Source organism: Mesorhizobium sp. WSM4307 (assembly GCF_007003945.1).
Lineage (GTDB): Bacteria > Pseudomonadota > Alphaproteobacteria > Rhizobiales > Rhizobiaceae > Mesorhizobium.
Genome location: NZ_VFTB01000005.1, coordinates 57672 through 172346, shown reverse-complemented (window position 1 = coordinate 172346; position 114675 = coordinate 57672). Strand labels below are relative to the sequence as shown.

The 114675-nt window shown below is 63.6% G+C and carries 104 protein-coding genes, 1 tRNA gene and 3 pseudogenes (2 of these 108 running past the window's edge); 50 read left to right on the top strand and 58 right to left on the bottom strand.

Translation table 11 applies throughout. The features are described 5' to 3' along the window. Both FJV83_RS13535 and FJV83_RS13530 read left to right on the top strand, forming a co-directional pair. Window positions 1–206, top strand: the 3' portion of a protein-coding gene (locus FJV83_RS13535) for a lipopolysaccharide biosynthesis protein (RefSeq protein WP_095771653.1). Its footprint begins 1291 nt before the window's first position; the window shows 206 of its 1497 coding nt (coding positions 1292–1497); its start codon lies off the left edge, out of view; it ends in the stop codon at window positions 204–206. Between the two features lie 53 nt (window positions 207–259). After that, complete coding sequence (locus FJV83_RS13530; protein ID WP_095771652.1) at window positions 260–1282, top strand: phosphoribosyltransferase family protein; 1023 nt, start codon at window positions 260–262, stop codon at window positions 1280–1282. A gap of 23 nt (window positions 1283–1305) precedes the next feature. On the opposite strand, the gene FJV83_RS13525 is transcribed toward FJV83_RS13530, so the two are convergent. The 8 genes from FJV83_RS13525 to FJV83_RS13490 all read right to left on the bottom strand — a co-directional run bounded on the left by FJV83_RS13525 (window position 1306) and on the right by FJV83_RS13490 (window position 9706). Then, complete coding sequence (locus tag FJV83_RS13525) at window positions 1306–2385, bottom strand: glycosyltransferase (protein WP_142886141.1); 1080 nt, start codon at window positions 2383–2385, stop codon at window positions 1306–1308. 38 nt (window positions 2386–2423) lie between these two features. Continuing rightward, window positions 2424–2873 carry a hypothetical protein gene (locus tag FJV83_RS13520; RefSeq protein ID WP_095771650.1) on the bottom strand — a complete coding sequence of 150 codons (450 nt, stop codon included), beginning with the start codon at window positions 2871–2873 and terminating at the stop codon, window positions 2424–2426. A gap of 13 nt (window positions 2874–2886) precedes the next feature. Continuing rightward, entirely contained in the window at window positions 2887–4329 is a 1443-nt protein-coding gene (locus FJV83_RS13515) for a GMC family oxidoreductase (protein WP_095771943.1), read from the bottom strand. Window positions 4330–4393: 64 nt separating this feature from the next. Further along, window positions 4394–5725 carry a UDP-glucose/GDP-mannose dehydrogenase family protein gene (locus tag FJV83_RS13510; protein WP_095771649.1) on the bottom strand — a complete coding sequence of 444 codons (1332 nt, stop codon included), beginning with the start codon at window positions 5723–5725 and terminating at the stop codon, window positions 4394–4396. Window positions 5726–5774: 49 nt separating this feature from the next. Further along, the gene (locus FJV83_RS13505) at window positions 5775–6656 is read right to left on the bottom strand and encodes a family 16 glycosylhydrolase (RefSeq protein WP_095787158.1); all 882 of its coding nucleotides are present in this window, start codon (window positions 6654–6656) and stop codon (window positions 5775–5777) included. 156 nt (window positions 6657–6812) lie between these two features. After that, entirely contained in the window at window positions 6813–7214 is a 402-nt protein-coding gene (locus FJV83_RS13500; RefSeq protein ID WP_142876220.1) for a hypothetical protein, read from the bottom strand. A 280-nt stretch (window positions 7215–7494) separates the two neighbouring features. Further along, window positions 7495–8517, bottom strand: coding sequence for a glycosyltransferase (locus FJV83_RS13495; RefSeq protein WP_142876219.1), 1023 nt, complete (start codon window positions 8515–8517; stop codon window positions 7495–7497). 64 nt (window positions 8518–8581) lie between these two features. Beyond that, entirely contained in the window at window positions 8582–9706 is a 1125-nt protein-coding gene (locus FJV83_RS13490) for a nucleotidyltransferase family protein (protein WP_095792016.1), read from the bottom strand. Between the two features lie 517 nt (window positions 9707–10223). On the opposite strand from FJV83_RS13490, the gene FJV83_RS13485 reads away from it, so the two are divergent. From FJV83_RS13485 to FJV83_RS13460, 6 genes are all read left to right on the top strand, one after another. Further along, the gene (locus FJV83_RS13485; protein ID WP_010913078.1) at window positions 10224–10376 is read left to right on the top strand and encodes a lasso peptide; all 153 of its coding nucleotides are present in this window, start codon (window positions 10224–10226) and stop codon (window positions 10374–10376) included. 137 nt (window positions 10377–10513) lie between these two features. Further along, window positions 10514–10813 (top strand): PqqD family protein, encoded by a 300-nt coding sequence (locus FJV83_RS13480; protein WP_095792017.1) that lies wholly within the window; start codon window positions 10514–10516, stop codon window positions 10811–10813. 43 nt (window positions 10814–10856) lie between these two features. Further along, the gene (locus FJV83_RS13475; protein WP_246691856.1) at window positions 10857–11312 is read left to right on the top strand and encodes a lasso peptide biosynthesis B2 protein; all 456 of its coding nucleotides are present in this window, start codon (window positions 10857–10859) and stop codon (window positions 11310–11312) included. Further along, on the top strand, window positions 11309–13294 hold the full coding sequence (locus tag FJV83_RS13470; RefSeq protein ID WP_246688937.1) for a lasso peptide isopeptide bond-forming cyclase: 1986 nt from the start codon (window positions 11309–11311) through the stop codon (window positions 13292–13294). Before FJV83_RS13475 ends, FJV83_RS13470 begins: the two co-directional genes overlap by 4 nt. Further along, entirely contained in the window at window positions 13291–14319 is a 1029-nt protein-coding gene (locus tag FJV83_RS13465; RefSeq protein WP_142886139.1) for a serine kinase, read from the top strand. Before FJV83_RS13470 ends, FJV83_RS13465 begins: the two co-directional genes overlap by 4 nt. Window positions 14320–14327: 8 nt before the next feature. Continuing rightward, a complete protein-coding gene (locus FJV83_RS13460) occupies window positions 14328–16172 on the top strand; it encodes an ABC transporter ATP-binding protein (RefSeq protein WP_142876216.1) in 1845 nt (614 codons plus the stop codon). Window positions 16173–16195: 23 nt separating this feature from the next. Here FJV83_RS13460 and FJV83_RS13455 read toward each other — a convergent pair whose 3' ends face one another. Continuing rightward, entirely contained in the window at window positions 16196–16471 is a 276-nt protein-coding gene (locus tag FJV83_RS13455) for an exopolysaccharide production repressor exox (protein ID WP_095771639.1), read from the bottom strand. Window positions 16472–17071: 600 nt separating this feature from the next. Here FJV83_RS13455 and FJV83_RS13450 point away from each other — a divergent pair. Both FJV83_RS13450 and FJV83_RS13445 read left to right on the top strand, forming a co-directional pair. Further along, window positions 17072–17749, top strand: a complete 678-nt coding sequence (locus FJV83_RS13450) for a sugar transferase (RefSeq protein WP_095771942.1) — start codon at window positions 17072–17074, stop codon at window positions 17747–17749. Window positions 17750–17833: 84 nt separating this feature from the next. Then, a complete protein-coding gene (locus FJV83_RS13445; protein ID WP_185973397.1) occupies window positions 17834–19093 on the top strand; it encodes a polysaccharide biosynthesis/export family protein in 1260 nt (419 codons plus the stop codon). Window positions 19094–19387: 294 nt separating this feature from the next. Here the strand turns inward: FJV83_RS13445 and FJV83_RS13440 are convergent, their stop codons facing one another. Together FJV83_RS13440 and FJV83_RS37695 are read right to left on the bottom strand one after the other, a co-directional pair. Further along, complete coding sequence (locus FJV83_RS13440) at window positions 19388–20704, bottom strand: O-antigen ligase (RefSeq protein ID WP_142886137.1); 1317 nt, start codon at window positions 20702–20704, stop codon at window positions 19388–19390. Window positions 20705–21037: 333 nt separating this feature from the next. After that, window positions 21038–21124 (bottom strand): annotated as a pseudogene (locus FJV83_RS37695) (3-oxoacyl-ACP reductase); the annotation flags it as partial. A gap of 34 nt (window positions 21125–21158) precedes the next feature. Between FJV83_RS37695 and FJV83_RS13430 the strand changes: the two are divergent. The 6 genes and pseudogenes from FJV83_RS13430 to FJV83_RS13405 form a co-directional block, all read left to right on the top strand. After that, a pseudogene (locus tag FJV83_RS13430) lies at window positions 21159–21350 on the top strand (helix-turn-helix transcriptional regulator); the annotation flags it as partial. 102 nt (window positions 21351–21452) lie between these two features. Next, window positions 21453–22202: an SDR family NAD(P)-dependent oxidoreductase gene (locus FJV83_RS13425; RefSeq protein ID WP_142886136.1), complete on the top strand. Its 750-nt coding sequence runs from the start codon at window positions 21453–21455 to the stop codon at window positions 22200–22202. 227 nt (window positions 22203–22429) lie between these two features. Next, complete coding sequence (locus tag FJV83_RS13420; RefSeq protein WP_142886135.1) at window positions 22430–23779, top strand: glucoamylase family protein; 1350 nt, start codon at window positions 22430–22432, stop codon at window positions 23777–23779. Beyond that, window positions 23769–25298, top strand: coding sequence for a mercuric reductase (locus FJV83_RS13415; protein ID WP_095792025.1), 1530 nt, complete (start codon window positions 23769–23771; stop codon window positions 25296–25298). The genes FJV83_RS13420 and FJV83_RS13415 overlap by 11 nt, the downstream gene beginning before the upstream one ends. 170 nt (window positions 25299–25468) lie before the next feature. Then, a complete protein-coding gene (locus FJV83_RS13410) occupies window positions 25469–26692 on the top strand; it encodes a glycosyltransferase family 4 protein (protein WP_142886134.1) in 1224 nt (407 codons plus the stop codon). Beyond that, window positions 26689–28263, top strand: coding sequence for a glycosyltransferase (locus FJV83_RS13405; protein ID WP_142886133.1), 1575 nt, complete (start codon window positions 26689–26691; stop codon window positions 28261–28263). The genes FJV83_RS13410 and FJV83_RS13405 overlap by 4 nt, the downstream gene beginning before the upstream one ends. On the opposite strand, the gene FJV83_RS13400 is transcribed toward FJV83_RS13405, so the two are convergent. The 3 genes from FJV83_RS13400 to FJV83_RS13390 all read right to left on the bottom strand — a co-directional run bounded on the left by FJV83_RS13400 (window position 28246) and on the right by FJV83_RS13390 (window position 31372). Continuing rightward, window positions 28246–29238: a hypothetical protein gene (locus FJV83_RS13400; RefSeq protein ID WP_095789496.1), complete on the bottom strand. Its 993-nt coding sequence runs from the start codon at window positions 29236–29238 to the stop codon at window positions 28246–28248. The two genes, FJV83_RS13405 and FJV83_RS13400, sit on opposite strands and share 18 nt — an antisense overlap. 64 nt (window positions 29239–29302) lie before the next feature. Next, window positions 29303–29878, bottom strand: coding sequence for a DUF1349 domain-containing protein (locus tag FJV83_RS13395; protein ID WP_095771632.1), 576 nt, complete (start codon window positions 29876–29878; stop codon window positions 29303–29305). 54 nt (window positions 29879–29932) lie between these two features. Beyond that, complete coding sequence (locus FJV83_RS13390) at window positions 29933–31372, bottom strand: aldehyde dehydrogenase family protein (RefSeq protein WP_142876209.1); 1440 nt, start codon at window positions 31370–31372, stop codon at window positions 29933–29935. Window positions 31373–31612: 240 nt separating this feature from the next. On the opposite strand from FJV83_RS13390, the gene FJV83_RS13385 reads away from it, so the two are divergent. Together FJV83_RS13385 and FJV83_RS13380 are read left to right on the top strand one after the other, a co-directional pair. Continuing rightward, complete coding sequence (locus FJV83_RS13385) at window positions 31613–32272, top strand: TetR/AcrR family transcriptional regulator (protein ID WP_179296377.1); 660 nt, start codon at window positions 31613–31615, stop codon at window positions 32270–32272. Between the two features lie 149 nt (window positions 32273–32421). Further along, on the top strand, window positions 32422–33096 hold the full coding sequence (locus tag FJV83_RS13380) for a helix-turn-helix domain-containing protein (RefSeq protein WP_142876267.1): 675 nt from the start codon (window positions 32422–32424) through the stop codon (window positions 33094–33096). A 36-nt stretch (window positions 33097–33132) separates the two neighbouring features. Here FJV83_RS13380 and FJV83_RS13375 read toward each other — a convergent pair whose 3' ends face one another. From FJV83_RS13375 to ssuD, 12 genes are all read right to left on the bottom strand, one after another. Further along, entirely contained in the window at window positions 33133–34344 is a 1212-nt protein-coding gene (locus tag FJV83_RS13375) for an epoxide hydrolase family protein (RefSeq protein ID WP_142886132.1), read from the bottom strand. A gap of 216 nt (window positions 34345–34560) precedes the next feature. Then, entirely contained in the window at window positions 34561–35046 is a 486-nt protein-coding gene (locus FJV83_RS13370) for a hypothetical protein (protein WP_095792031.1), read from the bottom strand. Window positions 35047–35162: 116 nt separating this feature from the next. Continuing rightward, on the bottom strand, window positions 35163–35723 hold the full coding sequence (gene msuE / locus FJV83_RS13365; protein WP_095789469.1) for an FMN reductase: 561 nt from the start codon (window positions 35721–35723) through the stop codon (window positions 35163–35165). Window positions 35724–35785: 62 nt separating this feature from the next. After that, window positions 35786–37033: an SfnB family sulfur acquisition oxidoreductase gene (locus FJV83_RS13360; protein ID WP_095771625.1), complete on the bottom strand. Its 1248-nt coding sequence runs from the start codon at window positions 37031–37033 to the stop codon at window positions 35786–35788. A gap of 24 nt (window positions 37034–37057) precedes the next feature. After that, window positions 37058–37849, bottom strand: a complete 792-nt coding sequence (locus FJV83_RS13355; RefSeq protein WP_142886131.1) for an ABC transporter ATP-binding protein — start codon at window positions 37847–37849, stop codon at window positions 37058–37060. A 78-nt stretch (window positions 37850–37927) separates the two neighbouring features. After that, on the bottom strand, window positions 37928–39265 hold the full coding sequence (locus tag FJV83_RS13350) for an ABC transporter substrate-binding protein (protein WP_142886130.1): 1338 nt from the start codon (window positions 39263–39265) through the stop codon (window positions 37928–37930). 85 nt (window positions 39266–39350) lie between these two features. Continuing rightward, window positions 39351–40394: a branched-chain amino acid ABC transporter permease gene (locus FJV83_RS13345; protein ID WP_142886129.1), complete on the bottom strand. Its 1044-nt coding sequence runs from the start codon at window positions 40392–40394 to the stop codon at window positions 39351–39353. A gap of 3 nt (window positions 40395–40397) precedes the next feature. Then, a complete protein-coding gene (locus FJV83_RS13340; protein WP_142886128.1) occupies window positions 40398–41297 on the bottom strand; it encodes a branched-chain amino acid ABC transporter permease in 900 nt (299 codons plus the stop codon). Continuing rightward, window positions 41294–42220, bottom strand: a complete 927-nt coding sequence (locus FJV83_RS13335) for an ABC transporter ATP-binding protein (RefSeq protein WP_142886127.1) — start codon at window positions 42218–42220, stop codon at window positions 41294–41296. The genes FJV83_RS13340 and FJV83_RS13335 overlap by 4 nt, the downstream gene beginning before the upstream one ends. Window positions 42221–42342: 122 nt before the next feature. After that, the gene (sfnG, locus tag FJV83_RS13330) at window positions 42343–43446 is read right to left on the bottom strand and encodes a dimethylsulfone monooxygenase SfnG (protein ID WP_142886126.1); all 1104 of its coding nucleotides are present in this window, start codon (window positions 43444–43446) and stop codon (window positions 42343–42345) included. Between the two features lie 165 nt (window positions 43447–43611). Further along, complete coding sequence (locus tag FJV83_RS13325; RefSeq protein WP_142886125.1) at window positions 43612–45072, bottom strand: FAD/NAD(P)-binding protein; 1461 nt, start codon at window positions 45070–45072, stop codon at window positions 43612–43614. Beyond that, a complete protein-coding gene (gene ssuD, locus FJV83_RS13320; RefSeq protein ID WP_142886124.1) occupies window positions 45069–46241 on the bottom strand; it encodes an FMNH2-dependent alkanesulfonate monooxygenase in 1173 nt (390 codons plus the stop codon). The genes FJV83_RS13325 and ssuD overlap by 4 nt, the downstream gene beginning before the upstream one ends. A gap of 487 nt (window positions 46242–46728) precedes the next feature. Here ssuD and FJV83_RS13315 point away from each other — a divergent pair, with 487 nt between their 5' ends. Further along, entirely contained in the window at window positions 46729–46980 is a 252-nt protein-coding gene (locus FJV83_RS13315; RefSeq protein WP_185973396.1) for a hypothetical protein, read from the top strand. Window positions 46981–47371: 391 nt separating this feature from the next. Here FJV83_RS13315 and FJV83_RS13310 read toward each other — a convergent pair. Together FJV83_RS13310 and FJV83_RS13305 are read right to left on the bottom strand one after the other, a co-directional pair. Further along, window positions 47372–47447: transfer RNA gene (locus tag FJV83_RS13310), tRNA-Ala, on the bottom strand. A gap of 171 nt (window positions 47448–47618) precedes the next feature. Next, window positions 47619–48005, bottom strand: coding sequence for a TIGR02300 family protein (locus FJV83_RS13305; RefSeq protein WP_095771615.1), 387 nt, complete (start codon window positions 48003–48005; stop codon window positions 47619–47621). Between the two features lie 206 nt (window positions 48006–48211). Here FJV83_RS13305 and aroA point away from each other — a divergent pair, with 206 nt between their 5' ends. The 4 genes from aroA (at window position 48212) to FJV83_RS13285 (ending at window position 54215) form a co-directional block, all read left to right on the top strand. Then, window positions 48212–49570: a 3-phosphoshikimate 1-carboxyvinyltransferase gene (gene aroA / locus FJV83_RS13300; RefSeq protein WP_142886122.1), complete on the top strand. Its 1359-nt coding sequence runs from the start codon at window positions 48212–48214 to the stop codon at window positions 49568–49570. An 88-nt stretch (window positions 49571–49658) separates the two neighbouring features. Further along, window positions 49659–50309, top strand: a complete 651-nt coding sequence (gene cmk, locus FJV83_RS13295) for a (d)CMP kinase (protein ID WP_095789458.1) — start codon at window positions 49659–49661, stop codon at window positions 50307–50309. Window positions 50310–50519: 210 nt separating this feature from the next. After that, window positions 50520–52217: a 30S ribosomal protein S1 gene (gene rpsA / locus FJV83_RS13290; protein ID WP_095789457.1), complete on the top strand. Its 1698-nt coding sequence runs from the start codon at window positions 50520–50522 to the stop codon at window positions 52215–52217. A 132-nt stretch (window positions 52218–52349) separates the two neighbouring features. Then, the gene (locus tag FJV83_RS13285; RefSeq protein ID WP_142886121.1) at window positions 52350–54215 is read left to right on the top strand and encodes a hypothetical protein; all 1866 of its coding nucleotides are present in this window, start codon (window positions 52350–52352) and stop codon (window positions 54213–54215) included. On the opposite strand, the gene FJV83_RS13280 is transcribed toward FJV83_RS13285, so the two are convergent. The 4 genes from FJV83_RS13280 to FJV83_RS13265 all read right to left on the bottom strand — a co-directional run bounded on the left by FJV83_RS13280 (window position 54200) and on the right by FJV83_RS13265 (window position 58241). Beyond that, window positions 54200–54907, bottom strand: a complete 708-nt coding sequence (locus FJV83_RS13280) for an SDR family NAD(P)-dependent oxidoreductase (protein WP_142886120.1) — start codon at window positions 54905–54907, stop codon at window positions 54200–54202. The genes FJV83_RS13285 and FJV83_RS13280 overlap by 16 nt on opposite strands. Window positions 54908–55147: 240 nt before the next feature. Continuing rightward, a complete protein-coding gene (locus FJV83_RS13275) occupies window positions 55148–56728 on the bottom strand; it encodes a 5-guanidino-2-oxopentanoate decarboxylase (protein WP_142886119.1) in 1581 nt (526 codons plus the stop codon). Next, on the bottom strand, window positions 56725–57372 hold the full coding sequence (locus FJV83_RS13270; protein ID WP_185973395.1) for a TetR family transcriptional regulator C-terminal domain-containing protein: 648 nt from the start codon (window positions 57370–57372) through the stop codon (window positions 56725–56727). Before FJV83_RS13270 ends, FJV83_RS13275 begins: the two co-directional genes overlap by 4 nt. Then, window positions 57369–58241, bottom strand: a complete 873-nt coding sequence (locus FJV83_RS13265) for a dimethylarginine dimethylaminohydrolase family protein (RefSeq protein ID WP_140888399.1) — start codon at window positions 58239–58241, stop codon at window positions 57369–57371. The genes FJV83_RS13270 and FJV83_RS13265 overlap by 4 nt, the downstream gene beginning before the upstream one ends. Before the next feature lie 214 nt (window positions 58242–58455). On the opposite strand from FJV83_RS13265, the gene FJV83_RS13260 reads away from it, so the two are divergent. From FJV83_RS13260 to FJV83_RS13225, 7 genes are all read left to right on the top strand, one after another. Beyond that, on the top strand, window positions 58456–59271 hold the full coding sequence (locus FJV83_RS13260; RefSeq protein WP_095789454.1) for an ABC transporter ATP-binding protein: 816 nt from the start codon (window positions 58456–58458) through the stop codon (window positions 59269–59271). Between the two features lie 54 nt (window positions 59272–59325). Next, window positions 59326–60123, top strand: coding sequence for a transporter substrate-binding domain-containing protein (locus FJV83_RS13255; RefSeq protein WP_019862782.1), 798 nt, complete (start codon window positions 59326–59328; stop codon window positions 60121–60123). 205 nt (window positions 60124–60328) lie between these two features. Further along, the gene (locus FJV83_RS13250; protein WP_019862781.1) at window positions 60329–60994 is read left to right on the top strand and encodes an ABC transporter permease; all 666 of its coding nucleotides are present in this window, start codon (window positions 60329–60331) and stop codon (window positions 60992–60994) included. Further along, window positions 60994–61803, top strand: coding sequence for an ABC transporter permease (locus FJV83_RS13245; protein WP_142886117.1), 810 nt, complete (start codon window positions 60994–60996; stop codon window positions 61801–61803). The genes FJV83_RS13250 and FJV83_RS13245 overlap by 1 nt, the downstream gene beginning before the upstream one ends. Before the next feature lie 91 nt (window positions 61804–61894). Continuing rightward, window positions 61895–62896 carry an Ldh family oxidoreductase gene (locus FJV83_RS13240; protein ID WP_095771605.1) on the top strand — a complete coding sequence of 334 codons (1002 nt, stop codon included), beginning with the start codon at window positions 61895–61897 and terminating at the stop codon, window positions 62894–62896. Window positions 62897–63135: 239 nt separating this feature from the next. Beyond that, on the top strand, window positions 63136–63417 hold the full coding sequence (locus FJV83_RS13235; RefSeq protein WP_095771604.1) for a hypothetical protein: 282 nt from the start codon (window positions 63136–63138) through the stop codon (window positions 63415–63417). A 353-nt stretch (window positions 63418–63770) separates the two neighbouring features. After that, complete coding sequence (locus FJV83_RS13225) at window positions 63771–64748, top strand: complex I NDUFA9 subunit family protein (RefSeq protein ID WP_095771937.1); 978 nt, start codon at window positions 63771–63773, stop codon at window positions 64746–64748. 27 nt (window positions 64749–64775) lie between these two features. Here FJV83_RS13225 and FJV83_RS13220 read toward each other — a convergent pair whose 3' ends face one another. Further along, the gene (locus tag FJV83_RS13220) at window positions 64776–66143 is read right to left on the bottom strand and encodes a cytochrome P450 (RefSeq protein WP_142876192.1); all 1368 of its coding nucleotides are present in this window, start codon (window positions 66141–66143) and stop codon (window positions 64776–64778) included. A 200-nt stretch (window positions 66144–66343) separates the two neighbouring features. Between FJV83_RS13220 and FJV83_RS13215 the strand changes: the two genes are divergently transcribed. From FJV83_RS13215 to gyrB, 3 genes are all read left to right on the top strand, one after another. Further along, window positions 66344–66913 carry an NADPH-dependent FMN reductase gene (locus FJV83_RS13215; protein WP_095789493.1) on the top strand — a complete coding sequence of 190 codons (570 nt, stop codon included), beginning with the start codon at window positions 66344–66346 and terminating at the stop codon, window positions 66911–66913. Window positions 66914–67003: 90 nt separating this feature from the next. Continuing rightward, window positions 67004–69634 carry a caspase family protein gene (locus FJV83_RS13210; protein ID WP_246691855.1) on the top strand — a complete coding sequence of 877 codons (2631 nt, stop codon included), beginning with the start codon at window positions 67004–67006 and terminating at the stop codon, window positions 69632–69634. Window positions 69635–69779: 145 nt separating this feature from the next. Then, a complete protein-coding gene (gene gyrB / locus FJV83_RS13205) occupies window positions 69780–72251 on the top strand; it encodes a DNA topoisomerase (ATP-hydrolyzing) subunit B (RefSeq protein ID WP_142886116.1) in 2472 nt (823 codons plus the stop codon). A 57-nt stretch (window positions 72252–72308) separates the two neighbouring features. Here gyrB and FJV83_RS13200 read toward each other — a convergent pair whose 3' ends face one another. Next, window positions 72309–72641 (bottom strand): hypothetical protein, encoded by a 333-nt coding sequence (locus FJV83_RS13200; protein ID WP_142886115.1) that lies wholly within the window; start codon window positions 72639–72641, stop codon window positions 72309–72311. Window positions 72642–72749: 108 nt separating this feature from the next. On the opposite strand from FJV83_RS13200, the gene FJV83_RS13195 reads away from it, so the two are divergent. Continuing rightward, the gene (locus tag FJV83_RS13195; protein WP_095792048.1) at window positions 72750–73667 is read left to right on the top strand and encodes a hypothetical protein; all 918 of its coding nucleotides are present in this window, start codon (window positions 72750–72752) and stop codon (window positions 73665–73667) included. A gap of 92 nt (window positions 73668–73759) precedes the next feature. On the opposite strand, the gene FJV83_RS13190 is transcribed toward FJV83_RS13195, so the two are convergent. The 7 genes from FJV83_RS13190 to FJV83_RS13160 all read right to left on the bottom strand — a co-directional run bounded on the left by FJV83_RS13190 (window position 73760) and on the right by FJV83_RS13160 (window position 80902). After that, entirely contained in the window at window positions 73760–75157 is a 1398-nt protein-coding gene (locus tag FJV83_RS13190) for an NAD(P)(+) transhydrogenase (Re/Si-specific) subunit beta (protein ID WP_095771600.1), read from the bottom strand. 6 nt (window positions 75158–75163) lie between these two features. After that, window positions 75164–75592, bottom strand: a complete 429-nt coding sequence (locus FJV83_RS13185; RefSeq protein ID WP_027023845.1) for a proton-translocating transhydrogenase family protein — start codon at window positions 75590–75592, stop codon at window positions 75164–75166. After that, window positions 75589–76893 (bottom strand): Re/Si-specific NAD(P)(+) transhydrogenase subunit alpha, encoded by a 1305-nt coding sequence (locus FJV83_RS13180; RefSeq protein ID WP_142886114.1) that lies wholly within the window; start codon window positions 76891–76893, stop codon window positions 75589–75591. The genes FJV83_RS13185 and FJV83_RS13180 overlap by 4 nt, the downstream gene beginning before the upstream one ends. A gap of 87 nt (window positions 76894–76980) precedes the next feature. Next, window positions 76981–77205: an aa3-type cytochrome c oxidase subunit IV gene (locus FJV83_RS13175; RefSeq protein ID WP_095771597.1), complete on the bottom strand. Its 225-nt coding sequence runs from the start codon at window positions 77203–77205 to the stop codon at window positions 76981–76983. Between the two features lie 163 nt (window positions 77206–77368). After that, complete coding sequence (locus FJV83_RS13170) at window positions 77369–77518, bottom strand: DUF3096 domain-containing protein (protein WP_015314280.1); 150 nt, start codon at window positions 77516–77518, stop codon at window positions 77369–77371. A 143-nt stretch (window positions 77519–77661) separates the two neighbouring features. Continuing rightward, entirely contained in the window at window positions 77662–78477 is an 816-nt protein-coding gene (locus FJV83_RS13165; protein WP_246691854.1) for a hypothetical protein, read from the bottom strand. Between the two features lie 340 nt (window positions 78478–78817). Continuing rightward, window positions 78818–80902 (bottom strand): EAL domain-containing protein, encoded by a 2085-nt coding sequence (locus tag FJV83_RS13160; protein WP_246691853.1) that lies wholly within the window; start codon window positions 80900–80902, stop codon window positions 78818–78820. Between FJV83_RS13160 and FJV83_RS36955 the strand changes: the two genes are divergently transcribed. Further along, entirely contained in the window at window positions 80882–81178 is a 297-nt protein-coding gene (locus FJV83_RS36955; RefSeq protein ID WP_245318064.1) for a DUF604 domain-containing protein, read from the top strand. The two genes, FJV83_RS13160 and FJV83_RS36955, sit on opposite strands and share 21 nt — an antisense overlap. A 91-nt stretch (window positions 81179–81269) precedes the next feature. Here FJV83_RS36955 and FJV83_RS13155 read toward each other — a convergent pair whose 3' ends face one another. The 3 genes from FJV83_RS13155 to FJV83_RS13145 all read right to left on the bottom strand — a co-directional run bounded on the left by FJV83_RS13155 (window position 81270) and on the right by FJV83_RS13145 (window position 86106). Then, window positions 81270–84749 (bottom strand): indolepyruvate ferredoxin oxidoreductase family protein, encoded by a 3480-nt coding sequence (locus FJV83_RS13155; RefSeq protein WP_142886112.1) that lies wholly within the window; start codon window positions 84747–84749, stop codon window positions 81270–81272. Window positions 84750–84968: 219 nt separating this feature from the next. Next, window positions 84969–85502 carry a hypothetical protein gene (locus FJV83_RS13150; RefSeq protein ID WP_095771593.1) on the bottom strand — a complete coding sequence of 178 codons (534 nt, stop codon included), beginning with the start codon at window positions 85500–85502 and terminating at the stop codon, window positions 84969–84971. Next, window positions 85495–86106, bottom strand: coding sequence for a CGNR zinc finger domain-containing protein (locus FJV83_RS13145; protein WP_095771592.1), 612 nt, complete (start codon window positions 86104–86106; stop codon window positions 85495–85497). The genes FJV83_RS13150 and FJV83_RS13145 overlap by 8 nt, the downstream gene beginning before the upstream one ends. A 143-nt stretch (window positions 86107–86249) precedes the next feature. Here FJV83_RS13145 and FJV83_RS13140 point away from each other — a divergent pair, with 143 nt between their 5' ends. The 4 genes from FJV83_RS13140 (at window position 86250) to FJV83_RS13125 (ending at window position 90813) form a co-directional block, all read left to right on the top strand. Continuing rightward, window positions 86250–87155 carry a branched-chain amino acid ABC transporter permease gene (locus tag FJV83_RS13140; RefSeq protein WP_095771934.1) on the top strand — a complete coding sequence of 302 codons (906 nt, stop codon included), beginning with the start codon at window positions 86250–86252 and terminating at the stop codon, window positions 87153–87155. A gap of 184 nt (window positions 87156–87339) precedes the next feature. Continuing rightward, window positions 87340–87924, top strand: coding sequence for a TRAP transporter small permease subunit (locus FJV83_RS13135; RefSeq protein WP_095771591.1), 585 nt, complete (start codon window positions 87340–87342; stop codon window positions 87922–87924). Further along, window positions 87921–89771, top strand: coding sequence for a TRAP transporter large permease subunit (locus tag FJV83_RS13130; RefSeq protein WP_095792052.1), 1851 nt, complete (start codon window positions 87921–87923; stop codon window positions 89769–89771). Before FJV83_RS13135 ends, FJV83_RS13130 begins: the two co-directional genes overlap by 4 nt. A gap of 13 nt (window positions 89772–89784) precedes the next feature. Continuing rightward, complete coding sequence (locus FJV83_RS13125) at window positions 89785–90813, top strand: zinc-dependent alcohol dehydrogenase family protein (RefSeq protein WP_095792053.1); 1029 nt, start codon at window positions 89785–89787, stop codon at window positions 90811–90813. A 185-nt stretch (window positions 90814–90998) separates the two neighbouring features. Here FJV83_RS13125 and FJV83_RS13120 read toward each other — a convergent pair whose 3' ends face one another. Further along, window positions 90999–92108 (bottom strand): TRAP transporter substrate-binding protein, encoded by a 1110-nt coding sequence (locus tag FJV83_RS13120; RefSeq protein ID WP_142886111.1) that lies wholly within the window; start codon window positions 92106–92108, stop codon window positions 90999–91001. Window positions 92109–92354: 246 nt separating this feature from the next. On the opposite strand from FJV83_RS13120, the gene FJV83_RS13115 reads away from it, so the two are divergent. Continuing rightward, the gene (locus FJV83_RS13115; protein WP_246691852.1) at window positions 92355–93146 is read left to right on the top strand and encodes a gamma-glutamyl-gamma-aminobutyrate hydrolase family protein; all 792 of its coding nucleotides are present in this window, start codon (window positions 92355–92357) and stop codon (window positions 93144–93146) included. On the opposite strand, the gene FJV83_RS13110 is transcribed toward FJV83_RS13115, so the two are convergent. From FJV83_RS13110 to FJV83_RS13090, 5 genes are all read right to left on the bottom strand, one after another. Then, the gene (locus FJV83_RS13110) at window positions 93147–93545 is read right to left on the bottom strand and encodes a hypothetical protein (RefSeq protein WP_142886110.1); all 399 of its coding nucleotides are present in this window, start codon (window positions 93543–93545) and stop codon (window positions 93147–93149) included. A gap of 119 nt (window positions 93546–93664) precedes the next feature. Then, on the bottom strand, window positions 93665–94249 hold the full coding sequence (locus tag FJV83_RS13105; RefSeq protein WP_142886109.1) for a hypothetical protein: 585 nt from the start codon (window positions 94247–94249) through the stop codon (window positions 93665–93667). Between the two features lie 13 nt (window positions 94250–94262). Further along, window positions 94263–95246 carry a 2-hydroxyacid dehydrogenase gene (locus FJV83_RS13100; RefSeq protein ID WP_095771586.1) on the bottom strand — a complete coding sequence of 328 codons (984 nt, stop codon included), beginning with the start codon at window positions 95244–95246 and terminating at the stop codon, window positions 94263–94265. Continuing rightward, a complete protein-coding gene (locus FJV83_RS13095) occupies window positions 95243–96265 on the bottom strand; it encodes a LacI family DNA-binding transcriptional regulator (protein ID WP_095771585.1) in 1023 nt (340 codons plus the stop codon). Before FJV83_RS13095 ends, FJV83_RS13100 begins: the two co-directional genes overlap by 4 nt. Before the next feature lie 78 nt (window positions 96266–96343). Beyond that, window positions 96344–97285, bottom strand: coding sequence for a DMT family transporter (locus FJV83_RS13090; RefSeq protein ID WP_095771932.1), 942 nt, complete (start codon window positions 97283–97285; stop codon window positions 96344–96346). Window positions 97286–97596: 311 nt separating this feature from the next. Here FJV83_RS13090 and FJV83_RS13080 point away from each other — a divergent pair, with 311 nt between their 5' ends. Further along, on the top strand, window positions 97597–98937 hold the full coding sequence (locus tag FJV83_RS13080) for a multidrug effflux MFS transporter (protein WP_142886108.1): 1341 nt from the start codon (window positions 97597–97599) through the stop codon (window positions 98935–98937). Between the two features lie 6 nt (window positions 98938–98943). Here the strand turns inward: FJV83_RS13080 and FJV83_RS13075 are convergent, their stop codons facing one another. Continuing rightward, the gene (locus FJV83_RS13075) at window positions 98944–99351 is read right to left on the bottom strand and encodes a DUF2000 family protein (protein ID WP_095771583.1); all 408 of its coding nucleotides are present in this window, start codon (window positions 99349–99351) and stop codon (window positions 98944–98946) included. 50 nt (window positions 99352–99401) lie between these two features. Here FJV83_RS13075 and FJV83_RS13070 point away from each other — a divergent pair, with 50 nt between their 5' ends. After that, window positions 99402–100274: an AraC family transcriptional regulator gene (locus FJV83_RS13070; protein WP_142886107.1), complete on the top strand. Its 873-nt coding sequence runs from the start codon at window positions 99402–99404 to the stop codon at window positions 100272–100274. Here the strand turns inward: FJV83_RS13070 and FJV83_RS13065 are convergent, their stop codons facing one another. Then, on the bottom strand, window positions 100275–100745 hold the full coding sequence (locus FJV83_RS13065; RefSeq protein WP_095771931.1) for a MarR family winged helix-turn-helix transcriptional regulator: 471 nt from the start codon (window positions 100743–100745) through the stop codon (window positions 100275–100277). A gap of 401 nt (window positions 100746–101146) precedes the next feature. Between FJV83_RS13065 and FJV83_RS13060 the strand changes: the two genes are divergently transcribed. The 3 genes and pseudogenes from FJV83_RS13060 (at window position 101147) to FJV83_RS13045 (ending at window position 104546) form a co-directional block, all read left to right on the top strand. Next, complete coding sequence (locus FJV83_RS13060) at window positions 101147–102211, top strand: GTP-binding protein (protein ID WP_142886106.1); 1065 nt, start codon at window positions 101147–101149, stop codon at window positions 102209–102211. A gap of 1037 nt (window positions 102212–103248) precedes the next feature. Next, window positions 103249–103465: pseudogene (locus FJV83_RS13050) on the top strand (GNAT family N-acetyltransferase); the annotation flags it as partial. Window positions 103466–103571: 106 nt separating this feature from the next. Further along, window positions 103572–104546 (top strand): WD40 repeat domain-containing protein, encoded by a 975-nt coding sequence (locus FJV83_RS13045; protein WP_142886105.1) that lies wholly within the window; start codon window positions 103572–103574, stop codon window positions 104544–104546. Window positions 104547–104548: 2 nt separating this feature from the next. Here FJV83_RS13045 and FJV83_RS13040 read toward each other — a convergent pair whose 3' ends face one another. Continuing rightward, on the bottom strand, window positions 104549–105004 hold the full coding sequence (locus FJV83_RS13040) for a hypothetical protein (protein WP_095792176.1): 456 nt from the start codon (window positions 105002–105004) through the stop codon (window positions 104549–104551). Window positions 105005–105068: 64 nt separating this feature from the next. Between FJV83_RS13040 and FJV83_RS13035 the strand changes: the two genes are divergently transcribed. Further along, window positions 105069–105500, top strand: a complete 432-nt coding sequence (locus FJV83_RS13035) for a MarR family transcriptional regulator (RefSeq protein WP_142886104.1) — start codon at window positions 105069–105071, stop codon at window positions 105498–105500. 18 nt (window positions 105501–105518) lie between these two features. Here the strand turns inward: FJV83_RS13035 and FJV83_RS13030 are convergent, their stop codons facing one another. After that, on the bottom strand, window positions 105519–105971 hold the full coding sequence (locus FJV83_RS13030) for a hypothetical protein (protein ID WP_142886103.1): 453 nt from the start codon (window positions 105969–105971) through the stop codon (window positions 105519–105521). 168 nt (window positions 105972–106139) lie between these two features. Between FJV83_RS13030 and FJV83_RS13025 the strand changes: the two genes are divergently transcribed. The 3 genes from FJV83_RS13025 to FJV83_RS13015 are packed head-to-tail and all read left to right on the top strand — an operon-like array spanning window position 106140 to window position 109670. Next, entirely contained in the window at window positions 106140–107519 is a 1380-nt protein-coding gene (locus FJV83_RS13025) for an aspartate aminotransferase family protein (protein WP_095789436.1), read from the top strand. An 11-nt stretch (window positions 107520–107530) separates the two neighbouring features. After that, window positions 107531–108931: a glutamine synthetase family protein gene (locus tag FJV83_RS13020; RefSeq protein WP_095771576.1), complete on the top strand. Its 1401-nt coding sequence runs from the start codon at window positions 107531–107533 to the stop codon at window positions 108929–108931. A 58-nt stretch (window positions 108932–108989) separates the two neighbouring features. Next, window positions 108990–109670, top strand: a complete 681-nt coding sequence (locus FJV83_RS13015; protein WP_095789488.1) for a UdgX family uracil-DNA binding protein — start codon at window positions 108990–108992, stop codon at window positions 109668–109670. Between the two features lie 9 nt (window positions 109671–109679). Here the strand turns inward: FJV83_RS13015 and FJV83_RS13010 are convergent, their stop codons facing one another. From FJV83_RS13010 to FJV83_RS12995, 4 genes are all read right to left on the bottom strand, one after another. Continuing rightward, window positions 109680–110945, bottom strand: a complete 1266-nt coding sequence (locus FJV83_RS13010) for a glycerate kinase (RefSeq protein WP_142886102.1) — start codon at window positions 110943–110945, stop codon at window positions 109680–109682. Further along, window positions 110942–111445 carry a heme-degrading domain-containing protein gene (locus tag FJV83_RS13005; protein WP_142876168.1) on the bottom strand — a complete coding sequence of 168 codons (504 nt, stop codon included), beginning with the start codon at window positions 111443–111445 and terminating at the stop codon, window positions 110942–110944. Before FJV83_RS13005 ends, FJV83_RS13010 begins: the two co-directional genes overlap by 4 nt. A gap of 228 nt (window positions 111446–111673) precedes the next feature. Next, window positions 111674–112987 carry a guanine deaminase gene (gene guaD / locus FJV83_RS13000; RefSeq protein ID WP_142886101.1) on the bottom strand — a complete coding sequence of 438 codons (1314 nt, stop codon included), beginning with the start codon at window positions 112985–112987 and terminating at the stop codon, window positions 111674–111676. Window position 112988: 1 nt separating this feature from the next. Continuing rightward, window positions 112989–114206 carry a urate hydroxylase PuuD gene (locus FJV83_RS12995; RefSeq protein ID WP_142886100.1) on the bottom strand — a complete coding sequence of 406 codons (1218 nt, stop codon included), beginning with the start codon at window positions 114204–114206 and terminating at the stop codon, window positions 112989–112991. A gap of 132 nt (window positions 114207–114338) precedes the next feature. Here FJV83_RS12995 and FJV83_RS12990 point away from each other — a divergent pair, with 132 nt between their 5' ends. Continuing rightward, window positions 114339–114675 carry the beginning of a LysR family transcriptional regulator gene (locus tag FJV83_RS12990; RefSeq protein ID WP_142886099.1) on the top strand. It continues 584 nt past the right edge of the window, so the window shows 337 of its 921 coding nt (coding positions 1–337); the start codon lies at window positions 114339–114341; its stop codon lies beyond the right edge, outside the window.

Genomic DNA, 114675 nt, shown 5'->3' with positions numbered 1-114675 from the left:
CGCATCTGGCACTGGCGGCGGTCTGGCTGATCAAGCCGATGCTGCCGCAGCAGCATGTCGTCGCCCTGGCCAGCGGCGCCATGCTTGCCTACCTCATCACCATTGTCGTCGCGCTGGCCTTCGCATCCGGCCGCGAGGCCTTGCGCGAGGCCCTGAAGATGCTGCCGGCACGACAGCCGGCGGCAACGCCGCGCGAGGCGCAATAATTTCGGCGCCTTTGCCAGCTACCCAATATCCACACGAACATCAGGTCTGATGCATGCACTACCGATCGATCTCCGACATGAACGACACGATTGTCGGCAACCTTCACCGGCTGCCGCGCGACATCGACCTGGTGGTCGGCGTGCCCAGAAGCGGCGTGCTGGCGGCGACGCTGGTCAGCCTTGCGGCGAACATTCCGATGACCGATCTGGATTCCTTCCTGGACGGCCGGGTCTATACGTCCGGCATCACCAAGCGGCGCGCCGCGCTCGACCGCAAGGTCTCGGACATGCGCAAGGTGCTGGTGATCGACGACAGCATCGCCGGCGGCAACGCCATGCGCGATGCCCGTGCCCGTATCGAGGCTGCCGGCATAGAGGGTGATTTCATCTATGCCGCGGTATTCGGCCTGGAGCCGAAGCATCGGGAAACCGACGTCGTCTTCGAAGTCGTGCCGCATCCGCGCATGTTCCAGTGGAATTTCATGCATCACAAATTCCTGGCGCAATGCTGCGTCGACATTGACGGCGTATTGTGCCTCGATCCGACCGAAGCGGAAAACGACGATGGTCCGGCCTATGAGAAATTCCTCAGCGAAGCGCGGCCGCTTCATGCCCCGACCCACCGGATCGGCTGGCTGGTCACCAGCCGGCTGGAGAAATACCGTGCGCTGACCGAGGCGTGGCTGGCCAAGAATGGGATCGTGTACGACCAACTGATCATGCTCGACCTGCCGAGCAAGGCGGAGCGCCAGCGGCTCGGCGCGCATGGCAGTTTCAAGGCTGATTTCTACCGCAAATCCAACGCTATCCTGTTCATCGAAAGCGAGCATGCGCAGGCGCTGAAGATCACGGAGCTGTCGGGCAAGCCGGTGCTGTGCGTCGAAACCCATATGGTGAGCTTCCCCGATGCGCTGTCGCTGCCGGCGCTCGGCCAAGCCGCGCGCAATCTGCCGGCAAGGCTGCGGCAGATCAACTCGCAGCAAGGCCGTAAGGGCGCCGCCAAGGCCCTGGCCCGTGCCCTGCTCGGCGCCCGCGGCTACGAGACGCTGAAAAGCCGGGTCAAGCGCCCGGCCTGATCGGCTGGCTTTCTGAGCGCCGGCTACGCCGCCTGGCGCGCCCGCTGCTGAACCGCCCTGTCCAGGATAGAGAAGAAGGTGACGAACTGGCGGTCCGGATCGAGCTCCGGACGCGCCGCGAAGCCGCGCGCCAGGTTTGAAACCCGTTCATATTCCTTGTTATCGTTCCACAGCTGCCTGACAGCCGCGACCCAGTCGATGAGCGGAGCATCGTAGTCGAGTACCGTGCCGCCGGGGCCGATGGCTTCGGGCAGGCCACCACGCCGCGAACCGACGACCGGGATGCCGCTGCAATGGGCCTCGGACGCGACTCGGCCCCAGGCCTCCTCCCATTTCGAGGGCGCAAGCAGGATCCTGGTGCGGCCATAGACCGTCTTCATGTCGTTGGTGCGGCTCTCCAGCGTGACGTTGCCGAGCGGCGCGATCGTCTCCTCGATGCGCGCGCGGTGGTCGTCGTCCAGCTTCCAGCTTTCGACGAACAGGAACGGGATTTCCGGGCAGGCGCCGGCGATGCGGACCGCCAGTTCGAAGCCCTTTTCCTCATAGGGGTTGATCAGCGTGACGAACTGGCCCGTGGTCGGCGTGCTGTACTGCGTCGGGTTGATGGTCGGCGGGATCACTGTCGCCTCGATGCCGAATTCCCGCTTGTAGGTGCGCGCGGTGAACTCCGAATTGGCGATGTAGAGCGCGGAACCCAGTTCGCGCAAATCGCCGCCCAACTCGTGGAACTCGACATTTCTGAGATAGACGACCAGCGGCACGCCCTCGGCCTTCAGCGCTTTGCCGAGGGGCACCGATTTGTGGCACTGAACCACCGCCACGTCCGGCCTCAGTTTCTTGACGGCAAAACCGGCTGCTTGCCAGGGAAACCACGCCCGGATCACCGGGTAGCCGGGAAAACTGTCGACGACCGCAGGCTGGCGCAACAGCTTCATCTTGGCACGCGCCTTCAGGCCGAAGACGCCGTCGCCGAAGAGGGCGGCAAGCACCGCGGCCTCATGTCCGTGCTCGATCAGCTGTTCGGCCAGATGATGCGTGCTCGACTGAACGCCGCCGCTGAACTCCGGCGGGTAGCCGTTGCCGCCTGCAAAAAGAACTTTCATGGTCGTGGCTCCTGTCTTTTCGCCGTGTCGAAAGCGCCTCACGCGCTCTTTGGCGGGTCAAGCGTCGCGAACGGATTGGTACATGAGTGCCATCCGGTGAACCGGATCGGATCGTCAGGCGAACTGCGCCAGGCGTAGTCCGTCAGCATATGGAATTCGGCGATGACCCAGCGGTCGAAATGTACCAGATCTTCCCGCTTTTCATGGGGCAGCAGACGGCGGACGGCGCCCAGTTTGAGCTCCTCGGCCAGAGTGACTGCGTCGCTCAATTTCTCGCTCGGAAAGATCCAGGGATTGCGGTTGCGGAACTCCAGCACGAACTGCTGCAGGTGCTCGATGCGCATATTCAGCCTGCCGAGATATTTTTCGAGCGTGACGCGAACCAGATCCTCGTCCGAAAACGAGGAGACGGCGGCGTAGGCAACGCCCGTCGAGGCAACGCCACCCGCCAGGATGGCCAGTGCGGAACGCCGTGTGACTTCGATCATCGGGCCGCTCCTCTCACGCGATCCGGCTCGCCGCCCGCAGGGACAAAGCCGCCGCGGTCAGGCTTGGGTTGGCGCAGGAGCAGCTCGGATAGGTGCTGGTTCCGACGACAACCAGGTTTCTCAACCGGTGATGGATCATGTTGCTGTCGATCACCGAATCAGCCGGGCCGGTACCCATCCTCAGCGTACCCTGGACATGCGATTCCGTTGGCCGGATGCCGCGGTCGAAGAGCCGCTCGACCGGCAGCGGGGCAAGCAGCGCCGGCAATTTGTCCAGCGCCCGGGCCATGCCCTTGACCGCATAGTCCGACGGTGCCTTGAAGGAGACGAAGGCATTGTCGTCCTTGTCGAGGGTGACGAAATTCTCGTGATCGAGCAGGTTTTCGGTGACCACGACCAGCGGCAGCGTCTGGCGCAACCGCCCCTGCTCGGCGCGCATCCCGTGCTGCCAGCGGTTTTCGAAATAGACCAGTGCCGCCGCATGCTCGGACCGGTGCGGACCGTCATAGAGGCCAAAATTCAGGCCGGTGGTGATGGTGCTGCCGTCGAAATTGTCGACGCCGTCGAGATAGACCTCGAAATTCCAGCCATAGGATTCATGCAGGCCGCGCCCGACGAATTCGTCTCCCAGGCCGGAGCGCAGCATGATCGCCGCGCTCTGGATGGCGTTGGCGCCGAGAATGAAAAGGTCGCCGCTGACCTGATACTCCTTGCCGTCATGAACGAAGGTGACCGAACGGACCGCGCCGCCGACCTGATCGAGCCTGCGCACTTCCGCACCGAGGCAGACCGAAACGTCGGGATGCTCGAAGACATGCATCAGGCCATTGTTGGCGGTGAATTTCGCGTCGACCGGGCACAGCCAGCAGCGCAGATTGGCACAGCACGAGGTGCGCTGCGCGGTCGGGACCCGGGCGCGAGCGGTCGGCATGACGAAATGCTGGCCGGGCTGGGCCACCTTCATCATCTTGTCCGGCGTCGACATGCGATGCGGCGGCTGCGGAAACGGTTTCGAGCGCGGCAGCATCGCCGCCATGTCGGGATCGCCGGAGATCGACATGATCTCTTCGGCATCGCAGTAGAATGGCTCGACGTCGTCATAGCTGATCGGCCAGTCATTGCCGACGCCATAGGTGCTTTTCAGCCTGAAGTCATTGGGATGGAACCTCGGCGTCTGGGCGAACCAGCAGTTGGTCCCGCCACCCAGTCCGATCGTGTAATTCCACGGCTTGTCGGAGTTGGTCTTGTATGTCGACTCGTCGTCGATGTCGGTGTTGGCGTTCTGGGCGAGCTGCCATTCATGCGTGTTGTGCCGACCCCATTCCAGGATCAGGATGCGCGCCTTACGCCGCATGGCGAATTCGTGCAGGAAGAAGGTCGAACCGAAACCGGAACCGATCGCGATGAGATCGAAATGATCCTTGGTGATTTGCTCTGGCTTTACGTCCAGCACCATCAGCCGCAACTCCTTTCCGCGCCGGGCGCGTATGCCAAATTCCGCTTGCTTCCCGCGGTCGCTCTCATGCCGCCATTCTGCCGATCGAGTGATATTCGATGCCGTGGCGCGCCACGACCTTGGGGTCATAGAGATTGCGGCCGTCGAAGATGACCGGCGTGGTCAGCGCGTCCTTCAACGCGTCGAAGGACGGGGCGCGAAAGCTCTTCCATTCGGTGGCGATGAGCAGCGCATCGGCGCCGCGCAAGGCCGCTTCCTTGGTGCCGCACAGCAGCAGGTCGTCGCGCAGGCCGTAAATGGCCTGGCATTCCTGCATCGCCTCCGGATCATAAGCCTGTACGGTCGCGCCGGCCTTCCACAGCGCTTCCATCAGGACGCGCGCCGGTGCCTCGCGCATGTCGTCGGTGTTGGGCTTGAAGGCCAGGCCCCACAGCGCAAAGGTCTTGCCCTTGAGACTGCCCTTGAAATAGCGGTTCACCTTGTCGAACAGCACGGATTTCTGGTCATTGTTGCGCTCCTCGACGGCGCGCAGCAGCTTGGCGTCGAACTTGACGCCCTCGGCGGTCTTGATCAGGGCGCGGACGTCCTTGGGAAAGCACGAGCCGCCATAGCCGAGACCCGGATAGATGAAGTGGTAGCCGATGCGCGGATCGCTGCCGATGCCCTTGCGTACCTCCTCGATGTCGGCGCCGAGCTGCTCGGCCAGATTGGCCATCTCGTTCATGAAGCTGATCTTGGTGGCCAGCATGCAGTTGGCGGCGTATTTCGTGAATTCGGCGCTGCGCACGTCCATCACGATCATCTTTTCGTGGTTGCGGTTGAAGGGCGCGTAAAGCTCACGCATCACCACCTCGGTCTCCTCGCTCGAGGTGCCGACGATGATACGGTCGGGCTTCATGCAATCGGCGACGGCCGAGCCTTCCTTGAGGAATTCGGGATTGGAGGCGACGTCGAAGGCAAGATCCTCACGCCCTCTCTTCTTCAGCGTCTCGGCGATCCTGGCTTTCACCTTTTCGCAGGTACCGACCGGCACGGTCGACTTGCCGACGACGATCTTGGCGCTATCCATCTCGCGGCCGATGGTCTCGGCGACCGCCAGCACGTATTTGAGGTCGGCCGAGCCGTCCTCGCCGGGCGGCGTGCCGACCGCGATCATCTGGATTTCACCGTGCCGGACGGCGGCGGCGGCATCGGTGGTGAATTTGATGCGGCCGGCGGCATGATTCTCCCTGACGATGCTTTCGAGGCCTGGCTCGAAGATCGGGACGAAGCCCTGGTTGAGGCGCTCCACCTTGCTTTCGTCGATGTCGACGCAAACCACCTGGTGGCCAACCTCGGCAAGCACCGCCGCCTGCACGAGGCCGACATAGCCAATTCCAAACACCGTCAAGTTCATTCGGTTTCATTCCCATCCATGGCGGCGACCCGTTCTCGGTCCGGCCGGTTCAATTCGTCTTTCCCAACTCTTTTACGCTGCATACGAGCGATTCCGGAAACTGGCATGGCTCGCCGAGCGCGGTGAAGGCAACGCGTTCGACCTGCAGCGAAAGCTTGCGGCCCGGATCAGCGAAGGCGCCCATCCAACCCTTCATGGTGTCGCTGCCCCAAAGGCTGAAGAAGATCTTCTGCGCGTGGCTGGGCAGCTTCGCCGGGTCGGTGATGGTGTTCACCAGCTGGCCGTTGACGTACCAGCGCAAACTGTCCTTCTCCCAGACGAAGGCGTAGTCGTTGAAGGCCTTGTCGGTGCCGCCCGGCACCTCGACCAGCTTCTCGTTCTTGCCTTTACCGTCGATATAGGCGTTGACCTGCACCTTGGAGGTGTCCTTGGTCAGGATCTCGAAGTCGATCTCGTCCCAGGGCTGCTTGTCCGACGGGCCGATATAGGTGAAGAAGGCCGCGTTGAGGCCGGAACCGGTGTCGGTCTTCAGCCGCGCCTCATAGGTGCCATAACCAAAGCGCTGCTTGGTCTGGATCTCGCCGCAGGCGAACTCGCGATCCTTCAGCTTCTGTTTTCCGAAGCCGAGCGACAGCACACCGTCTGAAAGCTCGACCAGCCCCTTCGACCAGGTGCAATTCTGGTGGCTGCCGTTGCTCCAGCCGTCGGAGACATACCAGCGAGACTTGTCGAAGCTCTTGAAATCATCGACGAAAGAGGGAGCGGACTGGATATCCTGCGCATGGGATGGAGCCGCAAAGAGGCTGCCGAGAGCAGCCAGCAGCAATCCGCCGATCAAGCCCAACCGCCGCAGGTCGCCTTGCCGGATCTCATGCGCGACGGAGGTTGCGGCAATTGCTGTCGTGGACGTGGTTTTCGGATCTAAATTCATACCAAACTCACCTTTGTGCTGTGCGTCCCCAACCCAAAGTCGACGTTTGAACCGCTTCCAAACGGGCCAACCTTGGCCTCCTTTTCGAGCCCCCAGAAATCCCTCTCCTGTCCTGCATCATAGCTTTGAAGCTTGCATCATGCCTTTGAAGTAGTCTCACGCCCGGCTCGCGCCCGCGGGCCTGGCGAAATCCGCCGTGGCGGCCGAATTGGACTCCCCACCCGCGTCGAAGACCATATCGAGCGAATGACGCAGTTCCTTCATCAAACCGTGCTGGCGCGACAGTGCCGCGATGCGGCGCTCGCAATTCAGGATCGATTGCGTCAGCGCGCTGACTTCGGATGAGCGCTTCTCGGAAGCGGAGCCGTTTTCAATGGCTTCGACGAGAAAGGCCGCGTTGGTCGCCGTCTTGCGGTAGCGGCTCTCCAGACCGGTTTTCTCGGCTGCGATCTCGGCGGAGATCTGCTCGAACAGTTTCGCCAGCCGGTCGAGGCGGGCGATGTCGGCCTGCCGGTCGCGGGCAGGATCCCTTGATCTGAAGCCAAATATCGAGGCCATGGGCTTAAATTCCTGTCATCGCCGGCTTACTGCCGACCACTGGCCGATCCCCGCAAGCAGGGCTGAAAAGCTCGTACCGCATCGTCCAACTCCTTTGACGGGAGAGACGTCGGACCAATCCGATCGGGGGCCAGTTCGGTTGGTCGTTCGATTTGCTGCACCGCAACATAGACTGCCATCGTCGGAGCCGTGAGGCAACCACCCAATTCGTAAACTCTTAAATCCACTGGAAATGGTTTGCACAATGCGAATGCTGTTTGAGGGGTGACGCGGGCGCCCCTTACCGCTCCTTGCCCGCACTGGTCCCGGCCATCAGGAAACGCAACGGCGGCACGCGCTTTTGCCTGGACACAAGGCCAACGCGCCGAAACAGCGCCTCCAGCTTGTCGGACGCCACGCCCTGGACGATGGGGACCAGGTTGGATTGACTTGCAAAGGCGTAGGCCGCGGCCGAAGCCAGCCCGCGCTCGGCCTTCACGTCGAGGAAATTGCGCAGCCGGTATTTGTCGCGCACATGCCGCTCGTGCCGCCGCAGCACCGCCTTGGAGCCTTCCGGCAGGCTGTCTATCGCCAACAGCGCCAGATCGGCGTCGGCCAGCCGCTTCAGATCCTGCGTCTTGTGGCGGCCGCTGAGCGAATCAGCGCGTACGATGGCGCCGTAGCCGCAGGAACGGATGACCTTGAACCGCGCGCCGTGGGCGACCGCACGGGCGTAGAGTTCGTAGTCCTCGCCCAGCCGCAGGCTTTCGTCGTAGCGCAATCGGTGCCGATCGAGGAAGGCGCGGCTGATCACCGGCTTCAAGAAGCCCAGCTCGCCTCTTTGCACGCGGCGCCTGGAGATGTTGCCTTCGACGAAGCGCGCGAAGTCGAGGAATTCCGGATCGGCGGCAAAATCCGGAGCGACGATCTTGGTCGCGTCATCAGTCGCATCATCCCTGATGAGCATGATGTTGTCGGCCGCGAAATCCCAGTCGGCGGCGGCAAACAGATTGCGGAACCGGCCCCCGAGGAAGAAGTCGTCGGCATCCAGAATGCTGATGAACGGCGCTTTCGAACCGGCGATCGCGGCATTGCGCGCGAAGGAGGGGCCACGATTGACCTCAAGGCGCATGACCTTGAGCCGGCCGCTACCGTCGTCGGCGGCGCGGGCGACCTCGGCCGTATTGTCGGTAGAGCCGTCGTCGACGACAACGACCTCCGCCACCTCGGGCTCGCGCAATGCGGACGCGATGGCGACCGCGATCGTGCGTGCCGCGTTTTTGGCCGCGATGATCACGCAGACCTCTGATTTCGTCATCGACATGGGTTAGCCTCTTGCACAGGTTCCGATTTGCCCTCGCCCTGTACGTATTGCAACACCACCGCCATCACGGGCTGGCCGGCCGCTCGAAGATGCGGCGACTGATATCCGCCGACGCTGCCCAGCCAGCCTCGGCCAGGTAGCGGACGGGAGCCCTGCCGCACAATTCCCACAACACCGTTCGCCGCTGCGGCCACCGCAAGGATGACAGCCATGGCGCGATGACCATGTTGAGCAGGTCCTCGTTGCCGATGCGCGACAAGACCGGCTTGGCCCGCTCCGACAGAAGCGTGCCGGTGGCGCCCAGCAGCACATCGGCGGCGCGCAGGCCGAGCAGCAACGTGTCGTCCAGCCCCTGGCTCACCGCTGCATCCAGCACACGCTGCTGATCGGCCTCGCCAAGACGGTTGGCGCTGGCCCTGATATCGCAGACATAGCCGGCGCAGGGTTCGCGGTTGAACAGTGCCTTGGCGACGCTGATGCAGGACAGCATCAACGTGTCGGCGGCCGACGTGAACGGCACTTCGGTGCCGGTGATCTCGACCAGCCGCTTGCGCCGCAGGAAACCGTCGGCATCGCGCGGACTGGGCGAGCCGGGCTGCTGGAGGCGGTAATGAAGGTCGACCGTGGACGGCCCGTTGCCACGGATCATGTGCTGCTCGCCAAGGAAGCGGACCCACCAGACGGAGCGTGACTTGCCTGAGACCTCATAGCCGATCGAGCGCAGTGCGTTGCGTGCTTTCGCGAATCCGGACGGGGAAACCAGGATGTCGACATCGCCCGAAGGCTTCATGAAATGGTCGTCATAGAGCAGATGCTGCTGGAACGGACCTTTGAGAAAGACGAAATCGATCTGCCTGTCGCGCAGCGCTCGATGGATCGCCATCGAATCCATGAGACAGGCGGCGTTCATCGACACCGTCCGCCGGCGATAGGTGTCGAGCCATTGGAAAAGTACGGCGGGCCTTTCGGTGGCCGGGGCGCGCGACAGTGCTTTCAAAACGAAGGTGGCGACCTTGTTCAGCCTGGCGATATCGGCGACGGCGGCGGCGGAAAGGCTCGGCGTCGACACATTGCCGGCCAGAGCCGCCGCGCCTGAGAAATACAACCGCAGGCAGGCCTGCACATAGGCAATCTCGTCGGCACAGTCGGCGGCGCGCAGTCGTTCATAGGAACTTTCCGGCAAGGCCATTGAGCGCATGGTCTCCAAAATGCGGTTTGCACGGCGTTTATGCTGCAAGTGCGAAACAAAGCATCCTCAAAAACCTGGACGCCGTAAAGTCTTTCCTTTCGCAGTGCGAAATTTTGCAACCAGAGCGTTTGCCGCGCTTCCTCGATGCGGCGCAACATAAGGCTGAAATTCCGACGCAATCGTGGCGCTGCAGCTGATCATCGACACCAGCTGGCTAACAAGAATCCATCATTTTAGACATGCCTAAAAAAGTGTCATCGCTATGAGCTTTTTACGCAAGCAAATTCAATCGCTTAAAGAATCGCCCGTGCTGAAGGCAGACTGCACCGAGCTTCGGCTCGACAGAGGCGGAATCTTGAGCATTTGGCACACGCATGGTGACGCCCGCAACCCGTAATTGATTAACCAGAAGTAAATCCGGCTTGACTCATAAATGTTGCTATGCAGCTATTGCATCGCAGCATGAAAGTGCTGACGGCACTCGACAGGCCGTTTCCAGTCCTCAGTGGAGAGTAAAATGGAACAGAATGTTGAAAAGCATGAGTACGAAACGCCAAGCCTGACGGTCCATGGTTCGATCGAAACCATTACCCAGGGCGGTGGCGGCAGCACGGCAATCGACGCGTCGTTTCCGGCGCACACCCCGATTGGCGATCTGACGTTCTCCTGAGACTAGCTTGGTTCTGGAGGAGTGACGTTGGGCCTCCAGGATTGAAGACCGCAAATGGAGCCGGGGATGAAAATCCCCGACTTTCCGCTTTTTGAACTGACGACGCGTAGACCGTGTGTTGCTAACGAGGTTTTGGCATGAACTGGAACCCATCCGAGCACGATTGCGTAAGGGCCACCGGGGATGCGGTGGCCTGTGAATTCGGCGATGGCCTGGCGCTTCTCAACCTGAAATCCAATATCTATTACAGCCTCAACAGCGTCGGTGCGTTCATCTGGGAGCAGATCCAGGAGCCGAAGTCGATCGCCGATATCCGCAGCGCCGTGCTTGCGCGCTACAATGTCGACGCCGAGCGCTGCAAGGCTGACGTCGACGCCTTGCTTAAGGGCTTCGCCGAAAACGGACTTGCGAGGCTGCACAATGAGGCACTTGTCTAGGCAGGTTCCGCAGAAGGCCATGATCTCGCGGCAGAGACCTGCGATGGACCAAAGACCGAGGCCTGCCAAACGCCGGCCCGGCCGGGGATTGGCCAGGATCCTGTCCCTGAGCGGCTCGGAAGCCCTTTTCCTCTGCCACTGCCTGCTGGTGGTCGCGACCGTCCGGCTGGGGCTGACCTTGTTTTCCTACAACCGTGTTCGCGGCATGGTGACCCGGTTCGACGCGCGCCAGTGCGCCAGCATGGGCGAACTGCGGCTCGTCGCCTGGGGGGTTGCCGCGGCCGCACGGTTCGTGCCGCGCGCCACCTGCCTTACCCAGGCGCTTTCGGGCCAATACATTCTCGCACGCCAGGGCAATGCCTCCAACATCCGCATCGGCATCGAACGCGGCACGGGCGAGCAGTTGAAGGCGCATGCCTGGCTGGTCAGCGACAACCATGTCGTGCTTGGCGGCTCCGTCGATGGTTTCGCGCATCTGGTCGACCACGGCAGCCGATGAGCGGCGTGGTCGGAATCCTGCTGCGACAGGGACACGCTGTAGCGGTCCGGGGACACGCGGTAGCGGTCCGAGGACACGCTGAAACGGTCCGGGGACACGCGCCGGCGGACGCGGCGACCGATATCCAGCGGATGCTGGCCCGCATGCGCCATCGCGGTCCCGACGGAAATTCATGGTGGCTGGACAGCGCCGTCGCCCTTGGCCACGCCTGGCTCAACACCACGGATGAAGCCGGCCCCGGCCCGCTGACGATGGCCGGCGGCAAGCTCGCCATCACCGCCGATTGCCGGCTGGACAATCGCGACGAGCTGATGGCGAGGCTTGGCATACGCGACAGGTCGGTTGCGGACGCCGTATTGCTGATGCGGGCCTATCTGCGCTGGGGCGAAGCCTGCCCCGTGCATCTGCAGGGCGATTTCGCCTTTGCCATCTGGGACGCCGAGCGGCAGCTGCTGTTCTGCGCGCGCGACCATTTCGGGGTCAAGCCATTCTACTACCACGCGGCGGACCGGCGTTTTGCCTTTGCCTCCGAGATCGGGCCTATGCTTGGGCTTGACGGGGTCGGCGCGCGCATCAGCGAGCATCGGATTTCGGGATTCCTGGCCGGGCTTCCCGACGACCCGCAATCCACCCCCTACAGCGATATCTTCAGCCTGCCGGCGCGTCACAGCCTGACGGTCACCGCGCAACAAGTGGTGCTGCGCCGATACTGGCAGATCGAGCCGTCGGCACGACCGCCGCGGTCGGATGCGGCGGAGGAATTCGCGCATCTGTTTTCGCAATCGGTGCGCAATCGCATGCGCGGAAGCCCGTCGGTCGGCGCGATGCTGAGCGGCGGCCTCGATTCCTCCTCGATCGCCTGTGTCGCCGGCCTGCAGAACGCCGCCGAGCGGAAACCCAGGCTGCCGACCTTTTCGCTGGTTTTCGAGAAGGGCTCGTCGATGGACGAACGGGTCTTCATCGATGCGGTGCTCGATCAGCAGAAGACCGATCCGACATTGATCCCCGTCGGCAATTATGCGCCCTTCGCCGAGTTCGAACGGGTGCTGGAGGAACAGGAGGGCACCTTCCTGGCGCCGGGCCTGACGCTGACCCGCGGCATCTACCGGACGGCGGGCGCAAAAGGCGTCAAGGTGCTGCTCGACGGCCATGGCGGCGACGAGGTCGTCTCACAGGGACATGGCCATCTGCACGAGCTTGCCAATGGCGGAAGGTGGCTGGACCTTTGGCGCGAGGTTCGCAGCGCCTCCAACACCTATGGCGACAGCACGCTCGGCCTTTATTTCCAGTTCCTGACCCTTTACGGACCGGCCTGGCGCATCGCCAAGGCGAGACAGCTGGCGAACCGTGCCCTCAACAGGATACGCAAGCCCACGCAAATGCAGCGCGGCCGCAGCTGGCGCGACCTGATCAATCCGGACCTGGCCAGGCGGACCGAACTCATCGACCGCTTCCATCGGGCCGGCTACATGCCGCCCGGCGTCCAGGCCAGCGACGCGCTCAGCCATCGCTGGATCCTGTCCAACGGCTATGTGCCGCACTCTTTCGAAGTGCTCGACAAGGCCGCTGCCAATTTCGGCGTCGAGCCGCGCTATCCGTTCTGGGACAAGCCGCTGGTCGAATTCTGCCTGGCGCTGCCGGGCGAGGAGAAACTCAGCCACGGCTTTGGCCGCTACGTGTTGCGGCGGGCGATGGAGGGCATCCTGCCGGCAGCGGTGCAGTGGCGGCGCGACAAGATCGATTTCACCGCCAATCTCGTCAACGGCATGGTGCGCAACCACCGCGACCTCCTGCAACAGCTGCTGGTTTCGGATGCCGGCCGTATCGCGCCCTATGTCAACCTGCCGCAGGTGAGCGCCGCCTATGCGCGGCTGCTGCGCCAGCCCGATCAGGCAGCGCCGCTGGATGTCCAGTATGTCTGGCGTTCGGCCTCGCTGTCGTTGTGGCTGCGGCAGGTCCAGCACGGCGGGAGCCCCGCATGATGCCGCGCAACCAGCCGCTCGCCACATATGTCGGCGATCCCCCCCATGGCCGGACCACGAGGGAGCGTCGCTACTACCGGGCTTACGGCCTGACCGTGGCGTCCGACGTGGCGCTGCCCGAGCTGGAGCCGGCGGAGCCGGCTGCGGCGGATATACTGATCGCCATCGGCACGATCGACATGCCGAAGCCTTCGTCCGAGGCCGCGACGATCTTCCGCTTTGAGCCGGACCGGCAATATCTGGCTTGGCATGCCGTCGGCGCCTTCCTGATCAGCGATGCCAGCCGCATCGACATCGAGCCGGCACCCGGCGTCGATGACGCCCTGCTTGCCTTTCCACTGCTTGGGCCGGTGATGGCGCTGCTGCTGCACCAGCGCAGCCTGCTCGTCCTGCATGCAAGCGCCATCGCGGTGGCCGGCAGGGGAGCCATCTTCATGGGCGACAAGGGTGCCGGCAAATCGACCACGGCAAGCGCCATGATCCGGGCCGGTCATCATCTGCTTACCGACGATGTCGTGGCGCTCGATCTCGCCAGGCCGGACGCGCCGATGATCGTTCCGGGCTTTCCCCAGATCAAGCTTGCCGCGGACGCCGCGGCCGCGATCTCGCTTGGCCAGGCGGAGGTGCGGCCGCAAGTGCATCCGGCGATCGAGAAGATGCGGCACCGCCTGCATGGCGCCTTCTCCGGCGGCATGGTGCCGGCGACCAGGATCTATGTCCTCGAGCGCGGTGCGAAGGCCGCGATCACGCCCTTGCCCGGCATTGCCGCCCTGCCGGCGATCATCAAGTTCTCCTATGTGACGCGGTTCGGCCGCGCGGCGCTCCCTGGCGATTTCGCGGCGCTGCATCTTCGCCAATGTTCAGCAATCGCTAACCATATCGGCGTGTTCCGGCTGGAAGTTCCGACCGGCCTCGACAGGATTGGCGAGGCCGTGGCGCTGATCGAAGGCGACCTGGCGGCCGGGGATCTGGCGGCCCCGGACCTCACGACCAGAGAGCTGGCGGCCGGCCGTCGGCAGCGGTGAGCGCAATCATGTCGAAATCTTCGATCCTTCGCCTGTCGCTGTTTCGCGATGTCGCCGCGTTCGGCGCCGTCATCGCCCAGATCGGCGGGCGGCGGACCTGGACGGCACTGCTGTTCCTGATCCTCGGCAGCCTGACGGAAGGCATTTCGATCCTGCTGCTTGTGCCGCTGCTGCACCTGGTCGGGCGCGCCGACCAGGATTTCGCGGTCCGCTTGCCGAACAATGATTTCGTGCGCTGGCTGGTGCCCGAGGGAACGCTGCAACTGACGACGGTGCTGTGCGCGCTGGTCGGGCTCGTTGCCGTGCAGGCAGCATTCAACCGCTTCAAGTCGGTCTACATGGCCAGGCTTCTCTTCGATTTCGTCAACCGTTTGCGCATGAACCTGTTCGAGAGCATCGGCAAGGCGCGCTGGGGCGTGTTCTCGCGCATGCGAAGCTCCGATCTCGACCATGCCCTGACCGGCGACATCGATCGCGTCCAGGGCGCCGCCTTCTCGCTTTTGATGCTGGTGCAGATCGCGGTGCTTTTGGTGGGCTATCTCGTGATCTCGATGTTCATCTCGCCGGTGATGACGGCGTTTGCGATCGTCATCGGCATCGTGATGTTCATAGCGCTGCAGCCGTTTCGCGCGCGCGCCACCGCTTTCGGGCGTGTCCTGACCAGCAATCGCCAGGATCAGTACCGCACGGTCTCGGAGTTCCTCGGCGGCATCAAGGTGGCCAAGAGCCTGAATGTCGAGGCCAGCTATTTCGCGCAGTTGCGGTCGACGTTGGAAAAGATGAAGGCCGACAATATCGACTATGTGCGCAACAGCTCGATCGGCACCGCGGTGTTCCAGGTGGCGAGCGTGGTAGGCCTCAGCCTGTTCATCTATGTGGCGCTGGTCCGCTTCAACCTGTCGCTGGCCGAGATTGTCGTTCTGCTTCTCGTCTTCATGCGCATCGCGCCGCGCTTCATGGACATGCAGACGCAGGCCCAGCAGGTGCTGATCAACCTGCCTGCCTATACGGCCATGCGCAGCCTGCAGGCCCGTTTCGACGCCGAGCGCGAACCCGGCCATGCCGAATCCGGGGATGCCGGCAAGCTGTCGCTCGATACCGGGCTGAACATTCGCGGCGTCTCCTTCGGCTACGACGACGGCTCCGGCAAGGCAGTGGTGAGCGACATCACCTTCGGTCTCCCTGCCGGAAAAGTCACCGCCCTGATCGGCCCCTCGGGATCGGGCAAGAGCACGATCGCCGACATGCTGCTCGGCCTGCTCGAGCCGACCGCCGGCAAGATCCTGGTCGACGGCGTCGAGATCGATGCCGGCAATCGCCGGCGCTGGCGTGATCAGGTGGCCTATGTGCCGCAGGACGTGTTCCTGCTGCATGACACGATCGCGGCGAACCTGCGCCTTGCCGCGCCGCAGGCCAGCGACGACGATCTGTGGATCGCGCTGCGCGCCGCTCATGCCGGTGACTTCGTCGAACGGCTCGACTTGCAGCTCAAGACGGTGGTCGGCGATCGCGGCGTACGGCTCTCCGGCGGCGAGCGCCAACGCATTGCGCTGGCGCGTGCGCTGCTGCGCAAGCCGTCGCTGCTCATCCTCGATGAGGCGACCAGCGCGCTCGACTGGCAGAACCAGTCGCTGATCGCCCGGTCGATCGACGGCTTGCGCGGCGCGATGACCATCCTGACCATCGCGCACCGGCCATCGATGATCGCCTTCGCCGACTGGGTGGTGGCGATGGAAGACGGCCGTATCGTGGAGGTCGGCCAGTATCAGCGGCTGAAGGCCAAGCCGGCGAGCCGGCTGTCGAGGATGCTGTCGGGGGAACAATCGGAAACCGAACCCGCCGATGTGGCCTGAGGCCGCGGATACCTTTGCAGGAGCTAATGCAGGCTGCGCCGGGCGTTGCCCAGCTTCTCGCCTTCGGTCACGTCGGGCGCACTCAGCTTTCTCTCAGCTTCGCGCAGCCTGTCGGCTTGCGTCGGCGCACTCCTGGCGATCATGGCATAGACGAGGACGAAATAGCCGGCCTGGATGATACCGGCACAGATGATGACGCGCATCAGCGTCATGCCCAGCGAAGCGCCGCCAAGCCATGACCAGGCGACGACGATTGCAAGAGCGAAAATCATCCCAACGATGAATTTTGGAAGCGACATACCCAACAGCCCATAAACCGGCCCGGGTTATATCAAACGATAGCCCCACCCGAGCGCCGTCCCTTGTCATGCGGGCTTGTAGAGGTGCCCGCTATCGGCCGGTTGCTTCCGGCCTTTCAACCTGTCGCCACTCTGACAGGTATAATTTGCAATTCTATTAAGGCGAGCAGAAGGCGGCAAGGGCAACCGCACATATTTTTGATTGAGCTTGCGCGATCGACTCTGGCATGCTGCAACGCACACCACCGCAATTCACTCAACCTGCAGCCGCCGACCCGTTTCAGTACAATTCCCAATATTATGTAGTATTTTATGTTAATAGTCAGGAACTTTGCGCCTTCCTAAAGCTCTAATATGTACCATTCCGGGCCTGCGAGAACGCCTTGCCCCAGATTCGCCGCGAAAAGAGCCGCATTTTTTTACGCTTGCCCATTTATTGTCACAATTGTGCTAAACATCCTGAAAAATGTGCATCGCTAGCTTATTATTTAGTCAATTCATGACGTGACTATTTCAGCGGGCCGGGAAATTGTGTGTTGCGCTGCAACATTTTTTTGGTATCGTGTGGTGAACCATTCGTTCAACGCATGGAGTTTCCGCATGAGGGATATTGCCAAGTCGGCCACGGCGGGCTTTTCGCAGGCTGACACCGATTTTCCGCCGCCTATCGGCGGCCTCATCAAGCGCAGCTTCGATATTGTCGGTTCACTGGTTGGTCTGATCGCGCTCAGCCCGCTGTTCATCATGGTAGCGCTGCTGGTCAAATTTTCCGACGGTGGATCGATTTTCTACGGCCATCGGCGAATCGGGCGCGGCGGACGGATTTTTCCGTGCCTGAAATTCCGCACCATGGTTCCGGACGGTGACAAGGTGCTGGCCGCCTATCTCGCCACCAATCCGGAGGCCAATGCGGAATGGATAGCGACCCGCAAGCTGAAGAACGATCCGCGCGTCACCCGTGTCGGCGCGGTGTTGCGGAAGCTCAGCCTCGACGAATTGCCGCAGATCATCAACATCCTGCAGGGCGATATGAGCCTTGTCGGGCCTCGCCCGGTGGTGCGCGACGAGCTGGAAATCTACGGCAGCGCCGCCGTCTACTATCTGAAGTCGCGGCCCGGCCTGACCGGCCTGTGGCAGGTCAGCGGCCGCAACGACGTCTCCTACGACAGCCGCGTCGCCTTCGACCGCCACTATGTCGAGAACTGGTCGCTGTTCGGCGACGTGCGCATCATCATCAAGACTGTGCCGGCCGTCTGGATGTCACGCGGCTCCTACTGACCGGACGCCGGGACCAGGCATCCGGCGGCAAGGTCATCGGGCGATGGGGCTAAAACGGATCGGAACGTTCAGTTGAAAAAAGACATGTTCGAAGCTTTTGGCAGCGGCCGCTTTTCCGGCCGCTCTCGGCTTATGGCCACCTGCCTTGCGATGTCGCTCGCTTTGCTTCCCCAGGTCGCCATCTCAGGCGAATACCAGCTCGGCTCGCAGGACAAACTCAACATCCGTATAGCCGAATGGCAGACCGTCGAAGGCACGTTCCGCGACTGGTCGGCGGTGAACGGCGAATACACGATCGGCCCGGCCGGCACGCTGTCGGTGCCTTTCGTCGGCGAGTTGCCGGCGGCCGGCAAGACCACGGCGGAAGTCGCGGCGGCAATCGGCGAGGCACTGCAGCACAAGCTCGCTCTGTCGGACAAGCCCGAGGCCTCGGTCGAGATGGCGCAGTTCCGGCCCTTCTATATTTCGGGCGAAGTGCAGAATCCCGGCCAGTTTCCTTTTGTGCCCGAACTGACGGTGCTGAAAGCGATCAGCGTCGCCGGCGGCATCAGGCGCAGCGCCGATTACGGTCCCCAGCTCGGCAAGGACCTGGTCACCGCCAAGGGCAATTTCGATATCTCCGACGACCAGCGCGTCCGGCTGCTCGTCAGGCGCGCCCGCATCGATGCCGATCTGGCCGGCAAGGCAAGTTTCGAAGCGCCCAAAGAGGTCGAGGGCGATCCGCGGCTGCCGACCATCGTCGCCGACGAAATGACGATCCTGACCGCAGATCAGAAGGCGCTGAAGCTGAAGCTCGAGGCGCTCGACGATCTCAAGAGTGTCCTTCAGTCCGAAATCGAATCACTGCAGAAGAAGATCGTCAACCAGCAGAAGCAGGTCGACCTGGCGCAGCAGCAGCTCACCAGTATCGGTCCGCTGGCGCAGAAGGGACTGGTCGCCAATGCGCGACTGCTGGATTCGCAGCAGTCCGTCACCGACCTGCAGGGCAAGATCCTCGACTACGAGACGGCCATTCTCACCGCCAAGCAGTCGATCAGCAAGGCGACGCAGGATGCCATCGATGCCCAGAACACGTTGAGCTCGAGCCTCGCCGCCGACCGGCAGCAGACCGAAGCCGACCTGAACGAGGCCGCGCTGAAGGTGAACATGCAGAAAGGCCTGATAGCCCAGGCCAGCGATCCCGCGACGACGGCCGCCATCACCAATGGCCAGCAGCCTACCCTGCTTTATTCGCTGGTGCGCAATGTCGACGGCAAGACCAGCGAAATCGCGGCGAAGGAAGAAACACCGGTGCTGCCCGGCGACGTGATCAAGGTCAAGCTGGCACCGCTGGCCAGCCAATAGGTCGCGGACTTCGGCGCGATCCAGCCGCTCCGATCCATCGCACAACGAGTTCCAACCTCCACCAGGCCCGTCTGGTGGAGGTTTTGCCATGATGAGCGATCCAGGCCGCGAAATGATAGAGCGTTTCACCGTTTCACGGAAACGGCGAGCCGTTCCATCTCTTTGTTCCGACGCAATTCCCAAGGGAAACCGCCACGCGCTTTTCCCGGAATTGCTCCAGAGCGCGCCGCCTCGAAGGACGGGAATGTCTCGTTACCGCAAGGCGCTATGCGCCTTTGGGCAACGTGGATGGGCTCATGATGGATCGGCTGCGGCCGGACGGCCGACATGCCGGGGCCAGGCCGGCTCGCCCCTTGCCGCCGCATCCGCCGGCTCGAAGGCCGGCGACCAGCGCGTGCGGGTGACCGGCAGCCGTGCCAGCTTGAAGTAGCTGAAATACATCAGGAAGGAGCCCATAATGTAGGGGTTGAGGACCTCGACCTCGACGAAGGAGCGGATGAGCAGCAACACCATCACGCCGAACAGCACCACCGATTCGGCCTGCCATGCCTTGAAAATCACCGTCGAGACATGGCCGTAGAGCGTGCGCAGCATGATCAGCGAGATCATCACCGCTCCGGTGAAGCCGAGTTCGACAAGCGCCTCGACATAGGTGTTGTGGAAATGGAAGCCGGTGCGGGTGGTGATGTAGAATTCATTCCACAGCCGCTCGGCCTCGGCAAAGCCCTGCACCCAATAGGCGGCATAGCCGACGCCGAGGATCGGCGAGCGCTGCGCGGCGTTCCAGCCCTGCTCCCACAGATAGGTCCGCCCGGTGAGCGTCGAATCCTTGCCGAAGAGGCCAAGCACGAAGTCCATGAGCCCGAGATTGAGGGCCACAACGGCCACCACCACGATCAGGCCGGCGCCGACCAGGAAGATCACCCGGCGATAGCGCCGTGACAAAAGCTTGGTCATGGCAAGAAGCGCGATCAGCGCCAGGACCGCCGGTATCGAGGCCATCGACGTGGCGGAATGCGAAATGACCAGCAGGTAGGCCGACAACAGCACGACAGGCACGGTCAGGATGAAACTCAGCCGGCCACGCCGCAGGAAAGCGAGGAACACCACGGAGAAATAGATGCCGAGCGAGCCGACGAAGCCGATCTGGTTCTTGGAGGCAAAAGCGCCGACGAAATTGTAGGTGCCGTCAAGGACGTCCTCGGAATAGGCCCCGACCTTGAGCGAATAGAGCATGACGAAGAAAATCCCGACCAGGGCGCCGAGCGTCAGGGTGCGCACGCTGACGGTGCGCGCCGCGACATAGGCACAGGCGATGTGGGACAGGTACTGGACCGCCGTTCTGGCGGTGACGCCGGGCGCCTGCGACCAGAAGATGGAAAAACAGATATAGGCCGCGAACAGCAGCGGCAGCCAGGCGCTGGAGAGCTGGCGCAGGAAGCGCCGGTAGTCGACCAGGACGAGCGGAAGCCAGACGGCGTAGTAGGCCAGGATCAGCACCTGGCCGAAAATGACGGAATAGGAGAACGCCCAGATCGAAACGGCAACGGCAAAAGCGCCGTAGACCGAGTTCCTCTCGGGATCGACCAGCAGGGACTTTGGAATTTTCATCTCAGAGTCCGGTCGGCGCGGCCCAAGACCAGCAAATCCGGCAGGCGGCAGGCCAGCCGGCATATCCGCAAAGAGGGGCGTGCAATAAACGGCATCTCCATTGTGCAGTGCAATATAGCCTATCGCACCGCATGCTCAATGGCAAATCCGGTCACCTTGTCTTACATCAGGGCAGTTCACCGTTTAACGGAAACGGCGAACCGCTCTAACTCTTTGTTTTGACGCTATTCCGGACGGAAAACCGTTCACACTTTTCCTGGAATTACTCTAGCAGACGGCGAGAGCAGCCGGTGGTCCGTCCCGCGACAGCCGCCTGGATCAGCAACGAGAACGCTACCACAGTGCTCCGCCGGTGATCTGGATGTTTTCCATGGTGATGCCCGTGGCCAAATCCGAGCAGAGGAACACCGCCAGTGGAGCCCCAGGGCTGCGTGCCCTCGAAGTCCATGAAAGCCTGTGGCCGGAACTGTCGCAGCCCGAGCGGGAACTGGTGCAGCTGGTCCTCGCCGGCCATCCGACAGCCAACATCGCCGAGCGTCTCGGCATCACCGTCGGAACCGTCAAGAACCACCGCCGGCGCATCTATGAAAAGCTCGACATCACCACCGAGCGGGAGCTGTTTTTGCAGTTCTTTCAGCACCGATAGCACCCCTGCTGGCCTACCAATATCCCGTTCAGCGAGCCCGATCCCGCCTTGAATTTGGTTGCCGTTGACTTCACATTCGCCACCGATTGGGAGAAAGACCAGATGCCGAACTTCGCGGGACGCTTCGCTGGCCGGTCAGCCGTCATCACCGGCGGAGCCTCGGGCATCGGCCTGGCGGTCGCACAACGGATCGTCGAGGAAGGCGGGCGCGTCTGCGTCTGGGACCGTGATCCGGCCCAGATCGAACAGGCGAAAACTCTCATCCCTGGCCTGCATGGTGTCGCCATTGACGTCGCCGATGCCGCCGGCGTCGAAGGCGCCGCCGCAAGGACGATCGAAGCGCTTGGCGGCGTCGACATTCTGGTGACCAGCGCGGCCATCACCGGACCGAACATGACAACCTGGGCCTATTCGACCGAGGATTGGCAGAAGGTCATCGACATCAACATCAACGGCGTCTTCTACTGCAACAAGGCGCTGGTGCCGCACATGCTGGAACGCAATTATGGCCGCATCGTCAACATCGCCTCGATCGCCGGCAAGGAAGGCAATCCCAACGCTTCCGCCTACAGCACGTCCAAAGCCGCCGTGATCGGGCTGACCAAGTCGCTCGGCAAGGAACTGGCCAAGACCAAGGTGACGGTGAATTGCGTGACGCCGGCGGCTGTGCGCACAGCGATCTTCAAGCAGATGAAACAGGAGCACATCGACTTCATGCTGTCCAAGATTCCGATGGCGCGCTTTGGCGAGGTCGAGGAAGTGGCGGCGCTGATCTGCTGGATCGCCTCGGAAGAATGCTCGTTCACGACCGCCGCCGTCTTCGACGTTTCCGGTGGCCGCGCCACGTATTGATCCGGGCCGGAACATCCCCACATTGGCCGGTGCAACTACAAATCCGCGTGACGAGGCAACGATCGGAACTGGACACGCGTATAGTCGCTGACGTCTGTATTGGCGACAGAACAGGGTTTGAGGGAAAGCCATGACACGACGAGACAGTTTGGCGATGACCGATGGCCGCCGTGCCGACGCCGGGAGATCGACAGGGCCTACGGCCATCGGGCTGGAGATTGCATCGCTTGCCTGAAGCAGAGCCCGCAGCGCTGTCCGATGACGAACTTCTGGACCGCTACCAGCGCGCGGCCTTCGGCTATTTCCTGGAGAATGTGAACCCCGACAACGGGCTGGTCGCCGATACATCGCGGCCGAATTCGCCGGCCAGCATCGCGGTCGTCGGTTTCGCCCTCTCCTGCTATCCGATCGGCGTCGAACGCGGCTGGATGACGCGCTCGGCGGCGGTGGAGCTCACGCTTGCGGCGCTGCGTTTCTTCTCGGCCAGCCCGCAAAACGGTGGTGATGGCGTCACCGGCCACAAGGGTTTCTACTACCACTTCCTCGACATGCGCACCGGGCTGCGCGTCTGGCGCTGCGAGCTGTCGATGGTGGACACCGCCTTGCTGATGGCCGGCATATTGGTGGCCGGCGCCTATTTCTCCGGCGAGAACGAGAAGGAGGCCGAAATCCGGCGACTGGCCGAGGCGCTCTACCGGCGCGTCGACTGGCGCTGGGCGCAAGGCAGCAGCCCGACCTTGCGGCAAGGCTGGAAGCCGAAGAGCGGTTTTCTCCACTATGGTTGGGAAGGCTATAACGAGGCGACCATCCTCTATGTGCTGTCGATGGCCTCGCCGGACAGCCCGACTTCCGACGACAGTTACGAAGCCTGGACGGCGACCTACCAGTGGGAAAACATCTACGGCCATGACGTGCTCTATGGCGGTCCGCTGTTCATGCATCAATTCTCGCATGCCTGGATCGATTTCGCCGGCATCCGCGACGCTTTCATGCGCGAGAAGAACTCGGACTATTTCGAAAACAGCCGCCGCTCGACCTATCTCCACCGCGACTATGCCCGCCACAACCCCTATGGCTTCGACGGCTATGGCGAGAACCTTTGGGGCCTTTCGGCCGGAGACGGGCCGGGCGGCTTCCGCGCCAGTGTGGAGCGACGGAGGCACCGGTTTTCGGGTTATGCCGCGCGCGGTGCACCGTTCGGGCCGGATGACGGGACGATCGCGCCATGGTCCTATCCAGCGTCGCTGCCTTTCGCGCCTGACATCTGCCTGGCAGCCATGCGTCATCTCGGCGAGCGCTATCCGCAAGTGATCGACAATTTCCGCCTGCCGAGCGGCTTCAATCCGACCTTGGCCAACCGGCGAAAATTCGGCGGCAACGGCTGGGTGTCGGAAGGCCATTACGGGCTGGACCAGGGCATTGTGGTGATGATGATCGAGAACCACCGCTCGCGCCTGATCTGGGAGCTGATGCGCTCCAATCGGCACATCCGCCGCGGCCTGGACAAAGCGGGTTTCACCGGCGGCTGGCTGGCACAGCCGGCAGGCTCCGCATCGGGAGTCTACGATGGCGCGTGAACAGACAAGGGCGGCCACCTTCCCTGTCGACCGCAACGACGTCGACCTGGTCCGAGGCGCGCATCCGCCTCACTGGAAGAACCCTACGCCCGACGGCCCCTACAATCTCGTCGTCATCGGCGCCGGACCAGCCGGGCTGACCGCGGCGCGCGACGCCGCAAGCCTTGGCGCGAAAGTTGCGCTGATCGAGCGCGGGCTGATCGGCGGCGCCTGCATCAATGTCGGCGGCATCCCGTCGAAGTCGATCATCCGTACGGCCCGGCTCTATGCCGACATGCGCGATGCCGAGAATTTCGGCGGCGACACGCCGGCGCGTCTTCCGGTCGACTTCGAACGGGCCATGATGCGGATGCGGCAGATCCGGCAGCGGCTCAGCCGTGCCGATTCGGCCGCTGCCATCACAGCCGAAGGCATCGACCTCTATTTCGGCGAAGCGCGCTTTGGCGGACCCGATACGGTGTTGGTCGCCGGCAAGACGCTGCATTTCAAGAAGGCCCTGGTCGCGACCGGCGCGCGTCCCAGCGGGCCGGCGATCCCCGGACTTGCCGAGGCCGGCTATCTCGACAATGAGAGCATGTTCAACCTCACGCGACGTCCCGAGCGGCTCCTGGTCATCGGCGGCGGGCCGCTTGGCTGCGAGACGGCGCAGGCCTTCTGCCTGCTCGGCGCGAAGGTCATCCTGGCGCAGAGCGATCCGATGTTCCTGCCCGGCGAGGAACGCGACGCCGCGCAGATCCTATCGGACGCGCTGGCGCGCGAGGGGGTGGAGGTACGCCTGAACACCGAGGTGGTGGCGGTGCGCGAGGAAGGCGGCAAGAAGCTCGCCGACCTTCTGCGGGACGGCGACACGACAACGATCTCCGTCGACGAGATCATCACCGGCGTCGGCCGTTCGCCCAATGTCAGGGATCTTGGCCTGGAAGAGGCCGGGGTGGTGTATGACGCCAGCGGCATCAAGGTGGACGATCACCTCAGGACGACCAATCCGCACATCTACGCGGCGGGCGATGTGTGCCTGGAGTACAAGTTCACCCATACCGCCGAGGCAACGGCACGTATTGTCGTGCGCAATGCCCTGTTTCGCGGGCGCGAAAGGCTCAGTGACCTCGTCGTTCCCTGGTGCACCTATACCGATCCGGAGATCGCCCATGTCGGGCTCTATCCAATCGAGGCGCGGCAGAACGGCATTCCGGTCAAGACCTATACGGTGCTGATGCATGACGTCGCCCGCGCCGTGATGGACGGCGAGGAGGAAGGGTTCGTCAAGATCCATGCCCGGGAGGGATCCGACCGCATCCTGGGGGCGACGGTCGTCGCGGCCCATGCCGGCGAGATGATCAATGCGGTGACGCTTGCCATAAGGTCCGGCATGGGATTGCAAGCCCTGGCCGACGTCATCCATCCCTTCCCGACGCAGGCACAAGGCATCAAGATGGCGGGCGATGCCTACAGGCGAACCCGGTTCACCTCCTTGCGCAGGCGTCTGGCGGCGCGCTGGCTGGCCTGGTCGAGGCGATGAGCCTGGCCGCGCGCCGAGGACTCGGGGGCGCGGCGGACTCAAAATATCCAGTGCTTGACGAAAGCCTTGTTCAGCTAAACAAGGTGGCGCTGATGCCTGTAGTCACGGAATCGTTCTGAATGCCATCCGAATTGGACCCCCTGCCTGGCACAAAGCCCCAGGCGTCAGCATTGAACGGCACAGGCGCGCAACCAGCTGTCTGCCAGCCCGGGCGGGCGACCCAGAAGCGTACGCTGGTCGTGTCGCACGACCCGGGCTTTCCGCCGGCTTCAGGCGCGGATCTGAGAAACTATCGCAACGCCGAAGCGGCCGCCAGGTTCGGACCGGTGTGCCTGGTTTCGGTGAAGCCGAACAAGGCAAGGAATGCGCCTGATCCATTGATCCGGGTCGAGGCCCTGTCGATCGAGGGGGAGCCTCGCACGGCCTCGATCGGTTGGTGGCGCTCAAGGGCGGAGAATCGCATACCGCGTTCCGCGCTGACCCGGCTTGAGGCACTCGTCCGTGAATTCCGCCCTGACACCATCATTGTCGAGGGGGTCGGCCTGTTCAAGCTGCTGCGGCCGCTGCGGCCGCTGGCGGAGCAGCTCATTCTCGACATGCACAATGTCGAGTCCGACCTGGCCGGACAGATCAGGCGTCTCAGTGCCAAGCGAAGCGCGGCAGCATTCGGCGTCCGGTTCCTCGAGAGAAAAGCACTGTCCCTTGTCGACAGGGTATGGGTCTGCTCGAACCTCGATCGCCAGAAGCTGATGACGCTTTCCCGGCACAAGATCCCGATCGACGTTGTTCCGAACGGAATTCCGCAGCCCGGGGACAGTCGCGCGCGCCTGCCCGCCGAGCCGCCGACCGACAACGGCTTTCCGGTGATCTTGTTCATCGGCCATCTCGCCTACCCGCCAAACATCGATGCCGCCCAGCGGCTGGCCAGTGTCATATTGCCCCGTATCCGAAACGCCCTGCCGGATGCCAGGCTCGTCCTGGCGGGACGCACCCCGCGACCGGAAGTGCAGGCATTGGCCAGCTTGCCTGGTGTGGAGCTCATCGAAGATCCCGCGGATGTCGCGCCGCTGTTGTCCAGCGCGCATCTCACCATCGTCCCGCTGACGGCGGGTGGCGGCACACGCATCAAGATCCTGGAAGCAATGGCCGCGGGCGTGCCGGTGATCGCCACGCCGATCGCGGCCGAAGGCCTGGATCTGGTCGAAAATGACGAGGTGTTGCTGTCTCAATCCGACGAAACGCTTGCCGAGATGGCCATCGGACTCTGTCTCGATCCCGAACGCAGGGCGCGGCAACGCCTTCGGGCGCATCAGGCGGTATGGGCAAGGTTCGGCCCGCAAGCGATCCGCGATGCCGTTCGTGACGGGCTTGGACCAAACGGCGCTGCTGGATGATTCCGGCAATCCTGCACCAGACCTGGAAGAGCGACGCCATTCCCGCGCGCTTCCAGGCATATGCAGACAGCTGGAAGCGGCACAATCCGCACTGGACGGTGATGTTCTGGAGCGACCGGATGCTGCTCGAATTCGTGGCCGAGCACTACCCTGATTTCCTCTCGATGTTCTGCGGCTACACGAGGGGCGTGCAGCGCTCGGATGCGGCCCGCTACATGCTGCTGCATCATTTTGGCGGGGTCTATGCCGACATCGACTGCGAATGCGTCGCGGCCTTCGATCCGATCATGGATGAGACCCGTGTCGTGCTGTGCAAGGAGCCGGCGTCGCATGCGGCCGTCCAGGCGGATTTCCGGGGCCTGCCCTATCTTCTGTTCAACGGAACAATCGCCAGCCCGCCCAGGCATCCGTTCTGGATGCATGTCCTGTCCATGATGCCCGGGCTCGCCGGCGCCAAGGACGTGCTCGACGCGACCGGTCCCTGCCTTTTGACCTCCGCCCAGCGCAGCTACGGCGATCAGGAAGCCTTGGCCATTCACCCTTCCGGCCTGTTCACGCCGGTGACGTCCGCGGGGAGCATGGAGCGTGAGGCCGGCGACGATACTGCGGCACTTTCGATCCATCACTGGGCCGGCACATGGTGGATCCCGGAGCCGCCACCGAGATGGACGACCAGGCTGCGCAATCAAGCCTATCGGCTCCGGTACCAGCTGACGCGCGGCGCGTATCTGGATGAGGCCGAGGCCAAAGCCGGCGTCGACAAGGCGGTTCTGGCGGCGCCGCCGCCTTCGGGCCAGAACATCGCCGTTCTGGTGCCGCTTCGCGACGCCGCCGACCTCATCCAACCCTTTCTCGATGCGCTGGACGGGCTCGACTACCCCAAGGACAGGCTCAAGCTGGTCTTCTGCGAAGGCGACAGCCTGGATGGCAGCTGGGAACGGCTGCAGGCCGCGACGGCGGGACTGGCCGGCAAATATCGCGATATCGTGCTGCTGCAACGACATGTCGGCACTAGGCTGGACAGGGCAAAACGGGCCAAGCCGAGGATGCGACGCGTGAGGGGCGGCGCGATTGCCAAGGTGCGAAATTACCTCATCGACCACGGGCTGAAGGAAGACGACGACTGGGCGCTGTGGATCGATATCGACGTCTGGCGCTTTCCCGGCGATGTGCTGAACCGGCTGATCGCCACGCGGCATCGCATCGCTGTGCCCAACTGCGTGAAGATCGCCGGCGGCAGCAGCTTCGACCTCAACAGTTTCGTTATCCGACGGCAGACCAGGGATTATCGCTATTACCGCGAGATACGCGGCGGTCTGCACCAGCCTCCCAGGGAGACACCATATCGATATCACCTGAGCGATGTCAGGCATCTCGACATCATCGGCCTCGATGCGGTCGGCGGGACCATGCTTCTGGTCGATGCCGCTCTGCATCGCGGCGGCCTTCGCTTCCCTGAAATTCCCTACCGCGACCTGATCGAGACCGAAGCCTTTGGGGTGCTCGCCAACGATCTCGGCATCCGGCCGGTCGGCCTGCCGAAGCTGGAGATCCTACACGTCCCCTGGTGAAGCGGCAGCCTGCCGAAGTTCCTGCCTGAGGGGTTCCAGATAGGCCTGCGGCCGCAGGCGCCGCCACAAATATTCCCGGTCCGTCAGATGCGCGGCCTTGCCGATCCAGCGCTGTGGCGCTTCTGGATCCCTGACCTCGTGCCAATCCTCGACAATGATGACCGGCAAGCCTTCGTAGAGAGGATCGAGCGGCGAGGTCTTGGTCACCACGATGCACCCGAGATATAGCAGCTCCCATGTGCGGTGGCAGTCGAGGCCGTTTCCCGTGGTCGAAAGCACGAGCGGATATTGCGAATACAGCTGCCAGATGCCGCGCTGCGAAACGCGTCTTTTCAGGAAGTCGACATGCGGGCATCCGTCCAGGACATCAAGCAATTCCCGACGCTCGCTCGAGCCGCTGCTGACGCTGAAATCACAGAATATCCTGGGCTGACGACGATCCGCATTGCCTTGCCGGCCGCGCAGGGTTTGCAGTTGCCGCACCAGTCCGGCAGGCGTCGCAAGGGAGCGTGGCGTATGGAGGTCCAGCCCGATCGGGAACGGATTGATCCGGGGATGAACGCCATCGCAGTTCTGGCTGTACCAGGACACCAGATAGGGGTTGGCGAGAAGCCGCTCGACGGTGTCCTTCGCCAGGTCCGACGGCACCGAGGCATCGCCGTCTGTCGTCAGCAGGATGAAGGGAGCCTTGATGGTCGGCAAGACGACCCGGGTGAACGTATCGAGGTCGCAGTTTCGCCGCTCCCTGGCCAATGTGCTCAGCCGCACCCAGACGATGCCGTGCGCGCCACTGTAGTGGTCGCGGAAAAAGGCCTCGCTCTGCGTCGATTCGGTCGGCGCGTTGCGATACCACTCGGGTCCGGCGAAGTCGCAGAAGCAAGCGATGCCTTGCGACCACAGCACGGACGGAACGCCGAGAGATCTCAGCGCCCAGGACCGCACCGCCTTTTTGAGTTTTGCCCGCCAACGCGACATGCCCATCGGCAAGGCTTAGCCCAGACACCGTCGCGCCTGCAATGTCCCAGTTCCCGCCCGAACGTCAGCCGTGGAGTTCCCGGGAAATCGGTGGGCCGACCGAAAATCCGGAGAATGTGACCTCGAAACCCTCGCGCTGCGGCGAACAGCACATCATGCCGACATCGACCGTCTTCGAGATCGGAAAATAGGCGAGCCGCACCGGCTTCCAGCGACCGTCCGAAGTGTCGAGATACTGGACGCGGATCGCCTCGCCGTGGCGGGTCAGACGGATGCTGACCCCGTTCGGACCGGCATGAATGGCGACCAGCGACCAGTCCGATGTGTCGTTGGTGACGACGACGGAGAAATAGGCAAGGCCGTCGGTGTATTCGATGCCAGCCTTGATCCAATGCGTTTGGCCGAGCCGGACCATCAGTCCGGCCTGGTCATAGAGCACCTTGTAGTCGCCCTTGACGGTGACTTCGGCGGTGAAATCGCCCTCGACCGGCCGATGCAGGAAATGGCCGTTGTCGCGCCAGAAACCGTAGAAGGTCTCGCGCCAGAAATCGGTCTCCTTGCCGGTGCGCACGCGCACCGCATCGCCGTCGATGGCGTGATGCGGCGGCGGGTTGAGCCAGGTCAGGTCCTGCAATGTCATCGCCTCATGCCGGTTCCGTGGTGAAGGTCGCCGGCCCGACAGGCCGGCGCCCGATCAGCCCGCGAATGTATAGGCGGTCTTTACCGTGGTGTAGAACTCCATGGCATAGCGGCCCTGTTCGCGCGGGCCGAAGCTCGAGCCCTTGCGGCCGCCGAAGGGAACATGGAAATCGACGCCCGCCGTCGGCAGGTTGACCATCACCATGCCGGCCTCCGAATTGCGCTTGAAGTGGGTGGCATGTTTCAGGCTCGTGGTGCAGATGCCCGAGGTGAGCCCGAAAGGCGTGTCGTTGGCGACGGCAAGCGCCTCGTCAAAATCCTTGACGCGGATAACGCTGGCGACTGGGCCGAAAATCTCCTCGCGCGAGCTGCGCATGCCATTGGTGGCTTCGGTCAGCAGGGCCGGGCTGAGGTAGAAGCCGGGCGTCTTGCGGTCGAGCCGTTCGCCGCCGAAGGCGAGCGTGGCGCCCTCCCTGACGCCGATGGCGATATAATCCTCGTCCTGCTTCAGCTGGGTCGCGTCGACGACCGGGCCAATCTGGGTCTGCGCATCGAGCGCATCACCGATCACCAGCTTGCCCATCCGCTCCTTCAGCGCATCGACGAAACGGTCATGGATACCTTCGGTCACGATCAGCCTGGACGAGGCGGTGCAGCGCTGGCCGGTCGAGAAGAAGGCGCCGTTGAGCGCGCAATCGACGGCGACCGCGAGATCGGCGTCGTCGAGCACGACCAGCGGGTTCTTGCCGCCCATTTCGAGCTGGAACTTGCGCATATGCTCGACACTTGCCGCGGCGACGCGTTTTCCCGTGCCGACCGAACCGGTGAAGGTGATGGCGTTGACATCGGGGCTATCCAGCATCGCCTGGCCGACCACCGAGCCCTTGCCCATCACGAGGTTGAGCACTCCCTTGGGCAGGCCGGCGCGGTGCAGGATATCGACGATGGACCAGGCGCTCTCCGGAACCAGCTCGGCCGGCTTGAAGACGATGGTGTTGCCATGGGCGAGTGCCGGCGCGATCTTCCAGGCGGGGATGGCGATGGGGAAATTCCACGGCGTGATGATGCCGACCACGCCGACAGCCTCCCGGGTGATCTCGACGCCGACGCCCGGCCGCACGCTCGGCACCATCTCTCCGGTCAGGCGCAATGTTTCGCCGGCAAAGAAATCGAATATCTGGGCGGCGCGGATGGTCTCGCCAATGCCTTCGGCCAGCGTCTTGCCTTCCTCACGCGCCAGATTGCGGCCGATCTCGTCCTTGCGCGCCATGATCTCGTCGGAGGCCTTTTTCAGCACCGCATGGCGGGCCAATGGACCGGAACGGGACCATGAAGGAAACGCCGCCTTGGCCGCCGCGATTGCCTGCTTGGCCTCGTCGACCCCAGCCGAGGCATATTCGCCGACGACATCGCCGGTGTCCGAAGGGTTGATGTTGCGGGAGCCGGCATCGCCGACCCATTCGCCATCGATGAGGTTCTTTCGAAACTGTGCCATATCTGGTCTTTCCTGCTGGTAGGCCGCGCGGCGGCATCTGTGTGAACTGGTATTTGCCAGACAAATGCCTTGCGGGAAAGCACGCACTGGTCGAACAGCCGCGACAAAAATCCCCGGGCCAGCCGTTGCAGCCAGCCCGGCTGGTATCCGCGGAGCGTTGTTTCCGACCAGGCGAGTTGCCCTGCACACCTATGTCCATAGCCTTGATTTGGCTGATGCGGCGTGTCATGCGTCGTACAGATGGCAGCACTCGAAACGACGATCCAGCGCGCCGGCGCCACCGGCAACATCAAGGCCACGCGTGAAGACTGGCTGAAGTTGGCGCTTGAGACACTGATCTCGGATGGTGTCGAACGCGTCCGCGTGCTGACACTTGGCCAGCAGCTCGATGTCTCGCGATCCAGCTTCTACTGGTATTTCAAAAGCCGCCAGGATCTGCTCGACCAGCTGCTGGACTATTGGCGGCAGACCAACACAAGGTTCATCGTCGAGCGCGCCTCGCGGCCTTCCGCGACCGTCATCCGCGGCGTGATGAGCATTTTCGAATGCTGGGTGGACGAAAGGCTGTTCGATCCCCGGCTGGACTTCGCGATCAGGGCCTGGGCCCGGCGCTCACCCACCATCAGGCGCGCGCTCGACGAGGCCGACGAGGAGCGCGTCAATGCCATACGCGACATGTTCAAGCGTCATGGCTATGAGGACGAGGACGCCTTCGTGCGCGCTCGCGTCCTCTATTTCATGCAGATCGGCTATTACTCGCTTGAGCTCAATGAGCCGATGAGCACCCGTCTCGCGCACGTCGCCTCCTATCTGCGCAGCTTCACCGGCCAGGAGCCTCCGGCGGAAGATGTCGAGGACTTCGCGCGATACGTCGAGAAGACGCTTTCTGGCAAACGATAGACGCAGTCGCCGGCCGGCCCTGACCCGACAGTTTTCCAGACGCGATCCGTAGAACGCCCACCCCCCATAGCCAGCATCGCGCAAGGGTTCGACTGTATGATCTCCATTCATGAATCGAATTCGCAGTTTTGCCGGAGCAATTGCCGATCATGGTCCAAAAGCATACGAGCCGGTCATCCCCCCATCCCTGGATCGACACTGTCTGGCAAACCGTGTGTTTAAGAGACGGGATTTACAAAGCCACACCGGACGGTTCGTGGGATCTGATCCGCAGCGTCGCGCCGGACGGGATTTCCGTGGTGTTCTTGAGCGGCCAGGCAACCGAGCCGGTCGACGTGCCATATGTCGAGGGTGAGCACTCGGTTGTCATCTCATTTGCCGCCCATGTCTATCTTGCGCGCGACATGGAGGTGCGAACCGGCGCGACGGTCCGTTTTCTGGATGTAGAAGAAGACGAATTTCTATTGGATGGCGTGGAACTGCCGTTACCGACTTTCCTGAACGCCGAAGCTCTTGTCGACGAGATGATCGCCGCGGGGCTGCTTGCGTCCGACGACGTCGTGGCCAGCGCCTTTACCGAGAAGCCCAAGGCCGCCTCCAAACGCTCCGTGCAACAGCATTTCAAAAACACCACCGGCATTACGCAGAAGGATTTCCAGTTGATCCGCCGCGCCCAGGAAGCGGTTCGGCGTTTGAAAGCCGGCCATAGTGCCACAGCCGTGGCTTTCGATCTTGGCTATACGGATCAACCGCACATGATCAAATCCATAAAGAGGATCATGGGTTCTCTGCCCTCAAACCTCGATGCGGTTCACAAGATCTGACGCCGGGTGAAGGTTTCGCCCGGCGGATTCACGGCGCTATTTCGTGACGAGCGCGGCGAATTGCTTGATGTCTTCGACATAGAATGCGGGATCTTCCCACGCGGCGAAATGGCCCGCTTTCTCCATATCGTGAAATTGCGCGACATTTCCCGAGGTCTGGCGGTCCGCCCATTCGCGCGGCAAGCGAACGCCGCCCGGGATCGGCACTTCGGTCGCCACCGCCACCGGCACCCCCGTGTTGTTTCCCTTGATGGTCGGCTGCTGCATCGCGTTCTGATTGTAAATGCGGAAGGACGAGGCCGCCGTTTCCGTCAGCCAATAGATCATGATGTTGGTCAAAAGCTCGTCGCGACCAAATCTGGCGTCGGCCTCATCGCCGACCCCCATCCCGGCCATGAAGCTCATGATCCATGCGGCAAGTCCGACGGGCGAATCGTTCATGGCGAAGGCGAGGCTTTGCGGCTTCGTCGCCTGGATCAGATTAAAGGCACCATGCATGAAGAACCATTGCTGGATCGCGCCGGCGTAACCTTGCTCCGGCCCGCCGAGGGCGCCAAAATCCGTGGTCTGGTCCGGGTAGCCCACATCGGTCAGGTGGGAGCCGATAAGCTTGTCCGGGTGGCGCTGCGCCAGCGACATGGCGATTACCGACCCCAGGTCACCGCCAGCCACGATGAAGCTGTCGTAACCCAGGACGTCATTCATGAGGTTTGCAAAAATGTCGGCCACCTTGTCGGCGGGCAGAGCCGTTCTGCCGGAGAAGCCGGTCCCCGGAATGGACGGCACGACGACGTGAAACTCCTCCGCCAGGGCATCCACGACCTTGTGATAGCGGTAAAAACTGTCCGGCCAGCCATGCAGCAGAAGGATTGCCGTCGCGCCCTTCTTTCTCGACGGCTGATGGACGAAATGGAGGTCGATGCCCTCGATATCGACCTTGTAGTTTGGCAATGCGTTCAGGCCCGCTTCGGCCTTTCGCCAATCATAGTCATGGAGCCAGTAGTCGGTGAGCTTCTTCATGTAATCGAGATTTGTACCAGTCATCCATCCCGCTCCGGCGGGCTCATCCGGCCAGCGGGTGTGGCTCAGGCGCGTCGTGAGATCGGCGAGCTGGTCATTGGAAACGGCAATCTTGAACGGGGCCGGCTTGGCCATTGTCGTGTTCTCCTGTGAGAAGGCGCTGCGATCGGCGAGACCGCCGAGAAGGGCTGCCGCGATGAGGCTTTTGGCAAATTCGCGGCGGTTCATTCTCGCAGCTCCTTGTTCTTTTTCGATGGAGCCAAAGTATGGGAACGGCGGCAGCGCGGATTGTAAATTTGCGCAATTCATCCGGACGAGACGAGCACGCGACAGGTCTCATTCTCGCGCCCGTCGAGGCATGAGGGATGCACGACGAAACGGTATGCGGTGCGGCGTTCCGCCACCCGGCAACAGAGGATGGAGGCTGACGAATATTCCGCTTTTCTAGAGGGTGAACGACCAGAACAGGCAGGCGAGCGTCGCGGCGGCGAAGACCACGAAGAACAGGCTGCGCAACAGCACGTTGCGGCGCAGTTCGTTCATGACGAAGTGACAGCCGACGATGGCGACGGCAAACAGGAACCGCCAGTTCAGCAAGGCCAGGAGAGCGCTGCCCTGGCCGAAGGCCCATCGGGCGAGAAGGCCGCCGACGATGGTGGCAAACAGCGCGATCACCGTCCAGAAGATCGCGTCGGCCGCATGGGTAAGGACGATGCTGGCCGCGCGGATCGGCAGGATCATCATCAACAGCGCGCTGAAGAAGAAGACGGCGGCGAGCGGAATGAAGGTTCCGGCATCGGCGATGCCGTCGAGCCGCCTGACGCCGATCGCGCCATAGGGATAGCCGTGACGGGCCACCGCCAGGCTCAGCGCCATGAGCAGGGCGGTCAGCACGGCAACGAGTGCGAAGGTCGTGAGGGCTTTGCTCATGGTGTTCCTGTCCCGGACGAATCAGACAGGAACTTTGTAGCGGGCGGTCGTAAATTGCACGTAAGCGACGGCACCACCGGTGCCGATTTCAATCGGTGAAATCCGCTGTCGGGCCGCTATTCGGCGGCGACCCTGCTTGTCGAGCGATTGGCCAGCACGAAGCCGACCTCATCCACCGCCTGCGCCGCGCGCTTCAGGATCGCCTCGGAGCGCAGGACGCCGTCGGTGAAATCCTTGTCGGTGGCATAGACGGCTGTCGGCAAGGCAAAGGCCTCGAAGAAACCGAACAGCGGCCGCAGCTGATGCTCGACGATCAAGGCATGGCGCTCGCCGCCACCGGTCGCTGTCAACAGGACGGGCTTTCCGCGGAGTGCTGCCGGGTCGATCAGGTCGAAGAAGTGCTTGAACAGGCCGGTATAGCTGCCCTTGTAGGTCGGCGAACCGACCACCAGCGCATCAGCGGCGAGGATCTGCGCCAGGATCGGCTGCGCCTGGCTGTCGAGGTCGCGCGCCCACCGTGCGGTGCCGAGCGATGGACCGAGATCCTCGATATCGTAGGTGACAGCCGACAGGCCATGGCGCGCGGCGATGTCCCTGGTGACCAATTCGACGAAGGAGCGCGTCTTTGACGGCCGGGTGATGTTGCCGGAAAAACCGACGACTGTGGGGTTTGACATGGCAGTGGGCCTCTCGGATGTCGAAGTTTGAAATGGCGGGCCACCTGGCCCGCCGACGGAAATCAGCTCCAGGCGTGCAGCGGCGGGTTTTCGCCATTGAGGAAATATTTGCCGAGGATCGAATACTTCCAGCGTACCGGATCGTGCAGCGTGTGGGTGCGGGCATTGCGCCAATGCCTGTCGAGATTGTGCTCGGCCAGCGTCGAGCGGGTGCCGGCCAGTTCGAACAGCTTGTTGGTGGCGGCAATGGCGATCTCGGTCGACAGGATTTTTGCTTCCGCCGTGACGATCTGCGCATGCGCCACCGTTTCGGCGGTCGGCTCGGCCACCGCCTTGTCGATCGCCAGGCCCGCTTTTTCGAGCAGTGCCTGCGCTGCGTGCAGGCGCAATGTCAGGTCGCCGACCGCCTGGATGGTGTAGGGGTCGTCCCAGGCATTGTCGACGCCGCTGTCGATCCAGGCGCGGCTTCTGGTCCTGACGAAGTGAACCGTTTCGTCGATGGCCGCCTGGGCGATGCCGGTGTCGACCGCCACCTGGATGATCTGGAAGATGGCGCCGTCGGCGGTCGGTCTGTCGTAGCCCTTGTAGCCGGGCACCAGAAAAGTCTTCGGCACCTTGACGTTGTCGATGATGACGGTGCCGGACAAGGTCGTGCGCTGGCCGAAGCTCGACCAGTCGTCGATGACGGTTAGGCCTGGCGCTGCCCGGTCGGCAATCGCATACCAGGCGCGGCCCTCGTCATCGAGCGCCACGATCGGCACCAGATGGGCAAGCAACGCGCCGGACGAATAGAATTTGCGGCCGTTGACGACGACATGGTCGCCCGCATCGGTGAAACGGGTCTCGAAATCGGCGGCGCGCTTGGAACCGAACTCGGAAAAGGCGTTGCCGAACCGCGTGCCTTTCAGCACCTCGGCGAACAGCAGCTTCTGCTGGTCCGCGTCGGAAACGGTGCGGATCGCAGCGACGACGCCGAGATGGTTCTGGGCGATCTGGCCGATCGAGGAATCCGCAGCCGAGATGATCTCGATCACCTTGGCCAGCGTCGCATAAGACACCTCCGGTCCGCCGAATGCCTTGGGTACGTTGATCGACCACAGGCCGCTCTGCGAGAATGCGTCGAGTTCGGCAACCGGCCAGATCCGTTCGCGGTCGCGCCGGGAGGAGTCCTTGACGAATTCGGCCGCGAGGGCGCGGGCGACCGCGATCGCTTCGGCGTCATCCCGGATGATGTGGGCCGGCGCCGACGGCCTTGCGACCGGCGGCACGGCGGCGGAGGCGTGGTCTGTCTTGACGGTAGAGACGGTCATATTGCTGCTCCTTGAGATTTCGTTTCAGGCAACGGCATGGAGATGGGTTGGCTTCGCAGCCGGCGATGGTTGTTGGCCGAGATAGAAGGCGCGGACATCCTCGCGCTGGCGAAGATCGGCGGCCGCGCCGGCGAGAACGGAGACGCCGTTTTCGAGCACCGTGGCGTGGTCGGCATAGCGCAGCGCGACAGCGGAGTTCTGCTCGGCGACCAGGATCGACAGGCCGCTCTCGCGGTTCAGTTTCCTCAGCGTCTGAAAGATGTCCTGGACGATGAGCGGGGCGAGCCCCATCGACGGTTCGTCGAGGACCAACAGGCGCGGCCGCGACATCAGCGCCCGGCCGATCGCGGTCATCTGCTGTTCGCCGCCCGAGGTCAGGCCGGATAATGTCCGGCGCTTTTCCTTCAGCCGGGGAAAATAGGAATAGATCCGCTCAAGATCCGCGCTGATCTCGCTACGGCGGCCGCTGCGGCCGATGCCGCCGGCGACCAGGTTTTCTTCGACGGTGAGGCTCTTGAAGCAGTGGCGGCCTTCCAGCACCGGAACCAGGCCATCGCGCACCAGGCCGCCCGGCTTGCGGCGTGAGACATCGGCGCCGTCATAGCGGACAGTGCCGGCGTTGACCTGTCCACGCTCGGCCGGCAGCAGGTTGGAAACGGCCTTCAGCGTGGTGGTCTTGCCGGCGCCGTTGGCGCCGAGCAGCGCCAGGATTTCGCCGCGCCTGATCTCGAAACTGACGCCATGCAGCGCCGTGATGGCGTGGTTATAGGAGGCATGGATCGTGTCGACCGCAAGGATGACGTCATTGTCCGGCATGGGGCTCTTCTTCCGCGGTTCGAAAACCGTAAGGAGCGGGCGCCGCGGAAGCTGTCCGTGGCGCCCGGCAGTGGCTGATCAGTTGGTGGTCAAGGCGTTGGCATCATCGGCGGTGCGCAGCTTGATGCCCTTCTCGGCGGCATAGGCCTCGGCCGACTTCTCGATGATTGGCCGCAGCAGCGCCCAGTCCGGCGCGATCCAGTCGGAGACGACGTTCCACTTCTGGCCGTCCCACTGCTGGAAGGTCACGTAGCCCTCGCCCTCGTGATTGTCCCAGCTCACGTTGATCGAGTGGAACAGGTCCTTGGCGCCGAGCGCCTCGACCTTGGCCGGGTCGAGCTTGAGATGTTCGAAGCCCCAACGGACTTCGTCGCCGGTCAGCGTGCGGTGGCCGAACTTCTCCTGCGCGACGCGGATCGCCTCGACATTGAGGATGCCGTTGACGATGCCGAGATTGTGGTAGACCGAGCCGATGCGCGACTTGTCTTCCAGATTGCCCTTGCCGGCGCCGTAGACCGTCTTCACGATCTCCTGCACCACCGGATAGGTGTTGCCGGAGGCCTGGGTGGTGATGGCGGTGTAACCCTTGGCGGCATCGCCGGCCGGGATGACGTCCTCTTCCGAATTCGACCAGACATTGCCGACGATGTGGTCGACGGGATAGCCGACCTTGACCGCCGTCTTCAGCGCCACCGGGTTCATCACGCCCCAGCCGCGCAGCACGACAAAGTCGGGCTTGGCGCGGCGGATGGTCAGCCACTGCGACTGCTGCTCGTTGCCGGGATGCGGCACTTCGATCTGCTGGACGGTGAAGCCGTATTTCTGCGCCAGCAGTTCGTAGATCGGGATGGTTTCCTTGCCGTAAGGCGAGCCGTGATAGAGCACGGCGATCTTCTTGCCCTTGAGCTTGTCGATGCCGCCTTCCTTTGCGGCGATGTAGTTCACCATTCCGGACGTCTCGCTATAGGGGTTGAGCAGTAGCGGGAAGACGTAAGGGAAAACGCGGCCGTCGGTGGAATCGGTGCGGCCGTGGTTGACGGTGATCAGCGGCACCTTGTCGGCCGTGATGCGGTCGATCATGGCATAGGCGATGCCGACCGAAAGCGGATTCCAGGCGGCGGCGCCGGCATGGCTCTTCTGCCGCTCATAGCATTCGACGCCGCGCTCGACCTCGTACTGGGTTTCGCATTCGTCCCAGGTCAGCTTGACGCCGTTGACGCCGCCGTCGCGGATGTTGATGAGGTTGAGATAATCGATGAAGCCGCCGAAGAAGCCGGTGCCGCCGGCCGCGTAGGGACCGACGCGATAGCTCTGCAGCGGAAAGTATTGTTCGTCGGCGTGGGCCGATGGCAAGGCCACCGACACGATCATCGCCGCGGACAGCGCCGCCGCCTTGATTGTGCTGAGGAAAGTCATGGTCGAGATACTCCCGGTATGGGCCGTCTTGGTTCGGCCTCTGGTTCATTTTCCGATTCAGTTCGATGCGGGTTGCCCCGCAGGCTCATGTCGACTGCCAGGCGAGCAGGAGCCGTCTTCGGACCCTGTCCCACAGGGCCACCAGCCCGTCCGGTTCGAGGATCAGAAACAGGATGATGAGAGCGCCGAGCACGATGCGCTGGCTCATGTCGAGGACGCCCGAGTCGAAGACATCGCCGAGCAGGAAGCCGCCGAGACGCGACAAGCCAAGCGGAAAGACGACGATCAGGGCGGCGCCGAAGAAGGCGCCACGGATCGAGGCCAGGCCGCCTATGATGATGATGAACAGGATCTGGAACGAGCGGTCGAGATCGAAGCCGTCCGGCTCGACGGTCCGCAGATAGGCGAAGGCCCAGATGACGCCGGCAACGCCGATGATGAAGGACGAGATGGCGAAGGCCAGCAGCTTGGTCTTCAGCACCGGGATGCCGATGATGCGGGCGGCGGTTTCATTGTCGCGGATGGCGATGAAGTTGCGCCCGGTCTGCGATGTGACCAGACGGTGGGCGAGGAAGGTGAGTATGCTGACGATGGTCAGCGCGAAGAGATAGCGGCCGACGGCGCCATCCAACGCAACGCCGCCGATAGACAGCCGCGGCGCGTCGATGACACCGGACGCCGAGTCGTTGGAGAACCAGCTGAACTTGGTCAGCGCCCATTGCACGAAGAACTGCGCGGCGAGCGTCGAGACCGCGAGGTAGAAGCCTTTCAGCCGCAGGCTTGGCAGGCCGAAGACGATGCCAGTCGCGGAGGCGACGATACCGGCGAGGACAATGCTGCCGATCAGTGGCAGGCCTTCGACCCTCAGGTTGAAATTATAGGCGGCGAAGGCGCCCGTCGCCATGAAGGCGGCGCTGCCCAGCGAGACCTGGCCGGCATAGCCGGTGAGGATGTTCAGCCCGACGCCGGCAAGGCCAAGCGCCAGGAACGGCAGCAGGATGGCCTCGAACAGATAGCTCGAGCCGATCAGCGGCACGACGCCATAGGCGAAGGCGAGCAGCAGGACGGGCGCGATCCATTTCGGCAGCACCGGTGCGGCGGAGGTGAGATCGCTTGTGATCACGGCCATGGCTCAGACCCTTTCCACGAGCTTCTGGCCAAACAGGCCCGAGGGACGGATCAGCAGGAAGGCGAGCGCCACGACATAGGCGAACCAGCTCTCGATGCCGCCGCCGAAATAGTCGCCGATATAGACCTCGGCGAGCTTCTCGCTGGCGCCGATCAAGAGGCCGCCGACGATGGCGCCGAGAATCGAATCGAAGCCGCCAAGCACCAGCACCGGCAGCGCCTTGAGCACCACCAGAGACAGGGAGAACTGCACGCCGAGGCGGGCGCCCCAGAGCAACCCCGCAACCAGCGCGACCAGGCCGGCGGCGGCCCAGACGGTTGCCCAGATCAGCGGCAGCCTGAGGCCGACCGCCAGGGCGGCGAACTGGTCGTCGGCGACGGCGCGGAAGGAGAGGCCGATGCGGGTATAGCGGAAGAACAGCGACAGCAGCAGAACCATGCCGGCGGCGACCACCGCGGCGAAGATGTCGAACTGGCTGATCAGCACGCCACCGACTTCCAGCGGCACATCCTCGATGCCGAGGTCGAGGCCGTGGACCTGCGTGCCCCAGATCAGCTGGGCGGCACCCTCGATGATGTAGGACAGGCCGAGCGTCGCCATGAACAGCGTGATCGGCGGCTTGTTGGTGAGCGGCCGCAGCACGGTGCGCTCGATGGCGACGCCGATGGCCACCATGATGGCGAAGGTGGCCGCCAGCGCCAAGGCGAAGGGAACACCGCGCTCAACCAGGCTGACGAAGGTCAGTGCCGCGAACAACAGCAGCGCGCCTTGCGCGAAATTGAGCACGCCTGATGTCTTGTAGATCAGCACGAAGCCGATCGCCACCAGCGAGTACATGACGCCGGAGAGCAGGCCGCCGACGAGCACTTCGATGAAGAACTGGTAGTCGAAACCGGCGATCATATGCCAGCCCCGTCCTCATTGTCGGAGGCGACGCCGAGATAGGCATCAATGACGCGCTGGTCGTTCCTGACCTCGTCAGGCGTGGCGTCGGCGATCTTGCGGCCGTAGTCGAGAACGGCGATGCGGTCGGACAGGCCCATGACGACGCCGACATCATGCTCGATCAGCACGACCGTGGTGGCGAAGCGGTCGCGCGCGGCGCGCACGAAACTTGCCATCTCGCTTTTCTCGCTTGCGGTCATGCCGGCCATCGGTTCGTCGAGCAGAAGCAGGCGCGGCTCAGCGACCAAGGCGCGGGCCAGTTCCACCCGCTTCTGCAGCCCGTAAGGCAGCGTGCCGGCGAGACGATCGCGGACCGCGGTGAGATCGAGGAATTCGAGGATGTGGTCGGCGCGGCACAGGGAGTCGCGCTGCTCGCCAGGCGAGCGGCCGATGCCGAGCACCTGCCCGGCAAAATTGGAGCGGACCTTGTAGGCGAGGCCGGAGGCGACATTGTCGAGGACGCTGAGGCCCTTGAACAGAGCAAGGTTCTGAAACGTCCTGGCAACACCGAGATGCGCCAGCCGCTGTGTCGGCACCTGATCATAGCGGATGCCATCGAGCAGGACATGGCCTCTATCCGGCCGGTAGACGCCGCTGATGACGTTGATCAGCGAGCTCTTGCCGGCGCCGTTGGGGCCGATGATGGCGCGGATCTCGCCGGGGCGCACCGACAGCTCGATATCGGCCAGCGCGACTACGCCGCCGAACGACAGGCCGATGCCCTGCAGGACGAGCAACGGAGCGGCGGCATCCGCGATCGACCCTGTCGGCACGACGCCGACGACGGACGACTGGGGCGTTAACGGCAGGCCGCGCGCAAAGACTTCCGGCGCATAGACCGAGGCGTCCATCATTCCAACTGCGTAACTGGCCAAGGGCATTCCAATCGTCCTCGATTGCTTCACAAGCGCACGAATCCTCGTCGCCGCCCGATCGATCGAGCGCGCTTGGGAACCTTCTTTGGTGTGCAGGCCGGACTGACCGGCCTGCTTTTTGAAAAGGGTTATTCCGCTGCCAGCGATGCAGCCTGCTCGGCATTTTCCAGTTCGCGGACGAGCGGGATGACATGCTTGCCGAAATACTCGACCTCTTCCTGGAAATGCAGGAAGCCGAGCAGGATGAGATCGGCGCCGGCGCGCTTGAGATCGACGATGCGCTCGGCGACCTGCCTTGGCGTGCCGATCAGGTTCGAACGGAAGCCGTCATTGTACTGGACCAGATCGTCGAAGGAGGATTTTGCCCAGTTGCCCTCGCCTTCCGGCGAGGCCTTGCCGGCATTCTTGACCTCGTGGCCGAAGGCGTTGACCGCTTCGGGGTTGGCCTTGGCGATGATTTCGGCGAGCACCGCCTTGGCCTCGTCCTCCGTCTCGCGGACGATGGCGAAGGCGTTGACGCCAACCTTGACCGAATGGTCGTTGGCCTTCGCCTTGGCCCTGATGTCATCCACCTGCCTGGCGATTTCGGTCGGCGTGTTGCCGTTGGTGAAGTACCAGTCCGAGACACGCGAGGCCATGTCGCGCGCGGCTCGCGACGAGCCGCCCTGGAAGATTTCCGGCAAAGGCTGCGGCGGCTTCGGCTTCAGTGAATATTCGTTGAAGCGGTAGAAATCGCCGCGGAAGGTGAAGCTGTCCTGCGTCCATATTCCACGCAAGGCGCGGATGAATTCTTCCGAACGGCGGTAGCGCTCGTCATGGTCGAGCCAATGCTCGCCGATGGCGTGGAACTCGCCGCGGAACCAGCCGGAGACGAGGTTGATGGCGACGCGGCCATTGGTCAGGTAGCTGATGGTGGCGAGTTGCTTGGCAGCCAGCGCCGGATTCCACGGCCCGGGCAGGATCGCGGCGATCACCTTCAGCGTCGTGGTGGCGGCAAGCAGATCATGGCTGAAGGCAACCGATTCATGCTGTTCGTCGGCGCCGTAGCCGGCGGTGAAACGGATCTGGCTCAGCGCATAGTCGAAGCCGGCCTTCTCGGCAATCTGCGCCAGCTTGCGGTTGTATTCGGCCGAATGGTTGGTGCGCTGCTCGATATTGGAAATCACCAGGCCGCCCGAAACATTCGGCACCCAATAGGCGAATTTGACCGCGTCGGTTGCTGTGTGTGCCATGAACTGTCTCCCCTTCAGGCCGTGTCGTTGATCGGTCCGGCGTGGCCGGATCTCGCCGATATTTATTATGTCTACTGATTATATATACAAAGTAGGATTTTCCGTTTTTGGCGGCCGCTTGGGACGGAAATACCAATTTTGGCCGGCCGGGCCGGCTTCGGCCTGTCAGCGCGTGGTCGCAACGTCGCTGGCATTGGCGCCAACCGCCTCGACGGACGGAAACCTGTCGACCAGTCTTGCGATCTCGGTCGCGACCATCTGGGCATGGCGGGCGACCTCTGGCAGGCCCATGAGTTCACCAAAGGTGCCCCGCGCCAGCGGCCCGGCGACGAAGAGCCCGGCGACCGCCTCGCCATCCCAGCCGATGGCGAGGCTGTCGAGATTTGTCTCGATGCCGAGTCCGTAGGCGTCGACCCTGATCAATCCGGTCTCGGCCAGGGAGCGCAGCGCCGGATTGAGCTGAAGCGCCTGCCCATGGGCAGGCCCTGTCGTGTTGATGACGGCATCGAAGCGCGCCGTCTCGATCCGTGTCTGGCCGCGCCGCTGAAAGCTGACCGCGAGGTTCTCGCCCTCGTCGTTCGACGCGACAAGCCTGGCGGCAATGGTGTCGAACGTGCCGGCAGCCTGGCGGCGGTCAAGGACGGAAGCAATTTGGGGGGCGATCCTGAAGCGATGCACGTCCCAGAACACACGCAGTTGGCGGACCAACCTTGCCCGTTCCGATGGAGCAAGGGCGGCCCACAGAACCGGCCCCTGCAGGCGCAGCTGGTCGAAGACGGACTGCCAGTTGACATTGGCCTGGCGCGCCGCCGCCAGCGTCGCGCGAATGTCGCGAAGCAGACCGAGCGCCGATGTGGCCGGCGCCGATGCGAAATCGCCGAAAGGTTCGCCCCGGACATCAGGATGGCCGCGCGAGCGCAGTCCGCGGCGCGACAGCGCCAGGATACGGCCGCGATGGCCGCGGCGATCGAGCTCCGCGACCATGTCGGCCGAGGTCAGCCCGGAGCCGACGATCAGCACGGAAGCGTCCGGCCCGATCCTGGCAAGTGCCGACGCTGCGTAGGGATCGGCGACAAAACCCGGCGCTTCGGCCAGGCAAACAAGCGCTGCCGGGATTGCGGGGGCAGGATGCGTCGCGGCGAGGACCACAATGTCGCCGATGACAGGTCCGGCGGAGGTTTGCACGGTCCAGCCCGCGCCATTGGCTTTGCGTGTCACGCCGGTGGCGAGACCGCCGACATGACGGACCGCGCCTGAAGCCAGACAGGGCGCGAGGTGCTCGGCGACATAGTGGCCGAACACACGCCGGCGCGGATAGGCGTCGTCATTCTTCCAGATCGCGTCCGCGTCACGTTCGAGTTCGCCGGAGCCTGCCAACCAGCGGGCAAAATGCTGCGGGTCGTCGGGAGCCATGCTCATTCTGACGGCCGGCACATTGACCCGGTGCGCCGGCTCTTCGCTGGAATAGGCCAGACCGCCGCCGAGCGCTGGGCGTGGCTCGATCACCGAGATCGACAGGCGCTCCGGCCGATGCGCCCGCGCAAGATGCCAGGCCAACGCCGCGCCGGAAAAGCCGCCGCCGATGATGGCGACGCGCAGTCGGCGGGCCGGAGGCAGCGCGTTCACGAGGCGCTGGCGAGCGACTTCGGCCGGTGGTCGCCGGCGATGGTCTCGCCGAACGGGCCGGTGTTGACGGATGAGCCGGCGGCTTTGACCGGATGATCGGTCGGCAATTTCGGCAGCACCAGTTCGCCAAAACGAAAGGCTTCCTCCAGATGCGGGTAGCCGGACAGGATGAAGGTGTCGATGCCGAGGCGGCGATATTCGTCGATGCGCTCGGCGATGGTGTCGGGGTCGCCGACCAGGGCTGTCCCCGCGCCGCCGCGCACCAGGCCGACACCGGCCCACAGATTGGGCGCGATCTCGAGCTTGGCGCGGTCGCCGCCATGCAGCGCGCTCATCCGCGCCTGGCCGACCGAATCCATGCGGGCAAAGACTGTCTGGGCCGAAGCGATCGTCGCGTCGTCGAGGCGGCTGATCAGCCGGTCGGCGGCGGCCCAGGCCTCCTCGGTGGTTTCCCGCGCTATGACATGCAGGCGAATGCCGAAGGAAAGCTTGCGGCCGGCCTTCTCGGCCAGTTCTCGCACGGCGTCCAGCTTGCGCTCGACATCGGCGGGCGGTTCGCCCCAGGTCAGATATTTGTCGATCTCCTGCGCCGCAACCGTCGACCCGGCATCGGACGACCCGCCGAAATAGAGCGGCGGATAGGGCGTCTGCACCGGCGGGAACAGCAGCCTGCCGTCCTCGATGTGGAAATGCTTGCCCTGGTGCTCGACCGTCTCACCGCTCAGCACGCGCTTGTAGATCCGCAGGAATTCCTGCGTCACCTCGTAGCGCTCGGCATGCGACAGGAAAATGCCGTCGCCCTTGTTCTCAAGCGGATCGCCGCCCGTTACGACATTGATCAGCAGGCGGCCATTGGAGATGCGGTCGAGCGTCGCCGTCATGCGCGCGGCGAGCGTCGGCGACTGCAAGCCCGGCCGCACGGCGACCAGGAAACGCAGCCGCTCGGTCAGCGGCACCAGCGCCGAGGCGATCACCCAGGAATCCTCGCACGACCGGCCGGTCGGCAGCAGCACGCCGTAGTAACCCAGCGTGTCGGCGGCCTTCGCCACTTGCGTCAGATAGGGCAGATCGACCGACCGGCCGCCCTCCGCGGTGCCGAGATAACGGCTGTCGCCATGCGTCGGCAGGAACCAGAGAACCTTGATGCGGTCCGGAATGTCGCGGGTCATGACCTGCCTCCCGCGAGCCGGCGGCGATGGCGGGGTGTGCCTGGCGGGGTTGGGAGCGGACGCAGAGAGGCGGGCATGGCGGAGTCCTGTCCGGGAAAACAGATCGCCCGCACTTTGCTTATTCTATAAACTCTGTAGAGTTAGTTTATTCCAAATCCGCCGTTGAAATTGGAAATTCTCTTCGTTCGATCGAATCGGCGCCTGATCCTCGGCTGCTCACTGGCGTCAGGCCCTGGCGAATTGGAGAACACTGTTTGGCGGTCCTTCCGACTCCTAGGTGTCATATTAGCCACAGGTAATATGAATCAGCTATCCGGCCTTGCATCGTCGGCATAGGTGTCCCTTAATGGGTCACCGTGTCTGGCACCGTCATTGCACAGTCGGCAATGCCGGCGACATCTCTCACCCAGCAATCGGGGGGCAGATGGGGGGCCCCGCCGCTTCGCGAATGGAGCGGCGGGCTATCAACAACGGGGGGCGGGCAGCCATGTATTTTCCGCAATTCTTGGTGGGGATGTTCGCCACGTCCGCCGTAGTGGCGATCTGGGCCGGCATAGAAACTGGATCTGTCGGCAAAGCGCTCGCTTGGACCGTCCTCACACTGATGATGCTGCAGGTTGGATATTTCCTGCTGGCATTTGGGCTTTTCTACAAGCGCTCGACGAAAAGCACCGACACAAAACCGGATACTGCTCGTCAGCCCATCCGTCGAGACGGTAGCGTCTCATCGGGCCGATGATGACCGACAGGCCGGCCGCAACCTACTGTGAGCATGACGCCGCCTACGGGCGAAGTGATGGAGTGGCCAGCGCCCGTCAAGCGCCAAAGCCATTTGGCCGTCATCTGCTTGCGCCGCTCCCAAGGTCTGTCGAACGATCCCGACCGTAGACGGCGCTTGCTTGCCGGAGGTTTGCACGACGAAGTGAAGCTTCCCTACCAAGAGTAGTCCTAAAGGCTTGCGGTGCTGGTGAAACTTGAGGCTCGGCCGCGGCTTTCCCGCTTTTTCCTGTCAGTCTCCCTCGCAAACTTGGCTCCGGGTCGAAATGCTCCTGGCCGTGCCACGGCAGGTTTCCGAATGGCGGGCTCGGATACAAAAACGGCAAATAACCTGAAAACATTGGGAGACTGTTTGGTGGAGCCAATCGGAATCGAACCGACGACCTCTTGAATGCCATTCAAGCGCTCTCCCAACTGAGCTATGGCCCCACTCCCGGCAGTCAGCCGGCGCCGTTTCCGGCGAAGAGATCAGCGCGGGTTGGAACACCGCGCCGTTAGTGCAGGCGGCTTCTAACCCCGCCTTTCTCAGATATCAAGCCTTGAAGAGCGGCTTTTTGTTCACAGGCCGAGAAAGCCTGCAAACGCTTACGTCTAGGCCTGTCAGACCTCGTCGTCGTCGTCGCCGACGCCGATCATGTCGGCAACGTCGTCGTCTTCTTCCTCTTCGTCGGCAAGGAAAGTATCATCCTCGTCGTCGCCGAGGTCGACGTCCTCGTCATCGCCGAGATCGGGCAGATCGTCGCCCTTGGCGTCGTCGTCGGCCTCTTCGAGCGAGACGACTTCAACGCCCTCTTCGTCCTCGGCGTCCACTTCCTTCTCGGCCACTTCCTCTTCCTCCTCGAGGGCGGCGATCTTGCCTTCCTCGAAATAGGAACGCGGATAGGTCTTGCCGGTGTAGGGCGAGACGATCGGGTCCTTATTCAGGTCGTAGAATTTTCGACCCGTCTCAGGATCGATACGCTTTGTGCCAAGTTCGGTTTTTGCCACGGCAAGCCTCGTCAATAAAAGAGTGGTCCCCTTAACCACTGTTTGCGGCGCTGTCAAAGCCAAAAGCCGGCGTCACAAAACCAAGTCCTGAAAGGCCTCGCGGCAAGTGACGACCATGGGGATGACCATTTCGCCTCGCCGTGATACGAGACCGCCGCAACAAATGAAAAGCGCCGGCCCGCCGGCATTCCGTCCAGGGAAATTCCATGTCTCACGCCGCCGCTGCCAAGCCGGCCACCGCCCGCAAATCCGAGGCCCTTTCCGGCACCGCGCGCGTGCCGGGCGACAAGTCGATCTCGCACCGCTCCTTCATGTTCGGCGGCCTCGCCTCCGGCGAAACCCGCATCACCGGCCTGCTCGAGGGCGAGGACGTGATGCGCACGGGTGCGGCCATGAAAGCGATGGGCGCGCATATCGAGAAGCGCGGCGCCGAATGGGTGATCCGCGGCACCGGCAACGGCGCGCTGCTGCAGCCGGAAGGCCCGCTCGACTTCGGCAATGCCGGCACCGGCTCGCGGCTGACCATGGGTCTCGTCGGCACCTATGACATGGAAACCACCTTCATCGGCGACGCCTCGCTGTCGGGCCGGCCGATGGGCCGCGTGCTGGAGCCGCTGCGCCAGATGGGCGTGCAGGTGCTGAAGGCGACGCCCGGCGACCGCATGCCGATCACGCTGCATGGCCCCAAGCACGCCGCCCCGATCACCTACCGCGTGCCGATGGCCTCGGCACAGGTGAAGTCGGCGGTGCTGCTCGCCGGCCTCAACACGCCCGGCATCACCACCGTCATCGAGCCGATGATGACGCGTGACCACACCGAAAAGATGCTCAAAGGCTTCGGCGCCAATCTTTCGGTCGAGACCGACGAGCGCGGCGTGCGCCACATCTTCATCGAGGGCCAGGGCAGACTGACCGGCCAGACGATCGCCGTGCCCGGCGACCCGTCCTCTGCCGGCTTCCCGCTCGTCGCCGCGCTGATCGTCCCGGGTTCGGACATCGTGATCGAAAACGTGCTGATGAACCCGACCCGCACCGGCTTGCTGCTGACGCTGCAGGAAATGGGCGGCAAGATCGACATCTTGAACCCGCGCAATGCCGGCGGCGAGGATGTCGCCGATCTGCGCGTGCGTTATTCCGAGCTCAAGGGCGTCACCGTTCCGCCCGAGCGGGCACCGTCGATGATCGACGAGTACCCGGTGCTGGCCGTCGCCGCCAGCTTCGCCGAGGGCGAGACGCTGATGCAGGGGCTGGAAGAATTGCGGGTGAAGGAATCCGACCGGCTGTCGGCCGTCGCCAACGGGCTGAAGCTCAACGGCGTCGACTGCACAGAGGGCGAGGCTTCCCTTGCCGTTCGCGGCAGGCCGGGCGGCAAGGGCCTGGGCGGCCATCCGAACGGCCTGGATACCACCGTGAAGACCCATCTCGACCACCGCATCGCCATGAGCTTTCTGGTGATGGGACTGGCGACGGAAAAGCCTGTCACCATCGATGACCAGGCGATGATCGCGACCAGCTTTCCGGAGTTCATGGGGCTGATGACTGGGCTGGGCGCGGAGATCGGGTGAGCGTGGCAACCAAGCGCCCTGGAGATTGGGGGCCGACATCCCTCCCGTATGGGCCGGACGCCAGGCTTTGCGAAGCGTTGGCCAGCAAATGAACCACACCTTTACCATCGCCATAGACGGCCCCGCCGGCGCCGGAAAAGGCACCCTCGCCCGCCGTCTCGCCGACCATTACCGGCTGAACCTGCTCGACACCGGCCTCACCTATCGTGCCGTTGCCTACGCGCTCATCCAGCACGCATTGCCGCTCGACAATGTCTCGGCGGCGGAAACCGCGGCCCGCCAGGTCGACCTGGCAACGCTCGACCGCACGGTGCTGTCGGCACATGCCATCGGCGAGGCCGCCTCGAAAGTTGCGGTGTATCCGACCGTGCGGCGCATTCTCGTGGAAAAGCAGCGTGCCTTCGCCAGGACGCCGCCGGGCGCGGTGCTGGACGGGCGCGACATCGGCACGGTCGTATGCCCCGACGCCGACATCAAACTCTATGTGACGGCAAGCGCCGAGGTGCGGGCCAAGCGTCGGCTGGCCGAGATCGAAAGCATCGGCGGCACCGCCAATTTCGCCGAAATCCTCGCCGACATCGTGCGCCGCGACGAGCGCGACATGGGCCGTGCCGACTCGCCGCTGAAGCCTGCCGCCGACGCGCACTTGCTTGATACCAGCGAAATGGCTATAGAAGCCGCGTTTCTCGCGGCCATGGCGATCGTTGACGACGCGCTGGCCAGGAGAAACAAGGCCTGATCCGGGTTTTCTCCCGCGTTTCCGTTGCCGGAAGCGCAGAAAATACCCATATCGGGCACGAACCAGCCTGCCAGCATTCTTCATGCGCCGGAATTGCCGCTTAAAATGCGGCCCAGGGCTTTTTTAAGCCCGGAACGCCGGCAGGCCAACGCAACGCTAACCCACGGCGCCCCGTCCCGCTCAAAGATGCGGGGCACTCCAGGAGAAACAATGTCAGCTGCAAATCCCACTCGCGATGATTTCGCGAGCCTGCTCGAAGAATCATTCACCACCGGCCACTCCGGCGAAGGTCAGGTCGTCAAGGGCACGATCACCGCCATCGAAAAGGACATGGCCATCATCGACGTCGGCCTCAAGGTCGAAGGCCGCGTGCCGCTGAAGGAATTCGGCGTCAAGGGCAAGGACACCACCCTCAAGGTCGGTGACACCGTCGAAGTCTATGTCGAGCGCATCGAGAACGCGCTTGGCGAAGCGATGCTTTCGCGTGAAAAGGCCCGCCGTGAAGAGAGCTGGGTCCGTCTCGAAGAGAAGTTCACCAAGGGTGAGCGCGTCGAAGGCGTCATCTTCAACCAGGTCAAGGGCGGCTTCACCGTCGACCTCGACGGCGCCGTGGCCTTCCTGCCGCGCAGCCAGGTCGATATCCGCCCGATCCGCGACGTCTCCCCGCTGATGCACAACCCGCAGCCATTCGAGATCCTCAAGATGGATCGCCGCCGCGGCAACATCGTGGTGTCGCGCCGCACCGTGCTCGAGGAGAGCCGCGCCGAACAGCGTTCGGAAATCGTGCAGAACCTCGAAGAAGGCCAGGTTGTCGAAGGCGTCGTCAAGAACATCACCGATTACGGTGCGTTCGTCGACCTCGGCGGCATCGACGGCCTGCTGCATGTCACCGACATGGCCTGGCGCCGCGTCAACCATCCGACCGAAATCCTCAACATCGGTCAGACGGTCAAGGTGCAGATCATCCGCATCAACCAGGAAACCCACCGTATCTCGCTCGGCATGAAGCAGCTCGAGAGCGACCCGTGGTCCGAGATCGGCACCAAGTTCCCGATCGGCAAGAAGATCAAGGGCACCGTCACCAACATCACCGACTACGGCGCGTTCGTCGAGCTGGAGCCGGGCATCGAGGGCCTCATCCACGTTTCGGAAATGTCGTGGACCAAGAAGAACGTGCATCCCGGCAAGATCCTGTCGACGACCCAGGAAGTCGACGTGGTGGTGCTCGAGGTCGATCCGGCCAAGCGCCGCATCTCGCTCGGCCTCAAGCAGACGCTGGAGAATCCGTGGGAAGCCTTCGCACGCAGCCATCCGGTCGGCAGCCAGGTCGAGGGCGAGGTCAAGAACAAGACCGAGTTCGGCCTGTTCATCGGCCTGGAAGGCGACGTGGACGGCATGGTGCACCTCTCCGACCTCGACTGGACTCGTCCGGGCGAGCAAGTCATCGAAGAGTACAATCGCGGCGACATGGTCAAGGCGCAGGTGCTCGACGTCGACATCGACAAGGAGCGCATCTCGCTCGGCATCAAGCAGCTGGCCCGCGACACGGTCGGCGAAGCGGCGACTTCGGGCGAACTGCGCAAGAACGCCGTGGTCACCTGTGAAGTCATCGGCGTCAAGGATGGCGGTCTCGAAGTGCGGCTGGTCGACAGCGGCATCGAGACCTTCATCAAGCGCTCGGACCTCAGCCGTGACCGCGACGAGCAGCGCCCCGAGCGCTTCACCGTCGGCCAGAAGGTCGATGCCCGCGTCATCGCCTTCGACAAGAAGACCCGCAAGCTGCAGGTCTCGATCAAGGCGCTGGAAATCGCCGAAGAGAAGGAAGCGGTCGCCCAGTACGGCTCGACCGACTCCGGCGCTTCGCTGGGCGACATCCTGGGTGCCGCGCTGAAGAAGCAGGGCAACTAAGGCGTCAGCCATAGCCAGCACGCCTCGCGTGCGGCCTTACAAAAAGACCCGCCGGAGCGATCCGGCGGGTCTTTTCTTTACGGGAACATAAACTTCATCGCGTATTTGCCGGTGGTCCAACGGAACACTTCCATGAGCACTGGCGCCATTCGTGCCGCTGCGCAGCCTTCGGGGTTGCTGCGCCTTTACACCAGCATGCCTGTCCTGTTCTGCTTTTGCGCAATGGCGATCCTGACGACCGCTCTGTGGTGCCTGGGCTTCCAGCTCAACAATGACGCGGACGATCTCCTCAAGCTGCACGAAATCCGCACTTTGCTTGAAACGGGCAACATCTTCGACCGCACGCTGCCCGGCATCGTCCAGCCCGAACCCTATGTCTCACACTGGCCGTGGATCGTGGACCTGCCCTACGCCGCCTTCGCGCGCCTGTTCGCGCCGTTTGCCGGCTTCGAGCCGGCTCTGACGGTGGCAAGCTTTGCCGTCCCGCTGCTGCTGCTGGCGCCCGCGCTCTATTTCTACAATAGGCTGGTGACAGCCATCGGCTTTGCCTACCCGGCCGTGGCATTGCCGTTGGCCTTGATCTTTGCCGCGCGCAGCTTTTTCGAATTCGCCCCGGGACGGATCGACTATCACAATCTGCAAATCCTGCTTCTGCTGGCGGCGCTGGTTTTGATGATGTCGCAGAACCGCTTTTCGGCCTTCGTCAACGGGCTGCTGACCGCCCTGGCAATCGCCGTCAGCGCCGAATTCGCGCCGTTCTACGCGCTGGTGATGGCGGTCTATGCCTTCGACTGGATCTTCGACCGCGAGGGCGGTGAAAGCAGGATCGTCGGTTTCGGGCTTGCCTTGACCGTCGGCGCAATCGCCCTGTTCGCGGCGATCGTGCCACCCTCTGCCTATACCGCGGTCAGATGCGACACCTATTCGACGCCGCATGTCACGGCACTGGTCGCGGCCGGGCTTTCATTCGCCGTCGTGCCTTTGCTTGCCGGCCGGCGTGGAGGGTGGCCGATGCGCTCGGCAATTCTACTGGTGTTCGCGGCGGCCAGCGCTGCGGTGCTGGCGGTGTTGTTCCCGCAATGCCTGGCCAGCCCCTATGCTTCGATCGACGCCTATGTCCGCGACAATATGATCAACAGAATTCTCCAGGAATTGAGCCTGTTTCGGCGCCCCGATGTCGTCCTGTCGACAGGTTTTCTCAGCATGGCGCTGCTGTTTATCGGCGCGCTTGCGCCAGCCGTGATCTGCGCCAGGCCGGAAGGCCGAAGCCGGCCTCTCGTCATATTGGCGCTGTTCGCGCTGGTCTCGCTGGCGCTTGCGATCGGCTATGTCCGCTACTACCGCTACCTTCCGATCTTTTCCGGCATCGGCCTCATCTTCGCCCTGGCGAGCCTCCTGCCGAATGCGGGCTTGGGTCGTTATTTGAAATCTCCGGTGCCGGCGGCATCGCACGGATACGCACTGATCCTGCCCGGTCTCGTTTTGTCCGGAGCAATGGTGCTGTACCATTTGTCGGTAAAACCGGCACACGCGGCGGTTCCCGCCGCGGAACTTGCCGACGGCTGCTATTCCAGCCCTTTTGAACCGGAACAGGGTTGGCCGTCCGGCGCAATCGTTCTTTCTCCACCGCTGATCGGCTCGCGTTTCGTCGCCCTTGCCGAAGGTCCCAAGGTGGTGACGATCCCCAACCATCCATCGGCCAAGGGCATCGAGCGCAGCTATCGTTTTCTGGATCCGGCGACCGCCGACCCACGCGCGATACTCGATGCCTCCAAGGCAACGCATGTGGCGATTTGCGCCTGGCGAGGCCCGCCATTGCCGGGACTGGAAGCCGCCTATCCATTCGCGGCGGGCCTGATTGAAGGCCGGCCGCCGGCATGGTTGCGGGAGTGCCCGACGAAAGCTTCATCGCCGTTGCGCATCTACAGCTATCGCAATGCCGATGGATCGGATGCCGCGTGCCCGACTTCGACGCTCGCCGCTCAGGCCCGGCCGTAGAGCGGCACCAGCGTTCCACTCATCGCCTGGTTGGCCGGCGAGGCGAGATAGGCGATGGCTTCGGCCGCCGCCTCGAGGCTGACCCATTTGCTGAAATCGGCATCCGGCATGTCGGCGCGGTTTGCCGGCGTATCGAGCGTCGACGGCGCCACGGCATTGACCAGGATGCCCTTGGCCTTGACTTCTTCGGCCATCGCCACCGTCATGGCCGCGACCGCCGCCTTGCTGGCGGTGTAGGCGACCATGCCGGCGCCGCGCCTGGGGTCGAGCCCGGCGCGCGCGGAGACATTGACGATGCGGCCTGATGTGCCCGATGCCAGCATCGAGCGGATCGCCGCGCGGCTGCACAGGAAGGTGGTGCGGGCGTTGGTGTCCATCATCTCGGCAAAGGAAGCCGATTCGATCTTTTCCACCGGCGCCATCGTGAAGCCGCCGGCGAGATGGATCGATCCCCACAAGGCAGGAACCTGGGCATAGAAGGCTTCGACCTTGGCGGAGTCCGATAGGTCGACATTGTGCGCCAGCTTGACGTTGTCGTGGGCGGTGAAAGGAAATTGCTGGGGTGCTGCGGCGTGCGCGTTCGGCACGTGGCAGATAGCGCCCTGTTCCAGCAGCCGGCCAACCACCGCACCGCCGAGCGCGCCGGTCCCACCGGTCACAACGATATGCCTGCCTTGAAGTGTTTCCGTCATCCTGGACCGCTCCTGTCGTATTTTTATGATTGTGTCGCTTGTTGTGCCGCCCCGACGCGAAGCGTCGCGCCTTTCGGGCGATCACTCAATTGATATCTCGACATGGCAGCCGTCGCGTCTTTGCATGCGTCACAACGCATATTATGGCAATGGCATCAGTCATGCGGCCGTTGCGGTACAACAGCCGAGCCGGGGAATGGTCCGATGCAGACGAGAAAATCAACGCTGGGCTGAAAGCCTTCAATCGACGGTGATTTCGATGACGCAAGGCAATCCGGTTGCCCGGGCGCGCTTCAAGGCCTGTGGCAAGGCGCCGATATCGGCGAGCCGTTCGGCTGATATGCCATAGGCCTCGGCCAGCTTGCAGAAATCCGGAGGCGCCGGCGAGACCCCGACGGGCTCGACGCCGACATCGAGCATCGAGGTCTCGATCTCGCGATAGCCCCTGTTGTTCCAGACCACGAAGATGACCGGCGCCTTTGCATCGAGCGCCGCGCCAAGTTCGGGTAACGTGAACTGGAATCCGCCATCGCCGGTCAGGCAGACAACCGGCGCGCCGGGCACGGCAAGTGCGGCGCCGATTGCCGCCGGCGGGCCGTAGCCAAGCGCGCCGAAGCCGGTGGCGGCGTTGAACCAGCCGCCCGGCCGGTCGTGATCATAGCAGAGGTTGGCGGCGTAGACCGGTTGCGTCGAATCGCCGACGATGATGGCCCCCGGCAAGGCATCGCGGATCATTTCCACGGCATGCACCTGCGCCATATAGGCCAGGCTCAGCTCGGCCGATGCCGCCCTCCGTGCGGCGGCGGCGCGCACCTCGCCGTCCGGCGCGGCAGGATGAGCGGAACCGATCGCGGCAAGCAAGGCTTCGATCGCCTCGGCGCAGTCGGCCTGGATGCCGACCGTCACCGCGCGACGTGCGAGCTGGTCGGCGCCGATGTCGATGCGAATCAGGTTGGAAGGCAGCACAAAGCCGCCGTCGCCATAGCCGTCATAGTCGGTCGGGCCGAATTCGGTGCCGGCGGCAATCACCAGATCGGCCTCGGCCATCAGGGCGCGAACCGCTTTCAGGCTTGGGCTTGCCGGCACGCAGAGCGGGTGGCGGTGCAGCAGGCCACGCGCGTTGGTGGTCTCGACGACCGGCGCGCCCAGTGTCTCGGCCAGGCGCCGCAGCGCCGTCTCGGCTCGCTTGGCGCCGCCACCGGCCAGGATCAGCTGGCGGCGCGCTGCGGCGATGAGTTTGGCAGCTCTGGCAATGGCCGCGCCATCCGGCGCCGGAGGCGCTGCGTTGCTCAACAGTGCCGCGATATCGTCGGCCGGCTCGACCATGACATCGGTCGGGATCTCGATGTGCACCGGGCCCGGCCGCGAGGATGAAAACAGCGCGAAGGCCTGTGCCAGCGCGTCAGGCAATTCGCTGGCCCCGGTGACGCGCCGCGACAGCAACGCCACCTTTTCCATCATGCCGCGCTGGTCCGGCAGCTCATGCAGGAAGCCCAGCCCCTTGCCCAGCGTCGGCATTGCGTTGACGCCCGATATGACCAGCATCGGCACCGAATCGGCGCGCGCCTGGCCCATGGCGGTGATGGTGTTGGTCAGCCCCGGCCCGGTGATGACGAAGGCGACGCCTGGCCTGCCGCTGGCGCGGGCATAGCCGTCGGCCATGAAGCCGGCACCCTGTTCATGGCGCGGCGTGACGTGGCGGATCTTCGAGCGCGCAAGGCCACGGTAGAGCTCGACGGTGTGGACGCCCGGAATGCCGAAGACGGTATCGACGCCATGCGCTTCGAGCAGCGTGATCAGGGCTTCGCCGAGTGTTGTCATTGATTGTCTTCCCTTTCCGGCGCGAGGCCCAGTTCGGCCTCTACAGTCTTGATGCCGATCGCCGCCAATTCGCCGGGCGAGAACATGTCGCCGGCCAGGCAGCCTTCCATCCAGAGCCCGTCGATGATGGCATTGATCGCGATGGCATGGTGGCGCAACTGGCTTGCGTCCAGTTCGCGCCGTTCGGCGGCGAGCACCTCGGCCACAACGGCTTCCACCTCGTTGCGAAAGCCGAGGTAGCCCTCGCGGTGGGCGCGAGCCAGGCTTGGGTCCGCACCGGCGCGGCCGATGAAGGTTGCCCAGAGTGAAAACACCCGCGCGTCGATGATCGGCACGTTGAGGTTGGCGGTGACGAAAGCGGCAAGGCGCTGGCGCGGCGAGGCATCTTCCATGACCAACGCCGCTTTCGCCTGCTCGGTCATGCGGCCCATGAGGGCGGCATAGGCTTCCTGCAGCAGTTCTTCCTTGCCGGGGAAATAGTGCCGGATCAGGCCGGCGGTGACGCCGGCGCGCAATGCGATGGTGCGCAAGGTGGCGCCCTGCAGGCCATGTTCCGCCACGCTGTCCAGAGTTGCCTCGATCAGATCCTGCCGCCGCCGCTCCTCGCCCTCGCGACGGAACCTGCGGCGGGATGGCGTATTCATTGGCGCAGGATTGGCCGCGTCAGGCATGTCGGCCCGCCTTCGCAGGCGATGCAGAGCGCATCCGCCTCGAAGATCTCGACCGTGCAGCCGGCGGCTTCCATCGCGGCTTTGGTCTTTGGAAAGCCCGCGACGGCAATGACCTTGAGCGGGTTGGTCGGCAGCACGTTCAGGCTGAGGCCGTTGGAAGCCGCGAACTCTTCTGCATCGCCTTCGACCAGACGGATGCCGCGCGCCTTCAGCATCTGATAGAAAGGGGCCGGCAAAAGCGGTGAATAGACCAAAGCGAGGTCGTCGGCCAGCGGGCTGATCACAGACATCAGATGCAGGCAGGCCTCTTCGCCCTGCCACAACGGAAGGTCAAAACCGTAGACGGAAACGCCCAGCGGCGTCAGCAGGTTGGAGATCTGCTGGATGCCTTCCTGGTTGGAACGGACACCGCGTCCAATCACCAGCGTGCGCGCATCGAGCCAGACACAGTCACCGCCTTCGACCTGGCCTGGGGCCTCGACGCGGCCGAGGATCGGAATGCCCAGCCTTCTGTAGGTCTCCTCATGCAGCGAGGGCTCCCGGGCGCGCAACGGCTTGCCCATGGACAGGATCAGCGCGCCGCGGTCGGTCATCAGCGATGGGTCGTGCGTGAACACCGAGTCCGAAAGTCCATCGGCCTTGTCCTCGATCCATTCGATTTCAGCGCCGGAGGCCGCCACCAGTTCGGCAAGCGCCGCGTGCTGCGATGCTGCTTTCGCCGGATTGAATCCTGGGCCATAGTGCCAGGCAGCTCTGTCGGCGTCGCGCATCGCGTTGGCCGCCGACCGCATCAGCACGCGTCGCAGCGGCGCTGCCATGGATTGTGATCCGAAAGCGCTCATCGAGGCCCTTTTTTTGCTGAAAAAAACCGAGAAAATTTCATGGAGGGCTATTTATACACTTGCACAACAAGCTCGCAAGTGCCGTAATGAGCGGGATTGACGGGCTCGCGCCGTTGGGTCCATGCTGAAGTCTGGAGCGGGGCAGTACAGCGTATATGTTGATTAGCCGGATAGACGTTCGACGAACTGCCGACGACGATGCAGAGGTCAGCCGGTGAGCGCTGTGGAAGCTGCCGCAGTCTCATCCGGCAAGGCGCAGAGTGGCGCCGCCGAAGCCATCCATGTCGAAAACCTGCACAAGAAATTCGGCCAGTTGCATGTGCTGAAGGGCGTGTCGCTCTCGGCGCGCGACGGCGAGGTGATCGCCATCATCGGCGGCTCGGGTTCGGGCAAATCGACGCTGCTGCGCTGCATCAACTGCCTGGAAAATCCGACCAGCGGCATCATCCGCGTCAATGGCGAGGAGATCAAGCTCAAGGCGGACAGCCATGGCCACACCGTTCCGGCCGACCGCAAGCAGATTGAGCGCATCCGCTCCAAGCTCGGCATGGTGTTCCAGAACTTCAACCTGTGGAGCCACATGACGCTGATCGAAAACGTCATCGAGGTTCCCGTGCACGTGCTCGGCGTCAAGCGCGACGAGGCGATCGCCCAGGCCGAAAAACTGCTGGCGCGCGTCGGACTTGCCGAAAAGCGCGACGTCTATCCGGCCTATCTTTCTGGCGGGCAGCAGCAGCGCGCCGCGATCGCCCGCGCGCTCGCCATCAATCCGCGCGTCATGCTGTTCGACGAGCCGACCTCGGCGCTCGACCCCGAACTGGTCGGCGAGGTGCTGAAGGTTATCGGCGATCTGGCGCGCGAAGGCCGCACCATGGTGCTGGTCACCCATGAGATGAAATTCGCCCGCGAGGTCGCGACCCATGTCGTCTATCTCTACAACGGGCTGGTCGAGGAAGAAGGGCCGCCGGAGCAGATCTTCGGCGCGCCGAAATCCGAAAGGCTCAAGCAGTTCATCCGCAACATCGGCTAGGGACAGGCCGGGACGGACGAAAACCGGGAACCAACAACAAACTGGGAGTTTGAAATGAAGACTGTTCTGAAGACATTCGCCGCGGCGCTGCTGCTCGGCGTCGCCGCCATGGGTGTGGCCAAGGCCGATCCGGTCAAGATCGGCGTCGCCGCAGAGCCCTATCCGCCCTTCACCTCACCGGATGCTTCGGGCAAATGGGTCGGCTGGGAGATCGACTTCATCGATGCCGTGTGCGCCGAGGAGAAACTCGACTGCGTCATCACGCCTGTCGCCTGGGACGGCATCATCCCGGCGCTGACCACCAAGAAGATCGACCTCATCGTCTCGTCGATGTCGATCACCGACGAGCGCAAGAAGACGATCGACTTCTCGGACAAGTACTACAACACGCCGACGGCGATCATCGGACCGAAGGACCAGAAGTTCGGCGCCACGCCTGACGACCTGAAGGGCAAGGTGGTCGGCGTCCAGGTGTCGACCGTGCACGCCGTCTACGCCAAGAAGCATTTCGGCGCGACCGCCTCTGAAATCAAGGAATACCAGACCCAGGACGAAGCCAACCAGGATCTCGCCGCCGGCCGCCTCGATGCGGTGCAGGCCGATTCCATCGCGCTTGGCGAATTCCTGAAGTCCGACCAGGGCAAAGCCTGCTGCGACCTGAAGGGCATGGTGGCTCCGGACGACGAGGTGCTCGGGCCGGGCGTCGGCGCCGGCGTGCGCAAGGAAGACACCGACCTGAAGGAAAAGATCAACGCCGGCATCAAGGCGATCCGCTCCAACGGCAAGTATGACGAGATCTCGAAGAAATATTTCGATTTCGACATTTACGGCGGCTCGACGCAGTCGAACTGACGCCCCGCGCATGAGCCGGAGGGCATGACGCCATAGTCGTGCCCTCCCGCCTATCCTTCCCACGCATGCCTGCCGCCGGCCGCTGGCGTCGGCGGAAAGAGCCAGCAATCCGGGGGCAAAGCTGATCGACGCGTTTCTTCCGGCCTCGGCGGCCGGTATCATCGAACTTCTCTCGCCCGCGCCCATCGGCTGGGGCGGCACACTCATGCTCGGGCTGTTGCATTCGCTCGAGATTGCCGTCGGCGCCACGATCGTCGGCCTGCTCATCGGTATCTGCGGCGCCTATGGCAAACTCTATGGCGGACCTGTCGTGCGCGACCTGCTCGCGGTCTACACCACCGTGGTGCGCGCCGTGCCGGAACTGGTGCTAATCCTGCTGCTCTACTATGCCGGCACCGACCTGATTAACCAGGTGCTGACCGCTATCGGTTACCAGCGTGTCGATATTAGCGGGCTGGTGGCAGGCATAGCCGTGCTCGGCTTCTGCCAGGGCGCCTATTCGACGGAGGTCATGCGCGGCGCGATCCTGGCCATCCCGCAAGGCCAGATCGAAGCCGCCCGCGCCTTCGGCATGTCTCCCGGCCTTCTCTTGCGGCGCATCACGCTGCCGGCGATGCTGCCCTTTGCCATTCCAGGTCTCGCCAATCTGTGGCTGATCGCGACGAAGGACACCGCGCTGCTGGCCGTCGTCGGCTTCTTCGAGTTGACGCTGGCGACACGGCAGGCGGCAGGCGTCACCAAGGCTTATCTGATATTCTATCTCGCCGCCGGCGTTCTCTATCTCGCGGTGACGCTGTTTTCGAACTTCCTGCTTGGCCGCGCCGAGAAATGGGCGCGGCGGGGCATGCCTTCGGTCAAGGAGGCACGCTGATGGCGGGCGAAGCGGCCATCATCAACACGGCGGCGCGCGCCTCGCTCTGGCTGCAGCCGCATCGCATCGTCCTCGTCCTGATCGCGCTGGGGCTGGTGCTGTCGGCCGCCTATTTCATGCGCTGGAACTGGCTGCCGCAATATTGGGAAATGGGCCTGATGGGCGTCTGGCGGGCCCTGTGGATCCTGGCCGTCACCTGCGCGCTCGGCTTCCTGATCGCAGTGCCGGTCGGGCTGGCACAGGCCGCCGGCTCAATCTGGGTCGCGGCGCCGGCGAAAGTCTTCTGCACCATCATCCGCGGCACGCCGCTGCTTCTGCAGCTGTGGCTGCTCTATTACGGGCTGGGCTCGCTGTTCCCGCAATATCCATGGATCCGCGACTCCTGGATGTGGCCCTATCTGAGGCAGGCATGGCCGTACGGCGTTCTGGCTCTCACGCTGTCCTTCGCCGGTTACGAGGGCGAAGTGATGCGCGGCGCCTTTGCCGGCGTGCCCAAGGGGCAGCTGGAAGCCGCCCGCGCCTTCGGCATGAGCCGCTGGAAGATCCTCCGGCGCATCTGGCTGCCGCAGGCCTTCTACCGGGCGCTGCCGACGCTGACCGGCGAGACCGTGCTGCAGTTGAAGTCGACGCCGCTGGTGGCGACAATCAGCGTGATCGATATCTTCGCCGTCGCCGGCAAGGTGCGGCAGGACACCTACCTTACTTATGAACCCTTGCTGCTGCTGGCGTTGATCTATATGGCGATCACCGGCATTCTTGTCCTTGCCCTCAGCCGGATCGAGGCGCGGATTCCGGTCAAGGTCGGTTAGTGAGGAGCGAGTAGCGAATAGTGAGTAGAAGCGGCTCGCTTCATGCCCTATTCACTACTCCCTACCCACTACTCCCTTAGAGGCAGCTACTATGCAACTCAGTCTCGACCAGGCAAGAGGACTGTGCCGGATGGCGGCACTCGGCGCCGGCGCCAATGAGGAGGCGGCGCAGTCGCTCACCGCCTCGATCATCGCCGCCGAGGCGGAAGGGCTTTCGACCGTCGGCCTGTCGCATTTCATCGATTATCTCGAAGCGCTGGAGGCCGGGCGCATCGACGGCAATGCCGATCCGGTGATCACAAGGCCGGCGCTGGCCGTCTATCTCTCCGATGCACGCGGCGGACTGGCGCATACCGGCTTCGACCGGACGATCGACGATCTTGCCAAGGCGGCAAAGCTGTTCGGCGTCGCCATCTTCTCGCAGAAGAACGCCTATACGTGCGGCGCGCTCGGCTACTTTACCGGCAGGCTGGCTGCGCAGGGGCTGGTGTCCTTCGCCGCGACCAACGGCCCGGCGGTTCTTGCCGGCTCGGGCTCGGTCAAGCCGGTCTATTGCACCAACCCGATGTCGTTTGCCGCGCCCGCCGCCGACGGCGCGCCGCTGGTCATCGACCAGTCGTCGAGCGCCACTGCCTTCGTCAACATCCGCAAGGCGGCCGAAGACGGCAAGAAAATCCCCGAAGGCTGGGCGCTGGACGCCAGCGGCAACCCGACCACCGACCCGGCGGCGGCCATGAAGGGCGCCATGCTTGCCTTTGGCGGCCAGCGCGGCGCCAACATCGCGCTGATGGTCGAAGTGCTGGCTGCCGGCCTGTCGGGCGCCAACTGGTCGCTCGACGCGCCGTGGTTCACCGGCGGCCCGGATAGCCCCGGAACCGGCCTGTTCGTGCTGGCCGTCGAGCCCAAGCTGCTCGATCCGGATTTCGAACAGCGCATGAAGGACCAGCTCGACCGCCTGCGCCGCCGCTTCGGCGTGCATGTTCCGGGCCGCGCCCGGGCTGAAACCGCCGAGAAGGCGCAGGCGCGCGGCATCACCGCGCCCAAGGCGGTGGTGCAGCGGATTTCCGAATTCGCCGAGCGCTATTCGGCCTGAATAATCCATCATTTCAGACAGTTACCTGAAGGCTGTCGGCGCGGGGCGCGCGGCGGTGCGATTTTTTTTGCGCGCCGCTGAACCTTTTTGCCCGTTGCGACCACCCAGCTTTGTCCAGGGCAAGGCGAGCTTGCCCGATCCACACCGAGGGAAACAGCAAACGAAAGCGAAAGCCTGCTTCATGCGGAGGGATGTCCTTCGCACCTCGGAACCTCAACCGACATCAAAGGAAAATTGTCATGACCAACACCAAGATCACGATGCTCACCGCCGTCCTTCTTCTCGGTTCGTTCATGGGCGCAACCCAGGCGGCCACGTTGAAGGCTGCTCCGGCCAAGCCGTCCACCCCCGGCGTCATCACCGCCCCGAGCGGTGGCGCCACCGAGGACCATTATTGCAAGAACGGCCACGCCAAATTCGCCAATTGCAGCGCCGATTTCATCGCGGCCTGCAAGAAGGTCGGTGGCACTATGTCGGATGTTCAGGGCTGGGGTGGGCGTACTTGCTTCACGCCCTCCTGATACCGTCTCAGGTCAGGCCGCTCCGTCGGCCCCTGGCTTCGCATGGATGTCATCCGGAAAACCCCGCTTCGGCGGGGTTTTCTGCGTTTCGTGCGGCTGGTGACCGCCTGGTTCCACTGGTGATCATGGGCCACGGTTGTCGGGTGCCGAAAAGTCCCTTTGTGGGCCGCGATCCTGTTGTTCCTCGCCATTCGCGGCGGCAAACGCCACTCGGTCGAGGCCCGCATCGGCAAGGCACTCTGACAAGCTTTCAAGAGGGGTGACGCGACGACGCGTCACCCTTTGCCTTTGGCGCAAAACCGACTATGAAACGGCTTCAGCCAAGCCATCTGGAAAGTGCGCCGGAGCCAGCCATGACCGAAATCCTGCAGACCCCAAAGCTTGTCGTCGTCTTTGGCGGGTCTGGCTTTGTCGGCCGCCATGTCGTGCGCGCGCTGGCCAAGCGCGGCTATCGAATCCGGGTTGCCTGCCGGCGGCCCGATCTTGCCGGCCATTTGCAGCCGCTCGGCAATGTCGGTCAGATCCAGCCGGTGCAGGCCAATGTGCGCGTGCGCTGGTCAGTCGACCGCGCCGTGCAAGGAGCCGACCATGTCGTCAATCTCGTCGCCATCCTGCATGAGACCGGCCGGCAGAAATTCCCCGCTGTGCACGAATTCGGCTCCCGCGCGGTCGCCGAGGCGGCGCGTTCGGTCGGTGCCGGGCTGACCCATATTTCAGCGCTTGGCGCAGATGCGGACTCCGAATCGGATTACGCGCGCACCAAGGCACTTGGCGAGAAGGCCGTGCTCGAGACGATCAACGACGCCGTGATCTTCCGGCCGTCGATCAATTTCGGACCGGAAGACAGCTTCTTTAACCGCTTTGCCAGCATGGCGCGCTATTCGCCGGTGCTGCCACTGATCGGCGGCGGCCAGACCAAGTTCCAGCCGGTCTATGTCGGCGACGTCGCCGAAGCGGTGGCGCGCTCGGTCGACGGCAAGATCAATCGCGGCCAGATCTACGAACTCGGCGGCCCCAACGTGCTCACCTTCAAGGAGTGCATGGAAGAGCTGCTGACCGTGATCGAGCGCAAGCGCCTGCTGGTGCCGGTGCCGTGGTGGGTGGCCAACATCCAGGCCTCGATCCTCGGCCTGTTGCCCAATCCGATGCTGACCAAGGACCAGGTGATGCAGCTGCGCGAGCACAACATCGTCTCGGAAGCCGCCGCCAAGGCCAACAGGACACTCGCCGGGCTCGGCATCCAGCCGCAATCGATCGGGACGATCCTGCCCAGCTACCTCTGGCGCTTCCGCGCCGCCGGCCAGTTCCAGCAGCGCAAGCCCGCGGCTTGATTCACCGCAACCGCCTGAAAGGCACGCCTAGCGCGGCGTGACCTGCATTGGTAGCCCACCTTGCGGTTGGGTCGTCAGCTTCTGCACCGGCCAAGGCCTGGTCTCGGCAGTGGTGTCGAAGCGGAAGCGCGACAAGAGGATGGCGAGCGCGATGATCGCCTCCTGCATGGCGAAGCTGGCACCGATGCAGACGCGCGGCCCCGCACCGAAGGGCAGATACTGGAAGCGATCGATCTTTTCACGGTTGCCCGGGTGGAAGCGCTCGGGCAGGAAGGCATCGGGCCTGTCCCACAGCTTCCTGTGGCGGTGGACGACCCAGGGCATGACCAGCACGGCCGCGTGCTTGGGGATATAAAGATCCTTCCACATCTCCGGCTCGATCGGCTCGCGGTTGATCGAGGGCGCCGGCGGATAGAGCCGGAGCGCCTCGTCGAAGGCGGCGCGGGTCAACGGCATGGCGTCGAGCCACTTCGTCGGATCGGGTTCGCGCGCCAGCACCTCATCGATCTCCTGCTCGACCCGGTTGCGTTCCCATGGCGATTCGGCGAGGCAGTAAAGCGTCCAGCCCAACGCCCGCGCGGTGGTCTCATGACCGGCGCCGATGAAGGTGATGATGTTGTCCTCGACCTCCGAGCGCGTCAGCCCGTCGGGACCTTCGGCCTTGAGCAACAGCGTCAGGAAATCCTGCGGCACCGCGTCGGGATCGCGCCTGAATTTCTCCTCGCGCATCTTGACCGTATCGGTCACGATCTTGCGGAAATAGGCCATGGTCTTGCGGCCGCGAATGCGGGTCAGACGCGGCAGCCAGTCGGGGGCGCGCAACAGATCGAGCGGATCGACGCGGCCCATGGTCTCGAACAGCCGGTCGATTTCGTTGGCGAAACTGCCCGGCTCGCCCGCGATCTCGCCGGAAAACAGCGTCTCGGCCAGGATATCATAGGTGAGCAATGTCATGTCGTGGGCGATGTCGGATGTGCCGCCCGCCTCGTAGCGGGTGACGAACTCCTTGGTGCGTTTCAGCATGGGCTGGGCAAAGCCGAAGATATGGCGCGGCGTGAACACCGGCGCCATCGCCTTGCGCGACCGTTTCCACACTTCGCCCTCGGCGGTCAGCAGGCCATCGCGCAGGATTGGCCGCAGGATCTTCTGGCGCACCGTCGCCATCTTGTAGTTCTTGGCGTTGTCGACCAGAACATGGCGGATGAGGCCGGGATCGTTGGCGACGATCAGATGGCCACCGACGCCATTGGCGGAAATCCACGGCTCGTTGTAGGTCGGCTCGCCCCAGAGTTCGAGCGGATTGCGATAGACGATGCGGATCATCTCCAGCGTCGAAGGCGGCGAGGTGCGCGGCTTCGGCGCGGGAGGAACGAAGGGGGCGGGCTGAATGTCCATGAAGTGCTCCGCTGCTCACATCAATGTAGTGGCTGGCGATCCCGACGTCCATGTGACCGGACGGCAGGCAATTCGCGGCGCCCGGCAAACGCTCCGTTCATCCGGTCGTGACCGCCCGCTCCGGCATCCCGCCTTGTCCGCCGGCACGCTCTGCCGTAGTGACAGTCACCAACAGATACCGCCTGACAAAGGAGCCCGCCTTGAAGCACCAGTTGAGCATCATCATCGGCAGCACGCGGCCCGGCCGCGCCGGCCCGATTTTTGCCGAGTGGCTGGAGACATTCGCGCGCCAGCACGGGAAATTCGAGCCGGTGCTGACCGACATCGCCGCGTTCCACCTGCCGGTGCTGGACGAGCCGCACCATCCAAGGCTTGGCAATTATCAGAACGATCACACCAAGGCCTGGTCGAAGGCGATCGACGCCGCGGACGCCTTCGTGTTCGTGGCGCCGGAGTATAATTATTTCGCAGCGCCCGCGATCGTCAACGCGATCGACTACCTGCTGCGCGAATGGAAGTACAAGCCGGCCGCCATTTTCAGCTATGGCGGCGTGTCCGGCGGCCTGCGCGCTGCGCAGGCGCTGAAGCCCCTTTTGACGTCGGTGGGGATCATGCCGATCCCGGAAGGCGTCGCGCTGCCGATGTATCAGAAGCTGCTCGACGAGAACGGCGCCTTCAGCGCCAGCGAACAGGTGACCGGCGGCGCCAGCACCATGCTGGACGAGCTGTTGCGCTGGAGCGAAGCGCTGAAGCCGCTGCGCGCTGCCTGAAAGGGCCGGTGTTTGGCCAAACGCGCCGGCTTGCCCGCGCCGTAAAGAGGTGGAATGGTCGGCAAGTGACTGAGCCGGGGGCGGTTCGACTTGCGCTTGCTGTTTGCCTTGCTGCTGACGATTGCGACCACCGCCACCGCGGTGGCGGAACGGCGCGTGGCGCTGGTCATGGCAGAGGACGACTATCGGCTGGTGCGGCCGCTGGCCAATCCCATCCATGACGGCGAGGCTATGGAAGCCGCGCTTAAGAAGCTCGGCTTCGAGGTCACCCTGGAAACCAACAGGGACCTTCGGCGCATGCGGCGCGCGCTCGACGACTTTCGCGAGGATGCCAGGGGCGCCGATGTCGCGCTGGTCTATTTCTCCGGCCATGGCGTCGAAATCTCAGGCGACAACCGGCTGCTGCCGGTCGATGCCGACGCGTCTTCGCTCGATCAACTGAACAAGACCAGTCTGCCGCTGGAGGAGGTGCGCGATGCCGTCGCCGCGACCGCCAAGGTCGGGCTGATCGTGCTCGACGCGTGCCGCAGCGATCCCTTCTCGGCAAGCAGCGGCGAAGGGCGTGGCGCGACTTCGCTGACGAAGGATGTCGCCGACAAGGTCAAGCCGGGCCTCGGCCGCGTCGGGCGTGCCGAAAACATCCTGTTCGCCTTCTCGGCCGCGCCTGGCGAGACCGCCGCCGACGGCGCTGGCCAGAACTCGCCCTTCACGACCGCGCTGACCAAATATCTCGGCACGGATGGATTGGAGATCCGCTCGGTGCTGACGCTGGTGCAGCAGGAGGTCTATGACCTGTCGCGCGGCAAGCAGTTGCCCTATGTCGAAAGCGGCCTGCCGAAGCTGTTCTTTGCCGCTGCGGCCAAGGAACAGCTGCCGGAGCGCGAACGGCTGCTGCTCGCCATGGCCGACGTGACCCCGGAAATGCGCGGCGAGGTCGAACAGATCGCCAGCGACGCCGACATGCCGCTGGCGCCGCTTTATGGCGCGCTGATCAGTTCCGACGCCAGCCATCTCTCCGCCGACAGCCTGAACGTCCGGCTGCGCGAGGCCGCCGACGCCTTCGTCAAGGTGCGCGGCGAAATGAAGACGCTCGCCTCCGACGATCCGCAGGTGGCGGAATTGCGCCGGCAGGCCGAGGAACAGCTTTCGCTCGGCGCCTTCGATGGTGCCCGCGCTCTTCTGGCCAAGGCCGCCGACATCGACAATGTTTCGCGCCAGGCGCTGAAGGTCAATTTCGTCAGCCGCACCCTGTCCGAGGCCGCGACGCGTTTCCTATCCGGTGGTGCGGCGCGCGCCGACCTCGACTACGCCACGGCCATCGGTGACTATGAATCGGTGCTGGCGCTCTATGGCGAGGCCGGGCAGACCTCGCTCAACCCGGAGCAGGCCGATCGCCAGAGCCGCACGCTGGAGGAACTCGGAATTCTCTATACGACGGTGGGCAATGTCGAGGCGGCCGGCCGCGCCTTTACCGCACTGTTGGCCAACCTCGAACAGCGGTCGCGCCAGGAAACCGACCCCAGCGTCAAGCGCGATCTCGCCATCAGCCACATCAAGCTCGCCAACATGAAGATGGTGCAAGGCGACCTGCCAACCTCTCTGGAGCACTATGAAGCGGCACGGGACATGCTGCAGGACCTGACCGCAAGCGTGCCGGACGAGAAAGGCTGGCTCGGGGATCTTGCCATGGCCAATGACAAGATCGGCAACGTGCTGGCAACGCAGGGCGATGTGGGTGCGGCGGCCAAGGCCTACCAGGAAAGCCTGTCGATCAAGCAGCAATTGGCCGATGCCGAGCCGAACAGCGCCTACGTGCTGCGCGACCTGACCATAACCTATGATGAAATCGGCGACCTTGCCCGGACCGCCGGGCAGTTGGACGGCGCCCAGACGGCCTTTGAAGAGAGCCTGAGAATTCGGCTTGTGCTGGCTGAGAACAAACCCGAGGACCCTGAGCGCCAGCGTGCGGTTTCCGTCAGCCACGAGAGGATCGGGGATGTACTGCGCGAGCGCGGCGATGCCGCCGGTGCGCTCGTGGCCTACAGCAAGAGCCAGGCGATCGCCGAGGAACTGGTGCGCCGTGACCCTAACGACACCGACTTGAAGCGCGACCTGTCGATCAGTTACGCCAAGATCGGCAACGCGCTCAACGACCAGGAGAACTGGCCGGCCGCGCTGGCTTCCTATCAGCAAGCGCTGGCCGTGGCGCGCGAACTTGCCGCTGATGACCCTGGCAACACCGACTGGCAGCGCGACCTGTCGGTCTGCCTGGAAAAAGTTGCCGGTGTGCTTGATGCCCAGGGCAATGTCGGCGGCGCATTGCAAAACTACCAGGATAGTCTTGCCATTGTCGACCGGCTGACCAAGCTCGATCCAGGCAATTCCGACTGGCAACGCGACCTGTCGATCACGCTCTCGGAAATCGGCATGCTGGAGACCAAGCAGCGCCACTTCGAGGGCTCCGAGAAGGCCTTCGAGGCCAGCCTCGGCATCCGCCAGAAACTGGCCCAGTCCGATCCGAACAATGCGATCTGGCAATTTGATCTGGTACAGGCCTACATCAACTATGCGTATGTGGCGAAGGATCCGAAGGCTGTGCTGACCAAGGCGCTGAACCTGACGCTGGAGCTCGACCGCACGGGCCGGCTGGCTCCAAGAGACAAACCCGCGATCAAATATTTGCGCGGCCTTCTCGCCAAATTGAACGCCCGGAAAAAATAGCCGGCTGCCAGCCCGGGATTCGGCCCGGAAATGCCCGCAAACCTTGGAAAAACCGCCTTTAGCGCCTATATCTACGCTATATCAGACGCGCGATTCGGGGCCGATTTTTCGCGCTGTACAAGCGGCATCTAGACAATAGGTTTTCATGAGCGACCAGATCGAGAACACCAACGGCGCCGAAGCCGAATACGGCGCCGATTCCATCAAGGTTTTGAAGGGCTTGGACGCAGTCCGCAAACGCCCGGGCATGTATATCGGCGACACCGACGACGGTTCCGGCCTGCATCACATGGTCTACGAGGTGGTCGATAACGCCATCGACGAGGCCCTGGCAGGGCACGCCGACCTCGTCACCGTGACGCTCAACCCCGATGGTTCGGTGACGGTGATCGACAATGGCCGTGGCATTCCGACCGATATCCACACCGGCGAAGGCATTTCGGCGGCCGAAGTGATCATGACGCAGCTGCATGCCGGCGGCAAATTCGACCAGAATTCCTACAAGGTGTCGGGCGGCCTGCATGGCGTCGGCGTCTCGGTGGTCAACGCCCTTTCCGCATGGCTGAAGCTCAAGATCCGCCGCAACGGCCAGATCTTCGAAATGAGCTTCACGCACGGCAATGCCGATGCGCCGTTGAAGGCCACGGGCAGCTACGAGCAGGACAGGCAGCCCGGCACCTATGAGGGCCGCAGCGGCAGCTCGATCACCTTCTTCCCGTCGGCCGAAACCTTCACCATGGTCGAGTTCGACTTCGGCACGCTGGAGCACCGCCTGCGCGAGCTCGCCTTCCTCAATTCCGGCGTGCGCATCATACTGACCGACGCCCGCCACGCCGACGTCGTGCGGCATGAACTGCACTATGATGGCGGTCTCGAGGAGTTCGTCAAATATCTCGACCGGATCAAGAAGCCGCTGATCGAGAAGCCGATCGCCATCAAGGCCGAGCGCGACGGCATTACCGTCGAAGTGGCGATGTGGTGGAACGACAGCTACCATGAGAACGTGCTGGCCTTCACCAACAACATCCCGCAGCGCGATGGCGGCACCCATCTGGCCGGTTTCCGTGGCGCGCTGACGCGCCAGATCACCGGTTATGGCGACTCCTCGGGCCTGACCAAGAAGGAAAAGGTCTCGCTGATCGGCGACGATTGCCGCGAAGGGCTGACGGCGGTGCTGTCGGTCAAGGTTCCCGATCCGAAATTCTCGTCGCAGACCAAGGACAAGCTGGTTTCCTCCGAGGTCCGCCCGGTGGTCGAGGGGCTGGTCAACGAGGCGCTCGGCACCTGGCTGGAAGAGCACCCGACCGAAGGCAAGGTGGTCATCGACAAGGTGATCCAGGCCGCGGCGGCGCGCGAAGCCGCGCGCAAGGCGCGCGACATCACCCGCAAGAGCTCGCTCGGCGTCACCTCCTTGCCCGGCAAGCTGGCCGACTGCCAGGAGCGCGATCCGGCGAAATCCGAAATCTTCATCGTCGAGGGTGACTCGGCCGGCGGCTCGGCCAAGGGCGGCCGTTCGCGCCAGAACCAGGCCATCCTTCCCCTGCGCGGCAAGATCCTCAATGTCGAGCGGGCGCGTTTCGACCGCATGCTCGGCTCCGACATGATCGGCACGCTGATCACGGCGCTCGGCACCTCGATCGGCAAGGACGAGTTCAACGCCGACAAGCTGCGCTACCACAAGATCATCCTGATGACCGACGCCGACGTCGACGGCGCCCATATCAGAACCTTGCTGCTCACCTTCTTCTTCCGGCAGATGCCGGAGCTGATCGAGCGCGGCCATCTCTACATCGCCCAGCCACCGCTTTACAAAGTGACGCGCGGCAAGAGCTCGCAATACATCAAGAATGAAAGCGCCTTCGAGGAGTTCCTGATCGAGTCCGGGCTGGAGGACGCTTCGCTGACGCTGGGCTCGGGGGAAGTGCGGACCGGGCAGGATCTGCGCGGTGCGGTCGACGATGCGCTGGCTGTGCGCCAGCTCATCAACGGCCTGCACACGCGCTATAACAGAGGCGTGGTCGAACAAGCGTCGATCGCCGGCGGTCTCAACCCCGACGTCTTCAGCGATCTTGGCCGCGCCAACGCCATGGCGGAGCGGATCGCACAGCGCCTCGACATCATAGCCGAGGACACCGAGCGCGGCTGGACCGGCCGGATGTCGACCTCGAATGACGGCAGCGGCGGCTATGTCTTCGAGCGCACCGTGCGCAGCGTCAAGGAATACGCCCATCTCGACATGGGGCTGGTCAATTCGGCCGACGCCCGCCAGCTCGACCGCTACGCACAGCGCCTCAGCGAGGTCTACGGGACGCCGCCGGTGCTGCGCCGCAAGGATGTCTCCGAAACCGTCTCGGGACCGCTGGCGCTGCTCAACGCGGTCTTTGCGACCGGCCGCAAAGGGCTGACCATGCAGCGCTACAAGGGTCTCGGCGAGATGAACGCCGAGCAATTGTGGGAAACCACGCTCGACCCGAATGTACGGTCGCTGCTGCAGGTGAAGGTCAACGACGCGACCGATGCCGACAGCCTGTTCTCGCGGCTGATGGGCGACGAGGTCGAGCCACGGCGCGAATTCATCCAGGACAACGCGCTGTCGGTCGCCAATCTGGATATTTGATGCATGTCATCACCCAAAACCGTGCAGCGGTTTTGGGCGAACGACATGCAGACGAGCTTAAAGCGCGCCGGCTGAATCCGCTTCAATGCGACGGGCTTTGAGACTGTAGCGATGCGCTGAAGAAGTCTGCCAGGGCAGCGCTCGGCGCTGATGGAACGCGGCCCGGTCAAAGCCGGGCGCATCGATGCAGATGTCGGGAGGGGTCGCGCGCCGTCGAAGCCCCGGATTTCCGCTTTTGCCCGATGCGATCCATGGGTCAAACCGCAACAGGATCATTTGAGACATTGCTGCGGAGCCGCGCTCCGAATTGTTCCATCGCCGGCAAACAAAATCATTTTCTAGCCCGCCGGAACGGAAGTCCTCACGGGACATTGTGCCAACATCGATCACAATTTCCCACAGGAGGCTTTCATGGGACGTGGCATTTTGCTCTGGTTGCTCGGTATTCCGATCCCGATCATCATCCTCATCATGTTGTTCGTACGGTAGGGGGCGTTAATGCAGCCCACCGTATCGGCTATCGACCTGTCCGCTTCAGAAGAATCCTCCGCGACAGCCGTCAGCTGGGGGCCGATCATCGCTGGCGCCTTCGCCGCCTCGACGCTGACTTTCATCCTCATGCTGCTCGGCTCCGGGCTTGGGCTCACCATGGTTTCGCCATGGTCGGGCTCCGGCGCGTCGATCACCACCTTCGCGGCGTCGACCGCGATCTGGCTGGTTATCGTGCAGTGGCTGTCCTCCGGCGTCGGCGGCTACCTTGCCGGGCGCTTGCGCACCAAATGGGTCGGCATCCACACTGACGAGGTTTATTTTCGCGACACGGCTCACGGCTTTCTTGCCTGGGCATTGGCCACGTTGCTTGTCGTCGGCGTCCTCGGCTCAGCGCTTTCCGCAGTGCTTGGCTCGGGCGTACAGGCCGTGTCCACAGCGGCGTCGGGCGCAGCCATGGGAGCATCTGCTGGTGCCGCCGGCAACGCCGGCAATGCGCCGGCCAACAGCGCGACCTCCTATCTGGTGGATTCGCTGTTTCGTCCCGCCGATCCGAGCAAGCTGGCTGCTGCCACTCCGGATGGCGATGCCGCCGCTGTAGGCCAGGCCTCGCGTATCCTCATTGCCAGCGCCGCGGCGGGCGAGATTTCGGCCGACGACAAGACCTACCTGGCGCAACTGGTCGCCGCCCGCACCGGCCTTTCCGAGGCCGACGCCAAGGCGCGTGTCGATGCGATGGTTGCCAAGGTCGAGGACGCCAAGGTCAAGGCCAAGCAGGCGGCCGATAGCGCCAGGAAGGCCAGCGCGACCTTCGCGCTGCTCGGCGCCTTGTCTCTGGTCATCGGCGCCTTCATCGCCAGTGCGGCCGCAGCGCTCGGCGGCAGGCAGCGCGACGAAGAGGAAGCGGCTTTCCTGAGCAGCCGCTAAACGCAGGCTTACGCCAGAAATCAACGAGCCCGGCTCCAGAGCCGGGCTCGTTGCTATTTCGGGCTCGTTGCTATTTCCGCCTATCGGCCGGATCAGTGATCCATGGCCTTGACGATTTCCTCGGTCATCTTCTTGGCGTCGCCGAGCAGCATCATGGTGCCGTCCTTGTAGAACAGCGTGTTGTCGATGCCGGCATAGCCGGAGCCGAGCGAACGCTTGACGAACAGGCAGGTGCGGGCCTTGTCGACGTCGAGGATCGGCATGCCGTAAATCGGCGACGACTTGTCGTCGCGGGCCGAGGGGTTGGTGACGTCGTTGGCGCCGATGACATAGGCGACATCGGCCTGCGCGAACTCCGAATTGATGTCCTCGAGCTCGAACACTTCGTCATAGGGCACGTTGGCTTCGGCCAGGAGCACATTCATGTGGCCGGGCATGCGGCCGGCGACCGGGTGGATGGCGTACTTCACGTCGACGCCGTTGGCCTTCAGCTTATCGGCCATTTCGCGCAGCGCGTGCTGTGCCTGGGCGACCGCCATGCCGTAGCCCGGCACGATGATGACCTTCTGCGCATTCATCATCAGATAGGCGGCGTCGTCGGCCGAACCCTGCTTGACCGTGCGCTCGATGCCGTCGTCGGCTGCTGCCGCCGTTTCCCCACCGAAGCCGCCGAGAATGACCGAAATGAAGCTTCGGTTCATGCCCTTGCACATGATGTAGGACAGGATCGCGCCGGACGAGCCGACTAGCGCGCCGGTGATGATCAGCGCCAGATTGCCGAGCGTGAAGCCGAGCGCGGCCGCCGCCCAGCCCGAATAGGAGTTCAGCATCGAGACGACGACCGGCATGTCGGCGCCGCCGATCGGGATGATCAAAAGGATGCCGAGCACCAGCGAAGCGGCGACGATCAGCCAGAACACCAGCTTCGATTCCGTGGTGACCAGAAGCACGATCAGCACGATGAGCGCGACGCCGAGGGCCGCGTTGATGAAGTGGCGACCGCCGATCATGATCGGTTTGCCCGACATGCGGCCGTCGAGCTTCAGGAAGGCGATGACCGAGCCGGTGAAGGTGATGGCGCCGATGGCGACGCCGAGGCTCATCTCGATCAGTGCCTGGGCGTGGATGTCGCCCGCCGTGCCGATGCCGAAGCTTTCCGGCGCATAGATGGCGGCGGCCGCGACCATGACGGCGGCGAGGCCGACCAGCGAGTGGAAGGCGGCAACCAGCTGCGGCATCGAGGTCATGGCGATGCGGCGCGCGGTGACGGCACCGACGCCGCCGCCGATGGCGAGGCCGAGGACGATGAGGCCGAAGCGGCCCGCGGACGGGGTTGCCAGCGCCAGCGTGGTCGCAATGGCAATGCCCATGCCGATCATGCCGTAGAGATTGCCCTGGCGGCTGGTGGTCGGATGCGACAGGCCGCGCAGCGCCATGATGAACAGGACGCCGGAGACGAGATAGAGGAAGGACGCGAAGTTGGCGTTCATGGCGCTCTACTTGTCCTTCTTCTTGTACATGGCCAGCATGCGCTGGGTGACGAGGAAGCCGCCGAAGATGTTGACCGAGACCAGCATCAGCGCCACGAAGCCGAAGCCGGCGGCAACGCCGGAAGCGGCGATGCCGACGGCGAGCAGCGCGCCGACGACGATGACCGACGAGATGGCGTTGGTGACGGCCATCAGCGGCGTGTGCAGCGCAGGGGTCACCGACCAGACGACATAGTAGCCGACGAAGATTGCCAGCACGAAGATGGCGAAGCGGAAGACGAAGGGATCGATGGCGCCGCCGGACAGGGCGTGCGCGGCATCACCCGCCGCCTCGGCGCCGCCTGGAGCATTGGCCAGGTTCTGCACCGCCAGCCGGACGGCCGCACTTGCCTGGTCGAGTTGGTCGAGGGCTTTCTGCAGGGTCTGATCCATCACGCGGTGCCTTTCGACTTGGGCGAGGACGACTTGGGCGAGGACGATTTGGGCGAGGACGATTTGGATGAGGCCGTCTTCCTGGGCGCGGGCTTCTTGGGCGCTGCCGAGGCATCGGCGACCATGGTCGTGGCCGGGATCGCCGCGGGTTCGACATGCGGCTGCTGGTCGGCCTTGGCGAAGGCCGGATGGACCACCTTGCCGCCATCGGTCAGCATCGTCGCCTTGACCAGTTCGTCATCGCGCTTGATGGCGAGCGTCTTGGTGGTCTTGTCGACCAGCGTCTCGAGGAAAGCGAACAGGTTCTTCGCATAGAGCAGCGATGCGGACGCGGCGACGCGGCCCGGCACGTTGAGGTGGCCGACGATCTTTACGCCATTGGCCGTAGTCACCACCTGACCCGGCTTAGCGCCCTCGACATTGCCGCCACGTTCGACGGCGAGATCGACGAGCACCGAGCCCGGCTTCATCGAGGCGACCATCGCCGCCGACACCAGCTTCGGCGCCGGCCGGCCTGGAATCAGCGCCGTGGTGATGACGATGTCCTGCTTGGCGATGTGCTCGGCGGTGAGTGCCGCCTGCTTGGCCTGGTATTCCTTGGACATTTCCTTGGCGTAACCGCCGGCTGTTTCGGCGGCCTTGAACTCTTCGTCCTCGACGGCCAGGAACTTCGCGCCGAGCGAGGCGACCTGTTCCTTGGCGGCGGGGCGCACGTCGGTGGCGGTGACGACGGCGCCGAGGCGACGCGCCGTTGCGATCGCCTGCAGGCCGGCGACGCCGACGCCCATGATGAAGATCTTCGCCGCCGGCACCGTGCCGGCTGCCGTCATCATCATCGGCAAGGCACGGTCATATTCCGAGGCGCCGTCGATGACCGCCTGATAGCCGGCAAGATTGGCCTGGCTGGACAGCACGTCCATCGATTGCGCGCGGGTGATGCGCGGCATGAATTCCATCGAAAAGGCAGTGACACCAGCCTTTGCGAGCGCCGCGACGGCGGCATCGTTGCCGTAGGGATCCATGATGGCGATCACGGCGGCGCCGGATTTGTAGCTCTTCAACTCGGTTTCATCAGGCCGGCGGACCTTCAGCACGACATCGGCCTTGGCAACGTCCACAGCCTTGCCGATGACGGCACCTGCCTTGGCAAACTCGTCGTCGGGGATGCGCGACCTTGTGCCGGCGCCGGTTTCGACAATCACGTCGAAGTCCAGCCCCGCCAGCCGCTTGACCGTATCGGGCGAGGCCGCGACCCGCGGCTCGTTCGCATCAAGCTCACGAGGGATGAAAACCGTCTGTCCCACCGCATGATCCTTTCGGCTGGAACCTGTTTGCGCAAAATGTCGGCCGGATCATCCGGCGACGTCAATGGCAATGGGGTTTTGGAAGGTCTATCGCAGAATGAAGGCGCCGGCGGCCATGATCAGGATGAAGAGGATAGTCGCCGAGAAGAAACCGCCCGCGAAGAAGCCGAAGGCCATCGCGATGAGCAGCGCGCCGCAGAACAGCGATCCATATTTGGCCAGAGCGAGAAAGCCCGCATAAGTGCGGTCGTGCTCGGCATAGTCCATCTTCGCGCCCAGCTCGACAGGACCGGTCGGCGAGTGATCAGCCATAGGAATACCTCTTCGAAGACATCTTTCAGGCACATAGCGAAAAGCCGGCCCGAGAGCAATGGCGCTATTGCCGCATTGGAGCCGACAACTGCCTCAAGGGAAAATTGAAACCGCCGGCCGGTTCGGCGAAGGGCGGCTTTGCGGCAGGCCAGCTCGATAGCCCTCAGCCAGCGAGGTGCGGGAAAAGCCCGAGCAGGCCGACGACGATCAGATAGAGCGCGACGATGTAGTTCAGCAGCCGTGGCATGATCAGGATCAGCACGCCGGCGATCAGCGAGATAAGCGGCGTGAGCGCAAGCGAGTGGATGGTCATGACCGTATTCCTTTCCACGAACAATGCGACAGGAGCCCGGGGCGAAATGCCCGTCGGGCAGGATCGCGGCGATACTCGATGGCGATGCCACTACCTATAACGGCGAAGCCGCGGGAAGGTTCAGATGCAGAGATGACGCCCGTTCAGGCAGCATCGCGGTAGTATTTCGCCGTCGGCACAATGGACAGCGGCGTCAACCGGTTGATGGCCGGATTGGCGAACATCATCCGCTGTTCCACGGCTGTCGACTTAAAGAACGGGAACCGTTCGAGCGTCTGGCGCAAGTTTTCGCCGCAGGGGATTTCGAACAGAGCGATCGGCGCAAGGACACCCGGGAACACCTTGCCTTCTGTCCTCTGAACGGCATGAAAGATACGAGCATAGTAAGCGGAATGCTCGATCTTGATCGGCGTAAGCACTGCAGTGAGCCCAAAGTAAGAGGCGGCCACCATGCCAAGCCTGAGCGTCAGAAAAGGCAGAACTCCGGGCGAGGGCGCGTTGTCGGCATCGGTTGCGAAGCGAGTCCCGTCGATGAACGTCTCTCCGCGGGCAAGCCGCTCGGCCAATATTTCCGGATAAGCGTCGACGGACGGCGAATAGGGGTGCTCTCGGGAAATGTAGTGGAGCCGTAACGTGCTGACCAGGTGTCCATCGAAATAGACGCCGAACCGATAGGAATTCGGCAGATTGTCCCAGCGATCCTCGAACATCCCGCTGGCGATCGGGCCGCACATGCCCGACTGCAGGTAGGATTGATAGCGAAGGCGATAGATCGCCTCCAGATCCTCGCCTCCGGTGATGAGACGGTAGTCGACATGCTCAAGCAACTGCATGATCGACTGGTTCAGCGCCGACCCAGCATTGGAGCTGGCGCCAACCCGCGCATCGTTTCTCGCAACATCCATTCTCATGTCCTCGTATCCGCCTGTGAACAGGCTATTCGAGTTGAAATGAGACACAAGCTGAAAATTGGATCCCACTAATTTACCACTTGTTAACCTTAACAGCCAGAGATCCTTGGCTGCAGAGTGGTTGCTGAAGGAGCAGCTTGGACGTTCGAATCCAAGTCTGCATTCCTATGAAGAGCGCTGCAAACTCGGGCGCGAAAAGCACTGGAGCGTTCCGCTTTGACAGATGCGCCGATCCAGTCAAACCTTTCGCTTATTCAAATTCGGCCAAAACTACTGCGCGCTTTGCTTTGGATTTTTCGCCACCAAACAAATATTCTGGCTCGTACCTGTCGCACGATCCAAGCAACGCGCTTTATCAGCTTCAACTGGCAAGAACCTGCGACGAAAGCTAGCCGACTGTGCGCTTGGCGGCGAGACGCAAATCCGCGGCAAACGGCCAGGTGACGTTCGACATCGTCTCGATGCCCGACGCGCTGAGCGCTGCGCCGAACAGGAAGCCTTGGACAAGATCCGGCCTCACCGAACGCATGAGGATCTTAAGCTGCTCGAATGTTTCCACGCCTTCGATGGTGACGGTCAGTCCCAGGACACGGGTCAGGTCGACGACGCCCTTCAACAGCGCAAGCGAGCGCGGATTGTGGGTGACGTCCATCACGAACGACCGGTCGATCTTGATCTTGTCGAGTGGAAGCTTATGGAGATAGCTCAGGCTTGAATAGCCGGTGCCGAAATCGTCGAGTGCGATGCGGACGCCAAGCTGCTTCAGTTCCTCGATATACTGGCGGGTCATGGATTTGTCGTCGAGCAGCGCGGTTTCCGTGACTTCGATCTCTAGGCGGCTAGCGTCGAGGCCGGAATTAGCCAACGCATCGCGCACCTTTTGGATGACGTCGCGGCTGCGGAAATCCCTCGCCGAGAGATTGACCGAGACGCTGGTCTGGTCAGGCCATTTGGCGCATTCGGTGCAAGCTGCATGCAGCACAAAGGTGCTGATCTCGGAGATGATGCCCATCTCCTCGGCCAGCGGGATGAAGACGCCGGGTGAGATCGGTCCGAGATCGGGATGGTCCCAGCGGCACAGCGCCTCGCAGCTGGCGATGCGCATGGTGTCCATCGCAACGATCGGCTGGTAGACGACCCGCAGGTTCTTGGTTTCCACCGCGCTGCGGAGATCCGCCTTCATCAGCTGCCGGTTGCGGAAGGCGGCGTCCATTGCCGCCTCGAACAGCCGCCAGCCGTTCTTGCCAAGCTCCTTGGCCTTGTAGAGCGCGAGGTCTGCCTTGACGATCATGGCATCGACATCGGTTTCCGCGACCTTGGACAGAACCGCGCCGGCGCTGGCCTGGATCCGCAATCCATGCCCGGCGACGTCCACCTCGCCCTGCAATGCCGCGAAGATCTCGTCGATCTGCATGGTCAGATGGCTCTCATCCTCGATGCGGTCGAAGAAGACCATGAATTCGTCGCCGCCGAAACGGCTGACGGTGATGCCTTGCCCGGCAACGGCGGCGAGACGCTCGGCGACCGCGTAGATCAAACCATCGCCGATCGGATGGCCGAGCGTGTCATTGACACTCTTGAAATCGTCGAGGTCGATCACGGCGAGGCCGCACAGGCGATCCCGGTCCCCGGAGGCCATCAACTCGCCGACCAGTTCGTGGAAATAGGCGCGGTTGGGAAGGCCGGTGAGATTGTCGTAGCGCGCCATGAAGCGGATCTTTTCCTCCGCTTCGACGCGCGCCGTGACATCTTCGAAGGTGATCACGCCGAGTTCCTGGCTGCCTTCGCGCGCGGAGAATTCGTAATGCTGGCCGTTGGCGAGCGAAACAAGCACCTTGCGGTCCCTGCCCTCGCGCAGGGCGCGCGTCAGTTGCGCCTCGACGTAGCGGCAGTCCTTCGGCGCCAGCATGCCGCCGGCGACACCGCGCATCAGAAGGCCGTGGATGGAGCGCCCGAGCAGCGCGTCGGCCGATTTCAGCGACATCAGGTGGGCGGCCTCGGCGTTGGCGACCGCGACGCGCCCGTCAGGGCCGAGCATGACCAGGCCGTGCGACATGGTGTTGAGCGCGCGATCGAACTTGCGCGTTATGCTTTTCGCCTGCTTGTGGCCGATGACCGCGGAAAACAGCACATTGCGAACATGGTCGGCGCTGTTGATGGTAATGAACGTCATCGGGAAGATCATCAGACCGAGGACGACGGACGGGGCATCCAGACGCAGCAGGAGCGCTAGCGCCGCCGGACCGATGAAGGTTACCGAAAAAATCCGCACCATGCGCGGAGACCCGTAATTACGGGCGACAACCGTGACCAGGGTCGCCAGGGTCAGCGACATCGCCGCCAGTTCGGCGAATGGGTCGGGATACACATAGATCGACACGAAGCACAGCGCACCCAATCCGAGGCCCTGCAAGCAGCCCTTGAGGATGTAACTGCGCTCCAATCGGTGTGCGTGTTCGACGTCGGCAATCATGCCGCCCGTCCTCAGGAAGCTGCGAATACCGAAATAACGCAGAAGGCTGATCGGCAGCAGAACAAAAGAAAAGGCGAGAAACAACGGATTTTGCGTGCGCAGATAAATCATGAATCCGAGGATCCAGTAGCACACGCCACCGATCACCAACATGTGCGCGTTGTCGAACAACGACCGCACAAATTGGATATAGACATCCGCGGGGATGCTTTCGGTCTTTGTTTTGCCCATATGATCGGCCCAACGCTAAGCCTTGTCATGCCACAACCGCCTTAAGAAAGGCTTAGACAGGGCTTAAGCTACGGCTTCGGCCCGCCCGCAGCGGCAAGAGGAACCTTGCGCCAGGCTTCGGGCGTTGGTGGAGGAATCACTCAGCGGCACTGAGAACCGGTACCGGCATGGTTTGGGTCAGTCGCTCGACCAGTCTTCGACGCTCGCCCGCGGCCTTTTCCGCGCTGGCCTGCCGGACATGGCCATAACCACGGATGATCGCGGGAACCGAAACCAGTGCGACCGCCGCCTCGGCCTTGCCCGGCGCCAGCGACCTGGCGGCGAGTTCAAGATCGCCTTCATACTGCGCCAAAAGCTGCCGTTCCATGCGCCTTTCGGCGCTATAGCCGAACAGGTCGAAAGCGGTGCCGCGCAGCCCCTTCAGCGCCGCCAGCAGGCGGAAACCCTTCATCATCCAGGGGCCGAAGCTCGACTTCCTCGGCTTGCCGTCATTGCCGCGACGACCCATGATCGGCGGAGCGAGGTGGAATTCGAGTTTTTCATAGCTCTGGAACTGCTTGCCAAGCTCGGCGGCAAAGGAGCCGTCGGTGTAGAGCCGCGCCACCTCGTACTCGTCCTTGATCGCCATCAGCTTGAACAGGTTCCTGGCCGCAGCCTCGGTCACGGCGGTCGAGCCCGGCACGGCCCTGGCCTCGGCGGCGCGCAGCAGCGCCAGCCTGTCGGCATAGCGCTTGCCATAGGCGGCGTTCTGGTAGGCCGTCAGGAAGGCGACACGCCGGGCAATGATCTCGTCCAGCGTCTGCGCGACCGGGGTTGTTTGTCCCGCCTTGCCCGGCTGGGCGACGAGGCCACGCACGAAATCCGGCTGGTGCGCCGCGCGGCGGCCCCAGCGGAAGGCGGCGATGTTCATCGCCACCGCTTCGCCGTTGAGCTCGATCGCCCTCTCGACAGCCTCGGCCGACAGCGGCAGGCCGCCATGCTGGAAGGCGAAACCGAGCATGAACATGTTGGCGCCGAGCGAATTGCCGAACAGCGCCGTGGCGGTGCGGGTGGCGTCGAAGAAATGCGCCTTGTCGTCGCCGGCGGCGGTGCGGATCGCCTTCTTCAGGCGCTCAATCGGCAAAGAGAAATCCGCCGAGCGGGCGAACTCGCCGGGCATGATCTCGGCGGTGTTGGCGAGGAAGATCGTATGGCCCTCGCGCACCGCGGTCAGCACCTTCTTGGCGCCCGACACGACGAGGTCGCAGCCAAGCACGAGGTCGGCCTTGCCCGCCGAGACGCGGATGGCATGGATGTCGTCCGGCGTGCGGGCGATGCGGACATGGGTGAACACCGAGCCGCCCTTCTGGGCCAGGCCGGCCATGTCGATCATGCCGCAGCCCTTGTCCTCGAGATGGGCCGCCATGCCGAGCACGGCGCCGACGGTGACGACGCCGGTGCCGCCGACGCCGTCGATGATCGCCGCCCAGCCCTCGGCGCCCAACGGGAATTCGGCCGGTGTCGGCACGCCGGCAAGCGGATCGGTCTTGCCGGCAAGGCCCTCGGCCTTGCGGATCTTGGCGCCGTGGACGGTGACGAAGGACGGGCAGAAGCCGTTGACGCAGGAGAAGTCCTTGTTGCAGCTCGACTGGTCGATCTTGCGCTTGCGGCCGAATTCGGTCTCGACCGGCTGGATCGAGACGCAGTTCGACTGCACGCCGCAATCGCCGCAGCCTTCGCAGACCAGCTCGTTGATGAAGACGCGCTTATCGGGATCGGGAAAGGTGCCGCGCTTGCGCCGCCGGCGTTTTTCGGCGGCACAGGTCTGGTCGTAGAGCAGGATCGACACGCCCTTGACGTCGCGCAGCTCGCGCTGGACCAGATCGAGATCGTCGCGGTGATGGATGGTGGCGCCGGCCGGGAATTCGACCTTGCCGGCATATTTGTCGGGCTCGTCGGTGACGATGGCGATGCGGTCGACACCTTCTGCCCGCACCTGCCTGGCGATCATGTCCACCGTCAGGCCGCCTTCATGCGGCTGGCCGCCGGTCATGGCCACCGCATCGTTGTAGAGGATCTTGTAGGTGATGTTGGCTTCGCTCGACAAAGCGAAGCGGATCGCCAGCGTGCCGGAATGATTGTAGGTGCCGTCGCCGAGATTCTGGAAGATGTGGCCGCGCTTCGAGAACGGCGCCTGGCCAACCCATTGCGCGCCCTCGCCGCCCATGGCGGTGAAGCCCAGCGTGTTGCGGTCCATCCAAAGCGCCATGAAATGGCAGCCGATGCCGGCGGCGGCGATCGAACCGTCCGGCACCTTGGTCGAGGAATTGTGCGGACAGCCCGAGCAGAAGAAGGGCGTGCGCGAACCGATGTCGGTGGCGTCCGCCAGCATCGCCTGGAATTGGCGCAGCTTGCCGACCCGCGCCGAGATCTCCTCCGACGGCCCGATGGTCTTGACGATCCTCTCGCCAAGGGCAATGGCGATCTCGTTGGGATCAAGCGCGCCCTTGGCCGGAAACAGCCAGTCGCCGCGCTCGTCCTTCTTGCCGACTATGACCGGCTGCGAGGCGGTGCCGTAGAGGCTTTCGCGCAGCTGCACCTCGATCAGCGAACGCTTTTCCTCGACGACGACGATGGTGTCGAGGCCGCGGGCAAACTCGGCGATGTGATGCAGGTCGAGCGGCCAGGGGCAGCCTACCTTGAACAGCCGCACGCCGATGCGGTTGGCGCCGGCCTCGTCGATACCGATGTCCTCCAAGGCCTGGCGGACATCGAGATAGCTCTTGCCCAGCGTGATGATGCCGAGCTTGGGGCTGCGGCCGCCCGAATAGACGATGCGGTCCAGCCCGTTGGCATGGATGAAGGCGGAGGCCGCGGCACGCTTGTATTCGTGCAGCCGCTCCTCCTGGCCCAGCATGTCGATCTCGTGGCGGATGTTGAGGCCGCCCGGCGGCATGTCGAACTCCGGCACGACGATGTTCAATCGCTCGAGCGAGGCATCGACCGAGGCCGTCGATTCGATGTTGTCCTTGACGCATTTGATCGCCGCCCAGGTGCCGGCGAAACGCGACATGGCAAAGCCGTACAGCCCGTAATCGATGATCTCCTGGACACCGGCCGGGTTGAGGATCGGCACCATGGTGTCGACGAAGAGGAATTCGGTGGCGTGCGCGTTGGTCGAGGATTCGGCCATATGGTCGTCGCCCATGAGCGCAAGTACGCCGCCATGCCTGGACGAGCCGGCGAGATTGGCGTGACGGAACACGTCGCCCGAACGATCGACGCCCGGGCCCTTGCCGTACCAGACGGAAAAGACGCCATCATGGGTGCCCTCGCCCAGCAGCTCCGTCTGCTGCGACCCCCAACAGGCGGTGGCGGCGAGCTCCTCGTTGAGGCCTGGCTGAAAGACGATGTCGGCCCCGGCGAGCTGCTTCTTCGCCTTCCACAGCTGCATGTCGAGGCCGCCGAGCGGCGAGCCGCGATAGCCGGAGACGAAGCCGGCCGTGTTCAGGCCAGCGCGGCGGTCGCGCTCGCGCTGCATCAGGAGCATGCGGATGACCGCCTGCGCGCCGGACAGGAAGATGCGCTCCTTCCCGAGGTCGAACTTGTCGTCGAGCGCGACATCATGCAGCGTCATCAGGCATTTCCTCTGCGAAGGCCGCGCGGGGGCGGGCAGCCAACGTCGGGGTCGGATGACGCATCCTTTCTCCCCTTGCAAGTGAGGTCAAACAAAATCGCAGGGGCCAGGCAACGCGCAACAAACAGTCCGGCGGGCGCAGGAGCGCGCATGAAACCGCACGCCGAGAGTGCCTCGGCGCACGAAAACTCCGGCCGGAATCGATGCCGTCGGAAGGTGTCAGCCGGCTTTCGAGCAGTCCGGCTTCGGCTCGCCGGGCAGCTTGCCGCCGGGATGGCCGGCGAGGTCGGGATTGGCCGTATAGAGCTGGTCGATGACCAGCGGCCGGTCGGGCAGGATCGACTGGTCTTCCGTCGACATCAGCGTGGTGTCGATCTTCTGCAGGACCGCGCCGTCGGGTCCCTTGATGCTGATGGCGATGGCATAGGGCTTGTTCTTGACGATGCATGTCAACGCCGGGCTCTCCAGGCTGACCTTGTCGAGCTTCGGCCAGACCTTCTGCTCGACCACCAAGGGCGCACCGCCGGCCGGGTTCTGGAAGCTGGCAACCGCCACCTGGCCCTCGCCCATCGGCTGCAAGGGCCGCAGCGTCACGACATAGGTCGCCCTGGCGAGACGGTAGTTGAAGACGAATATCTTGCCGGAAACCTCGAACAGCTTGCCCTCGCCGCCGGTGTCGCGGCAGGCGCCGAGGGTCGCTGCGGCAATCAACATGGCGCCGGCAACGAGCGCGCGTGAAAATCCTCTAGGCATCCTTGACCTCATGGGCCGCCATGCGGCGGCGACGATAGTGACGACTGGCCTTCTGCCGGTTGCCGCACACAGCCATATCGCACCAAAGCCGGCTGGAATTGCGGCTTCTGTCGACGAACAGCCAGGTGCAGTTGGGGCAGATCCTGAGCCTCGCGACCGTGTCGTCGCGCAGCAGCGAAAGGGCCGAGACCGCCAGCGCCGCCTCGAAGGGGATCGGCACACGGGGATCGCCGAACGGCCTTCCCGGTGCGCCGATCTCGGTCCGGCTGCCGGCCAGGCCTTCGGCACAGGCGCGCAGGAAATCGGGCAAGTCGGCGGTGGCGACCGCGCCATTCGACACCGCGCCGCGAAACAGCCGGTCGGTCGTCTCGCGGATCGACAGCACGACGGGTGCGATTGCCGTCGGCGAAGACACGGCAAGCCGCCGGTCGCCGAGTTCGGCGGCCCGAAAACCGCTGGCCGCGTCGGCGAAGCGGGCGATTTCGGCCGGATCGTCGAAGCGGTCGAACGTGCGCTCCGGATCGCCGCGCAGGACGACGGTGTTCGCCGTATCGAGCGCAAGCAGGCCGCCAGTGAAGCGGTGCGGGGTCCAGGCAACTGTCATGCTGCAAAATCTAACCAATAAATCGTGTTTGACAAGTTAGATTCGGCGATGCAAACCTCTTCTGCGCAGGGTATCGTCGCCTTTGTCTCGAGCATTCCGTCGTCCCAACCGCTGTCGGCGAGATGCTTTTGGTGTTGTTGAGCATGCTCTATTTCTTCCAGCAGGTGCTGAACGGGCTGCATTCCGGCGCGCTCTACGCGCTGCTCGCCTTCGGCTACGTGCTGATCAACGGCATCCTTCACCGCACCAACTTGGCCTATGGCGCGCTCTTCGCCTTCAGCGGCCAGGCAATGATCCTGAGCGTCGCCTTCGGCTACCAGGTGCTGTGGCTGACGCTGTTGGCGTCGGTGCTGTTCGGCGTCGTCGCGGCATTCCTCTATGCCGCGCTGATCAGCCATGTCCTGTCGCGCAGCGTCTTCGAACCGTTGGCCGACCGCACGCCCAACGCCATCGTGGTGACGACGCTCGGCATCCTGATCGTCCTGTCGGAAGCTAGCCGCATCGCCGCCGATACGCATGATCTGTGGCTGCCGCCAATGCTGGCACAGCCCATCGTCTTTGCCGAAGGCGCCGGCTTTAAGGCGACGCTGACGCTGATCCAGGTGCTCGACTGCGCGGTGGTGCTGGCGGCGGTCGCACTGGCCACCTCCGCCTTTGCCCGCTCCAGCTTCGGCCGGCGCTGGCGGGCCGTCTCCGACGACCCGCGCGCCGCCGCGCTGTGCGGCATCGACGTTCGCGGCGTGTTCCGGAACGCCGTGCTGCTCGGCGGCTTCTGCGCCGCGCTGGCCGGCGTCATGGCCAGCCTCTACTACGGCAATGTCAGCTTCGGTTCCGGTCTCGTCTACGGCCTGAAGATCCTGTTCGTGACCGCGGTCGGCGGCTATCTCTCGCCGCCACGGGCGGCTCTGGGTGCCGCCGCCTTCGGCATGGCCGAATCACTGTGGGCCGGCTATTTCCCGATCGAATGGCGCGATGCGTGGATGTATCTGTTCCTGGTGGCCATGCTGATCCTGATCGGCGCCGGCCGCGACACCGGCAAGGTCGTCTGAACCATCAGACTTTGGTTGCATGACGCCGGGGCAGACCGCCAGTCTCCGCCCCTCGCTTTCAGTTGATGCTGTTTTGTTGCTCCCATCCTTGTTGACCCGTCAGTCCACGCGCGGCATACCGTTGGACCAAGCGGCGTGACGGAATAAGGGGAGCCGACACGCCTCCGACAAAAGGGAGGAATGCATGGCAGGGCTTCTCGCTCTATCCAGGGTGATCGATCGCGCCAACGAATTCATCGGCAAATCGGTATCCTGGCTGATCCTGCTGGCGATCCTGGTGAGCGCGGCCAACGCCGTCATCCGCAAGATCTTCGACATATCGTCGAATGCCTGGCTGGAGCTGCAATGGTATTTGTTCGGCGCCGCCTTCATGCTGGCCGCCGCCTATACGCTGAAGCAGAACGACCATATCCGCATCGATGTCGTCTACGGCCTGTTTTCACGCCGCGTGCAGCACTGGATCGACCTTCTCGGCCATCTCATCTTCCTGATGCCGTTCGTGACGCTGATGGTCATCTATTTCGTTCCCTACGTCTCGCTGTCGTTTCGCAGCGGCGAGATGTCCAACAATTCCGGCGGGCTTATCATCTGGCCGGCCAAGGCCATCCTGCTGGTCGGCTTTTTCCTGCTGGCCCTGCAGGGCATCTCCGAAATCATCAAGAAGATCGCCATCATGCGCGGCGACATGGACGACCCCAATCCGTTCATATCGGCACATGAGCAAGCCGAACTCGAAGCCAAGGCACTGGCCGACGAGGTGCGCTCATGATGGAATTCATCGCCCAGAACATGGCGCCGATCATGTTCGCCTCGCTGATCATCTTCCTGCTGATCGGCTACCCAGTGGCCTTCTCGTTGGCCGCCAACGGCTTGATGTTTTTCTTCATCGGCGTGCTCCTCTCGCCCTATTCTGGTGGATCGATCAATCTCGCCTGGCCGCTTCTGCACGCACTGCCGGATAATTTCTACGGCAGCAGGGTGATGTCTAACGACACGCTGCTGGCCATTCCGTTCTTCACCTTCATGGGCATCGTGCTCGAACGATCTGGCATGGCCGAGGATCTGCTCGACACGATCGGCCAGTTGTTCGGTCCGATCCGCGGCGGCCTCGCCTATGCGGTGATCTTCGTCGGCGCGCTGCTGGCGGCGACCACCGGCGTGGTGGCGGCATCCGTCATTGCCATGGGTCTGATCTCGCTGCCGATCATGTTGCGCTACGGCTACGACCGGCGGCTGGCTGCCGGTGTTATCGCGGCATCCGGCACGCTGGCCCAGATCATCCCGCCATCACTGGTGCTGATCGTGCTTGCCGACCAGCTCGGCCGCTCGGTCGGCGACATGTACGCCGGCGCACTGATCCCGGGCATGGTGCTGACCGGCCTCTACGCGCTTTACGTCCTCATCGTATCGATCTTCCGGCCGAAAATGGTGCCGGCGCTGCCGCTCGAAGCACGCACGCTTGGCCACGGTGTTCTGTCGCTGCTGGTGGCGCTGGTGGTGGCGGTGGCCATCTCCTATGCCGCGTATCGCTATCTCGCGCCAGCTCATGGCGACAATGCCGACATTCTCGGCGCCACCGTAGGGGTGCTCTTCATCTACATCGTGGCAATTGCCGACAAACGCCTGAACTTCAACATGATGTCCAGGCTGGCGCAGCAGGTGATCATCGTGCTGATCCCGCCGCTGGCACTGATCTTCCTGGTGCTTGGCACCATCTTCCTCGGCATCGCCACCCCGACCGAGGGCGGCGCCATGGGCTCTGTCGGCGCGTTGATCATGGCGGCGGCAAAAGGCCGGCTGTCGCTGGACGTGATCAAGCAGGCATTGACCTCGACGACGCGGCTGTCGTCCTTCGTGCTGTTCATCCTGATCGGCGCGCGCGTGTTCTCGCTGACCTTCTACGGCGTCAACGGCCACATCTGGGTCGAACACCTTTTGATCTCGCTGCCGGGCGGCGAAGTCGGCTTCCTGATCGGCGTCAACATCCTCGTCTTCTTCCTGGCCTTCTTCCTGGATTTCTTCGAACTGGCCTTCATCATCGTGCCGCTGCTGGCGCCGGCGGCAGACAAGCTCGGCATCGACCTGATCTGGTTCGGCGTGCTGCTCGGCGTCAACATGCAGACCAGCTTCATGCATCCGCCCTTCGGCTTCGCGCTGTTCTACCTGCGCTCGGTCGCCGCGCGCGTGCCCTATCTCGACCGCCTTACCGGCAAGAAGATCGCGCCGGTGACGACCGGCCAGATCTATTGGGGCGCGGTGCCCTTCGTGCTGATCCAGGTGGTGATGATCGGACTGACCATCGCCTTCCCGCAAATGGTGATGCGCTACAAGGGCACGGTGATCGATCCGGGCACGATCGACTACAAGGTGCCGGAGGTGCCCGGCCTGTCGCCGCTCGGTACACCGCCGGCTGGTGGCACGGCCCCTGCCAATGGCGGCAGCGCACCGGCCGCGCCCGGCGCGCCGGACCTGTCGCAACCGCCGAGTTTCGGCGATGCGCAGCCGGCCAAGCCGGCGGCGCCGGACCTGTCGCAACCGCCAAGTTTCGGCGATGCACCGCCGGCCAAGCCGGCGGCGCCGGCGCCGGACCTTTCGCAGCCGCCGAGCTTCAATTGATGGGGACGGCGTCATGAAGGCGGTGCGGCTGGAGGCGGTGGGCAGCATTGCGCTGCGGGAAGTCGGCAAACCTGTCGCCGGCCCGGACGAGCTTCTGGTGCGGATCGAGGCCTGCGGCGTCTGCGGCACCGACCGGCATCTTTTCCACGGCGAATTTCCCTGCCGGCCGCCGGTGACGCCCGGACATGAATTTTCGGGCATCATCGAGGCGATCGGCAACGGTGTCTCCGGCTTTGCCGTCGGCGATCGTGTCACCGGCGATCCCAACATCGCCTGCGGACGGTGCCCGCATTGCCATGCCGGCCGGGTCAATCTCTGCCGCAATCTCAATGCCATCGGCATCCACCGCGATGGCGGCTTTGCCGAGTATGTCGTGCTGCCGCAGAAACAGGCTTTCATCCTGCCCGCCGAATTGCCGCCGACGCATGGCGCCTTCTGCGAGCCGCTCGGCTGCTGCCTGCATGGCGTCGACCTTGCCGAGATCAAGCCGGGCAGTTCGGTGATCGTGCTGGGCGGCGGCGTGATCGGCCTGCTGACCGTGCAATTGGCAAAACTGGCCGGTGCCACGACCATCATTCTGTCGACCAGGCAGGCCTCGCGGCGCACGCTTGCCGAAGCGCTCGGCGCGACGGCGACGGTCGATCCTACCGCCGGCGACGTCATCGATGCCATCGCGGGACCCGCAGGCATGATGCCCGGAGGCGCCGACGTAGTGTTCGAATGCGCCGGCGTGCGCGATACCGTCGAGCAGTCGATGCGGCTGGCAAGGGCCGGCGGCACCGTCGTCATCGTCGGCGTGACGCCGCAAGGCATGAAGGCGGAATTCGAGCCTTTCGACCTGCTGTTTCGGGAATTGAAGGTGGTCGGTTCGTTCCTCAATCCCTACACGCACCGCCGCGCCGCCCAATTGATCGCTTCGGGCGCGATCGAGATCGACCGGCTGATCTCCAGGCAGGTGCCGCTCGAAGAGGCGGTCGCCGTGATCGCCAACCCGCCGGCGCCCGGCGAGGTCAAGGTGCTGGTGGTGCCAGGTCGGGGCTGAACCAAAGGCCAGTCGCGCCGGACCCGCTTGCCGTTACGCCGCCTGGCACGCGGGGGCTTTAAATCGACGACCTCTACTGCATGGCGCCGGGCGGAATACTGGTCGAGGTTAGTTCCTCGCCAATCTGAAAAGAAAGACCCCGGACGAGCTGCCCGGGGTCTCTCGAACGAACGCGATGGGACAGTTTACAGCTTGCCGTTGCGCTGCTGGACCATCATGAAGGTGTCGTAATTGTATTCGGCCACCTGCGCCCAGAGATAGTGCTCCTTGCGGAAGCCCTTGATCGATTCCCAGATCTTCTTGAACGGCGCATTGGATGCCTCCATCTCGGCATAGACCTCGTTGGCCTTTTCGAAGCAGGCGGCCATGATCTCCTGGCTGAACGGACGCAGTTTGGCGCCGCCGGCGACCAGCCGCTTCACCGCCGCCGGGTTCACATAATCGTATTTCTGCAGCATGTCGGCATCGGCGGCCTGCGCGGCGGTGCGCAGCAGCGATTTGTAGGCCGGCGAAAGCTCTTCGTATTTCGCCTTGTTGAACATCAAATGCACGGTCGGGCCGCCTTCCCACCAGCCGGGATAGTAGTAATAGGGCGCGACCTTGTAGAAACCGAGCTTCTCGTCGTCATAGGGGCCGACCCATTCGGCGGCGTCGATCGTGCCTTTTTCCAGCGCCGGATAGATGTCGCCGCCGGCGATCTGCTGTGGCACGACGCCGAGCTTCTGCACCACCTTGCCGGCGAAGCCGCCAATGCGCATCTTGAGGCCCGAGAGGTCGGCGACCGCGTTGATTTCCTTGCGGAACCAGCCACCCATCTGCACGCCGGTGTTGCCGCCCGGCAGGCCGAAGAGACCTTGCGTGGCGAGGAACTCATTGAACAGGTCGATGCCGCCGCCATGGTAGTGCCAGGCATTCATGCCGCGCGCGTTGAGCGAAAAGGGAACCGCCGCGCCAAGCGCCCATGTCGGGTCCTTCCCCCAGTAATAATATGCCACCGTGTGGCAGGCTTCGACCGTGCCTGCCGTGGTGGCGTCGGCGGCCTGCAGGCCGGGCACGAGTTCGCCGGCGGCAAAGACCTGGATCTGGAAATTGCCGTCGGTGGCTTCCGACAGCATCTTGGAGAACACCTCGGCGCCGCCATAGATGGTGTCGAGCGACTTCGGGAAGGACGACGCAAGCCGCCATGTTACCTTGGGATTGGACTGGGCGATTGCCGGGGCCGCAAGCGTTGCCGCCGCCGCCGCGGCGCCGACGCCGGTCACGCCGGCCTTGCGAATGAATGAACGACGATCCATGCAATTCCTCCCTTTTGGACCAACAGACCGACATCCGGGAAATCCTCGGGCTCCCGTATCGGTTGGCCGAAACAATACACAGGCGAGAAGTCTAGTCCAGCACGGCGACCAGATTTGGTAACCGAGCCATGCAGCCCTGCAACTATAGTCTAACGTGCGGTTTCGTGGCCCATGCGACACGCCGAAACTTGGCATGGAAAAATGCCCGGGGATCGCCTATTTTGCAGGCAGGATATCCCTTGCCAGATGGAAAACAGACCCAAAATGCACCAGCCGCTCGTCGCCATATCGACCGACGTCCGTCAGTTCGACAACTACACCTGGCATGCCGCCCCGCAGCAATATCTGGAAGCGGCGGTTGCCGGCGCCGGCGTGTTCCCGCTGCTGGTGCCGTCGTTCGGCGACAGGCTCGACTTCGATGAACTGCTGTCCTCGGTCGACGGCGTCATGGTCACCGGCTCGAAATCCAACGTGCACCCCTCGCTCTATGGTGGCGATGCCAGCGAAGCCAACGGTCCCTATGATCCGGCGCGCGACGCCACCACGCTGCCGCTGATCCGTCGGGCGATCGAGCGCGGCGTGCCGCTGCTTGCCATTTGCCGTGGCATCCAGGAGTTGAACGTGGCGCTCGGCGGCACGCTGGGCACCGAGATCCAGGAGCGCGAGGGTTCGCTCGATCACCGCGCGCCGGCGAGCGACCAACAGGACGAGCGCTTCGCCATCCACCAGACCATTTCGATCAAACCGGGCAGTTGCCTGGCCGGTGTGTTCGGCGCCGGCGAGATCAAGGTCAATTCGCTGCACCGCCAGGCGATCGATCGGCTCGGGTCGAAGCTCGAGATCGAGGCGGTCGCCACGGACGGCACGGTCGAAGCGGTTTCGGTCAAGGGAGCACGCGCCTTCGCCGTCGGTGTCCAATGGCATCCGGAGTACTGGGTCAACTCGGACAGCAACTCGGTCAAGATTTTTCGCGCCTTCGGCGATGCGGTGCGCCTGCACGCCGCCGCGAAGGCTGGCTCGCGGGCCGCGGCGGAGTAATCAGCCGCCGGTGTTGCGGTCGCCCGCCAGCGACAGCAAGGGCGTGGCAGGCGCATAGGATTCGTAACCCTCGCCATCAGCCACGGCGAAGGTGACAATCGGGTCGATGCCGTTGGCGCTGAAGGCGACCGTGCCGTCATTCTGCTGGCGCCAGAACTTTGCCCGTTCTATGCCAGGCATCAGACGACGGCATGTCGAAGCAACAGTGAGCAGGGACAGGCCATCCGAAATTTCGGCCCCGCGGCTCACCGCGCAGGCCCTCTCATCGCCATTGGCGACCAGCCTGTAGGTGTTGGATGGCGTGACCTCGTTGGCGACGCTTTCCCCATTGCCGTCATGAAACAGATGAACGCCGCCAAACAAGGCGGCGGCGGCGATCAATGCGAAAAGCGTTTTCATTCTGTCTCATCCACGCACACGGGCCGGATAGAGAATGATTTCAAAGGGTTAAGCTGGCGTTAATAAATGTGGCGGAGCCACTGCGGGCGTCAACGAATGCCGAAGACGAAACCGTCGAACTATTGCGGGACGGCCGGCGGATAGTGATCTGAAAGGAGTTTGAAGAGCCACTCGCGCTCGACATCGGTGGCTGCCGAACCAATCTCGACCCTCTGGGCACCAGAGTCGACTGTCAGGCGATTGCGAGTATCGCCGTCGCGAAGTCTCAGCGATTTGAGCTGCATCCGGTCGAACCGGCGCTCGGTCCGCTTCGAAAACAGCTGCGTCCAGGCGGAGGCGCCGTAGGATGGCATCTTGAACGGCGGCAACCCAGGGTCATGGCTGACCCCGGCCGCATCGAGCCTTATCACTTCGGGCACGGAGCGCCGGAAAATGCGGCGAACCATGAGCATTGCGAAGATGCCGCCGACTGTCCAAGCGCAGAGCCAGAAGGCAACAAACGCCGTAGGCCCGCCGAACGGCCTGGTAACGAGCTGATATGCGGCTGTCATCTCACCGAAGGCCCAACCACCTAGCCAGCAAAGAACGAATATGCCGATCAGGTAGTTGGCGAAGGGCCGCCTTGGATACGGAATTGAAATGATCTGGTCCCGGCCATTGGTGGCGACCAAAATCGTGGAATTGTCAGGCAGCTTCACCGTCATCGGTTTGCCTTCGCTAGCCGCGAGCCTTCACATGCGCCGTCTCCGGCACCGGCGTCAGCGGACGGCGCTCGGTGAACCAGGACACCAGATTGTCGACGCACAGATCGGCCATGGCGCGGCGTGTGTGCTCCGAGGCCGAGCCGACATGCGGCAACAGGGAGGCGTTGGGGGCGTCGAGCAGCGCCTTGGGCACATTCGGCTCGTCGGCGAAGACGTCGAGCCCGGCGGCGGCGATGGTGCCGCCGGCAAGCGCCGCCGCGAGTGCCGCCTCGTCGACGGTGCTGCCGCGGCCGATATTGACGAAGACGCCGTTGGCGCCAAGCGCCGACAGGATCTCGGCATTGACCGCCTTCTGCGTAGAAGCGCCACCAGGCGCCACCGAAATCAGCGTATCGACCGCTTCCGCAAGACCTTTCAGCGTCGGGTGATACTGATACGCAAGACCTTCGACGCGACGCCGATTGTGATAGGCGACCGGCAGGCCGAACGCCTCGAGCCGCCGGGCGATGGCCTGTCCGATGCGGCCCATGCCGAAAATCCCGACGCGGCGGGCGCGCAAGGTCAGCCGGCTCAGCGGATAGTTGCCCTTGCGCACCCAGCTGCCGTCGCGCAGCCAGTTTTCCGCGCGCGGCAGGTCGCGGATCGTGTTGATCAACAGCCCGACCGCGGTGTCGGCGACCTCCTCGGTCAGCACGTCGGGCGTGTTGGTGACCATGATGTTCTTCGCCGCCGCATGGCCGACATCGACCGAATCATAGCCGACGCCGAAGGAGGCGATGAGTTCGAGATTGGGCAGCGCATCCATCATAGCCGCGCTGATGCCGGCAAAGGAAGCAATGCCACGCACCATGCGGCGCATCTCGTCGGTGACCAGCGCCGGATCGGCGCGCTCGATCCTGATCTGTTTGAAGGTACGGTCGATGCGCCGGACGGCATGGTCGCTGAAGTCCGCCGGCACCAGAATGGCGACGGCTTGCAGCTGTTCGGCCTTGGTCATGCCCGCTCCACCGGCTTGCCGGTCGACTGGCGCACATGCAGCTCCGGCTTGATCAATTCCTGCGAGGGCCGCACCGTCTGCCCATTGAGCTTGTCGAGCAGCGCGCTGGCGGCGCGGCGGCCGACCTCGCGCTGGCCGTTCCAGACGGTGGTCAGCGCCGGCGTGGCGATCGCCGCCTCCTCGAGATCGTCATAGCCGGTGACGGAGATGTCGATGCCCGGCACCAGGCCGGCGCGCGCAATGCCGTTCATCAGGCCGATGGCGACGAGGTCGTTCCAGCAGCAGGCGGCGGTCGGTCTGTCCTTCAGCGCCAGGAACTGCCCGGCGGCCTCGAAGCCGGCCTGCTTGGTGCGCGGACCGGCGATGCGCCAGGACGGCCTGACTTCGAGCCCTGCCGCCTCCATGGCGTTGACATAGCCCTGATAGCGGTCGCGGCCGGTCGAGGTCTGGTCGGTGCCGCCGATCATGGCGATGCGCTTGTGGCCGAGCGAGATCAGATGGTTGGTGGCAAGCCCGGTGCCATAGGAATCGTCGCCGCGAAACACCGGCACGTCGGCGCCCTCGACGGTGCGGGCGATCAGCACCGCCGGCAGGCCGTTTTCCTCGGCCATCAGTATGTCGGCGGCCGGGGTGCCGATGGCCGGCGACATGATGACGCCGTCGGCGCCGAGCTGCAGCAGCGTGTCGATGAAGGTTCGCTGCTTTTCGAGCTGGTCGTAGTGATTGGACAGGATGAAGGTCTGCCGGCTGCGGTCGAGCTCGCTCTCGATCGAGCGCAGGATCTCGGCGAAGAACGGGTTCATGATGTCGTGCACGACGACGCCGACAATGCCCGAACGCGAGGTGCGCAGGCTGGCGGCGCGGCGGTTGTAGATATAGCCGATAGCGCGCGCATGTTCCTTGATGCGGTCGCGCGTCGCGCCGGCCACCAGCGGGCTGTCGCGCAACGCCAGCGACACGGTGGCCGTGGACACGCCGAGTGCATCGGCGATCGTCGAAAGCTTGATTTTTTGTGCCAGCGCCTTGCGCTCCCCGAACGAGCTGAATTGCGACTTAAACTGTTTAAAGGCGGCGTTATGCCACCGATCGGGGGCAAATCAAAGTTTTTTTGCCAGCGCCTCGGCCTCGACATCGGAGGCCGCGCGGCTCCGCAGCCGAAGCCGGTGCTCGCGATGGACGATGTAGAGGCCGCTGGCAACGATGATGGCGGCGCCGACCAGCGTCCAGCGATCCGGGAACTGCTTGAAGATGATCCAGCCGGAAATGATCATCCAGACCATCTGCGAATAGGGATAGGGCGCCAGTGCCGTGGTCGTCGCCAGCCGATAGGCCTGGACCAGAAGCCAGTGCCCGACACCGCCGAACACGCCAAGCATGAGCAGGATGAACCAGTGCCAGCCATCATGCGGCAGCGAGAAGGAAAACGGCAGCATGGGCAAAAGCAGCACCGTCGGCGCCAGCGCCGAAAACAGGATCAGGCTTTCCGACGTCTCCGTCGACGACATGCGGCGCGTCATGATGACATAGAAGCAGTTCGACAGCATCGAGCCGAGTGCGAAGAGATGGCCGATGCCGAAGACGCCGACACCTGGCCTTGTGATGATGAGGACCCCGGCGAACGCGGCCAGAATGGCCAGCCAGCGCCGCCAGCCGGCCCATTCGCCGAGCAGCGGGCCGGCAAGCGCGGTGATCACCATCGGCCCGAAGAAATAGATCGACGTCGTCTCGGCCAGTTGCAGGGAGCGCAGGGCCAGGATGTTGCACATGGTCGAGCCGAACAGGAACACGCCGCGCAGCACATGCGCCGGCAGGTTGACCGGGCGAAACCGCAGCGGATCGCGCCAGCCGCGCAGGAGGGTGCCGACCAGCACGACATGCACGGCAAAGCGCACCCAGGCGACGATCAGCGCCGAAACGCCGGCAAGGACGAGATATTTGCTCGAGGTGTCGAGGAAGGTGAAGAAGACATAGGTGGTCAGCATGCACAGGATCGCCACCGGCGGCGTCGCGCTTTCGACATATCTTTGGGAAGCATTCACTTGCAGGCCGGGGGAAAAGCTGGGCTGAAGCGCACCTTTGCGGGAATTGTCGCTTGCCGGCAAGCCAAAAGCGCCTGGCACAACAAGACGTTCCGACAGGCTTAGCCCCGTCTCGCATGCGATGGCCCAAACCGCCATCGCCGCCTGGGTCAGGCCTCAGCCTGGCCGCATGTCGATCGGCGTCGCAACCATGCTGCCTTGACGACACGCATCTTTTGCGCCTAGCTCTGATGCCATGAACATCGCAATGGCTTTGGTCGTCGTAAGGGAGCGCATGGGCAGGATGGTGTAACCATCCGGCGAAAGCACCCATGCGCGGTAAGCAGGCTCCTGACGGGGCCTTTTTTTATGCCCGGAATTCGGGCCACCCGTCAGACCCCTCACTTCAATCCCCCGACAAGGCGAGCGAGATCATGGCGAGCGACAACCCCATTCGGCGTCCGGCTATAGGCACAATCGGTAGCACGAGGGTCTCCGAACCGGCTGCTCCACCCCGACTGATTACACTTATCCTGCTTTCGGCTCTTGCCGTGTTGCCGGTGAACATGATTTTGCCGTCGCTGCCGAACATTGCCGTAACGTTTCATGCCGATTTCGCCTTGGTCAATCTGTCGGTTGCCGGCTTTGCGATCATCACCGCCGTCATGGAGGCCATCGGGGGTGTAATATCGGACCGATTTGGGCGCAGGCCGGTCGTCCTGGCATCTCTCTCGATCTTCGTCGCGGCGTCCATCGGCTGCGCTGTGGCTCCTAATATCGGCACCTTCCTTCTGTTTCGCGCGATGCAGGCGTGCATCGGCCCCTGCTATTCGGTCGCTCTGGTGATCATCAAGGAGACATCGGACGAGCGCGAAGCCGCCAGCAAATTCGGTTATCTCGCCATGGGGTGGGCGCTCGCGCCCATGGTCGGTCCTTTGTTCGGCGGTTCCCTGGACGAACTGTTCGGATGGCGGTCAAGTTTCGTTGTCTTTGCGATCCTGGGTGCAGCCGCCTTCGCCCTATCCATGCGCGAGATCAGAAGAATTCCATTGCCGAGATCGCGTGGGAATTACGTTGTCGCCTATGGGCTTCTCCTGCGTTCGGCGCGGTTTTGGGCTTACACGCTGTGCATGGCTGCCTCGATGGGCGTCCTTTACGTCTTCCTGGGAGGAGCGCCATTGGTCGTCGGCGACGAGCTCGGTAGGTCAAGCGCGAAGCTCGGCTTCTACATGGGATTGGTCCCTACCGGTTTCATTCTCGGCAGCTATCTGGCCGGGCGCTACGCCTCGAAAACCTCGCTGGGCGCCATACTCGTTCTTGCGCGCCTCCTGACCTGCGCCGGTCTGCTGGCCGGCCTGGCCCTGTCAAGCCTTGGTATCACGCACGTCCTGGCCTTCTTTGGGCCTTGCTTGTTCATCGGCGTCGGCAATGGATTGACCATGCCCGCGGCCAACAGCGGCGCCTTGTCCGTACGACCGGATCTGGTCGGCACCGCCGCGGGACTGGCTGCCGCGATGCGGATCGGCGGCGGGGCGCTCATAGCCTCCATCGCCGGCCTCTTCCTGGCGAGGTCGATCCCCGCGCTGTTCGTGACGATGCTGATATCAGCGGCCCTCGCATTGCTGGCGGCGCTGTATGCAGATGCTCTCGATCGGCGGCAGCCAGCCGATTGAGTGTCGCTATGCCTGCATGCGGGCGCCCTTGGTGATCTTGTCGACCACCTTCTTGTCGGCGCGCAGCGCGATGCCAACCACCTGGGCGTCTTCGGGCGCGAATTGTGCGAAGACGGCGCGGTTGGCGGCATCGAAGCCGGTGGAAAACATCTCCTCCACATAGAGCGAAGTCGTCACGCCGCGCTCCAGCGCGCGCCGGTGGATCGTGGCCAGGGTCGCCTGATCTGCCGACAGCACGATGACCGGCTGGATCGACAGCGGATTGTAGAGATTGCCCGAGCGGTCGCGATAGGGCTCGCCGATGATGTCGGGAAACTGCGCGACAATGCCGCTGGTCAGGAAGGCGGTGACGTTGAGTTTCTGCCAGACGGGCAGGTCTTCCCGCAGGACGATTGCAAATTTCGTATCGAACATGAGAAAAGACCATTCGAGGTTAGGCCGCGACTACGAGGCTGAAGGAGACGATGTCGTTCGAAATAGACCGGCAGGCCTCTAGGGGTCTTGGACGTTTGTGCGCGGATGCGGCGGAGAACTGCATCATTTCCGCACCCGACCCCGCCGGCATGGAGCGGATCGAGGCGCGCTTTCATGGCAGCGCCTTCGACCTGCATCGTCATGACACCTACGCGATCGGGGTGACGCTGCATGGCGTGCAGACCTTTCGCTATCGCGGTGCGACGCGATTGAGCCTGCCCGGCCAGATCATCGTGCTGCATCCCGACGAACTGCATGATGGCGGCGCCGGCACCGAGGACGGGTTGCGCTACAGGATGCTCTATCTCGAACCGTCTCTGATGCTGGACTGCCTTGGCGGCGCGTCGTTGCCCTTCGTCAGGGATGCCGTGGTGCGGGACGAAGCCTTCTGCGCCACGCTGCTTTCAGCGCTGGGGCCGCTGCAGCAGGAACTCGACGAGCTGTTCGTCGATGACTTTCTCACGCAACTAATGCATGGCCTGGCACGGCATGCCGGCGAGCCGGCAAAGCCGATGGCCCGGACGGCATGGCGGGCGGCGACGCTGGCGCGGGACTATCTTACGGAGAACGCAATGCGCCCGGTGCGTTCCGGCGAATTGGAAGCCGTCACCGGACTGGACCGCTACGCCTTATCGAGGCATTTCCGCGCCGCCTTCTCGACCAGCCCGCATCGTTTCCTGGTGATGCGCCGGCTTCAGCGCGCGCGGCGGATGATTACCGCCGGCGAGCCCCTGGCGCAGATCGCGGTCGAGGCTGGCTTCACCGACCAGAGCCATTTCAACAGGCAATTCAAGAAGGCATTCGGCATGACGCCGGGGCGTTGGTCCTCGCTGATCCGGGACGCGGCTCCTGCAGGGGCCTGATCACTCGTCCGCCTCGGCGTCGTCGTCGATCAGCACAAGCTCCTCGTTGGAGAGATTGGCCTCGATGCGGGCCAGCAGCTTGAACAGCGCCTTCTGGTCTTTCTTGTCGAGGCCCTTCAGCGCCTGTTTTTCGGTCTTCTTCACCGATTTCTCGATGGCGTGGATGATATCGCGGCCAGTGTCGGTGAGGAAAATATGAGCCTGACGGGCGTCGGCCGACGAGGCGCGCTTTTCCAGGAAGCCCTGCGCCTGCAGCCGGTTGATGGTCTTGGTGATGGTGGGCGGGCGCACGCCGAGGCGGCCGGCGAGATTGCCAGGCGTCTGGCCGTCCTCGCGGTCGAGCGCCAGCATGATCTGGTCCTGGCCGGCATAGAAGCCGTGCGCCAGGAGCCGGGCCGCCAGCGCGGTTCTTGCCAGCCTTGCCGCCGAATGCAGCCGGCTCATTGTTGCAGTTTTGTCCGCCTTGGCCATGATCATCCCCTCTTCGGCCATACCGGTAGCGACAGCATAGACGCAGCCGGCCGGTTGGCAATCGACGATAAAAAGAATCCGGCGCGTGAAACAGCTTTGCCGGCAAGCATTGCGGTGCCCGCCGTGGCTAATGCCAGATGTTTATTTCAGTTAGATGACAAACGACTTTTCGCCGCACGGGAATCGCCGCAAAGGTGGGGCACGCGTGACGTGAGACGCGGCTTGCTCGCGACAAAGGCGCACTTTCGCAGTCATCCGGCACGCCGATATCGCAGTGGCCGGGCCAAGAGCTTTGGCCCATCGGTTTGCCCCGTGCAAAAGCCCCGCACACATCCTATATGGAGCCGAGAATCCCTTTTTCGCGGCCTGGATTTCAAGGCCCAGTCATCTCGAGGCAAGCCATGAGCGACGCACAGACGCAGATCCCCGTAACCGTTCTCACCGGCTATCTCGGCGCCGGCAAGACGACGCTGCTCAACCGCATCCTGTCGGAGAACCATGGCAGGCGCTACGCGGTCATCGTCAACGAATTCGGCGAAATCGGCATCGACAACGACCTGATCGTGGAATCCGACGAGGAAATCTATGAGATGAACAATGGCTGCGTCTGCTGCACGGTGCGCGGCGACCTGATCCGCGTCGTCGAGGGCCTGATGCGCCGGCCCGGCCGCTTCGACGCCATCGTGGTCGAGACAACCGGTCTCGCCGATCCGGTGCCGGTGGCGCAGACCTTCTTCATGGACGACGACGTACGCTCCAAGACCAAGCTCGATGCGGTGGTGGCGCTGGTCGATGCCAAGCACCTGCCGCTCAGGCTCAAGGATTCCAAGGAAGCCGAGGACCAGATTGCCTTCGCCGATGTGGTCGTCCTCAACAAGACCGATCTCGTCACCCCGGAAGAGCTCGCCAAGGTCGAGGCGACGATCCGCGCCATCAATCCGGCGGCCAGGATCCATCGCACCACGCGCGCCGGCGTCGCCCTGTCGGAAGTGCTCGACCGCGGCGCCTTCGACCTCTCCCGGGCGCTGGAGAACGATCCGCATTTCCTCGAGGCGCATGACGATCACGACCACGATCACGATCATCACGACCATGATGGCCACGATCACCACCACCATGATCATGACGGGCATGACCACCACGAACACGCGCATCCCTCAGACATCCATGATGTGACGGTGCAGTCGGTGTCGTTGCGCGGCGGCGAGATGGACCCGAAGAAATTCTTCCCATGGATCGAGAAGATCACCCAGATGGAAGGCCCCAACATCCTGCGGCTGAAAGGCATCATTGCCCTGAAAGGCGATGATGAACGCTACGTCATCCAGGGCGTGCACATGATCATCGAGGGCGACCATCAGCGCGCCTGGAAAGACGGCGAGAAACATGAGAGCCGGCTGGTGTTCATCGGCCGCGAACTGGACGCCGAGCGGCTGAAGAAGAGTTTCGAGGCCTGCCAGGCCTAGTCAGGCTTTGCCGTGCGGTTCCAGGCTAGATGTAAAGGAAGACGGACGGGTGCGTCACAGCGAGGGCGTCCTTGAAATGGTCGAATGATCGGCTTTGACCAACAGGCGATGGCTAGCGCGAAGTACATCTGTGATCGAGGAGGTGCTCGGCTGCCCTTCCCCAATTTACCAGAATATAGAATCCCGGCCTCGCGTCAGCCAGCGTTGCACCGGCGACGAGTACATTTAGATCATCCATAGCATGTCGTGCCTGAGGCAAACCGGCAACAACCAAGCCAACCACGTTAGTGGTTCGCAGATCCGGCTCATCCACTGCCATTATCCAATAGGGTCGCCCGTTCAACATCAATGGAAACGGTTGCCAGGCCGCGTCTTGCTTCGGCCCATCTGAGGCAAGCGTCCTTTCAACCGACTCCAGCAAGCAATCGACGTGGATGTGCAACTGATCCTGGGACCGCTCAAATCGGGAATTCACCGCCAGACCAACGGCTGATCGTGGCAGGCCGTGTCCGAGTCTTGCTTCGACTTTCTGCCGGGCTTCCCATGCCCGGTTCCATAGTTGGGCGCTATCAGTGGAACGGGCGGATGGGCTCTCCAAGCCCGCAACGGCTGTGATTGGGGCCACCACAAACTCGGTCCGGTGTAGAGGTGATTTGATGAGCACTGACCCGTAATCCCCTTGCTCGGTCAGTATCACCTCGTCGCAGGGGAAGGCGACGCCAAACCGCGTACTTGCAAGTGCGCAGGTCTGCACCGTCTCCCACAGTATTTTGCGTCTGAGGAAAGCGTAGCCGGCAGCGACTGACAAAGCGACCAACAATGTCACGAACAGCCGAAGGCCCCTGCGCTCCAAGAAGCCCAGCACATTGTTCCTTTCTCAAACGACCGGAGCGAGCGGCGCGAGCATCGCCAGGAACATGGTTCGGGTCATCATACAATCGCAGGGTGCGGAAGTTCCGTTCCCACCTGGAAATCACGATCGGTGATGTTATCCCCGTTCCGTTGGGGATCGGAAGATGTCCAACCCGCCATCGGGCGGGGCTGGAGGTCAACTGCTCGCCGCCGCCTCGTTGCGCTGCCTGCGGCTTGCCGGCGAAGGCGGCGGGATCCTGCTCATCATCGATGCCAAGAGCGACCGGGTCCGCAAGGTGGTCTGCCAGCTGTGGTGCAGAGCGCCTCCAGGGATCGGCTTTGACCCTGGCGATGCCATTGGCGACGTTTGCAACTGAACTGCGAGCCAACGGGCTGCTTTGACCAGATTACAGCCTCTTGCCGCCTCGCCGATCCTCCGAGGTTGCCGGAACCCTAAACGTCGAGTAAGCCCCTGCAACCGCTGCAATTCAACTGAATAAAGATACCCATGCCCACAGTTGCCCCCCTCGACCTCGAAGGCCATTGCGTAGCCGCCGTCTTCCTTGGCGACGTGCCGCATTTCGCGCTGGCCGATGGCGCCGTCCATCGGCTCGACAATGGCCACAAGACCATCCAGGCCAATGACGGGCTGCTCGCCGCCTTCCACGATGCGGCCAACGACCGGCTGATCACCGGCGGCGAGGACGGCAAGGTGTTTTCCGTGAAGACAGGCGGCGAACTCGCCGAAGTGGCGAGCGCCGGGAAGAAATGGATCACCAGCGTCGCCGCCGGGCCGCAGGGCGCCGTCGCCTATGCGACGGGCAAGACCGCCTTCGTGCGCTTCGCCGATGGCAAGACCAGGGAATTTGCCCATCCGCGCTCGGTCGAGGGGCTGGCGTTTTCGCCCAAGGGCATGCGCTTCGGCGTTGCCCGCTACAATGGCGCGACGCTGCATTTCCCGGCCGCCGAGGGCAAGCCGGTGGAACTCGAATGGGCCGGCGCCCATACCGGCATCACCTTCTCGCCTGACGGCGCTTTCCTCGTCACCACCATGCAGGAAAACGCCCTGCATGGCTGGAAATTGGCCGACGGCAAACACATGCGCATGACCGGCTATCCCGGCAAGGTCAAAAGCCTGTCATGGAGCGTCAAAGGCAAATGGCTGGCGAGCTCCGGCGCGCCGGCGGCGATCGTCTGGCCGTTTTCGGGCAAGGACGGACCGATGGGCAAGGCGCCGCTGGAACTCGGCACGCGCGGCAACACGATGGTGACTTGCGTGGCATGCCATCCAAGCCAGGATGTCGTGGCGATCGGCTATGAGGACGGCATGGTCATTGCCGCGCGCTTCGCCGACGCCAAGGAAGTGCTGTTGCGCCGGCAGGGCAAGGGCGCCATCACCTCGATGATGTGGGACAGGGAAGAGCGCCGCATCGCCTTCGGCAGCGCGGCCGGCGATTGCGGTGTCATAGACATCACGGCCTGAATTCACCGCGCTCGCGCGGCCAGCCGAAGAGGCTTGCGCCGCAGCGACAGCCCGTCGCGCATGTTGAGCGACAGCAGTGCGATATTCGTTGCGCCGGCTGCCAGTTCGATCGTCTGGACGACTACGAAAAACTTGTCGAAGCGACCAGCCGCGGCAAAGCTGCTGAGCAGGAAGGCGCAGGGCACGAGGACCAGCAATCCGTTGGCGGCGATGATGCGCATGCGCCACTTCTTGCGTGCCACGACCGGGCTCTTCCAGCCCTTGCCGAGTGAAAAGCCCGATGCGCCGGCAACGATCATCGCCGGGATGAGCACCGCCATGCCGGCCAGCACACAGTTCTTGACCGTTGTGATCGCTGCCGCGTCGCCGAGCAGTTCGGCCGTGGCGGTCGACAGCCAGAAAGCCGACACCGTGGTGAGCGCGATGGCGCCCGCCGCTGCATGAATTCTGGTTTTCATTTCCATCTCCATAGCAAGCTATATATCATTGCATAGCATGCTATTCAACTATTATCTGGCAGGCATGACATTTCACAAGGAACGATCCGCGGGATTCCTGGCCAATCACATGGCGCGGTTGTTTGCCAACGGCCTGCAGCAGCGCATCCGGCCACTCGGCTTGGCGCCCGCTCAGTTCATGACGCTGCTGGCGTTGTGGGATGATGATGGCCTGACGCAACGCGAACTCGTGCAGCGTCTCAGCGTGGAACAAGCGACGATGGCCAACACGCTGATTCGCATGGAACGTGACGGGCTGATCGAACGACGCCTGCACCCCGAAGACGGGCGCTCGCAATCAATCCATCTCACCGCGAAAGCCGTTGGCCTGCGCGAGCCGGCGACACAGGCCGCGCGCTCACAGAACGAGGTGGCACTGACCAGCTTCAGCGAGGACGAGCGGCTGGTGTTTCTCGACCTGATGCGGCGCGCCATCGCCTCGATGCAGGCAGGCTGACGCAATCGATCGGCCACCCTACTCAGCCCCGCACGAAACCTTGCCCGTCAATTCAGCCGGCTTGCCATCCTTGTCGATGTCGGCGCCATTGTCATAGACGGCAAGCGTGTATTGCCCGTCATAGACGCCTTCGTCGCTGGCCTTGGTCAGGATCGTCAGTTCGACCGAATTGAAGGCGTTTGCCGCCTCGTGTTCGTGGTAGATGTTCAGCCGCAGTTCCTTGTCGTCCAGCCAGTACTGGGTCAGATTGGAATCCTCGAACACCGTCTTGCGCAATCCATCGCCAGCCGGCCTCGCCTTGATTTCGAGGTCGCCGCGAAAGTTGAAGGTCGGGCCGCCCATGCCTCTGGTGACGCCGGCGCCGACATCGAATGTCACAGCCGTATCGTCGACATTGCACCAGATGCCGCCCGAGGCAAAGGCCGTGCCAGCCGACGCCAGGAGCATTGCCACACAGATGATCGTCCGCATTTTTGTTCGCCCACCTCAAATTCCGCTCATATTGGCGCCGACTTCGCCAGCACGGTCAAGCAGCGCCCAAGCGGCGCCGCAGGCGGCTGAGCCAATGCAGGGGGGGCGCGCGGCCAATTGCGGTTGCGGATATGGATTGGCTAAGAGGGACGGACGAGAGGGGTTTTCATGCACAGCAGCGACAGTTCAAAGACCATTGGCGGCATAAGCCGCGATCGCATCGCGCAATTGCGCGAGACCGAAGGCGCGGCCTTCCGCGCGGCGCGGCCGAAATCGCAAGCCAAGGTCGGCAACGGCCTGCCCGGCTTCTTCGGCGGCGTGCCGATGCACTGGATGAACGACTGGCCGACACCATTTCCGATCCTGGTCGACAGCGCCAAAGGTGCTGCGATCACCGACATAGACGGCAACAGGCTCGACGATTTCTGCCTTGGCGACACCGGCTCGATGTTCGGCCATTCGCCGCCACCGGTGGCGCGCGCCATCCGTCGCCAGGCCGGGCGCGGCCTGACCTATATGCTGCCCTCGGAAGACGCGCTTGCCATCGGGCCGCTGCTGCAGCAGCGTTTCGGCCTGCCATTCTGGCAGATCGCGACGACGGCGACCGATGCCAACCGCTTCGCGCTGCGTGTTGCCCGCGCCGTCACCGGGCGCGAAAAGATCCTGGTGTTCAACGGCTGCTACCACGGCTCGGTCGACGAGACGATGGTGCGGCTGATCGACGGCAAGCCGGTCAACCGGCCCGGATTGGCGGGCGAATTCCGCGACCTGACCCGTACGGCGAAAATCATCGAGTTCAACGATGTTTCAGCACTAGAAGCAGCCCTCAAAGACAGGGACGTGGCCTGCGTCATCGCTGAGCCGGTGCTGACCAATTCCTGCATGGTGCCGGCCGATCCCGGCTTCCATGACGCGCTGCGAAAGGCGACCCGCGAGACCGGCACGCTGCTCCTGATCGACGAGACGCACACGATCTCGACCGGCCCCGGCGGCTACACCAGGAAATACGGGCTCGAACCCGACTTCTTCGTGCTGGGCAAGCCGATCGCCGGCGGCGTGCCGGCAAGCGTGTGGGGCATGAGCGACGAGGTCGCCTCGCGCTACGCCGATTACAACAGGACCAAGGAGCCCGGCTATTCCGGCATGGGCACGACGCTGTCGGCCAACCCGCTGCAGTTCGCCGCCATGCGCGCCACGCTCGAAGAGGTGATGACGGTGGAGAATTATGACCGCATGGACCATCTGGCGCGACGGCTCGATGCCGGACTGACCGGGGTGATCGACCGCTATCGCCTGCCCTGGCATGTCGCCCGCGTCGGCGCCCGCGTCGAATTCATCTGCGCACCTGGGCCGTTGCGCAACGGCGCGCAAGCCGAGACCGCGCATGCGCCGGAACTGGAGGCCGCCATCCATGTCGCGCTGGTCAATCGCGGCGTGCTGATCGCGCCCTTCCACAACATGATGCTGATCTCGCCGGCGACATCTGGCGCGCAGGTCAACCGGCTGATCGCCGCCTTCGGCGCGGTTGCGGCAAAGCTTGCGGCATGAGACAAGCGGCTATGGACAATGCCATCGTGACCTCCCCTTCGGGGTCCTCGCCCGCCGAGGCGCAAGCCTTTCTCGACGCCCATCCCGAAATCGAAGCCTTCGATATCGTGCTAACCGACGCCAATGGCGTCGGCCGCGGCAAGATCGTGCGCCGGCATGAGCTGAAAAGCATTTTCGAGGGCGGCCGGCACATGCCGATCTCGATCCTCGGCCTCGACATCACCGGCGAGGACGTGCACGAGACCGGACTGATCTGGACCACAGGCGACGGCGACCTCCGGGCCTGGCCGATCCCCGGCACGCTGGTGCCGCTCTACGGCACCAATCCGCCGCGCGGCCAGGTGCTGATGGCGATGTATCATCTCGACGGCCAGCCGATGTCGTCGGACCCGCGGCTGGCGCTTGCCCGGCAGGTCGGCATCCTCGCGGCCAAGGGGCTTTACCCGGCGGGCGCCTTCGAACTGGAATTCTTCCTGCTGGCCAATGAGCGCGACGCCGACGGCAAGGTGCAGCCGGCGCGCGCCGTGCTCGACGGCCGCGTTTCGGGCAAGACGGAGGTCTACTCCGTCGATCATCTGCACGGCATGGAGCCGCTGTTCTCCGACATCTACGCCGCCGCCAAGGCGCAAGGCATCCCGGCCGAGACGGTGATATCGGAATATGCGCCCGGCCAGTACGAGCTGACGCTGAACTACCGCAAGGATGTGATGCGGGCCGCCGACGACCTCGTCATGCTGAAGCGGCTGGTGCGGGCGCAGGCGCGCCGCCACGGCGTGACCGCCTGTTTCATGGCCAAGCCGATCGAGAAATATGCCGGCTCGGGAATGCATTTCCACGTCTCGCTGCAGGACAGAGCCGGCCGCAACGTCTTTGCCGAAGCCGGCGGCGAGAGCTGGTCGCTACCCCTGTTGCAAGGGCTCGGCGGGCTGATCCAGACGATGGCGGAATCGATGCTGGTGTTTGCGCCGCACGCCAATTCCTGGCGGCGCTTCGTCTCGCAATCCTATGCGCCGGTGGCGCCGACCTGGGGCGTCAACAACCGCTCGGTGGCGCTGCGCGTGCCGGCTGGCGACGCCAAGAACCGGCGCATCGAGCACCGGCCGTCCGGCGTCGACGCCAATCCCTACCTGATCGCCGCGACGGTTCTGGCCGGCATCATCAAAGGCCTCGACGAAGGGCTTGATCCCGGCCCCGAAACGACCGGCAATGGCTATGAAGCGGCCGTCACCCGCACGACGATGCCGGCGGACTGGCGCGCCGCGATCGAAGCGGCCAAGGCCTCCAGCTTCCTGAAAGGTGCGCTGGGCGAGGACCTGCACCGCACTTTCGTGGCCATCAAACAGTCCGAATATCTGCGCGTGGCACGCACGGTGAGCGAACTGGATTATCATCTCTATCTGCACGAGGTTTGAGGAAAGGAACCATCGTTCGCCTCGTCCATTTCAATATCGAACCGGACGAGACAGGATGATGGCGACCACGGACCTTCCGCGTAAGGCGAAGATGCCAGACCGGCGCGTTTCTGTGCCACGCGCCGAGTTGATATCAGCCGAGACCAATGCCAACTCGGTCACGGAACTGCGCGAGGCGGCACAAGGTTGCCGTCGCTGCCCCCTGTGGCGCAATGCAACACAGACCGTCTTCGGTGAAGGGCCCGATAACGCCAAGGTGATCTTCGTCGGCGAACAGCCGGGTGATCAGGAAGATCTCGCCGGAAAACCGTTCGTTGGCCCGGCGGGCAAGGTCTTGGATGCCATACTGGACGACGCAGGAGTCGACCGGCAGAAAGTCTACGTCACCAACGCGGTCAAGCACTTCAAATTCGAGCCGCGCGGCAAGCGTCGCATTCATTCCAAGCCGAATGCCGGCGAGGTTCAGGCCTGCCGCTGGTGGCTCGACAAGGAGTTCGAGTTGATCAAGCCAAATCTTGCTGTCGCGCTTGGCGCGACGGCGGCGTTGTCGCTGCTGGGCAAGGCAACACCGGTTATGAAGATGCGCGGCCAGGTAATCGAGCGCGAGGATGGCTTGCGCGTGTTCATCACCATCCATCCCTCCTTCGTCCTGCGCATCCGTGAAGCCGCGGACAAGGAGGCCGAGCGCGAGCGTTTCCTGAGGGATATGAGAGAGGTGAAGCGGCTGATGGCTGCCTGAACCGGTCGCCTATCGGATCAATATCGCCCTGAGATCGTTGACATTCGTGCCCGTCGGGCCGGGCACGAAGAGATCATCAATCGAATGGAACGCCGTCCAGGCGTTGTTGCCGGCCAGCATCGCCTTGGCACCGACGCCGGCGGCGCGCATGCGCGAGACGGTCGAACCGTCGGCGAAGGCCCCGGCATTGTTTTCCGAACCGTCGATGCCGTCGGTGTCGGCCGCCAGGGCATGAATGCCTTGCACGCCGTTGATGCCGATGGCGAAGGCAAGCAGGAATTCCGAATTGCGGCCGCCCTTGCCTTTTGCCCGCAAGGTCACGGTTGTTTCGCCGCCCGAGAGAATGACGACCGGCTTCGTAAATGGCCGGTTGCGCGTCGCCACTTCGCGCGCGATGGCCGCGTGGACACCGCCGACCTCACGCGCTTCGCCCTCGATGGCATCGGAGAGGATGACGGCCTCTATCCCTTGGCGCTTGGCTTCCGCCGCTGCTGCTTCCAGAGACACGCCGGCCGAGGCGATCAGATGCACTTCATTGAGCGAAAAGCGCTGGTCGTCGGGATCTGGAGCGTCGGCCGCCGGCGAATTGATATGCGCCATCACCGAGGCCGGCAGCTTCATGCCATAGGCCGATATCGACGCCAGCGCGTCTTCTCGGCTGCCGGTATCGGGGACCGTCGGGCCGGAGGCGACAAGGGCGGGATTGTCGCCGGGAATGTCGGAGACCACCAGCGACACCACCTTGGCCGGCCAGGCAGCAGCGGCCAGCCGGCCGCCCTTGATGGTCGAGACATGCTTGCGGATGGTGTTCATCGCCGCGATCGGCGCGCCGGAGGCGAGCAGCGCCTCGTTGACGGCGATCTCGTCGGCCAGCGTGAGCCCAGCCGCCGGTGATGGGAGCAGCGCCGAACCGCCGCCGGAAATCAGCGCCACGACCAGATCGTCGGCGGTCAGTCCCTGGACCTTTTCCAGCAGTCGCCGTGAGGCCTCGAGGCCAGCGGCGTCCGGCACAGGGTGTGCCGCCTCGATGATCTCGATGCGTTCGCATTTCGCGCCATAACCATAGCGGGTGACGACCAGCCCTTCGATCGGCCCGTCCCAGACCTTCTCGAACGCCGCCGCCATCTGCGCCGAGCCTTTGCCGGCACCGATGACGATGGTGCGGCCCTTTGGCCTGGCCGGCAGATGGTCCCTGATCGTCCGTTCCGGATCGGCGGCGGCAACGGCGGCGTCGAAGATGGAGGTGAGGAAGGCCTTGGGGTCGAGCACGGTCATTCAGCTTCCGAAGCCAGTGCCAGACTACGTTTGTCGACACCCAGGTGATCGCACAGCGCATCGACGACCACGCCGTGATCCTCGCGTTCCGGCAGCCCGGAGACCGCGATCACGCCGATGACGCCTGCGCCTTTGACCGTCACCGGAAAACCGCCACCGGCGAGGACATATTCGGAGATGTCGAGGCCCTCGCCGATCTTGAAGGCGCGGTCGGGGCGTTGCTGCTCCAGCACCATGCGGTAGGTGCTTCTCAGGAACCGTTTCACCACATTGATCTTGCGGCGCGCCCAATCGGGATTGGAAGCATTCGATCCCGGCATGGCCGCATAGAACAACGGCCGGTCCCACAGCCTGATGTCGACGACGATGGGCAGGTTTTCGGCGATTGCGCGGGCGCGGATGGCGGCGCCGATCTTGAAGGCGACGGCCTCATCGAAGGCTGGGAAGACAAGAACTTCTTCCTGTTTCCGGATCAGTGCGATGTCGTCCGCAGCGGCCATGTCGTTCCCCTGTCAACTTCGCCGCACGCTTTGACCGATGGCTGCCGCCGGGTCAAGCGTCTGTGCGACTTCGTAAGGTCGTGCGCGTCGGTGTGTTGAGATCCAGGTCAGGCCGGGTCGAAAATGGTGGCTTCCGAGAACCGGAGCGGAGCGTACATTGGGTACGTCAGTGCCGGAAGCGCAGGAAGCCACCATTTGCAGGCCGGCATCACCTGAATATCAGCATGCCTAATTCGCCATGTCGCTCTTGGCCGCCCGCCCCGCGACATAGACCTCGCGCACGGCGCGGTCGTCGCCCAGCGTCTGCAGCAGGAACAATTCCTGCGCCAGCGTCTGCGCCGTTTCCATCCTCAGCCGCATCGCCGGCGTCGCCCGGGCGTCGAGCACGACGATGTCGGCGTCGGTGCCCTGATCCAGCGTGCCGATCTTGCCGGCCACCGACAGCGCCTCGGCATTGCCGCGCGTGATCTGCCAGAAGGACTGGAACGGGTTGAGCTTCTCGCCGTTCAGCGCGATCACCTTGTAGCCCTCGTCCATGGTGCGCAGCATGGAATAGTTGGTGCCGCCGCCGACATCGGTGGCAGCGGCGATCCTGAGCGGCTTGTCGCGGCGGCGAAAGCGCTGGTAGTCGAAAAGACCGGAGCCGAGGAACAGGTTCGAGGTCGGGCAGAACACCGCCACCGAGCCGCTGTCCGACAGCGCGTCCGCTTCGCGTTCACTGAGGTGGATGCAGTGGCCGAACAGGCTCTTCTTGCCCAGCAATCCGTAGTGTTCGTAGACATCGGTATAGTCGCGCGACCGGGGATAAAGCTGCTGCGTGAAGGCGATTTCGGCGTGGTTTTCCGACAGGTGCGTCTGCATGTGCAGGCCGGGATGCTCGCGGCACAGCGCACCGGCCATCTCCATCTGCTCCGGCGAGGAGGTGATGGCGAAGCGCGGCGTAATGGCGTAGTGCTGGCGCCCCTTGCCGTGCCATTCCCTGATCAGCGCCTTGGTGTCGTCATAGGCGGATTGCGGCGTGTCGAGCACACCTTCGGGCGCGTTGCGGTCCATCATCACCTTGCCGGCGATGTTGAGCATGTTGCGGTCATGCGACTCGGCGAAAAAGGCTTCGGCCGAGGCCTTGTGCACCGAGCAGTAGGCGGCCACCGTCGTGGTGCCGTGCCGCACCATTTCGTCGAGGAACAGCCGCGCGATACGGCGGCCATGCTGGGCGTTGGCGAATTTCGTCTCTTCCGGAAAAGTGTAGGTGTTCAGCCAGTCGAGCAGTTCGGCGCCATAGGACGCGATGACCTGCATCTGCGGGAAATGCACATGGGTGTCGATGAAGCCCGGCAGCAAGAGGTGCGGCCGGTGGTCGATTTTTTTGGCGCCCTCACCGGCCTGCTTCTCGACTTGCGCATAGGCGCCTGAGGCGACGATCCGACCGCCGCTTATCAGCAGGCCTCCATCTTCCTCGTAACGCCAGGCCGAATGGTCGTCGATGGTTTCAGGCCAGCGCACGAAGGACAGCGTGCGGCCGCGCAGAAGTGTCGAGGTCATGCTATTTCCCCGCGCCTTCGAACCAGGCCACCAGCAGCGCCCGTTCCTTGTCGGTGATCTGGCTGACATTGGCGGGCGGCATGGCGTGGCTGCGGCCGGCCTGCAGATAGATCTCGCGGGCATGGTTGGCGATGTCCGCATCGGTGTCGAGCACAACGCCCTTGGGCGCGTGGTAGATGCCTTCATAGACCGGTTCCTGGGCATGGCACATCGAGCAGCGGCCGAGCACGGTGTCGCGCACGGCCGGGAAATGCGCGGAAGCGATATAGACCTCCGCCGAGGCGGATGCCTTGGGCTCGCCGGTCAGCACCTTCGGCACGGTCGACAGCCAGATGATGATGAGGAACAGGACAAGGGCGCCGAGCCAGGTCCAGTGTGGGTTGCCGGCCCGCTTGTGCACGGTGTTGAAATAGTGCCGGATCAGCACGCCGATGATGAACACCAGCGAGGCGATGACCCAATTGAACTCAGTGCCGAACGCCAGGGGATAGTGGTTCGACAGCATCAGGAACAGAACGGGCAGCGTCAGATAGTTGTTGTGGAGCGAGCGCTGCTTGGCGATCTTGCCGTATTTCGGGTCGGGCTTGCGGCCGGCAATCAGGTCGGCGACGACGATCTTCTGGTTGGGGATGATGACCATGAAGACGTTGGCCGACATGATCGTGGCGGTGATGGCGCCGAGATGCAGGAAGGCGGCGCGGCCGGTGAACAGATGGGTGAGCCCCCAGGCGATGAACACCAGCACGCAGTAGAGCACCAGCATCAGGCCGGTGTCGCTATTGCCGAGCGGCGAGCGGCACAGAAGATCATAGACCACCCAGCCGACGCCGATCGTTCCCAGCGACAGCAAGATGCCAGCCGGCACCGACATCGGCAGCACATTGGGATCGATCAGGAACAGGTCGGCCCCGGCATAGTAGACCACGCACAGCATGGCGAAGCCGGACAGCCAGGTGGCATAGGATTCCCATTTGAACCAGGTCAGGTGCTCCGGCATCTCGGCCGGCGCCACCAGATATTTCTGGATGTGGTAGAAGCCGCCGCCGTGCACCTGCCATTCCTCGCCGAAGGCGCCGACCGGCATGCCCGGCCGCTGGCGCAGGCCGAGATCGAGCGCGACGAAATAGAAGGACGAGCCGATCCAGGCGATGCCGGTGATGACGTGCAGCCAGCGCACGGCGAAGCTCAGCCAATCCCAGAAAATCGCGAAATCCATCATTGAAGTCGTCCCTGCCGATGACGCGACTTTACGGTGTGGCGCGCAAACGGAAAGAGGCGAGGTGTGCGATGACTTTCAAAAAAAAATGGAAAATACTAGGTTTGTCGCTGCAAACCGGCGAAGGTGCTCCCCATGGCCTATCTCGACAACATCGCCGTCTTCGTTCGCGTCGTCGAACTCGGCAATCTGTCGGCGGCCGGCCGCGACATGCGCATTTCGCCGGCGGTCGCCTCCAATCGCATCAAGGAACTGGAGAAGCACCTCGGCGTGCGGCTGTTCAACCGCACGACGCGGCAATTGATGCCGACCGAGCATGGCACGGTTTTCTACTCGGGCGCCAAGCAGGTGCTGGAGGCGATCACCGAAGCGGAAGCGGCGGTGTCGGCTTTGTCCGGCCAGCCGCGCGGCACCATTCGCGTGACAGCGCCACTCGGCCTCGGGCGCCGGCTGGTGGCCTCGGGCATTCCCG

Coding starts and splice junctions, on each gene's coding strand:
- FJV83_RS13530 (WP_095771652.1), top strand. CDS start 260: ATGCACTACCGATCGATCTCCGACATGAACGACACGATTGTCGGCAAC.
- FJV83_RS13525 (WP_142886141.1), bottom strand. CDS start 2,385: ATGAAAGTTCTTTTTGCAGGCGGCAACGGCTACCCGCCGGAGTTCAGC.
- FJV83_RS13520 (WP_095771650.1), bottom strand. CDS start 2,873: ATGATCGAAGTCACACGGCGTTCCGCACTGGCCATCCTGGCGGGTGGC.
- FJV83_RS13515 (WP_095771943.1), bottom strand. CDS start 4,329: ATGGTGCTGGACGTAAAGCCAGAGCAAATCACCAAGGATCATTTCGAT.
- FJV83_RS13510 (WP_095771649.1), bottom strand. CDS start 5,725: ATGAACTTGACGGTGTTTGGAATTGGCTATGTCGGCCTCGTGCAGGCG.
- FJV83_RS13505 (WP_095787158.1), bottom strand. CDS start 6,656: ATGAATTTAGATCCGAAAACCACGTCCACGACAGCAATTGCCGCAACC.
- FJV83_RS13500 (WP_142876220.1), bottom strand. CDS start 7,214: ATGGCCTCGATATTTGGCTTCAGATCAAGGGATCCTGCCCGCGACCGG.
- FJV83_RS13495 (WP_142876219.1), bottom strand. CDS start 8,517: ATGTCGATGACGAAATCAGAGGTCTGCGTGATCATCGCGGCCAAAAAC.
- FJV83_RS13490 (WP_095792016.1), bottom strand. CDS start 9,706: ATGGCCTTGCCGGAAAGTTCCTATGAACGACTGCGCGCCGCCGACTGT.
- FJV83_RS13485 (WP_010913078.1), top strand. CDS start 10,224: ATGGAACAGAATGTTGAAAAGCATGAGTACGAAACGCCAAGCCTGACG.
- FJV83_RS13480 (WP_095792017.1), top strand. CDS start 10,514: ATGAACTGGAACCCATCCGAGCACGATTGCGTAAGGGCCACCGGGGAT.
- FJV83_RS13475 (WP_246691856.1), top strand. CDS start 10,857: ATGGACCAAAGACCGAGGCCTGCCAAACGCCGGCCCGGCCGGGGATTG.
- FJV83_RS13470 (WP_246688937.1), top strand. CDS start 11,309: ATGAGCGGCGTGGTCGGAATCCTGCTGCGACAGGGACACGCTGTAGCG.
- FJV83_RS13465 (WP_142886139.1), top strand. CDS start 13,291: ATGATGCCGCGCAACCAGCCGCTCGCCACATATGTCGGCGATCCCCCC.
- FJV83_RS13460 (WP_142876216.1), top strand. CDS start 14,328: ATGTCGAAATCTTCGATCCTTCGCCTGTCGCTGTTTCGCGATGTCGCC.
- FJV83_RS13455 (WP_095771639.1), bottom strand. CDS start 16,471: ATGTCGCTTCCAAAATTCATCGTTGGGATGATTTTCGCTCTTGCAATC.
- FJV83_RS13450 (WP_095771942.1), top strand. CDS start 17,072: ATGAGGGATATTGCCAAGTCGGCCACGGCGGGCTTTTCGCAGGCTGAC.
- FJV83_RS13445 (WP_185973397.1), top strand. CDS start 17,834: ATGTTCGAAGCTTTTGGCAGCGGCCGCTTTTCCGGCCGCTCTCGGCTT.
- FJV83_RS13440 (WP_142886137.1), bottom strand. CDS start 20,704: ATGAAAATTCCAAAGTCCCTGCTGGTCGATCCCGAGAGGAACTCGGTC.
- FJV83_RS13425 (WP_142886136.1), top strand. CDS start 21,453: ATGCCGAACTTCGCGGGACGCTTCGCTGGCCGGTCAGCCGTCATCACC.
- FJV83_RS13415 (WP_095792025.1), top strand. CDS start 23,769: ATGGCGCGTGAACAGACAAGGGCGGCCACCTTCCCTGTCGACCGCAAC.
- FJV83_RS13405 (WP_142886133.1), top strand. CDS start 26,689: ATGATTCCGGCAATCCTGCACCAGACCTGGAAGAGCGACGCCATTCCC.
- FJV83_RS13400 (WP_095789496.1), bottom strand. CDS start 29,238: ATGTCGCGTTGGCGGGCAAAACTCAAAAAGGCGGTGCGGTCCTGGGCG.
- FJV83_RS13395 (WP_095771632.1), bottom strand. CDS start 29,878: ATGACATTGCAGGACCTGACCTGGCTCAACCCGCCGCCGCATCACGCC.
- FJV83_RS13390 (WP_142876209.1), bottom strand. CDS start 31,372: ATGGCACAGTTTCGAAAGAACCTCATCGATGGCGAATGGGTCGGCGAT.
- FJV83_RS13385 (WP_179296377.1), top strand. CDS start 31,613: ATGGCAGCACTCGAAACGACGATCCAGCGCGCCGGCGCCACCGGCAAC.
- FJV83_RS13380 (WP_142876267.1), top strand. CDS start 32,422: ATGGTCCAAAAGCATACGAGCCGGTCATCCCCCCATCCCTGGATCGAC.
- FJV83_RS13375 (WP_142886132.1), bottom strand. CDS start 34,344: ATGAACCGCCGCGAATTTGCCAAAAGCCTCATCGCGGCAGCCCTTCTC.
- FJV83_RS13370 (WP_095792031.1), bottom strand. CDS start 35,046: ATGAGCAAAGCCCTCACGACCTTCGCACTCGTTGCCGTGCTGACCGCC.
- msuE (WP_095789469.1), bottom strand. CDS start 35,723: ATGTCAAACCCCACAGTCGTCGGTTTTTCCGGCAACATCACCCGGCCG.
- FJV83_RS13360 (WP_095771625.1), bottom strand. CDS start 37,033: ATGACCGTCTCTACCGTCAAGACAGACCACGCCTCCGCCGCCGTGCCG.
- FJV83_RS13355 (WP_142886131.1), bottom strand. CDS start 37,849: ATGCCGGACAATGACGTCATCCTTGCGGTCGACACGATCCATGCCTCC.
- FJV83_RS13350 (WP_142886130.1), bottom strand. CDS start 39,265: ATGACTTTCCTCAGCACAATCAAGGCGGCGGCGCTGTCCGCGGCGATG.
- FJV83_RS13345 (WP_142886129.1), bottom strand. CDS start 40,394: ATGGCCGTGATCACAAGCGATCTCACCTCCGCCGCACCGGTGCTGCCG.
- FJV83_RS13340 (WP_142886128.1), bottom strand. CDS start 41,297: ATGATCGCCGGTTTCGACTACCAGTTCTTCATCGAAGTGCTCGTCGGC.
- FJV83_RS13335 (WP_142886127.1), bottom strand. CDS start 42,220: ATGCCCTTGGCCAGTTACGCAGTTGGAATGATGGACGCCTCGGTCTAT.
- sfnG (WP_142886126.1), bottom strand. CDS start 43,446: ATGGCACACACAGCAACCGACGCGGTCAAATTCGCCTATTGGGTGCCG.
- ssuD (WP_142886124.1), bottom strand. CDS start 46,241: ATGACCCGCGACATTCCGGACCGCATCAAGGTTCTCTGGTTCCTGCCG.
- FJV83_RS13315 (WP_185973396.1), top strand. CDS start 46,729: ATGTATTTTCCGCAATTCTTGGTGGGGATGTTCGCCACGTCCGCCGTA.
- aroA (WP_142886122.1), top strand. CDS start 48,212: ATGTCTCACGCCGCCGCTGCCAAGCCGGCCACCGCCCGCAAATCCGAG.
- cmk (WP_095789458.1), top strand. CDS start 49,659: ATGAACCACACCTTTACCATCGCCATAGACGGCCCCGCCGGCGCCGGA.
- rpsA (WP_095789457.1), top strand. CDS start 50,520: ATGTCAGCTGCAAATCCCACTCGCGATGATTTCGCGAGCCTGCTCGAA.
- FJV83_RS13285 (WP_142886121.1), top strand. CDS start 52,350: ATGAGCACTGGCGCCATTCGTGCCGCTGCGCAGCCTTCGGGGTTGCTG.
- FJV83_RS13280 (WP_142886120.1), bottom strand. CDS start 54,907: ATGACGGAAACACTTCAAGGCAGGCATATCGTTGTGACCGGTGGGACC.
- FJV83_RS13275 (WP_142886119.1), bottom strand. CDS start 56,728: ATGACAACACTCGGCGAAGCCCTGATCACGCTGCTCGAAGCGCATGGC.
- FJV83_RS13270 (WP_185973395.1), bottom strand. CDS start 57,372: ATGAATACGCCATCCCGCCGCAGGTTCCGTCGCGAGGGCGAGGAGCGG.
- FJV83_RS13265 (WP_140888399.1), bottom strand. CDS start 58,241: ATGAGCGCTTTCGGATCACAATCCATGGCAGCGCCGCTGCGACGCGTG.
- FJV83_RS13255 (WP_019862782.1), top strand. CDS start 59,326: ATGAAGACTGTTCTGAAGACATTCGCCGCGGCGCTGCTGCTCGGCGTC.
- FJV83_RS13250 (WP_019862781.1), top strand. CDS start 60,329: ATGCTCGGGCTGTTGCATTCGCTCGAGATTGCCGTCGGCGCCACGATC.
- FJV83_RS13245 (WP_142886117.1), top strand. CDS start 60,994: ATGGCGGGCGAAGCGGCCATCATCAACACGGCGGCGCGCGCCTCGCTC.
- FJV83_RS13240 (WP_095771605.1), top strand. CDS start 61,895: ATGCAACTCAGTCTCGACCAGGCAAGAGGACTGTGCCGGATGGCGGCA.
- FJV83_RS13235 (WP_095771604.1), top strand. CDS start 63,136: ATGACCAACACCAAGATCACGATGCTCACCGCCGTCCTTCTTCTCGGT.
- FJV83_RS13225 (WP_095771937.1), top strand. CDS start 63,771: ATGACCGAAATCCTGCAGACCCCAAAGCTTGTCGTCGTCTTTGGCGGG.
- FJV83_RS13220 (WP_142876192.1), bottom strand. CDS start 66,143: ATGGACATTCAGCCCGCCCCCTTCGTTCCTCCCGCGCCGAAGCCGCGC.
- gyrB (WP_142886116.1), top strand. CDS start 69,780: ATGAGCGACCAGATCGAGAACACCAACGGCGCCGAAGCCGAATACGGC.
- FJV83_RS13195 (WP_095792048.1), top strand. CDS start 72,750: ATGCAGCCCACCGTATCGGCTATCGACCTGTCCGCTTCAGAAGAATCC.
- FJV83_RS13190 (WP_095771600.1), bottom strand. CDS start 75,157: ATGAACGCCAACTTCGCGTCCTTCCTCTATCTCGTCTCCGGCGTCCTG.
- FJV83_RS13175 (WP_095771597.1), bottom strand. CDS start 77,205: ATGGCTGATCACTCGCCGACCGGTCCTGTCGAGCTGGGCGCGAAGATG.
- FJV83_RS13170 (WP_015314280.1), bottom strand. CDS start 77,518: ATGACCATCCACTCGCTTGCGCTCACGCCGCTTATCTCGCTGATCGCC.
- FJV83_RS13160 (WP_246691853.1), bottom strand. CDS start 80,902: ATGATTGCCGACGTCGAACACGCACACCGATTGGAGCGCAGTTACATC.
- FJV83_RS13155 (WP_142886112.1), bottom strand. CDS start 84,749: ATGACGCTGCATGATGTCGCGCTCGACGACAAGTTCGACCTCGGGAAG.
- FJV83_RS13150 (WP_095771593.1), bottom strand. CDS start 85,502: ATGCCTAGAGGATTTTCACGCGCGCTCGTTGCCGGCGCCATGTTGATT.
- FJV83_RS13145 (WP_095771592.1), bottom strand. CDS start 86,106: ATGACAGTTGCCTGGACCCCGCACCGCTTCACTGGCGGCCTGCTTGCG.
- FJV83_RS13140 (WP_095771934.1), top strand. CDS start 86,250: ATGCTCTATTTCTTCCAGCAGGTGCTGAACGGGCTGCATTCCGGCGCG.
- FJV83_RS13135 (WP_095771591.1), top strand. CDS start 87,340: ATGGCAGGGCTTCTCGCTCTATCCAGGGTGATCGATCGCGCCAACGAA.
- FJV83_RS13130 (WP_095792052.1), top strand. CDS start 87,921: ATGATGGAATTCATCGCCCAGAACATGGCGCCGATCATGTTCGCCTCG.
- FJV83_RS13125 (WP_095792053.1), top strand. CDS start 89,785: ATGAAGGCGGTGCGGCTGGAGGCGGTGGGCAGCATTGCGCTGCGGGAA.
- FJV83_RS13120 (WP_142886111.1), bottom strand. CDS start 92,108: ATGGATCGTCGTTCATTCATTCGCAAGGCCGGCGTGACCGGCGTCGGC.
- FJV83_RS13115 (WP_246691852.1), top strand. CDS start 92,355: ATGGAAAACAGACCCAAAATGCACCAGCCGCTCGTCGCCATATCGACC.
- FJV83_RS13110 (WP_142886110.1), bottom strand. CDS start 93,545: ATGAAAACGCTTTTCGCATTGATCGCCGCCGCCGCCTTGTTTGGCGGC.
- FJV83_RS13105 (WP_142886109.1), bottom strand. CDS start 94,249: ATGACGGTGAAGCTGCCTGACAATTCCACGATTTTGGTCGCCACCAAT.
- FJV83_RS13100 (WP_095771586.1), bottom strand. CDS start 95,246: ATGACCAAGGCCGAACAGCTGCAAGCCGTCGCCATTCTGGTGCCGGCG.
- FJV83_RS13080 (WP_142886108.1), top strand. CDS start 97,597: ATGCGCGGTAAGCAGGCTCCTGACGGGGCCTTTTTTTATGCCCGGAAT.
- FJV83_RS13075 (WP_095771583.1), bottom strand. CDS start 99,351: ATGTTCGATACGAAATTTGCAATCGTCCTGCGGGAAGACCTGCCCGTC.
- FJV83_RS13070 (WP_142886107.1), top strand. CDS start 99,402: ATGTCGTTCGAAATAGACCGGCAGGCCTCTAGGGGTCTTGGACGTTTG.
- FJV83_RS13065 (WP_095771931.1), bottom strand. CDS start 100,745: ATGGCCAAGGCGGACAAAACTGCAACAATGAGCCGGCTGCATTCGGCG.
- FJV83_RS13060 (WP_142886106.1), top strand. CDS start 101,147: ATGAGCGACGCACAGACGCAGATCCCCGTAACCGTTCTCACCGGCTAT.
- FJV83_RS13045 (WP_142886105.1), top strand. CDS start 103,572: ATGCCCACAGTTGCCCCCCTCGACCTCGAAGGCCATTGCGTAGCCGCC.
- FJV83_RS13040 (WP_095792176.1), bottom strand. CDS start 105,004: ATGAAAACCAGAATTCATGCAGCGGCGGGCGCCATCGCGCTCACCACG.
- FJV83_RS13035 (WP_142886104.1), top strand. CDS start 105,069: ATGACATTTCACAAGGAACGATCCGCGGGATTCCTGGCCAATCACATG.
- FJV83_RS13030 (WP_142886103.1), bottom strand. CDS start 105,971: ATGCGGACGATCATCTGTGTGGCAATGCTCCTGGCGTCGGCTGGCACG.
- FJV83_RS13025 (WP_095789436.1), top strand. CDS start 106,140: ATGCACAGCAGCGACAGTTCAAAGACCATTGGCGGCATAAGCCGCGAT.
- FJV83_RS13020 (WP_095771576.1), top strand. CDS start 107,531: ATGGACAATGCCATCGTGACCTCCCCTTCGGGGTCCTCGCCCGCCGAG.
- FJV83_RS13015 (WP_095789488.1), top strand. CDS start 108,990: ATGGCGACCACGGACCTTCCGCGTAAGGCGAAGATGCCAGACCGGCGC.
- FJV83_RS13010 (WP_142886102.1), bottom strand. CDS start 110,945: ATGACCGTGCTCGACCCCAAGGCCTTCCTCACCTCCATCTTCGACGCC.
- FJV83_RS13005 (WP_142876168.1), bottom strand. CDS start 111,445: ATGGCCGCTGCGGACGACATCGCACTGATCCGGAAACAGGAAGAAGTT.
- guaD (WP_142886101.1), bottom strand. CDS start 112,987: ATGACCTCGACACTTCTGCGCGGCCGCACGCTGTCCTTCGTGCGCTGG.
- FJV83_RS12995 (WP_142886100.1), bottom strand. CDS start 114,206: ATGATGGATTTCGCGATTTTCTGGGATTGGCTGAGCTTCGCCGTGCGC.